Origin of the sequence: Pseudoalteromonas luteoviolacea DSM 6061, assembly GCF_001625655.1 — a bacterium.
Classification (GTDB): Bacteria; Pseudomonadota; Gammaproteobacteria; order Enterobacterales; family Alteromonadaceae; genus Pseudoalteromonas; species Pseudoalteromonas luteoviolacea.
In genome coordinates this window covers 1-115,343 of the sequence record NZ_AUYB01000136.1, presented here as the reverse complement: position 1 = coordinate 115,343, position 115,343 = coordinate 1, and the positions used below count along the sequence as shown (strand labels likewise).

General features: G+C 41.0%; 95 protein-coding genes (1 of these 95 running past the window's edge). 30 read left to right on the top strand and 65 right to left on the bottom strand.

Annotation, left to right across the window (positions count from 1 at the left end):
- From betB to fadI, 8 genes are all read right to left on the bottom strand, one after another.
- Positions 1-122 carry the 5' portion of a betaine-aldehyde dehydrogenase gene (betB, locus tag N475_RS21425; RefSeq protein ID WP_063357920.1) on the bottom strand. Its footprint begins 1,342 nt before the window's first position, so 122 of the gene's 1,464 nt are visible here — the first part of the coding sequence; the start codon lies at positions 120-122; its stop codon lies off the left edge, out of view.
- A complete protein-coding gene (gene betI / locus N475_RS21420) occupies positions 119-715 on the bottom strand; it encodes a transcriptional regulator BetI (protein WP_063357919.1) in 597 nt (198 codons plus the stop codon). Before betI ends, betB begins: the two co-directional genes overlap by 4 nt.
- A 425-nt stretch (positions 716-1,140) precedes the next feature.
- On the bottom strand, positions 1,141-4,245 hold the full coding sequence (locus tag N475_RS21415; protein ID WP_063365928.1) for an efflux RND transporter permease subunit: 3,105 nt from the start codon (positions 4,243-4,245) through the stop codon (positions 1,141-1,143).
- The gene (locus N475_RS21410) at positions 4,242-5,555 is read right to left on the bottom strand and encodes an efflux RND transporter periplasmic adaptor subunit (protein ID WP_063357917.1); all 1,314 of its coding nucleotides are present in this window, start codon (positions 5,553-5,555) and stop codon (positions 4,242-4,244) included. Before N475_RS21410 ends, N475_RS21415 begins: the two co-directional genes overlap by 4 nt.
- A complete protein-coding gene (locus tag N475_RS21405; RefSeq protein ID WP_063357916.1) occupies positions 5,542-6,942 on the bottom strand; it encodes an efflux transporter outer membrane subunit in 1,401 nt (466 codons plus the stop codon). The genes N475_RS21410 and N475_RS21405 overlap by 14 nt, the downstream gene beginning before the upstream one ends.
- 329 nt (positions 6,943-7,271) lie before the next feature.
- Positions 7,272-7,679 (bottom strand): hypothetical protein, encoded by a 408-nt coding sequence (locus N475_RS21400; RefSeq protein WP_063365927.1) that lies wholly within the window; start codon positions 7,677-7,679, stop codon positions 7,272-7,274.
- A gap of 434 nt (positions 7,680-8,113) precedes the next feature.
- The gene (gene fadJ / locus N475_RS21395) at positions 8,114-10,216 is read right to left on the bottom strand and encodes a fatty acid oxidation complex subunit alpha FadJ (RefSeq protein WP_063357914.1); all 2,103 of its coding nucleotides are present in this window, start codon (positions 10,214-10,216) and stop codon (positions 8,114-8,116) included.
- Positions 10,217-11,527, bottom strand: a complete 1,311-nt coding sequence (gene fadI / locus N475_RS21390) for an acetyl-CoA C-acyltransferase FadI (RefSeq protein ID WP_063357913.1) — start codon at positions 11,525-11,527, stop codon at positions 10,217-10,219. It abuts the gene before it with no gap.
- Positions 11,528-11,819: 292 nt separating this feature from the next.
- Here fadI and N475_RS21380 point away from each other — a divergent pair, with 292 nt between their 5' ends.
- The 9 genes from N475_RS21380 (at position 11,820) to N475_RS21340 (ending at position 20,921) form a co-directional block, all read left to right on the top strand.
- Positions 11,820-12,776, top strand: coding sequence for an AAA family ATPase (locus N475_RS21380; protein ID WP_063357911.1), 957 nt, complete (start codon positions 11,820-11,822; stop codon positions 12,774-12,776).
- Positions 12,777-12,791: 15 nt separating this feature from the next.
- Positions 12,792-13,733 carry a DUF58 domain-containing protein gene (locus N475_RS21375; RefSeq protein ID WP_063357910.1) on the top strand — a complete coding sequence of 314 codons (942 nt, stop codon included), beginning with the start codon at positions 12,792-12,794 and terminating at the stop codon, positions 13,731-13,733.
- A gap of 5 nt (positions 13,734-13,738) precedes the next feature.
- On the top strand, positions 13,739-14,173 hold the full coding sequence (locus N475_RS21370; protein WP_063357909.1) for a DUF4381 family protein: 435 nt from the start codon (positions 13,739-13,741) through the stop codon (positions 14,171-14,173).
- Complete coding sequence (locus tag N475_RS21365) at positions 14,166-15,152, top strand: vWA domain-containing protein (protein ID WP_063357908.1); 987 nt, start codon at positions 14,166-14,168, stop codon at positions 15,150-15,152. Before N475_RS21370 ends, N475_RS21365 begins: the two co-directional genes overlap by 8 nt.
- Before the next feature lies 1 nt (position 15,153).
- Positions 15,154-17,025, top strand: a complete 1,872-nt coding sequence (locus N475_RS21360; RefSeq protein ID WP_063365926.1) for a vWA domain-containing protein — start codon at positions 15,154-15,156, stop codon at positions 17,023-17,025.
- Positions 17,019-18,659: a BatD family protein gene (locus tag N475_RS21355; RefSeq protein ID WP_063365925.1), complete on the top strand. Its 1,641-nt coding sequence runs from the start codon at positions 17,019-17,021 to the stop codon at positions 18,657-18,659. Before N475_RS21360 ends, N475_RS21355 begins: the two co-directional genes overlap by 7 nt.
- A 52-nt stretch (positions 18,660-18,711) precedes the next feature.
- The gene (locus N475_RS21350; RefSeq protein ID WP_063357905.1) at positions 18,712-19,227 is read left to right on the top strand and encodes a sigma-70 family RNA polymerase sigma factor; all 516 of its coding nucleotides are present in this window, start codon (positions 18,712-18,714) and stop codon (positions 19,225-19,227) included.
- On the top strand, positions 19,227-19,952 hold the full coding sequence (locus N475_RS21345) for a DUF3379 family protein (RefSeq protein ID WP_063365924.1): 726 nt from the start codon (positions 19,227-19,229) through the stop codon (positions 19,950-19,952). Before N475_RS21350 ends, N475_RS21345 begins: the two co-directional genes overlap by 1 nt.
- Before the next feature lie 111 nt (positions 19,953-20,063).
- On the top strand, positions 20,064-20,921 hold the full coding sequence (locus N475_RS21340; RefSeq protein ID WP_063365923.1) for a Tim44 domain-containing protein: 858 nt from the start codon (positions 20,064-20,066) through the stop codon (positions 20,919-20,921).
- A gap of 34 nt (positions 20,922-20,955) precedes the next feature.
- Here N475_RS21340 and N475_RS21335 read toward each other — a convergent pair whose 3' ends face one another.
- The 10 genes from N475_RS21335 to N475_RS21290 all read right to left on the bottom strand — a co-directional run bounded on the left by N475_RS21335 (position 20,956) and on the right by N475_RS21290 (position 32,558).
- A complete protein-coding gene (locus N475_RS21335) occupies positions 20,956-21,816 on the bottom strand; it encodes a hypothetical protein (RefSeq protein ID WP_081215982.1) in 861 nt (286 codons plus the stop codon).
- Between the two features lie 4 nt (positions 21,817-21,820).
- Positions 21,821-22,489, bottom strand: a complete 669-nt coding sequence (locus N475_RS21330; RefSeq protein ID WP_063357902.1) for a response regulator — start codon at positions 22,487-22,489, stop codon at positions 21,821-21,823.
- A gap of 73 nt (positions 22,490-22,562) precedes the next feature.
- Entirely contained in the window at positions 22,563-24,131 is a 1,569-nt protein-coding gene (locus tag N475_RS21325; RefSeq protein WP_227008497.1) for an ATP-binding protein, read from the bottom strand.
- Between the two features lie 161 nt (positions 24,132-24,292).
- Positions 24,293-24,589 carry a PilZ domain-containing protein gene (locus tag N475_RS21320; RefSeq protein ID WP_063357901.1) on the bottom strand — a complete coding sequence of 99 codons (297 nt, stop codon included), beginning with the start codon at positions 24,587-24,589 and terminating at the stop codon, positions 24,293-24,295.
- Positions 24,590-24,599: 10 nt separating this feature from the next.
- The gene (locus N475_RS21315) at positions 24,600-24,983 is read right to left on the bottom strand and encodes a response regulator (protein ID WP_063357900.1); all 384 of its coding nucleotides are present in this window, start codon (positions 24,981-24,983) and stop codon (positions 24,600-24,602) included.
- A gap of 85 nt (positions 24,984-25,068) precedes the next feature.
- Positions 25,069-28,950: an ATP-dependent RNA helicase HrpA gene (gene hrpA / locus N475_RS21310; RefSeq protein ID WP_063357899.1), complete on the bottom strand. Its 3,882-nt coding sequence runs from the start codon at positions 28,948-28,950 to the stop codon at positions 25,069-25,071.
- 79 nt (positions 28,951-29,029) lie between these two features.
- Positions 29,030-29,458, bottom strand: coding sequence for a CBS domain-containing protein (locus N475_RS21305; RefSeq protein WP_063357898.1), 429 nt, complete (start codon positions 29,456-29,458; stop codon positions 29,030-29,032).
- Between the two features lie 82 nt (positions 29,459-29,540).
- Positions 29,541-30,572, bottom strand: a complete 1,032-nt coding sequence (locus N475_RS21300; RefSeq protein ID WP_063357897.1) for an isoaspartyl peptidase/L-asparaginase family protein — start codon at positions 30,570-30,572, stop codon at positions 29,541-29,543.
- A 211-nt stretch (positions 30,573-30,783) separates the two neighbouring features.
- Positions 30,784-31,494 carry a SapC family protein gene (locus N475_RS21295; RefSeq protein WP_063357896.1) on the bottom strand — a complete coding sequence of 237 codons (711 nt, stop codon included), beginning with the start codon at positions 31,492-31,494 and terminating at the stop codon, positions 30,784-30,786.
- A gap of 95 nt (positions 31,495-31,589) precedes the next feature.
- Positions 31,590-32,558 carry a cupin-like domain-containing protein gene (locus tag N475_RS21290; protein WP_063357895.1) on the bottom strand — a complete coding sequence of 323 codons (969 nt, stop codon included), beginning with the start codon at positions 32,556-32,558 and terminating at the stop codon, positions 31,590-31,592.
- A 59-nt stretch (positions 32,559-32,617) separates the two neighbouring features.
- On the opposite strand from N475_RS21290, the gene N475_RS21285 reads away from it, so the two are divergent.
- Complete coding sequence (locus N475_RS21285) at positions 32,618-33,298, top strand: DUF6445 family protein (protein WP_063357894.1); 681 nt, start codon at positions 32,618-32,620, stop codon at positions 33,296-33,298.
- A gap of 53 nt (positions 33,299-33,351) precedes the next feature.
- Here N475_RS21285 and N475_RS21280 read toward each other — a convergent pair whose 3' ends face one another.
- The 6 genes from N475_RS21280 to pgi all read right to left on the bottom strand — a co-directional run bounded on the left by N475_RS21280 (position 33,352) and on the right by pgi (position 44,123).
- A complete protein-coding gene (locus N475_RS21280; protein WP_063365922.1) occupies positions 33,352-34,875 on the bottom strand; it encodes a tryptophan halogenase family protein in 1,524 nt (507 codons plus the stop codon).
- A gap of 9 nt (positions 34,876-34,884) precedes the next feature.
- Positions 34,885-36,414 carry a tryptophan halogenase family protein gene (locus N475_RS21275; RefSeq protein ID WP_063365921.1) on the bottom strand — a complete coding sequence of 510 codons (1,530 nt, stop codon included), beginning with the start codon at positions 36,412-36,414 and terminating at the stop codon, positions 34,885-34,887.
- A 59-nt stretch (positions 36,415-36,473) separates the two neighbouring features.
- Positions 36,474-39,197, bottom strand: coding sequence for a TonB-dependent receptor (locus N475_RS21270; RefSeq protein ID WP_063357891.1), 2,724 nt, complete (start codon positions 39,195-39,197; stop codon positions 36,474-36,476).
- 785 nt (positions 39,198-39,982) lie between these two features.
- Positions 39,983-40,693: a 6-phosphogluconolactonase gene (gene pgl, locus N475_RS21265; protein ID WP_063357890.1), complete on the bottom strand. Its 711-nt coding sequence runs from the start codon at positions 40,691-40,693 to the stop codon at positions 39,983-39,985.
- Positions 40,693-42,165, bottom strand: coding sequence for a glucose-6-phosphate dehydrogenase (gene zwf / locus N475_RS21260; RefSeq protein ID WP_063365920.1), 1,473 nt, complete (start codon positions 42,163-42,165; stop codon positions 40,693-40,695). The genes pgl and zwf overlap by 1 nt, the downstream gene beginning before the upstream one ends.
- 311 nt (positions 42,166-42,476) lie before the next feature.
- Positions 42,477-44,123 carry a glucose-6-phosphate isomerase gene (pgi, locus tag N475_RS21255; protein ID WP_063357888.1) on the bottom strand — a complete coding sequence of 549 codons (1,647 nt, stop codon included), beginning with the start codon at positions 44,121-44,123 and terminating at the stop codon, positions 42,477-42,479.
- A 384-nt stretch (positions 44,124-44,507) separates the two neighbouring features.
- Here pgi and N475_RS21250 point away from each other — a divergent pair, with 384 nt between their 5' ends.
- Entirely contained in the window at positions 44,508-45,569 is a 1,062-nt protein-coding gene (locus N475_RS21250) for a LacI family DNA-binding transcriptional regulator (RefSeq protein ID WP_063357887.1), read from the top strand.
- Positions 45,570-45,587: 18 nt separating this feature from the next.
- Here N475_RS21250 and N475_RS21245 read toward each other — a convergent pair whose 3' ends face one another.
- The 3 genes from N475_RS21245 to N475_RS21235 all read right to left on the bottom strand — a co-directional run bounded on the left by N475_RS21245 (position 45,588) and on the right by N475_RS21235 (position 49,064).
- Positions 45,588-47,591, bottom strand: coding sequence for an aminotransferase class V-fold PLP-dependent enzyme (locus N475_RS21245; protein ID WP_063365919.1), 2,004 nt, complete (start codon positions 47,589-47,591; stop codon positions 45,588-45,590).
- Positions 47,592-47,743: 152 nt separating this feature from the next.
- Positions 47,744-48,817, bottom strand: a complete 1,074-nt coding sequence (locus N475_RS21240) for an AI-2E family transporter (protein WP_063357885.1) — start codon at positions 48,815-48,817, stop codon at positions 47,744-47,746.
- Positions 48,810-49,064: a hypothetical protein gene (locus N475_RS21235; RefSeq protein ID WP_142047884.1), complete on the bottom strand. Its 255-nt coding sequence runs from the start codon at positions 49,062-49,064 to the stop codon at positions 48,810-48,812. The genes N475_RS21240 and N475_RS21235 overlap by 8 nt, the downstream gene beginning before the upstream one ends.
- 290 nt (positions 49,065-49,354) lie before the next feature.
- Here N475_RS21235 and N475_RS21230 point away from each other — a divergent pair, with 290 nt between their 5' ends.
- The 5 genes from N475_RS21230 to N475_RS21210 all read left to right on the top strand — a co-directional run bounded on the left by N475_RS21230 (position 49,355) and on the right by N475_RS21210 (position 52,932).
- Positions 49,355-50,020, top strand: a complete 666-nt coding sequence (locus tag N475_RS21230) for a hypothetical protein (protein WP_063357883.1) — start codon at positions 49,355-49,357, stop codon at positions 50,018-50,020.
- 1 nt (position 50,021) lies between these two features.
- On the top strand, positions 50,022-51,473 hold the full coding sequence (gene bepA / locus N475_RS21225; RefSeq protein WP_063357882.1) for a beta-barrel assembly-enhancing protease: 1,452 nt from the start codon (positions 50,022-50,024) through the stop codon (positions 51,471-51,473).
- 123 nt (positions 51,474-51,596) lie between these two features.
- Positions 51,597-51,944, top strand: a complete 348-nt coding sequence (gene arsC / locus N475_RS21220) for an arsenate reductase (glutaredoxin) (protein WP_063357881.1) — start codon at positions 51,597-51,599, stop codon at positions 51,942-51,944.
- 5 nt (positions 51,945-51,949) lie between these two features.
- Positions 51,950-52,501, top strand: coding sequence for an NAD(P)H:quinone oxidoreductase (gene wrbA, locus N475_RS21215; protein ID WP_063357880.1), 552 nt, complete (start codon positions 51,950-51,952; stop codon positions 52,499-52,501).
- Positions 52,498-52,932 (top strand): DUF2069 domain-containing protein, encoded by a 435-nt coding sequence (locus tag N475_RS21210; protein ID WP_063357879.1) that lies wholly within the window; start codon positions 52,498-52,500, stop codon positions 52,930-52,932. The genes wrbA and N475_RS21210 overlap by 4 nt, the downstream gene beginning before the upstream one ends.
- An 83-nt stretch (positions 52,933-53,015) precedes the next feature.
- On the opposite strand, the gene N475_RS21205 is transcribed toward N475_RS21210, so the two are convergent.
- Positions 53,016-53,330, bottom strand: coding sequence for an RnfH family protein (locus N475_RS21205; RefSeq protein WP_063357878.1), 315 nt, complete (start codon positions 53,328-53,330; stop codon positions 53,016-53,018).
- Entirely contained in the window at positions 53,330-53,764 is a 435-nt protein-coding gene (locus N475_RS21200; protein ID WP_063357877.1) for a type II toxin-antitoxin system RatA family toxin, read from the bottom strand. Before N475_RS21200 ends, N475_RS21205 begins: the two co-directional genes overlap by 1 nt.
- Before the next feature lie 142 nt (positions 53,765-53,906).
- On the opposite strand from N475_RS21200, the gene smpB reads away from it, so the two are divergent.
- Positions 53,907-54,386, top strand: coding sequence for an SsrA-binding protein SmpB (gene smpB / locus N475_RS21195; RefSeq protein ID WP_023401520.1), 480 nt, complete (start codon positions 53,907-53,909; stop codon positions 54,384-54,386).
- A 213-nt stretch (positions 54,387-54,599) separates the two neighbouring features.
- Here smpB and fabB read toward each other — a convergent pair whose 3' ends face one another.
- Positions 54,600-55,814: a beta-ketoacyl-ACP synthase I gene (gene fabB / locus N475_RS21190; protein ID WP_063357876.1), complete on the bottom strand. Its 1,215-nt coding sequence runs from the start codon at positions 55,812-55,814 to the stop codon at positions 54,600-54,602.
- Positions 55,815-55,995: 181 nt separating this feature from the next.
- Between fabB and mnmC the strand changes: the two genes are divergently transcribed.
- Positions 55,996-57,984, top strand: coding sequence for a bifunctional tRNA (5-methylaminomethyl-2-thiouridine)(34)-methyltransferase MnmC2/FAD-dependent 5-carboxymethylaminomethyl-2-thiouridine(34) oxidoreductase MnmC1 (mnmC, locus tag N475_RS21185; protein WP_063365918.1), 1,989 nt, complete (start codon positions 55,996-55,998; stop codon positions 57,982-57,984).
- A 26-nt stretch (positions 57,985-58,010) separates the two neighbouring features.
- Here mnmC and N475_RS21180 read toward each other — a convergent pair whose 3' ends face one another.
- Positions 58,011-58,850: a flagellar protein MotY gene (locus tag N475_RS21180; protein WP_081232483.1), complete on the bottom strand. Its 840-nt coding sequence runs from the start codon at positions 58,848-58,850 to the stop codon at positions 58,011-58,013.
- Between the two features lie 246 nt (positions 58,851-59,096).
- On the opposite strand from N475_RS21180, the gene rnt reads away from it, so the two are divergent.
- Positions 59,097-59,756 (top strand): ribonuclease T, encoded by a 660-nt coding sequence (gene rnt, locus N475_RS21175; RefSeq protein ID WP_063365916.1) that lies wholly within the window; start codon positions 59,097-59,099, stop codon positions 59,754-59,756.
- 62 nt (positions 59,757-59,818) lie between these two features.
- On the opposite strand, the gene N475_RS21170 is transcribed toward rnt, so the two are convergent.
- The 6 genes from N475_RS21170 to N475_RS21145 form a co-directional block, all read right to left on the bottom strand.
- Positions 59,819-61,450 (bottom strand): flagellar assembly protein A, encoded by a 1,632-nt coding sequence (locus tag N475_RS21170; protein WP_063357872.1) that lies wholly within the window; start codon positions 61,448-61,450, stop codon positions 59,819-59,821.
- Between the two features lie 457 nt (positions 61,451-61,907).
- Positions 61,908-63,560 (bottom strand): H-type lectin domain-containing protein, encoded by a 1,653-nt coding sequence (locus N475_RS21165; RefSeq protein ID WP_063365915.1) that lies wholly within the window; start codon positions 63,558-63,560, stop codon positions 61,908-61,910.
- 213 nt (positions 63,561-63,773) lie between these two features.
- Complete coding sequence (locus N475_RS21160; protein ID WP_155732612.1) at positions 63,774-64,307, bottom strand: GNAT family N-acetyltransferase; 534 nt, start codon at positions 64,305-64,307, stop codon at positions 63,774-63,776.
- 149 nt (positions 64,308-64,456) lie between these two features.
- A complete protein-coding gene (locus N475_RS21155; RefSeq protein WP_063365914.1) occupies positions 64,457-71,674 on the bottom strand; it encodes a leucine-rich repeat domain-containing protein in 7,218 nt (2,405 codons plus the stop codon).
- Positions 71,675-72,032: 358 nt separating this feature from the next.
- Positions 72,033-72,527 carry a hypothetical protein gene (locus N475_RS21150; RefSeq protein ID WP_063357869.1) on the bottom strand — a complete coding sequence of 165 codons (495 nt, stop codon included), beginning with the start codon at positions 72,525-72,527 and terminating at the stop codon, positions 72,033-72,035.
- Positions 72,528-72,637: 110 nt separating this feature from the next.
- A complete protein-coding gene (locus tag N475_RS21145; RefSeq protein WP_063365913.1) occupies positions 72,638-73,399 on the bottom strand; it encodes an isocitrate lyase/PEP mutase family protein in 762 nt (253 codons plus the stop codon).
- Positions 73,400-73,540: 141 nt separating this feature from the next.
- On the opposite strand from N475_RS21145, the gene N475_RS21140 reads away from it, so the two are divergent.
- Positions 73,541-74,443 (top strand): LysR family transcriptional regulator, encoded by a 903-nt coding sequence (locus N475_RS21140; RefSeq protein WP_063357867.1) that lies wholly within the window; start codon positions 73,541-73,543, stop codon positions 74,441-74,443.
- Between the two features lie 88 nt (positions 74,444-74,531).
- On the opposite strand, the gene N475_RS21135 is transcribed toward N475_RS21140, so the two are convergent.
- The 3 genes from N475_RS21135 to N475_RS21125 all read right to left on the bottom strand — a co-directional run bounded on the left by N475_RS21135 (position 74,532) and on the right by N475_RS21125 (position 77,707).
- The gene (locus tag N475_RS21135; RefSeq protein WP_063357866.1) at positions 74,532-74,915 is read right to left on the bottom strand and encodes a calcium-binding protein; all 384 of its coding nucleotides are present in this window, start codon (positions 74,913-74,915) and stop codon (positions 74,532-74,534) included.
- 109 nt (positions 74,916-75,024) lie between these two features.
- Positions 75,025-76,095 (bottom strand): hypothetical protein, encoded by a 1,071-nt coding sequence (locus tag N475_RS21130; RefSeq protein WP_063365912.1) that lies wholly within the window; start codon positions 76,093-76,095, stop codon positions 75,025-75,027.
- 268 nt (positions 76,096-76,363) lie between these two features.
- Positions 76,364-77,707 (bottom strand): glycosyl hydrolase family 28-related protein, encoded by a 1,344-nt coding sequence (locus N475_RS21125; protein WP_063357864.1) that lies wholly within the window; start codon positions 77,705-77,707, stop codon positions 76,364-76,366.
- A gap of 325 nt (positions 77,708-78,032) precedes the next feature.
- Here N475_RS21125 and N475_RS26225 point away from each other — a divergent pair, with 325 nt between their 5' ends.
- The gene (locus N475_RS26225) at positions 78,033-79,346 is read left to right on the top strand and encodes a methyl-accepting chemotaxis protein (protein ID WP_063365911.1); all 1,314 of its coding nucleotides are present in this window, start codon (positions 78,033-78,035) and stop codon (positions 79,344-79,346) included.
- A 63-nt stretch (positions 79,347-79,409) separates the two neighbouring features.
- On the opposite strand, the gene N475_RS21115 is transcribed toward N475_RS26225, so the two are convergent.
- The 8 genes from N475_RS21115 to N475_RS21080 all read right to left on the bottom strand — a co-directional run bounded on the left by N475_RS21115 (position 79,410) and on the right by N475_RS21080 (position 89,509).
- Positions 79,410-80,579 carry an anthrax toxin-like adenylyl cyclase domain-containing protein gene (locus N475_RS21115; RefSeq protein WP_081232482.1) on the bottom strand — a complete coding sequence of 390 codons (1,170 nt, stop codon included), beginning with the start codon at positions 80,577-80,579 and terminating at the stop codon, positions 79,410-79,412.
- A gap of 143 nt (positions 80,580-80,722) precedes the next feature.
- Positions 80,723-82,198, bottom strand: a complete 1,476-nt coding sequence (locus N475_RS21110; RefSeq protein ID WP_063365909.1) for a cytochrome P450 — start codon at positions 82,196-82,198, stop codon at positions 80,723-80,725.
- A 3-nt stretch (positions 82,199-82,201) separates the two neighbouring features.
- Entirely contained in the window at positions 82,202-82,810 is a 609-nt protein-coding gene (locus tag N475_RS21105) for a chorismate--pyruvate lyase family protein (RefSeq protein WP_063357860.1), read from the bottom strand.
- 22 nt (positions 82,811-82,832) lie between these two features.
- On the bottom strand, positions 82,833-84,380 hold the full coding sequence (locus tag N475_RS21100; RefSeq protein ID WP_063357859.1) for a flavin-containing monooxygenase: 1,548 nt from the start codon (positions 84,378-84,380) through the stop codon (positions 82,833-82,835).
- 97 nt (positions 84,381-84,477) lie between these two features.
- Positions 84,478-86,034 carry an amino acid adenylation domain-containing protein gene (locus N475_RS21095; RefSeq protein ID WP_063365908.1) on the bottom strand — a complete coding sequence of 519 codons (1,557 nt, stop codon included), beginning with the start codon at positions 86,032-86,034 and terminating at the stop codon, positions 84,478-84,480.
- Positions 86,031-87,173 carry an acyl-CoA dehydrogenase family protein gene (locus N475_RS21090; RefSeq protein WP_063357857.1) on the bottom strand — a complete coding sequence of 381 codons (1,143 nt, stop codon included), beginning with the start codon at positions 87,171-87,173 and terminating at the stop codon, positions 86,031-86,033. The genes N475_RS21095 and N475_RS21090 overlap by 4 nt, the downstream gene beginning before the upstream one ends.
- A gap of 42 nt (positions 87,174-87,215) precedes the next feature.
- Positions 87,216-88,436 (bottom strand): NAD(P)/FAD-dependent oxidoreductase, encoded by a 1,221-nt coding sequence (locus N475_RS21085; protein ID WP_063357856.1) that lies wholly within the window; start codon positions 88,434-88,436, stop codon positions 87,216-87,218.
- A complete protein-coding gene (locus N475_RS21080) occupies positions 88,433-89,509 on the bottom strand; it encodes an alpha/beta fold hydrolase (RefSeq protein ID WP_063365907.1) in 1,077 nt (358 codons plus the stop codon). The genes N475_RS21085 and N475_RS21080 overlap by 4 nt, the downstream gene beginning before the upstream one ends.
- A gap of 296 nt (positions 89,510-89,805) precedes the next feature.
- Between N475_RS21080 and N475_RS21075 the strand changes: the two genes are divergently transcribed.
- From N475_RS21075 to N475_RS21065, 3 genes are read left to right on the top strand one after another with little or no spacing between them, the layout of a single operon-like run.
- Positions 89,806-90,396 carry a carboxymuconolactone decarboxylase family protein gene (locus tag N475_RS21075; RefSeq protein WP_063357854.1) on the top strand — a complete coding sequence of 197 codons (591 nt, stop codon included), beginning with the start codon at positions 89,806-89,808 and terminating at the stop codon, positions 90,394-90,396.
- Between the two features lie 10 nt (positions 90,397-90,406).
- Positions 90,407-90,727, top strand: coding sequence for a 2Fe-2S iron-sulfur cluster-binding protein (locus N475_RS21070; RefSeq protein ID WP_063357853.1), 321 nt, complete (start codon positions 90,407-90,409; stop codon positions 90,725-90,727).
- Positions 90,728-90,737: 10 nt separating this feature from the next.
- Positions 90,738-91,982, top strand: a complete 1,245-nt coding sequence (locus N475_RS21065) for an NAD(P)/FAD-dependent oxidoreductase (protein WP_063365906.1) — start codon at positions 90,738-90,740, stop codon at positions 91,980-91,982.
- 66 nt (positions 91,983-92,048) lie between these two features.
- Here N475_RS21065 and N475_RS21060 read toward each other — a convergent pair whose 3' ends face one another.
- The 5 genes from N475_RS21060 to N475_RS21040 all read right to left on the bottom strand — a co-directional run bounded on the left by N475_RS21060 (position 92,049) and on the right by N475_RS21040 (position 99,086).
- Positions 92,049-92,864, bottom strand: a complete 816-nt coding sequence (locus tag N475_RS21060) for a sterol desaturase family protein (protein ID WP_063357851.1) — start codon at positions 92,862-92,864, stop codon at positions 92,049-92,051.
- Positions 92,865-92,983: 119 nt separating this feature from the next.
- Positions 92,984-96,115: an efflux RND transporter permease subunit gene (locus N475_RS21055; RefSeq protein WP_063365905.1), complete on the bottom strand. Its 3,132-nt coding sequence runs from the start codon at positions 96,113-96,115 to the stop codon at positions 92,984-92,986.
- Positions 96,115-97,467 (bottom strand): efflux RND transporter periplasmic adaptor subunit, encoded by a 1,353-nt coding sequence (locus N475_RS21050; protein WP_063357849.1) that lies wholly within the window; start codon positions 97,465-97,467, stop codon positions 96,115-96,117. Before N475_RS21050 ends, N475_RS21055 begins: the two co-directional genes overlap by 1 nt.
- Positions 97,451-98,095 carry a TetR/AcrR family transcriptional regulator gene (locus N475_RS21045; protein WP_063357848.1) on the bottom strand — a complete coding sequence of 215 codons (645 nt, stop codon included), beginning with the start codon at positions 98,093-98,095 and terminating at the stop codon, positions 97,451-97,453. Before N475_RS21045 ends, N475_RS21050 begins: the two co-directional genes overlap by 17 nt.
- Before the next feature lie 91 nt (positions 98,096-98,186).
- Positions 98,187-99,086: a sulfite exporter TauE/SafE family protein gene (locus N475_RS21040; RefSeq protein ID WP_063357847.1), complete on the bottom strand. Its 900-nt coding sequence runs from the start codon at positions 99,084-99,086 to the stop codon at positions 98,187-98,189.
- 530 nt (positions 99,087-99,616) lie between these two features.
- On the opposite strand from N475_RS21040, the gene N475_RS21035 reads away from it, so the two are divergent.
- On the top strand, positions 99,617-100,285 hold the full coding sequence (locus N475_RS21035) for a LuxR C-terminal-related transcriptional regulator (RefSeq protein ID WP_063357846.1): 669 nt from the start codon (positions 99,617-99,619) through the stop codon (positions 100,283-100,285).
- Positions 100,286-100,382: 97 nt separating this feature from the next.
- On the opposite strand, the gene N475_RS21030 is transcribed toward N475_RS21035, so the two are convergent.
- Positions 100,383-100,745, bottom strand: coding sequence for a winged helix-turn-helix transcriptional regulator (locus tag N475_RS21030; RefSeq protein WP_063365904.1), 363 nt, complete (start codon positions 100,743-100,745; stop codon positions 100,383-100,385).
- 119 nt (positions 100,746-100,864) lie between these two features.
- Here N475_RS21030 and N475_RS21025 point away from each other — a divergent pair, with 119 nt between their 5' ends.
- The 4 genes from N475_RS21025 (at position 100,865) to N475_RS21010 (ending at position 104,619) form a co-directional block, all read left to right on the top strand.
- A complete protein-coding gene (locus N475_RS21025; RefSeq protein WP_063365903.1) occupies positions 100,865-101,446 on the top strand; it encodes an NAD(P)H-dependent oxidoreductase in 582 nt (193 codons plus the stop codon).
- Between the two features lie 10 nt (positions 101,447-101,456).
- Positions 101,457-102,002, top strand: a complete 546-nt coding sequence (locus N475_RS21020; RefSeq protein WP_063365902.1) for a redoxin domain-containing protein — start codon at positions 101,457-101,459, stop codon at positions 102,000-102,002.
- 86 nt (positions 102,003-102,088) lie between these two features.
- Entirely contained in the window at positions 102,089-102,712 is a 624-nt protein-coding gene (locus N475_RS21015; protein WP_063357842.1) for an NAD(P)H-dependent oxidoreductase, read from the top strand.
- Entirely contained in the window at positions 102,709-104,619 is a 1,911-nt protein-coding gene (locus N475_RS21010; protein ID WP_063357841.1) for a monovalent cation:proton antiporter-2 (CPA2) family protein, read from the top strand. The genes N475_RS21015 and N475_RS21010 overlap by 4 nt, the downstream gene beginning before the upstream one ends.
- Before the next feature lie 44 nt (positions 104,620-104,663).
- On the opposite strand, the gene N475_RS21005 is transcribed toward N475_RS21010, so the two are convergent.
- Positions 104,664-105,068 carry a hypothetical protein gene (locus tag N475_RS21005; protein ID WP_063357840.1) on the bottom strand — a complete coding sequence of 135 codons (405 nt, stop codon included), beginning with the start codon at positions 105,066-105,068 and terminating at the stop codon, positions 104,664-104,666.
- Between the two features lie 231 nt (positions 105,069-105,299).
- On the bottom strand, positions 105,300-105,599 hold the full coding sequence (locus tag N475_RS21000; RefSeq protein ID WP_063357839.1) for a DUF3088 family protein: 300 nt from the start codon (positions 105,597-105,599) through the stop codon (positions 105,300-105,302).
- Positions 105,600-106,102: 503 nt separating this feature from the next.
- Between N475_RS21000 and N475_RS20995 the strand changes: the two genes are divergently transcribed.
- On the top strand, positions 106,103-106,480 hold the full coding sequence (locus N475_RS20995) for a hypothetical protein (protein ID WP_063357837.1): 378 nt from the start codon (positions 106,103-106,105) through the stop codon (positions 106,478-106,480).
- Positions 106,481-106,603: 123 nt separating this feature from the next.
- Here N475_RS20995 and N475_RS20990 read toward each other — a convergent pair whose 3' ends face one another.
- The 9 genes from N475_RS20990 to N475_RS20950 all read right to left on the bottom strand — a co-directional run bounded on the left by N475_RS20990 (position 106,604) and on the right by N475_RS20950 (position 114,981).
- Positions 106,604-107,197: a hypothetical protein gene (locus N475_RS20990; protein ID WP_155732609.1), complete on the bottom strand. Its 594-nt coding sequence runs from the start codon at positions 107,195-107,197 to the stop codon at positions 106,604-106,606.
- A 329-nt stretch (positions 107,198-107,526) separates the two neighbouring features.
- Positions 107,527-108,255: a class I SAM-dependent methyltransferase gene (locus tag N475_RS20985; RefSeq protein WP_063365900.1), complete on the bottom strand. Its 729-nt coding sequence runs from the start codon at positions 108,253-108,255 to the stop codon at positions 107,527-107,529.
- Between the two features lie 178 nt (positions 108,256-108,433).
- The gene (locus N475_RS20980; RefSeq protein ID WP_155732608.1) at positions 108,434-109,039 is read right to left on the bottom strand and encodes a hypothetical protein; all 606 of its coding nucleotides are present in this window, start codon (positions 109,037-109,039) and stop codon (positions 108,434-108,436) included.
- 88 nt (positions 109,040-109,127) lie between these two features.
- A complete protein-coding gene (locus N475_RS20975) occupies positions 109,128-109,466 on the bottom strand; it encodes a hypothetical protein (protein WP_063357833.1) in 339 nt (112 codons plus the stop codon).
- Positions 109,467-109,665: 199 nt separating this feature from the next.
- The gene (locus N475_RS20970; protein ID WP_063365898.1) at positions 109,666-110,034 is read right to left on the bottom strand and encodes a hypothetical protein; all 369 of its coding nucleotides are present in this window, start codon (positions 110,032-110,034) and stop codon (positions 109,666-109,668) included.
- A 165-nt stretch (positions 110,035-110,199) separates the two neighbouring features.
- Positions 110,200-111,729 carry a leucyl aminopeptidase family protein gene (locus N475_RS20965; protein ID WP_063365937.1) on the bottom strand — a complete coding sequence of 510 codons (1,530 nt, stop codon included), beginning with the start codon at positions 111,727-111,729 and terminating at the stop codon, positions 110,200-110,202.
- Between the two features lie 221 nt (positions 111,730-111,950).
- On the bottom strand, positions 111,951-112,913 hold the full coding sequence (locus N475_RS20960) for a hypothetical protein (RefSeq protein ID WP_063365897.1): 963 nt from the start codon (positions 112,911-112,913) through the stop codon (positions 111,951-111,953).
- 250 nt (positions 112,914-113,163) lie between these two features.
- The gene (locus N475_RS20955; RefSeq protein ID WP_063365896.1) at positions 113,164-113,895 is read right to left on the bottom strand and encodes a carbon-nitrogen hydrolase family protein; all 732 of its coding nucleotides are present in this window, start codon (positions 113,893-113,895) and stop codon (positions 113,164-113,166) included.
- 207 nt (positions 113,896-114,102) lie between these two features.
- Positions 114,103-114,981, bottom strand: coding sequence for an alpha/beta hydrolase (locus N475_RS20950; RefSeq protein ID WP_063365895.1), 879 nt, complete (start codon positions 114,979-114,981; stop codon positions 114,103-114,105).
- Positions 114,982-115,343 lie beyond the last annotated feature (362 nt).

The window sequence follows — 115,343 nt, the reverse complement described above, 5'->3', positions numbered from 1 at the left end:
TCGGCGACCTCAACATGATAAATTACTTCATCAGTGGCTGGATTTTTAACAGGAAATGTTTCTTGAGATTGATTCGCGATAAATGCGCCATGAATAAAGTTTTGATAAACCACCGTGGTCATACTTTTACTCCAGAAGATGAAATTAGAGATGAGATATACTGCTTAGCCAGCAGCTCGGCTTCTTTGAACGATTCTTCGCCTGCTTTACTTAGCACTGCACGCAACCACAGTCCATCAATCATAGCCGCGGCTAATTTAGCCGCTTGCTGCGCTTCATCCTTATTAAAATAACCCAGAAATGAATATGTTAAGTTGCTATAGAGCCTTTTCGAATTAACTAACTGTAAACGGTGCAGCTGCCCATCATGCATCGAATGGGCCCAGAAACTTAACCAAGTTCTTGTCGTTTTGCTCTGCTGTTGAACCATTGAGAAGTTAGCTTCGACAATGAACATTAAGCGATCATACGCGTTGGTACTGGGTTCTACTTTTGAAAGTAAGCTGGTTTTCAAGTTTGTCAAAAGGTAACGAACAGTGGCTTCCATCAAGCCCTGTTTGCCACCGAAGTAATGGCTAATAATCCCAGACGATAATCCGGCTCGATTACTAATACTATTTATTGTCGTTGCATGTAGACCAAGCTCTGCAACTGATTCCAACGTCGCATCTATTAGTTGCTGTCGACGTATTGGTTCCATTCCAACTTTAGGCATATTTATTTTAATTGAACGTTCAATTAATATAAATTATATAGAGCTCTAACCATTATAACAATAAGCAATTCTGACCTCAGGCACAGATCTACTTATCAACCCCTTACCAAAAAACGCAAAAATCAAATTTAAGAAATTGATTTTTATATATTTATTTTATTTTCATATCGTTTAATAGAAGCGTCAAAAATAACAACACAATTGTTTTTAATACCGCATAGCAAGAAAAAGAGTAGCCCTCTAATTATATGTGGTCGGTGTAATATGTCCCGAGCGAGCTATGGAAATAACGAAAAAATGGGAAGTATCATTGATAAAGCGGTGTGTTGAGTTGGCGCTCGAGAAGTTGATCAACTTGATGATATCGTACATCCCTCTGATTGCTAGGGGGGTATGTACAATATCACCAAGTTAAGTAGAAAAGTTTATACGGCCTTTAATTTGAGCATGCTCCCTAGGCTTTGGACCTTATCCACTATTAGATAATTTACAGGTACGAGCAGTAAAGTGATGAAAGTGGCAAAAACAATACCAAACCCTAAAGACACCGCCATCGGGATCAAAAACTGCGCTTGGGTTTCTTGCTCGAACAGAAGTGGCATTAGGCCGAAGAACGTTGTAATACTTGTTAACATTACCGGTCTAAACCTTGCCGCTCCCGCACTCAAAACGGCATCCATGACTTCTTTCCCTCTGGCTTTTTGTTTGTTGATGTAATCCACCAATACCAAAGAGTCATTCACCACAACGCCAATTAACGCCAACATCCCAAGTAAACTCATAATGGTCAGTTCCATGGACATTATCCAGTGGCCAATCACTGAACCTATCAAACCAAACGGGATCACACTCATCACTATTAATGGCTGAATATAAGATTTAAATGGAATAGCCAATAACGCGTAAATTATAAAAAAGACAAATAACAAGGCCCAGCCTAGTGAACCAAAAGAGTCACGCTGCTCTTTTGCCTCACCTTCTAAAGAATGTGTAACGCCGGGGTATTGCAATACCAGTTGATCTAAAAATACTCTTAGTTCCTCTTGTAACACCGTCATATTGGTATTTTGTTTTTCAATATCCGCCGTGATATTGACCGTCCGATACCTGTCAATACGATAGATATTTGATGGACTTTGACCCGGAATTAATGTGGCCACATGACTCAGTGGCACAGCCGCAGAATTAGGCGTGTCAATTAGCAGAGTATTCAAAGTTGCCAAATTGCTACGCTCCTTTAAAGGCAAACGCACCATGACTCTTACATCGTCTCTACCACGCTGAATACGCTGTACTTGCGCACCAAAAAAGGCACTGCGAATTTGTCTCGACACGTCTGTACGTGTCAACCCCAAAGCCTTGCCTTGCTCGGTTAATTCTATTTGTAGCTCTTCTTTGCCGTCGCTCAAGCTATCTGTAATATCAAAAACCGTTGGAAATGTCGCCAGTTGCGCTTTTACTTTGTCCGCAGCTTCTCTTAACACTTCAAGAGAAGTGCCTGTCAATTGCACATCAATGGGGTCACTTGAACGACCAATTTCCGCCCTAAACGTTAAACTTTCTGCACCTGGAATACGACCTATTAAAGTACGCCACTCTCTAACAAGTTGACGAGAGTCGATACTGACTGAGCGAGATTCTGGAGGTGTGATTTCAAAGCGGACACGCCCAGAATTTGAAGCGCCACCTCGCCCTCCTGTAGTAGCCAAAATGTGCGTAATGACACTTTCACCCGTTTCAGGATCGGTATATTTGTCCTTCAAAAGCTGTGCTTTATCCGATATTAGGTCAATATACTTTGCCGTCACTTCAAACGGTGTTCCTGTTGGTAAGGTCAAATTTGCGCGCACGGTTTCACTTGGAATACGCGGAAAGAATATAAACTTTGTCCAGCCACTCATGATTAACGCAACGATTATCATGAACACACCAACAAATGCGCTGAGTGTGACCGCTTTGTTAGAGACAGCAGCCTTTAGCGCTGGTTGATAATACTTCAGTATTGCGCGCTCAAAACCATCTGCAAAGTTCTGCTGAAATTGACTAAATTTATTTGTTTTTGCTTTATCTTTACGCAGTTTTAAGTTTTTAAGATGTGCCGGTAAAACAAATTTAGATTCAATTAATGACATTAACAAAACAGGAATAACAACAACAGGAATTTGTGCAAATATGGCGCCACGCACCCCGTCAATGAAGGCAAGAGGTAGGAAGGCCGCAACGGTGGTTAATATACCAAAGGTTACTGGCGTCGCCACTTCTTGGGTGCCCTTAATCGCGGCCATTTCACCAGACTCAGAGCTATTTAAATGAGTGTAGATGTTTTCACCGGTGACAATGGCATCATCGACCACAATCCCGAGAACCAAAATAAATCCAAACAAACTCATGATGTTTAAGCTCATACCAAAAATAGGCAACGCTAAAAAGGCGCCCATAAAAGACACCGGTATTCCAATAAAAACCCAAAATGCAATTGCTGGTCGCAAAAAGAGAGTCAACAACGCCAGTACTAAAATTCCCCCTTGCAATGCATTGGAAGCAAGCGTAGCAATACGTTTTTTGACAATGACTGAATCATCATCCCAATAACTTAGCTCGTAGCCATATGGCAAGGAATCTTGGCGCTCTTCAATGTAAGCTTTAACTTTGTCAGCGACCTCAATGGCACTTTGCTGTCCTATTCGATATACCTCAATAAATGCTGCTTGCTTTCCGTTAAAGCGAGTGCGGACTGGCGTTTCTTCAAATCCATCAATGATGTTGGCCACATCGGATAAATAAATCACTGAGCCATCAGCATTTGTTTTTATTGCTATATTTGCGAATTCATCTTTGCGATACGCCTGTCCTTTTGAGCGCAGTAATATATCTCCACCAGATGATTTTAAATTACCAGCCGAGATATCTGCACTTGATTTAGCAATCAGATCCGAAATTTGATTTATCGACAAATCGTATTGGCGTAATTTATCTTGACTTACCTCTATGGCTACTTCGTAGTCACGTACCCCATCCAACTCAACTTGAGTGACACCCGAAATCTTCAGCAAATCATCTCTGACTTGCTCTGCAAACTCTCTTGTTTCTTTTTCCCCATAACTGCCAGCTACAGTCACAGTAATAACATCCCGTTTTCGTTGCGCTAAAGAAATAACGGGCTTCTCTGCATCCGCAGGAAAGGTATTAATCGCATCGACCCGACTTTTTATATCAGCTAGCATTTCCCTGGGGTCATAGCCATTTTCAACCTCTATAGTCACATTTGCAGAGCCTTCTGCTGATCGGCTAGATATTTTTTCAATTCCCTCTAGGTCTTGCACTGCTTCTTCAATACGAATTGCCACACCCTGCTCTACATCCTCGGGAGTTGCGCCTCTTAAGGTCATGCTAATACTAATACGGTCGGTTTCAAATGAAGGAAATACTTCTAGTGGAATTTTGGTTGAAAGCGCGAATAAACCACCAAACAAAATTGATATCATCAATAAATTGGCGGCAACCGAATTGCGTGTAAACCAAGCAATCATATGCCTTTCTCCTGTGCTCTATCACGACGCTCTGCCATTACCTGATCAACAGTGACTCCACGTTCTTTAGCAATTTTTTGCACTCGACGTTGCTGTTTTTCACTCAGTTGTTCCCAACTTTTAGCATCTTTTGTTTTGTTATCAGGTGAACGATTCATTACTGCTACACGAGTTCCTGAGCTAACTTGACCTAGTGGCGTTGTTACTAATCTCATACCATTCGATAGTCCCGATTTTACAATCGCGTTTTCTTCGCTTTGCCACGCTAGAGTGATCTCCTGACGCATCAACAGATCATTGTCATCCAACACATACACATAGCTTCCCTGATAGATAGCACTATTGGGGATCGTAATAGCGTTTTTAATCGTCCTTCCTGCGATTCGCGCATTGACATACTGGCCGATTTTGATTGCAAAATTGTCTTGCTGCTCCATTGAATAAGGGTCATCAATTTGAGCAACAACATACAACTGTTGTGATAACTCGTTTATGGCCCCTTCTGTACGGACAATTTTGCCCACCCACTGTTGTTCAACGCCAAGATCTGAGCTCAATAAGACGCTTGCGAAATCACCATGTTTGGTACCTTCTCTGGATTGTTCTGGCAGAGTTAAAAACGCAAGGTCACGATTGTTTATAGGCAACCTCACCTCAACATAATCAATGGCATATATTTGTGCCAATTGGCTGTTTGTAGAAATCACCTGTCCAAGGTCCACCTTTTTGCTCAAAATACGCCCTGCAAATGGCGCTATAATTTGCGTGCGTTCCAAAGCCAGTTCTGCCTTGGCGAGTTGGGCCTGTGCTGAGAGCACGTTTGCGCGCTGTGCTGCTAGCTGCGGTTTTCGCAAGACTAAGTCACTCGGCTCTGAGCCGTCACCCAATCTTTGCCAGTCAACCTCAGCTTGTTTCCCGCGGGCTTCTTCTTCAATCAGACCTTGCTGAGCACTTAATAAGGTTGCTTTTGCGACCTGAACTTCGGCATGATAATCCCTGTCATCAATGCGCAACAAAAGCTCACCTTTTTCAAAAAAGCCGCCATCTCTAAAGTTGTCGTTAATCTCGCTGATTTCGCCTGAAACCTGTGCCACTAACATACTTTGAGTGCGGGGTTGAACAACACCATAACTGCTAATTTCCATAGTGAAAGGAGCTGTAGAAACTGTTTGAAAATCTACCGTCATCTGAGCTTGAGGCTTACCTTGTCCTCGCTTGGCTTTGGGCGGGTTTGACGTAATAAACATGACCAATAAGATTGAAACAACCAGCACCGCGGCTGGTAAAACTATTTTTTTAACTGGATTCATTGTTGTCTTCCTTAGGCTGAGATGATTTAAAGTCTCCGCCCAACGCGAGATGGAGCTCTACACGGTTTTTAATTAATTCATTCTTGATTGAGATAAGGCTGCTTTGTGCTTCAAATGATCGCTTTTGTGCGTCCAAAACAGTGGTATAACTAACTAGACCTTTTTGGTACTGCTCAAAGGAAAGCTGCTCTGCAAGTCGTGCATTTTTCTCAGAAACTAGCGTCTCTTGATATCGGCTACGTAACGCTTGCTCTGCGGTTATTCCGTTTTCTACCGTTGTAAAAGCATCCTGCAAACTGTCTAGATAAGACAACTCTTGAGCTCTTAGCTGTACTTTTGCGAGCTCTTCGTTTGCTGCTAGTTTTCCGGCATTGAAAATAGGTGCTGAGACTCCCGAAAGTAAGGACCACCCTGCTGATGACATGGAAAATGCATCTTTGAAATCGTTACTACTAGAGCCGTAGGACGCAGTCAGATTGATACTTGGAAAGCGGCTTTTGTGAGCAAAAGCCAGCGCTGCATCCTGTGCTAATAGTTTATACCAACTAGACATTAGCGCAGGTTTACGGCTCACAAGCTCCGAGGGCACACCTACGTTAATATTTGAACTCAATAATGGTAATTCTGCATGCACACCAAGTTGAGCACTAGGATATTCACCCACCAGCCGCTCTAGCGCACGCTTTCTTTCACTTACCAAAGCACTTTGCTGTGCTACTTTCGCTTTTTCATTACTAAACTCATTGCGAGTCAAGTACACATCTAGGGCGCTATTTAAGCCTTGTTTATAGCCGTTTTCGATAATATCTAAATTCTGTTCAACCAGCTCTAATCTTTGATGAAGTAATTCAAGCTGTTTTTGTCCCTCTATAACGGCGAACCAGCTAATAACCACATCAGCCACAAGATTATGCTGCGCTTGCATAAACTCTGCATGACTAGCCATTACATTGAGGTTGGCTTGACGGTCTTCGTCAGCGAGTTTCCCCCAAAGGTCTAGTTCATAACCCACTTTAAGACCGAGTTCATGACTACTAGAATACTCTTCTGTACTGGCAGATTTGCGCCTTGTGCTATCAAAAGAGACTTCCAGAGTAGGCCATAAAGCACTACCACTAATGATAAGCTGTTGGCGAGCAGTTTCAATTTCGAGAGCTTTTGTTGTTATTGATAGGTTATTGCTTAACGCCAGTGATACAAGTTTATGTACTTGAGGATTGTCTAGCTGCGCTAGCCAATTGGACTGTACGTTACCTGCAGTATGCGTTTGCTGCCACGTTACCGGCATGCTCAATTGGCTTTGATAATCCTCTCCGATTTGAGAAGTCGCGCTACATCCAACCAAGACACCTGTGACTGCAAATACAAACACCATGTTTTGCCACATTATTCTCTATTCCTACAGAGTCTACGAATAATACTTTAGTTTAGTGCGCAATAAAGCAATGACTCAATAAACTTTACATAGCCTTACAATCGGTCATTTTTTGCGTAAAAGTAAGTAATACGTTGTACTCGTACCAATTAAGAAAAGATCAATAGAGATTGTCGATAGCGCCAATGTGTAGCAAGAAGAGAAGCCAAGTTGAAGTGTGCAATTAGTAATCAGTTAAATAGAGACTGAGTGTTAATAGCCAGCCTCTGATGGTTTTTATCACAAGTGCGTTTAGCCACAACTCTTTCAAGTGTGCGATACGATGTGACTAAAAATAAACGTTATGCGCGGCCTTGAGCAAAACACTGCCAACCTGGGCCTACAGCCCAATATTTGCAGTAAACACCTGGTGTTTTTGTCGAATTGGCAGCACTACGCCAAGCACTTATTGCATTTGCTGTCGCGTTAGCTTCACTGTAACCCCAAGCACTCACTTTTATTATTTCACCTGCTGGCGGTGTGGTGCTTTTCTTTCTTAAGCGGCCATCACACTGCCAAGGTGGGCCCATTTGAGGGCTGTAACAATTGATACTTAAAACGGTGTAATTATTTCGAGAGGCGTAGTTATGTATTGAGCTTTGCGCTTGTGCCTTGGTAGTGCCATATGCACTGTAAGTTATGTCACTGGCTAATACCTGACAAGACCCAGCCAACGCAGTTGCTAATATTAATTTCTTTAGTACTTTCATGCTCTATTCCTTTATCAAAAGCTAAAAATAGAATTGATCAATTATCACTCAAGGTAAAGTGCTCCAAATTGATATATCCTCAATTATAAAATAGACTCACTCATAGCGCAGTGATTACAACACAATGTATTAAAAGGGGTTTTTAACTCCGCGCGGTTAACACAAATAAACTTCATATTAAATAATTAACACGTGAACGGGGAGATTTTTACCCTAAACAAAGTATAAGTAATACCCAATCTTGAGATACCAATAGAACTTATTACTGCCAGTCAAAGGTTAAACTTGCTTTTGTTTTAGTCGAGCGAAAAGTTACTTTTTTATGGATTGGAGATGATAGCGGGCAAGTATTTAAAAATAATCAGTGCTGATTTTTGTTTTAGATGTAAAAACACCCCGTATGAGGGGTGTTTTTACAGTTCATTTAATTTTTCTTAGCCGTAGTATGCTTCACCAGCTTCAGCTTTTGCTCTGAGTGGTTCAGAAGGCGTAAAGACTTCATTTTCAGTCGCGTATGTCGACAATTCAGAACATACTTTATTAATGCCACGTTTATCCATATAGCTAAACGGTCCGCCTAAGAATGGTGGAAAGCCAATACCGAATATTGCGCCAATGTCACCATCCCGTGCAGAAGCAATGATACCTTCATCAAGGCATCTTGATGCTTCATTTAACATTTGGGCTACGCATCGGTTAGCAATTTCTTGTTTGTTCAGTCTAGGGGCTTGTGTAATGCCCAGTAATTCATAAACTGACTCGTCAACTTTTTTACCTTTTTTACCTTCATAGGTATAAAAGCCTCTACCCGTCTTACGACCTAAACGCTTGTTGCTGATCATACGTTCAAAGGCATTTGGCGCTTTAAAGCGTTCGCCCAACTCCTTTTCTAAGATAGGAGCAATTTTTGAGCCAATGTCAATGCCGACTTCGTCAAGCAGAGCCAATGGCCCAACAGGGAAACCAAACTCTACCAACGCTTGGTCTATTTTTTCAATCGGCTCTCCAGCTAACAGTAAGCTGGCTGCTTCGTTAACGTACGGAGCCAAAATTCTATTCACGTAAAAACCAGCCTTGTCTTGAACGACAATTGGCGTTTTCCCTTGTTTGCGCGCGAAGTTAACCGTTTTTGAAATCGTGTCTTCTGATGTGCCTTCATGGGGAATGATTTCTACAAGCGGCATTTTCTCAACAGGTGAAAAGTAATGTAGGCCAATCACATTTTCTGGGCGCGCTGCTTTCTCGGCTATTTGCGCAATCGGCAGTGATGACGTGTTACTTGCAAAAATAGTATTTTCTGAACACGCTTTTTCAATATCTGCGACCATTCCCTGCTTTAACTCTAGGTCTTCAAATACGGCTTCAATAACTATATCAATATGCTCAAAACCGCTGTAATCAGTTGTACCAGTGATGCTGTTCATAGTTGATTGCATCTGTGCTTTTGACAAAATACGACGTTTTTGCTTCTTAGATAAAATTTTATAGCTGTAATTGAGTGCGTTACTGATCCCCTGATGCGCAACATCTTTAATACGCACACGGACGCCTGCTTTAGCTGCGCTAACATGGGTAATGCCGGCGCCCATCAAACCACCACCTAATACAGCTGCGCGCTCAATTTTCGCTTCACTATCGCTTTGCCACTCTTTTTTCATTTCAGTCGTCGCAAAGAAAATTCCTCGTAACGAGCGTGAAACCTCAGTCATCACGAGATCTGCAAACCCTTCAGCTTCTGTTTTGTATGCTTTTAGCTCATCAAGCTCAACTGATGCTCTAACGGCTTTAATGATTGCAAAAGGCGCTGGGTAATGGCCACCAGTTTTCTTTTCAACATTTTCTTGCGCTTTTTTGAAAATGACGTTTCGGCCAAACGGGTTAGATTCCAATAACTGGCTGAGTTTATCTAGTTTCGGCTTACGAGGTTTTGGCTTACCCTTTCTTGCCAGTTTGATAGCGACATCCATCAAGATACTCAAAGGCACACACTCATCAACCAAGCCTGCTTTACTTGCCTGCTTAGCTCTAACTTGCTTGCCTGTCAGCATCCATTCTAGTGCTTTTTGAATACCCACAAGTTTAGGTAACCTTTGAGTGCCACCACCACCAGGCAGCAAACCAAGCTGTACTTCTGGTAAACCTAACTTGGTTTTGTCGTCATTTGTACAAACGCGGTAGTCACAAGCCAGCGCAAACTCAAGTCCACCACCTAATGCAGCACCGTGAATAGCCGCAACGGTCGGATACGGTAAGGACTTCATTTTAAAGAATGCCTGCTGGCACATTTCTGACAAACGTAATGCATCTTCTCGTGTGTTTGCGTTGTCGAGCATTTTAATGTCTGCACCGGCAATAAAGTTGTCTGATTTGCCGCTTACAAACACCATCCCAGTTACGTCGTCTTTTTTGCCCTGCTCTAGGATTTCTAGCAACTCATCGGCAAAAGAGTCACGCAGCGTGTTCATCTTTTCGCCCGGTACATCAATAGTAACTAGGGCAACTTTATGACTGTTTAATTCATAATTAAATACTGACATTTATGCACTCTCCAATACAAAAGCCGCACCTAAACCACCTGCCGCACACGCGGTTGTAAGCGCAAGTCCGCCACCACGACGTTTAAGTTCATTTAAACTCTGCGTGATCAAGCGCGCTCCTGTCGCTGCAAATGGGTGTCCGTATGCTAACGAACCCCCATTTACGTTAAATTTATCCATATCGATTTCGCCGATAGCCTTACTGCGCCCAAGTTTTTCTTGCGCAAACTTATCCGATGCAAACATTTTTACGTTTGCAAGCGCTTGAGCTGCGAAAGCTTCATGCATTTCGATCAAATCTAGGTCTTTCAACTCAATACCTGCTCTATCTAATGCCAGCGGAGTTGAGTGCGCAGGCCCCATGAGCATGTCTTCATGTACACCAATGGCTGAAAAAGCATAAGAGCGTACATAACCAAGTATTTCATAACCTAGGGCTTTTGCTTTACTCTCACTCATCATAAGAACAGCAGCTGCACCATCTGTCAGTGGCGTCGCATTTGCCGCCGTCACTGAGCCATGTTTTCTATCAAATACAGGGCGTAATTTAGCATAGCCTTCTAGAGATGAGTTCGCTCTGATATTGTTATCTTTCTCGATGAAGCCTTTGTAAGGCTCGACATGGGCAGCCATAACTTCTTGCGATAACAAACCGTCGTCCCAAGCTTTTGCTGCAAGTGAATGAGAACGGTGCGCTAACGCGTCCTGCTCTTCGCGGCTAATGCCGTGAGACTTGGCCATTTGCTCAGCAGTATCTCCCATAGACAAGCCAGTTGAGTATTCAGCAACGGCAGGTGGTACAGGTAATAAATCTTTTAATCGTAATTTAGAGAAGATTTTCAGACGTTGGCTAAGTGTTCTCGCTTTGTTTAGATCAACTAGGCTACCCGCAAGTTTTTTACTAACACCAATCGGCAATACTGATGACGAATCTGCACCACCTGCTATACCTACAGCGGTATGACCAGCAATAATTGATTCAGCAACGTTTGCAACCGCTTGAAAGCTCGTCGCACAAGCTCGAGATACTGAGTATGCATCAACTGACACAGGCATACCCGTGCCAAGAACGATTTCACGAGCAATGTTGGGTGCTTCAGGCATTTGTACAACTTGCCCAAACACAAGTTGGTCAATTTCTTTTTTATCGATATTCAAGCGCTCAAGCATTTCGTTGACCACGGTTTTACCCAAGTCTAATGCAGGAACGTGATGGTAAGCTGTAGCTTGCTTCGCGAAAGGAGTACGCAAGCCACTAACGATGGCAATACGGTCTCCGTTTATTGTTTTTAGAATGTTTTGTTCAGACATGAATTTTGCTCTCCCGCTGACAGGTCTGACCTGTTATTTTAATCCGATTCTAAACAACCGAACTCGTTATGCCAATAAAAATTTAGAAATTGTCTGTAAAATCACAGCGCAAATTAAACTTAGCGCGAAAATCAAACAATTCAAAAAGCTGCTGAAAAATATATTAAAAATTTGGAACTAAACCGGATTATGCGGTCTAAGAAAAAAGCGGAAATACACCTCAAAAGCTTGAGTTTTCCTTTTCAATCCATATAAATAAGCAACAAATTTGTCATAACAAGGACAAACAAGCATGGCAGTTAATGAGTTTACTGAACTAAAAAAATATCTTGATACACAAATATTGGGTCAACCAGACCTAACTGAAGCGCTTCTTATTGCAATTTTGGCTGATGGCCACCTTTTGGTTGAAGGTCCACCTGGACTTGCTAAAACACGTGCAGTTAACGCCTTAGCTAAAGGGATCGAAGGGAGCTTCCAACGTGTTCAGTTTACCCCGGATCTGCTACCTGCAGATATCACTGGTACCGATATATATAGACAACAAACCAGTGAATTCGTTTTTGAAAAAGGCCCTCTTTTTCATAACTTGATTTTGGCAGATGAAATTAACCGTGCACCCGCTAAGGTTCAATCGGCGTTGCTAGAAGCGATGGCTGAAAGGCAAGTTACGGTCGGTAAAACAACATACCCACTACCTGACCTATTCATGGTAATGGCAACACAAAACCCACTGGAACAGGAAGGTACTTATCCACTACCTGAGGCGCAACTAGACAGGTTTTTATTACATCTAAATATAGATTACCCCGCTGCGCAAACTGAATTAGAAATTCTGCGCCTGACAAGGGGTGAAGCGCTAAGTGATGAGAAAGTATCTTATAACCCAATTAGTCAGCAAACATTGTTTGAAGCACGCAAAAAAGTATTAGCACTTCATTTAGCTGAACCATTGGAACAATACTTAGTGCAATTGATTATTGCCACTAGAGAGGCTGCCAAGTTAGATGAACAACTCGGTGCATGGATTGAGTTAGGCGCGAGCCCACGTGCGACAATCGCATTAGATAAATGCGCTAGAGCTCACGCATGGTTGCAACAACGAGACTTTGTCACGCCAGACGATATTCAAGCAGTTTTGCATGATGTGCTTAGACACCGCATTATTTTGAGTTACGAAGCGCAGGCTGATGGCATCACTAAAGATCAAGTGATCAGCCGAATTCTTGAGTTAGTGCCTGTACCATAAATCAGGCCGATTTATATGAAAACGAATATAGATATTACAAGCTGGTTTTCAAACAGTCACAGCAATGGTTTCGAGTTAGGGTTAAAAGAGTTACTTTATTATAAAGCCAAGTCCCAACTACTTGACCTAAAACCAAAAGGACAGATCCGTAGCCCTCAAGCTGGACAGTACCTTGCCCCTCATAAAGGGCGAGGTATGGAGTTTGCTGAAGTGCGCCAGTATCAATATGGTGACGATATTCGAGCAATCGATTGGCGCGTTACTGCTCGTACCGGTGAAGCGCATACAAAGCTTTACCAAGAGGAAAAAGAGCGCCCTGTCTTTGTCTTTACAGATTTGTCAAACAGCATGCTATTTGGCAGTCAGCTATTGCTTAAGTCAATACAAGCGGCACACCTCAGCGCGCTAGTTGCTTGGTCAGCTACTCAGCGGGGAGATAGACTAGGCGGTGTGGTGTTTTCCGAGCATAACCATCACGAATTGAAACCAACTGCGCGAGATAAAGGCGTGTTGGCCTTTTGTCATCAATTGTGCGATGTCCACAGTGCAAGCCTGAAAAATAGAGATCAGCAATCCAATAGTCATTTTAATGAAAACTTGCGCCGCCTTAAGCACCTAGCCAAGCCTGGCAGTTTAATTTATCTCATTTCAGACTTTTCAGACTTAAATGATGAAAGCTTCTCATTGCTCGAAGGTTTAAGCCGCCACTGTGAGCTTATTGGCTGTCAAGTTAGCGATCCCTTTGAACATCAACTTCCCGAGTATAGTGATGCAATTGAGATTCAAGGTGCGCAAGCTTCGTGGACACTGCCCCTTGGCGACAAAAAGTTTAGAGATAAATTTGCAAAGCGAGCTGAGCAAGTTTTTAGTACACGCTTACGCCGTTTAAGTCGCTCAGGCATGACCATGCTTAACTTTTCAGCAGCGCTACCACTAGAAACTCAGCTCGCCAGGTAACATGTATGACTCCTTCTCCACTTGATGCCCTAAATGACGTTTTACCACCAGAGCAAGTGAGCTGGTGGCCCCTTTCACTACCAATGTGGGCACTCATTTTAATAACCATAATACTCTTAATTTGCTTTGGTGTTTTTACGTATCGACGCTGGCAATTTTCCGCGGCAAAGCGCGAAGCTATTAAGTTAAGTGCTGATTATAAAAACGATCCGCTAAAACTACATGGTCTGCTAAAGCGACTGACCAAGCACTACTATGGAAACCAAGCTTCATCTCAATCCAGCGCTAACTGGTGCAAAACGCTGAATAGTTTGTCAAAAGTGAATTTTCAAGAAGCAGATATTGTGTCGTTATATAACCCAGATCCTAATAACGATTTGCAACCCAAGCTAATCGAAGCAATAAAAACGTATAAAACAAAGGAGCGCCTAGATGTTTGAAATTGAGTGGCCTTGGGCGTTTTTATTGCTCCCTCTACCTTGGATTATCGCAAAAATAAAGCCTCAACCAGCAAAGACCCCACAGAAAATTCGCATGCCTAGTTATGCAACGCTAAGTGGTGCAGGTACAGACAGCCAATCTGTAACAGCAAAAAATAACTGGTTAGAGATTTTAATATGGGCCCTGTTGGTAACAGCTCTGAGTAATCCTAGTTGGTTGGATGACCCAATCACACTTCCAAGCGAAGGGCGTGATATTATGCTTGCAGTCGATTTGTCACACTCCATGGCTGAAGAAGACATGGAATACAATGGCCGCTATGTCGACCGCCTTTCTGTTGTTAAAGCTGTACTAAGCGATTTTATAGAAGAGCGCCAAGGTGATAGGCTGGGGCTAATATTATTTGCCGATACAGCCTTTTTACAGACCCCACTTACACGCGACATAAACACCGTTAGTCAAATGCTTAAGGAGTCTCAAATTGGCCTAGTAGGCAGAGCAACCGCTATTGGAGATGCCCTCGGTTTGGCTGTGAAACGCTTTAATCAAAAAGAAGAAAGTAACCGTATTTTAATTTTACTAACTGATGGTAGAAATACAGCGGGAAATCTTGAGCCTGATGAAGCCTTAATCCTTGCTAGAGAAGAAGGTATTAAAGTATACACTGTTGGAGTGGGTTCGGATGGTCGCAGAAATATGGGATTCTTCTCAATGGGAAGCATGGGTGGCAATAACATTGACGAACAAACATTAACCCATATTGCAGACGAAACAGGTGGTAAATACTTTCGAGCTAAAAACGTACAAAGTTTACAACAGATATATGCCGAACTGGATAAACTAGAGCCAATCACTGACGAAGACGAAACATTCCGACCAAAACTAGCACTATTTTATCTCCCTTTACTTGCCGCAATTGCATTGTGGGGGCTAGTAATCATCATACGTACAGCAAGACAATGGAGGCGAGAGAACTAAAATGACCGAGTTCCAATTCATCCGCCCAGATTTACTTTGGCTTTTGATACCTTGGGTTTTTATAAGCCTGTTACAGTGGTATAAACGCACAAACACTCAAGATACTAAGATTATTGCACCACATTTAGCTGGTGTGGTTTTGGCTAACAGTGAACAACAAAAAGTAAGCCACAATTCTTTGCTGACTACTTTAATTTTGTTACTCAGTATAATTGCTGTTGCTGGACCGAGTATTGAAAAGCAAAGCGTACCTGTATATTCAGCCAAGCAAGCAAGAGTAATTGTGATGGACATGTCGTACTCAATGTACTCAACGGACATCGCACCAAATCGGCTAACCCAAGCACGTTTTAAAACATTAGATATGTTGCAGCTTTTCAAAGAAGGTGAAACGGCTTTAGTTGCTTACGCACAAGATGCATTTATCGTTTCGCCTTTAACCAGTGACATAAAAACCCTAGAAAACCTTGTGCCAAGTATTAGCCCTCAAATTATGCCAGGCAAAGGGGCCAATGTACTGGCGGGTATAGATCAGGCTAAAACATTGCTTGAGCAAGCCAACTATTCGCAAGGGGAAATAATTTTAGTCACCGATGAGGTGGAAACCGATGAAGTCGCCGATATTCAATCGCTACTTTCTGGCAGTGGCTTTAAACTCCATGTTTATGGGGTTGGAACCCCTCAAGGTGCACCCATTAGTGTTCCAGAAGGTGGTTTTTTAAAAGACAGATATGGACAAATCGTGGTTCCGAAACTTTATGTAGATCGGCTTAAGTCTTTGGCTCAAAGGCTTGGCGGAAAGTACGCTACTTACACACCTGATAGTTCGGATATTCAATCCTTTGCTAATTTGCAGCGCAGTGATATTGAACAACCAGAAAAACCGAATGAAACATTATGGAGTATTGATGCCGGTAAGTATCTACTGTTGGTTATTTTACCACTAGCTTTGATTGCTTTTAGAAAAAGCGCTTTAGCACTGTGCATCACTTTGATAGCATATTTGCCAAGTACACCAAGTTATGCTGCCGAGTGGCAGTCATGGTTTAAAAATAAAGACCAAAACGCCCTATCCGCTTATCAAGCGCAAGATTATGAAAGTGCAGGTTCAGCTCACAACACCTCTCTAAAGGGCGCAGCGTTATATAAACAAGGTAATTACGAACAAGCAGCAGAAGTATTGACTGGTACAAATTCGTCAATTGGACAATACAACTTGGGTAACGCATTGGCGCAGCTAGGCAAACTAGACGAAGCTGTTGAGGCATACAATCAAGCATTGAATATAAATCCTGATTTCGAAGAGGCTAAACAGAACAAAGCTTTGGTCGAACAACTCAAAGAGCAACAGCAGAACCAACAAGATCAACAGCAAGATGGCCAGCAAGATCAGCAATCCTCGGACCAACAGCAAGATCAACAACAGCAATCTCAGGAGCAATCAAATTCGGATCAGCAAGGTGAGCAAAACTCACAGCAGCAAGATTCACAAGGTAATGAGTCCGATGAACAACAAAGAGACCAGACTCAAAGTGCTGAAGGTAATGAGCAAGAGGGACAAGAAAACCAAAACCAGCCAGAGTTAGCTAATAAAGAGTCAGACCAACAACAGCACTCCGAAGCACAACAAGCTCAACCGACTCCTCAAAATGCGCAGCAATCCGATGAAACAAATACACGCCAAGGAGAACAACAAGTTGAGGCACAAATGCGCGAGCTGACACCCGAAGAGAAAGAGAAAGCCCAACAGCTGGATCAATTGCTCCGCAGAGTGCCGGACGATCCAGCTATTCTTCTCAAGAATAAAATGCTTTTGGAATCTAGACAAAGACAACAACAAAGACAACCTGTAGGAGCAGAAAAGTCATGGTAATGCGATATGCTATTTGTTTTTTAATTTGTGCGCTCGCGCTACCTACTTGGGCTATAGACAAGCTTACAGCAAGTATTGACAAAAACCCGGTTCTTGTTGGTGAGTATTTTACGTTAACAATAGAAGCCAATGGCAAAGTCTCAGGGCAAATGCCCGACACCAGTGCGCTTGCTCAGAGTTTTGTGACTGGGCCTGTGAACACTAGCTCTAGAACACAAATCATCAATGGCAGTATGAGCAGTGCAACTACTTGGCAAATGCAAGTTATGTCAAGACGTGCCGGAGACTTTACGATTCCAGCCTTTGAAGTCGCAGGTCAGCAAAGTCGACCGATTGAAGTTAAAGTCGTGGCACGAGATCAAGATGCCAGTGAGCAAAAGGATGTCTTTATCAAAGTGAGTTTAGAGCCTCAGTCTCTATTTGTTCAACAAGCAGCCCTTTATACAATGAAGCTATACATCGGCAAGGATTTAATTGAAGCTCAGCTCAGTGAACCTGTGATGAAGGATGCCACCTTAACGGCAATGGGTCAGCAAGAGGAGAACTATGAAATAGTAGACGGGAGACGATATCGTGTCATCACAAGAAACTATCTTATCCAACCTCAAAAGAGCGGCAGCTTTACCATTGACCCGCCTGTTTTTAATGGTCAAGTCAGAGAAGGCTATCGTCGTATGGCTATGAGCGCGATTGGCGATTCCATCGAAGTTGAAGTCAAACCTATACCTAACGACTATCGAGGCGACTGGTTACCGAGTGAGTTAGTAAATTTAGCCGAAGAATGGCAACCAGACAGCAACAAAGTCATTGTTGGCTCCCCTATCACCCGTACATTTACGCTAACAGCACTGGGTATAACTAAAGAACAAATGCCTGACATTGAAGTGCCAAGTGTTGAAGGCTTTAGAATTTATCCAGATGAGACTGACAGAAATCAAATGGCAAGAGATGGTCGTGTGATCTCTCAATTGGTTGCATCTTACGCCATACTGCCACAAAAGCCGGGTGTATACACCTTGCCTGAAATTAAATTGCCTTGGTTCAATACGGTTATCAACCGAGCTCAGTACGCTACCCTGCCGGCGCGAACTATTGAAGTTGTAGCAGATCCAAATCAGCCTCTGTTACCAGCCCAAGCAGAGCCTCAAGCTTCGAATAATAGCCAAGTACCTAACGCTACGGTTGAGCCTCAAATAGTTTATAAAGAGGCAGAAAAGTCGATTGTAGATTGGGCAATTACGACATTAGGTTACATACTATGGATAGTTACTTTAATCATTTTGTTGCTAAAGTCTCGTAAGCAGCCAGTAACCAATGAAATACTTGAGCAGAAGCCCGTAATGAAAGATATCACTGCTTTAACCAAAGATTTAGCGTCTGCTTCAAAACAAGGTGATACCAATGCATTTTACAAGTCACTAAGACGATATGTAGAAGTTGGTAAGAAACGCACTGTCAAGTCCTGGCTAAGGGAACAAGAGCCCGAAATCAGGGACGAAATTGCAAAACTGCAAGCATCCCTTTATAGTGCCAACAAAACTGATGTGGATATTCTCTCGCTGTACAAAAAAATAATAAGTACTGAAAAACGAGAAAAATCAGGTACTCAGAACCGCCTAGAGAAGTTGTATTAAAATAATATGGCGGAAAATGAAATAATATTGCTAAAGGCAAGGTCTAGTTAGCATGACCCAAAAACAAAAACGTTATGAATCGTTGGTGCAGGTCTACCATACAGAGCTTTATCGCTTTGCTTATTGGCTGTGCCAAGATCCAAGTATTGCAGAGGATTTGGTTCAAGAGACTTTTTTGCGTGCATGGCGCTCATTAGACGCTTTGCAAGACGAAAAAGCAGCCAAATCTTGGTTATTAACTATTTTGCGACGCGAAAATGCGCGTCGCTTTGAAAGAAAACAATTTGACTATGCGGATGTTGAGCACGACACGCTAGAGGACACCAAAAGCACGTCGTTAGATGACGAAATGGAACAAACTGTTGTGCAAAGACAGATAAGCCAGTTAGCGCCTGAATATAGAGAACCATTATTGCTACAGGTTGTAATGGGCTGCTCAGGTGATGAAATCGCAGAAATTTTGGAGTTAAACAAAAACACAGTCATGACTAGATTGTACCGAGCGAGAAATCAGCTAAAAGAGGCATTAACCAACGTGAATGAATCAGCAAGGGGGGCATCAAACTGATGGATGATTTAGAATTTCGTCGTCGCCTGTTCGCCGATCCAAACGATGAGCAGCTTGCGTTAGAGGCGAAAAATGACCCGGAAAAACAACGGTTAGTTGACGAAGCGCAAGACTTTGACACTATGCTAAGCGGCGCCTTCAATGTGCCAGTTCCGAGTGATTTACAAGCAAAACTACTTGCACAAGTAGAGGAAGAGCCAGTTGCAAAAGCAACTGCTAAAGTTGTCAATATCGCTTGGCATAAACGCTTTTCAGTTCCCATAGCTTCTGCTGCATCTGTGGTTATGGCAGTGTTAGTGTATTTTAGTTCTGCAGTACATGCGCCGCTTCACGCTGGTGAGCACGCCTTGGAGCATGTCTACTACGAAGAAAGCGCACTTAGACTGAGTAAAGAAGTGACTTTGCAAGTAGTAAATGAAAAGTTGGCGATGCTTGGTGGCAAATTAGAATCAATGCCTGGAAAAGTGACTTACGCAACATTTTGTAATTTCAAAGGGCAAAGAAGCTTGCACCTTATTTTCCAATCAGCTCATGGTCCAATGACCGTTTTTATTGTGCCAAGTGATAGCAACGATTATCGTGAAGGTGAATCTCACTTTAAAGATGGAAGATTTGCAGGCTCAATAAATAAAGGAAAGTACGCAGACACGATATTAGTCGCCAATGTTGGAACGCCGATTGAAAAATATCAAGGCGAAGTCAACAACTCCTTACGCTGGCTATAAAAATAAGGCGCATTAAGCGCCTTATTTGTTCCTAAAACCAACCTATTTTAGTTCATTTCATACGTTATTTTATTTAAAATGACAGGCAGTATTTAAACTTAGAGGAAAACCATGAAACAATTCTTTGTTTTATTGACTATCGTTTCGATGTTGTTTGCAACAGCTTTTGATGCTGAAGCTCGTAAAAAGTTTGGCGGTAAAAAGAAAGGCAAAACACATCAAACATCTACTGTTCAACAGAAAAAGCAAGTCGACACTAAATCTCTTGCTGCTCAGCAAGGTGCTAAGAAAAAGTCGAGTAAAAAAGGTATTATGGCTGGTGTTTTAGGCGGCCTTCTCGCTGGTGGCTTGATTGCTGCAATGCTTGGTGATGATTTTGAGGGTTTCCAGTTCCTTGAAATGATCCTGTTAGCGGTTGCCGCATTTGTGCTATTTAAAGTCATTAAGAGCTTTATGAGTAAAAAGCAGCAGCCTCAAATGGCTGGCGCACCTAACTTTGGCCAACAGCAGAGCCAACCTTTTTCTCAACCTCAGCAGTTCCAAGCAAATCAAACAGCTGGTGGCTTTGGTGCGACTCAAGATGTTCCATTCAACCTGCCCCGTGATTTTGACGTGAACGGATTCCTACAGGGAGCTCGCTCTCACTATCAAACAATCCAAGCTGCTTGGAATAAAAAAGACTACGCCACAATGGCCGAGTATCTTAGCTCTGAGCTAGTTGAAGAATTCCGCCAAGAGCGAGAGCAACAAGGCGATGTAGCCACTGAAGTGATGTTTGTAGATGCTGAGCTTGCTCGTGCAGATGTCAGCGCGGACAAGTGGGAGATCAGCGTTATGTTCAGAGGTAAATACCGTGACTTGGGTGACATGCAAGAAGAGCCAATTCACGAAGTTTGGCACCTTGAGCGTAAGACTCAAGGCGATGCACCTTGGTTGATTGTAGGTGTTGAAGACCTGATCGACAGCTAAACAATCCATTAAAAAGGCGCTTATAAGCGCCTTTTTATTTGCCTCTTTGCTTATTCAGTATTTTGCGATGAGCATCTAACTCTAACTCAAAGTCACATACCTGAGGAAGTTGGTTGATACCCCACTCAGTTAGACGTTGATAAGACTGAATGAAGGCTTCAATTTGCTGTTCACTCAATCCCCTGCCAGTTTTTGCAATGAGCTTTTGCTCTTGCTCTGCTCGCCATTTAAATACATGTTTAAAGCTTTTCCCGTTTAGAAATATAAGCTTATCAAATTTACTAAATAAGCTTTGATAGTCGGCAGCTAGAAACATATTGACAGTACTTCTAAATGAGGCGTCGTGATCTTGGAGCATTTCGAATTGATTACATGGTAATTTTAAGCGCTCTTCAGGCTCAGGGGGCACCCCTAAGCACCAGCCTTCGAATATCAATACATCTAGTGGCGCATTCACTTTTGTCCATAAATCTTCACTAAGTGGATTGTCTGTAGATTTATCAAATCTAGGAAGCACTAGGGACTTTCTGTTTTTAAAGCTTTCAAGGACTGTTTGAGCCGCTTTGACATTGTGAGTGCCCGGGACACCACGAGTCTCAAAAGCAGGATGTAAACTCCCTGCTAACTCTAGTCTTTGATTTTTACTTAAATAAAAATCATCCAGTGAAACTGTCTCAGCAGAAAAGCCTTGTGCTCGCAAATAAGCAACAAAATAAGCTGACAGAGTGGATTTACCACTTCCTTGACAACCGGATATCGCAATACAAATTGGCTGCTGTAAATCACTGACAGCCGACTTAAACCAGCTTAGTGCGTCAGTAACATTTTCCGCATAATCATGGGGGAGCTGCCAACTTTCGCAAAATTGTATTTGCCATGGAGCCAGTTGCTGCATGCCACTAAACCTCAAACTTATACCCTACTCCGTAAATTGAATGAATAAATTCACACTCTGGTGCAATATCATGAAGCTTTTTGCGGATTTTTTTGATGTGACTATCTATGGTTCGATCACTTACAACTCGGTCATCGTCATAGATTGATTCCATTAAACGAGCACGATTGTATACCCGCCCGGGATGTTTAAACATGGTTTGTAACAGCATAAACTCTACATGAGTTAAATCGGTCCGGTTACCCGCATAGTTAACAAACATGGTTTCTTCGTCTAAGTGGAGTCCAGTTTGGATCGGAGCAGAATTATTTGTACGCCTTAGAATCGCTTTAACTCTAGCTACGACCTCTTTTGGGCTGTAAGGTTTGCAGACGTAATCATCGGCACCAACTTCCAATCCTAAAAGGCGGTCAATTTCTTCCACTTTAGCGGTGGTCATAACAATTGGCACTGAAGAGTCTTTGCGCACCTCATTACAGATTTGAATGCCATCTACCGAAGGCAACATTAAATCTAGGAGAATAATATCAGGCCCAAAAGTTCGAATTCGCTTGAGTGCATCCCCCCCATCCATAACAATGTCGTATTCATAACCTGCTTGCTCAAGGTACTTGCCTAAGATATTTGCGAGTTTTTCTTCATCTTCGACAATTAATACTTTTTGTTTATTCATGTCAGTACCTTAACCTTCAAATGACTTATTTAAAATTGTAGAAAATCATACTGTTGTCTGTATTTTTCGGCAGTTAGTGCTTAATTGGTAAGACTATTTCAAAGTTTACACCACCTAAAACACTTGCATTTGCACTGATTCTCCCACTGTGCGCTTGAACAATGCTTGCGCAAATCGCCAGACCTAAACCAGAACCACCCGATGCTCGATCCCTTGCTTGATCAACTCGATACAGCCTATCAATCAACTTTGGTAATAAATCCGCTTCAACCCCTGGACTACTGTCTTGCCATTGAATACGAACTTCTTCATCACTTTTTTCCAGATGAACTTTGATGATACCAGGTGTATGTTCCGCAGAGTCAGTATAACGCACTGTATTCTGCATCAAATTATTAAACAATTGAGTCAGCCTTGATGCATCGCAGCTCAATACAATGTCTTTATCACCAGACACCGTCCATTCGAAGTGCTTGGTTTTTAGCGTAGCCGCATGTGAATCAAAAGTATGCTGCACAATATCATTAAGTGTATATATGTCCATCTTATAGCTGAGAGATCCCCTATCTGACATAGACAACTGATGTAAATCATCTACCAATTTAGTGAGTCTGTTGATCTCATCGTATAAAGAGTTAAGTTGCTCTTCGTCGGTCTCGATAATGCCGTCAATCATGCCTTCAAGCTCTGCCTTGAAGACTGCAATAGGCGTTCTTAATTCATGAGAGATGTCCGCTATCCACTGTTGCCTAGAGCGCTGGTTTTCTGCAAGAGTTACTGCCAGTGTATTTAAATCTTGCGCTAACAAACCAAGCTCATCCTTGCTGTACGACTTACAAGGAGGCTTATAATCTCCTGAAGCTATTTTTTTAGCAGCTTCTCTTAGAGACAAAACAGGCGCAACCAAAAAGCGGCTAAATGGAACAGCCAATAAGCTACTAACAAGCATAGCGACGATTGCAATCCCTAAAAACCAATGCTGTTGGCGACTTGCGAATAATGCGTCTAAGGAGTTACTTATTTCCATCCCATTGGCAATACCAACGTAGCCTAAAAGCGGCCCTGTGTTATCTTTATTTTTATACACGGGTTGCCACAACGCAGTATTTTTTGATTTTGGTCGTCCTATTAACATCTCATCATCGACCGACTTAAATACCAAACGCGCGGGTGATTTATGCTTCGGTCGAGGCGGTCGGCCTTCTCTTCCTTCAGGCCCCCTTGGAGGTTTACCCTCTCCTCTTCCGTCTTTTCTATGATATTTAGGTGGCCCTTTTCTCGGTCGCTTCATCATTTGTTCAATCTCTGCTTCAGAGCGCCCTTCGAACTCACCGACTAACTTTGGCCACAATGGATTGTGTTTTACTAGCCAACTCTCACCATAAAGAGAGAAATTTTCTCTAATTGTAGGCATTAAGGCGGTTAGTTTAGCTCGACTACTATTTTGTAAATATTCCCGAAAGCTCTTCTCAAATGCGAGTTGATTAGCGTAATAAACCGCAGAGATTAAGACTGCGTTTACCAATAATAAAATGGCAAGCAACTTTCGTCTCAAGGTAAGTTTCATTGCAGCTCCATCGTTATCAAACCAGTTAGCTTTACTTCCAATGACTACCTTTTTCGTCTCGAGTTGTTGTTCCATAGTGAATTCTATTGGGTTAAATGACGGCTCTATCCATGAAGAATGGCAGCTTGGGTATCAATTTCTGATAAGCTGTACACATTATTTATCAAAAATGTGCAAAAACCGTGAAAGTTGACAAATATGGAAAGACGAATGTCTCCCCATATTTTATGACTGTGCTAGTTAATTTGAACGATTTCAAGGCCTATTATGTAAGCGTCTGACGAGTCCTCAGTGCTAGTACATCGAACAACTTTAGCATTGGCATTGAATGGTGGGATTGTTGCGCTTTTACTGTTTATAAAAACGGTCGTGAGCTCTCCAACTTCAAGCGGACTATCTATTTCTACAGACAATCCCGTGGCACTTAAATCTTGGCACACACCGACTATTTTTTCCCCTGACTGGCTAACCGTTAACTCTGCTTGCGCATTGACCATCATACGCATAAAGCGACGTTTGTCTTCATGGATCATAGTTGAACTCCTAGACCATATTTTTTATTTTTTCCAAAAGAGATTGCATAGCAAATGGCTTAACAACATATTCATCGCAACCTGCTTCATACCCTGCTTGCTTTTCCTGTTCAGATTCTAAACCCGATACCATCATGACCGGAATGTCTTTGGTTTCGGGCGTATTTTTTAGCATACGGCAAGTATCGTAACCATCAAGGCCCGGCATACAAACATCTAGCAATATGACATCCGGCGGATCTGCTATTGCATTAGATAGACAACTTAACCCTGATTCCGCATAACTGAATTTAAACGCGTCCGATAAAGCCATCGACAACATTTCATAATTAAAATACTCATCGTCGACGACCAATACGTGCGGTGTTTTACTCCGTCTTTGCTGCGTGGACATAGTCAATGCCGCTTCCTTCTCACAATCCAAAAAATCATATCCTCTTATTAAGGTAATTGTCTCAAGGCAAAATGCAAGTCAATTCCTACAAATCCACTTCATTTAACGCATTACTAACACGCTTAGCCGAAATTGGGTAAGGTGTACCTAACGTTTGAGCGAATAATGACACTCTTAGTTCCTGCAACATCCAAAAAATATGTGATAATGCTGATGGAATTGGCATACCTTTAGGCACTTTTTTGTATTTTTGTATGTACATTTCTGATACTTTTTCGATTTCCAACACGCACATACGGTCTCTATTTGGATCTACAGGTAATTTCTCTAGGCGCTTCTCTATGGCTTTTAAATAACGCAGTAAATCGGTCATTTTATCTGCACCATGTGTACTAACAAAGCCTTTAAAGATTAGAGACTCCAATTGAGATTTAATATCACCATGGGCGGTGATCATGGTCAAATCCACGCGCCCTTTCATTCGCTTATTCACGGCATGTGCAATACTCAATACTTGCTCAACCTGAGAGGCAATTTCGACGACCTTATCGCCTAACTCGCCGCGGATAAATTCTTTTGCTCGCTCGAACTCAGACTCATCTCGAATTGTTTCAAACTGAGCAAGTAAACTATCAACTCCTGCGTCTGTGCAGTCTGCGATCAAATCATGAATCTTGCCAAATGGATTAAAATATAATCCAAGCTTGGCTTTATTGGGTAAGTGCTGCTGCAAATATTTCACCGGAGAGGGGATGTTAAGCAAAATTAGGCGTCTTAGTCCCATCTGATGCGCTTGTTTGGCCTTTTCTGGGTGATCAAACAAACTGATTGACGCACTGTCTTTTTTGTCCACTAAGGCTGGGAAGGCTTTTATTTCATACCCTCCCTGCTTTTTGGTGTACTCCTTTGGCAGATCGCCAAATTTCCACTCTGTGATGCTTTCCTGCTCAATGCCCTTTTCCGCCACTTTCGACAAAGTTTGGGAAACTTTCCCTTGCAACTTTTCTTTCAGCGCATTCAAATCGAAGCCATGTGAAAGCACTTTGCCATTGTCATCCACAATTTCAAACTGCATTTTGAGATGATTCTCAAGCGCACTCAAATCCCAATCCTGCTCCTGCACTTTGATACCGGTCATGCGCAAAAGTCTGGTTGTGAGTGCCTCTAGCAATCCACCTTGCAACGGTTCAATCGAGGCCAGTACAGCATCTGCATAATTTGGTGCAGGCACGAAGTTTCTTCTTAAGTTTTTGGGTAAACTCTTAATCAGTGCGCAAATAAGTTCATGGCGCAGCGCTGGAATATGCCAATCAAAGCCCTCTACCTGAACCTGATTCAGCAACGCAAGGGGTACAATTACCGAAACACCATCAACTGCTTTTCCCGGCTCAAAGTGATAGTTCAAGGCAAGAGTTAGGTTACCTTGTTGCCAAGTATCTGGATAATCAAATGTGGTTACTTTATCTGCACCATGACGCATAAGCGCATCACGGTCCATATGTAGAACACGCTTGTCATTTTGCTTTTTAAACCAGTTATTAAACGCAGCACGGTTGTTTACATCAGCAGGAATACGTTCATCGTAAAACTCAAACATCTGCTGTTCATCAACTAAAATATCTCGACGTCTGGCTTTATTTTCTAATGATTGGATCTCTTCGATGAGAGACTGGTTGTAATCCAGAAACTGCGATTTTTGACCTAACTGTTGTCCAATTAATGCCTCTTTAATAAACAACTCACGGCTTATCACTGGGTCGATCTGACTATATACAGTGCGTTTTCTTGAAACAATGGTCAGTCCATAGAGCGTTTGTTGTTCAAATGCGATCACTGCACCTTGTTTTTTCTCCCAATGGGGTTCGCTATAACTACGTTTGACAAGGTGTTGAGATAACGGTGGTACCCAAGCTAAATCGATCTTTGCATTTATCCGTGCATATAGCTTACTGGTCTCAACAAGTTCCGCTGACATTAACCATTTTGGGCTTTTTTTGAATAAGCCAGATCCTGGAAATACGTGGAAAATACTGTTTCTAGCACCTTTGTAATGTTGCTTTTCATCTTTCACGCCAATGTGGCTTAGCATACCACTTAATAATGCTTGGTGGATGGCTTCAAAACTGGCTTCGTTACCTGAGCCTTTTAAATCCATCTCATCACAAACTGTAGTCAGCTGATAAACAATATCTTGCCATTCACGTATTCGCATATAGGCTAGGAAATCTTTTTGGCATTGCTTCCTAAACTGGCTTCTAGAGAGCGCTTTTTGCTGTTCATCTAAGTACTGCCAAAGATTTAAGAACGCCATGAAGTCTGAGTTCGGATCGTCAAACCTGCCATGCTTTTCATCTGCGGCGCCGCGCTTTTCTTGAGGCCTTTCTCTTGGGTCTTGAATAGAAAGGGCTGCTGCAATAATGACCACTTCATTCAACGCCCCCAGCTCAACTGAAGATAGAACCATTTTCGCCAATCGAGGGTCAATTGGGAGCCGGCTCAATTTGCGGCCCGATTGAGTTAACTTGGCATTCTCTCTTCGATTCGCAGCACTAACCGCTCCTAGCTCCTCAAGTAAAGTCATACCATCTTTGATATTTCTGTTGTCTGGTGCCTGAACAAACGGAAATTTAGCAATATCACCAAGTCCTAAGGCCAGCATTTGCAAAATAACAGATGCTAAGTTCGTGCGGAGAATTTCTGGATCAGTAAACTCTGGGCGAGATATAAAATCTTCTTCAGAGTATAAACGAATACAGATACCCGCTGCGACACGCCCACAGCGCCCAGTTCTTTGATTTGCACTGGCCTGTGACACTGCCTCAATAGGCAACCTTTGCACTTTTGTCCTGTAGCTATAGCGGCTAATACGTGCCGTTCCAGGATCGATAACATACCGGATCCCCGGTACTGTTAGTGAGGTTTCTGCCACGTTGGTAGAGAGTACGATACGGCGATGGCTATGCGGTGCAAAAATACGGTTTTGTTCAGCATTAGATAAACGAGCAAATAGTGGTAAAATTTCAACACCTTTTAAATTGCGTTTGCTCAGTGCATCAGCCGTGTCTCTAATTTCACGCTCGCCGTTCATAAATATAAGAATATCGCCTGGCCCAGCTTCACAGAGTTCGTCTATGGCGTCAAAAATACCCTGCAACTGATCATTCTCGGCTTCACTTTCTTCACCTGAAACATCCAATACGGGCCTGTAACGCACCTCAACAGGGAAAGTACGTCCAGACACCTCAATAATAGGCGCATCATTAAAATGCTTTGAGAAGCGCTCAGGATCAATAGTTGCTGAAGTGATAATAACCTTGAGATCCGGCCTTTTTGGCAAAAGGTTTTTCAAGTAGCCTAGGATAAAATCAATGTTAAGGCTTCTTTCATGAGCTTCGTCAATAATGATGGTATCGTACTGATTTAAAAATCTATCTTGTTGTATTTCGGCTAGTAAAATACCATCTGTCATTAATTTGATGTAACTTCGGTCGGAAACTTGGTCGCTAAAGCGGATCTTAAAACCAACCTCTTCACCAAGTTCACACCCAACTTCTTCTGCAATACGATTCGCAACACTACGTGCAGCAAGACGCCTAGGTTGCGTATGGCCAATATAGCCATCAATACCGCGACCAAGCTCCAAACAAATTTTGGGCAACTGTGTAGTTTTACCAGAACCGGTTTCACCAGCGACAATCACAACCTGATTGTTCGCGATAGCCTCTTTAATGTCTTCTTTCTTTTGACTTACAGGCAGGGACTCAGGGTAAGAAACTTGAGGTAAACCCTCTTGTCTTTGGGTTTTCAATTGTTGACTGCGGGCAATGGACTCACTGATCTGAGTAACAACTTTTTGTTGCTTCTTCTCATCAGTGATTTTTTTTACACCTTGAAGACGTTTCTTAAATAAAAACTGATCCTTCTTTAAACAAAAAGGAATATCTGAATATAACGACTTTAAGTCCACTACACGACACCTTGAAAATTCCAAAATCGCCGCGTAGTTTATCAAAACCTCATGCTTCTACCCAAGTAAAAACAAACTTTTAAACAAATCTGTTCCCAGATTCATAGGTGTCATGTAAATGTTTATCAAAAGCGAGTAAAACGTGAGCACGTGTAATCACCCCAATCAAACGCCCATCTTCATCACACACAGGATAAAGCTTGGGTTTGTCATTGGACATTCTATCAGCAATTTGCAAGATGCTGTCTTCAGGGTTAACACACACTGGGTTTTTATTCATAACGTCAGATACAATACTGTGTGACTCATTTTGATAGGTCGCTTCTAACATCTTTTTAATACAGTCCTGTTCCGATAAAAAACCAATGACTTTATGATTATCATCAAGTACTGGACCGCCAGATTGACCACTTTGTAATAATTTCTCTACCGCCATTTCAATACGCATATTCGCATTGAAAGTGACTGGTCTGTGATTTAGATAGTCTGCTACTTTAACTGATTGCATTATTCATTCCCCCAAATAAAACGCCAGCTACTTTTATAATAGTAGCTGGCGCTGATAAATTTGCCCAAGAATCAATAAGCGTTTAGTTTTCCTTAAAAATACCCACAAAGGTTGGTGTTGTACTAGACTTGCTCGCTCTATACATTCCCTTGGTATTAAATGGCATACTTATATTTCCATCGGCATCTACAATAATGACGCCTCCAGTACCACCAGACTCATACATAGGCCCAAAAATAACTTCTTTGCCAGCTAGCTCAATGGGTTTATTTTGGTATTCAACACGTGCACATATATCTGCAGCAACGTTATAGCGAATAAAGTATTCACCGTGGCCGGTTGCTGATACTGCGCAGGATTGATTATCCGCAAAAGTGCCAGCACCGATTATTGGCGAGTCGCCAACCCTACCATAGCGCTTAGCGGTCATGCCTCCAGTTGATGTACCAGCGGCGAGATTCCCATGCTTATCGACCGCAACAGCCCCCACAGTGCCCATTTTATGTTCAGCTGCTAATGCTTTGTGCGCAGCTTGATAATCTTTCGTGCCACTTTCTTTTTGCTTAAGCTTTTCTTTTGCACGTAATAAAGATTTATATCGGTCTGAAGTATCAAAATACTCCGATTTGACCAACTCTACCCCCTGCTTCTTAGCGAACTCCTCTGCTCCATTTCCACTTAACATCACATGTACAGAGTTATCCATTACTTCACGTGCAAGGTTTATAGGGTTTTTAACGTGCTTAACGCCCGCTACAGCCCCCGCTTGTCGGTTCCTGCCATCCATTATCGACGCATCTAGTTCATGGCTTTCTTCATAGGTATAAACTGCACCCTTACCCGCATTGAAAAATGGGGAGTCTTCTAGAACATTAATTGCTTTTGTAATTGCATCAAGGCTGTCACCACCATTTTCGAGCACTTTGTAACCGACCTCAACTGCCTCTTGAAGTTTCGCACGATAAGCCTGCTCTTTTTCGGGTGTAAAACGGCTTTTTTCTATGGTACCTGCTCCTCCATGGATCGCGATGGCGATAGGTTGGTCTAACTGTTTGGTTGCTCCACTTGCAGAGGCCAGCGTAAAGATAAGCCCCAGTAAAGTTTTTTTATTCATTATTATCCTTTGTTGGATTTGCCAATGCCACCACAATGCTTGTAAAGCTTAGGCTAAGCAAGCTTTTGCGTTAAAACGAAACATTAATAATTGAAATAAAAATGACAGAGTAAGAAAGAAGGGAAAAAGCTATGCTGATTTACGGCATAAAAAAACGCCTGCTTTGCAGGCGTTTTTATTTAATCACAATGCCCAATAGTGGGAGTTATGATTAAGCGTCTTGTAGTGCCGCTTTTAGGCGAGCTAGACGTGCAACTTGGTGCGTAGAAGTTAAGAAAGCAAAGATAGGTGCTAGGTAACCACGCTTACGAAGTTCAAGGTAGTCTTCGTCGCTTAGCTCGTTTAGTTTACGCTCATCTACTAAGTAGATACCATTGATGTCTTTTTTCTCACCAGCAATATCAACAGTTAGCGTCTGTTGTACAAGTAGCTCTTTATCAGCAAGGAATTTAGTGAACACTTCAGTTACACGAGCAAACTCAACGTAGTTTACAAGTGCTTCTTTACGCGCCTGAAGGTATTCAGTTTCTTTGCCATCTGCAAATAATGCATTGCCTTCTTCTTCGCCTACAAGCTCACTCGCCTCATCGATAACAATACCAAACTGGTCTTCTTCTGGGTGTTTAACCAAACCGAAAGGATAACGAGCTGCAGCAAGAGGTGCAAAACCTGCCTGCCACTTGCCATCTTTAACATAAAGGTTTTCACCTGGCTCTAAACCAAATAATGCCACTGCCTGGAACTGGCCAGTTTCAGTATTTTTTACAAACGCCATTGGAAACTCAGTTGCTACGCGAGCAAACTCATGAGCAACAACAGGGATAAGGTGCTGTGATTTCAAAAATTCAACATTGATGCCATTTTTAACTTTTATATTGGCATGCTTCTCGTTGTGTAAAGGCTGCACTTGTTGCTCCGCCATAATACTACTCCATTCAAATTCTTAATTGTTACTTTTAGTGGTCCTAAGGCTATCGGTTTTAAAGCGGAAATGGAAGTTGAATTCCTTACAATCTGCTAAATTTTTTGCTTAAACCACTTTTTGATCCCTTGAATATCCTGTTCAGACAAATTATTTAGAATGTCATAGAGATTTTCTGGCATGTGAGCTTTGGGATCATGGTCTGTTTGAAAAACAAAATATTTGAAAAGACTTTCCCAAGCTTGGCGCTCATTACGACTCAACATCGGAATAAAAGACATAAGGAAAATCATGCTTTCAAAAGGTGCTCCTTCTGCTTCTCCCGTTTCTTTCCACCAGTAATTCAGCAAAATATTTTCATCACTCAAGGACTGTACACTGTGCCACCATAAATTGGGAATAAAAACGGCATCACCCGCATTCAATTCAATTGTTATTGATTCGGCCTCAGCCTGTTTGTAGCGCGGAAACTTTTCATAATCAGGGTTAGTTACATCAACGAGGCTTATGGGAGTGCCACCTGGCGTTCTTGAAATAGGCCCGATGTAAAGGTTATTCACTTGGTTAGTTGGAAAAAGCTTAAACTCCCGCTTACCTTTTAACACCACAGCTATATTGTGTGAAAAATCGAAGTGTGCTGCAGTATTACATTGATTGCCAATCCAAAGCCGCCGATCGGTATTATTCGGTAACTCCTCACAGCTTAGTATATCCGACATTGCGTCTTTAAAAATTACATCAACCGGAATTGCTTGCGCTGCAAAATATGATTTTTCGGCTTTTTCTTTCTGTTTCTCGAGTAGTTCAAAAAATGACTTTAAACTTCCTTCTGAGTGCTCAAAATTAAAATTGGTCAAGTCCTCGTTATAAAAATAACGACCTTTATGTTCACTCGCACAGGACATATAGTGTACAGACTTGTTATCACTACATCGAATTAAATCCTGCGTTATGTCTTTACTAACATCAGGAACAAACTGCGAAATCTTAACTGGCTTGTTATTGTTGATTATCCCATTTTTATTATCAAAAAATGCTTTGCGTGTTAATACTTCAACAGTCATGGTGTGATTTCTTTTTAAAGGTTACAATAAGGCCAGTTTTAACATATTGAGGGTAGATAATGAAGTTAGTATTAAATAAAAACGCTGTAGTAAATCGAGTTTATTTAGAAAAATGTACTTCTCCTGTTTATGTTATTGACGATGTTTTAGTAAATCCACATGAAGTAATTTCATTTGCAGAAAATACAGCGTACTTTTTGGCTCCAGGACGTGATGGTACACTTTACCCAGGCATAAGAGATTTGATGCCCAAGGCATATGAAAACATGCTTCAAGAGCTGATGGTTTTAATAAACGAAAGTAATAAAGAATTTTATTTCCATCGCGCACTGCTTAGTCTAGTCACGCTTTCTGAAAGTGAGTTAAGTGACTATCACTCTCTACCACATGTTGATTCTATTGATAAAAATGAGTATGCGTCAGTACACTATTTCTGTGATGAGGCATTTGGTGGGACCTCTCTGTATAGTTATAAGCCTCGTGACATTATGCAAATAGGTGAAGGTGACGTTAATATATTTCAGGAAGCGCTCGATAAAAATCAGGAAAAAGGTTATTTGCAAGGTGACAACTCCCTTTTTAAACGAGAGCTTAAAATAGAGGCAAAGTTCAATAGATTGGTCATGTATCAAAGCAATATACTGCACTGCGCTGATATAAACACTAACAAAAGTATTTCAAAAAGCCCAACTAATGGTAGGCTAACGGTCGCATCTTTTTATCAATTAAACGATAGATAACCAAGCATCTAAACATTATATGGGCATTAAACAATGCCCATATAATGTTTGTATTAACTTTTTGAAAAATTATTTACTTTAACTTTTTCTAACAAAGCCCTTTGCTCTAATAACTGCCTTTTGTATTGCTCGGCGGTTGCGAAGACTTGTTGATGTTGAGCAGCAAACTCTTTTGTCTTTTTCTCAGTCAATCCATAACGATTGAAGTCAAAGTTCATTCCGCACAAAACATACAAATAATTTTCTATATCAAACACTTCAAACTTTGAGAAGAAATCATCCTTTGTTGGGTATGTTTGAGACCATAACTCTAGTCTTTCTTTTAAACTGTCTGGAATTGAGTTGCTAGCACGGTTATCTTGCCAAAATTCACTATCCTGACGATCTGAAATACAGTAATGCAACTTTACAAAGTCGATCACACTCTGCCAGGCATAACTTACACGCTGGTTAAAACGCTTCGACAAAACCGCAATATCAGCTGTTGTTTCTGGCAATTTATTACAAAATAGATTTGCAGAAAAGTCCGATAACAAAATCGCTGTGGCTTCCAAGGGTTCAACAAACCCTTGAGATAGACCTATTGCGATACAGTTTTTTTCCCAAGCTCTCTCTCGAAATCCAATTTTCATGTCGAGATCACGTACGTTAAAATCATTTAGATCGCGACCTACATAAGTTTGTAATTTGTGAAATGCCGTATCTTTATCTAAGTATGCGTCACAATATACAAATCCAACTCCTCTGCGGTTGCTCAGAGCAATATCCCATATCCAACCCGCTTGATGTGCTGTAGAAATAGTGTACGGCGGGATCGATGCTTCTAATTCAGGTACCTGAACAGTTAATGCTTTATTGGAAAAAATTACATCCTGTTTATCCACAAATGGGACATCTAATTTGCCCCCTAACAAATAACTGCTAAACCCTGAGCAATCTATGTAAAAGTCAAACCCCATAGACCCTTGCTCTTTGAGCACGAGTTGGTCAATACTGCCATCGTGTGAGTGGGTTACATCAACAACAGTATCAGATACATATGTGACACCTAGTTTTTCGATAGCGTGGCGCTTTAACAATTGCGCAAATTTGTGCGCATCAAAGTGGTAGGCATAATCGGATACACCTGCAAATTCGGGATCACATATGCCTTTTGGTGCTTTCATTGACTCTGCAAGGTATTGTTGAATAGATACAATTTCTGCAAAGCTGGATGTGCTTTGGTTATGCCAGTATTGACACAAGTTGTCGCCAAAAGGAAATGGGTAGTCAAAAAGGTGATGATAAAAGTTGTTTTCACCATGCTTCTTTTTATCCATCCAGTTTACAAACTTGATAGATTGTTTAAAGCTTCCATCACAATGATTGAAGAGATCAGATTCACTTATCCCAATACGTTTTAGGGTATCTCTAATTGAAGGAACAGTTCCTTCACCAACACCTATAATTGGTATATCTGGAGATTCAATTAAAGTGACTGTTTTCGCAGCATGCTCTGAGGTTGCACTCGCCAATAAGCAAGCTGACAACCAACCTGCGGTTCCCCCACCCACAACAACATAGTCATTTACCAGCATATATTCTCCTTACTTCATACTCACTGACACGAAACCACTTTGACCGTGCACTGTCGCATTGAGATATTCTTTATGGCTCAATGTATGATGACAAGCTTGCTGTTGTCTATTCTCAATATAAGCAAACACATCGTCAAACTCCCCTTCAACAAAAGGGATATCTAATTCTGGGAAATAATTCATTCCATACAAAATGTATCGATAGCTTACATCAGAAAACATATGAGATGTGGAGTTTGAGACATCAAAATATTCACATACTTTGTGCTTCCACACTGATAGCCGGCTTTTAAGCAACTCGCAACCATCTAGTGTTTTTGGTATGTCACGCCAAAACTCTGAGTCAGTTCTGTCAGACAACACATAGTGTAAAACAATAAAATCTTTGAGCTCATCATATGTATCATTCATTGTTTTATTGTAATTATCACGCGTAGATTGCTGTGTTTTTGAAAAATTGTTGTGTAACACAAACTGTCTAGCTGCTAAATATATTAAATGTAATCCGGTAGACTCTAGTGGTTCAATAAATCCGCTTGATAGCCCTACTGCCACACAGTTTCCAATCCACTGTTGACGTCTTCTTCCAACATGCATATCTATGTGATTGAATTTCGTTTGTTCATCTAACCCCAAGTGCTTTCTAAACTCTAGTTCAGCTTGTTCAGGACTAATATGTCGGCTCGAATACACATAGCCATTCCCAGAACGATTTTGCAAATCAATCTTCCATGACCACCCTGCACTGAGTGCATGGGAAATCGTATAGGGGTTTGGTGCATATGACGTATCATTTTCAGTTTGAATTGTTACTGCTTTATCGCAAAGTAATACATCAGAGTATGAGTGCCAGTTTTCCTGCTCTTCGAGCTTACTCAATAGTAAAGCTCTAAAGCCAGTACAATCGATAAATAGGTCAGATGTAATCTCTCCTTTATCAGTACTCAGTGATACAATCTTGCCCTCTTTCGCGACAACATTATTCACATGTGCCTCGACTCGAGTTACACCTCTGGCAATTGCATGCTTTCGTAAAAACTGTCCGAATAGCCTTGCGTCTAAGTGATAGCTGTAAGGTACGATTGACTGGAAGCTTTTCGACTGTTGTACTTTAGGCGTTAAATTCTTATCTGACAGGGCCTTGGCAATAGATACTGAATCATCGTAACTTTTGTTTCTCGAAGACAGTAACCAAGATGTCGCTACATCTAATCTTTTCTCTACCCGCTCCTGATCAAACGGGTGCATGTACTGGTGTACTTCACCTTCTTCCGTTGGCGCACACCAATTTTTGAACAAGATCCCATTCTTGATGGTTGCATTGGTACTTTTGATAAACTCGGCTTCATCTATACCGACAGCCTGCAAAAAGTCCTTAATTGCAGGTACAGTTGCCTCTCCTACTCCGACAATATCTACATCGGGACTTTCAACGAGTTGTATCGAAACTGTATTGCCAAACTTATTGTAAGCTTGATTTAAGAGCACCGCAGTCATCCAACCTGCAGTACCACCACCCACTATTGTAATTGACGCCATTACATCTACTCCAAAAACAAAAAAGCCCAGCGAATGCTGGGCTCGTAACGTCTAAAAAATTAGAAACGGAAGTTTACGCCCGCTTTAATACGACGCTCGCCTTCGAAAGACCAAGCTGGGTAGTTGTTTTTAAGCTCATTCTTAACAGAAGATTCTGTTGGAGCTGCACCTAGCTGAATGCTGTCTTCTTCAAGGATATTAACAACTTCGAATGTGAAGCCGATATTATCTGTAAGCGTGTAAGTTGCTGATAAGTCAAGCGTACCATAATCATCGTGCATACGGTTACCGTAGAATTTAGCACCTTCACGAATCATGTACTCTGAACGCCAGTTATACGCAAGACGAACAGTGTAGTCTTCAGCTTCATAGTAACCTACTAAGTTTACAGTGTGCTCAGAAGAATCCGAGAATTGTGAAACTAGGTCAGCGTAGTTGCTTGCATCAGCTTTCGCGTCAACAAACGTATAGTTAGCTACGTAACCAAAACCACTGTCAAACGAGTTCTGCCACTGGATTTCGAAACCTTCGATTTTACCACCAGTAGAGTTTTGCTGTGTACTTAGAGTCCAGTTATCATTGCCAAAGTTGTCAACAATACCTAACTGCTGATCAGGCGTAAGAGCCGCAGTTGTGAAGCTAGAGATATCTTTAATAAAGTAAGTGAATGATAGTAATGCACTGCTGTCATAGTACCATTCTAAGCTCAAGTCAGCCTGAGTTGCTTTGAAAGGTAGTAGACCTGGAGAACCCTTAGTTAGTACTTCGTTGTTCTCAATATCATCGTTATAGCCGTCTTGTGACTGTCTAGCAAACATGTTTGCATAGTTAGGACGTGCTACCACTTGTGATGCTGATGTACGTAAAATTAAGTCATCAGTTAGGTCAAATACAACGTTAACACTTGGCAATACATCGTTGTAGCTTGCTTTTTCAGTGCTTAGTACTGTTTCATAAGCTTGATAACCAGCTAGTGCACCACCTTCTGCATATAGACCTTTTTTGATACCTTCAAAGTCTACAGCAAAGAAGTCTGACTCAGCATCAGTCTTGATATAACGTAGACCAAAGTTACCACGGATACCTTCAGCAGAGAACTCAGCCATTACGTATGCAGCGAAGTTTTCTTCTTCTACAGTGCCGTAACCAGAACGTAGAAGCTCCCACTCACCAAGACCACTTTTAGCACGAGCTAATAGTGCACCGTAATCAGCTTCTGGGAACATGAAGCCTTGTGCAAGCTCTAACTGGCTATCTTTATATAGCTTAGTTGGGTCACCAGAAATTACGTCTGTTGCCGCAACACGTGGGTTAGGCTGGAAAGTTTTCTCTTCTACGAAGTGATCTGCGTATGAGAAACCAGTTTTGATCGATGTAATAGGACCAAGGTCCACGAAGAACTTGATGTTACCTTGAACAAAATCTTCTTCGTCTGTGTTAGGCTGACTACGAATAGACCAGCCTGGTAAATCTAGGTCACCAACGAAATCGTCACGAGTCCATGATTTAACAGCTGTATCAACAGTGTAGATTTTACCAGTAGCGTCATACACACCAGCAAAGTCACTCGCTACACCAATACCGTTACGCTGTGCAGCAGTAAAGTTTGTACCACCTTCTGATTTAGTCGTACCGATACGGCCATCAATAACATAATCGTCAGTTGTGTAGCTACCATTGATCTCTAAAGTTTTAGAGTTCATTTCTGCATCACGAACCCAAGTTTGACCCCAGCTACCGCCAGCGTTTGCGTCAAGAGTTGCCTTTACACAATCGCCTGTCGCGTTAGTTGCTTGACACTCAGGCATATTACCTAGAGGGCCATCAACTGGCGCTTCATCTACACCACCGTTTGTATAACGGTCACCGTAAGGGATCCAACGCGCAGCATCTGCACCTTGTGAGAATAGGAAAAGTGAAGAGTTGATGTTATCAGCTTGTAGATCTAAATATGTATAGTTTAGACCGAATTCTAGCTCATCAGTAGGTGCATACTGAAGTGCTAAGTTAGCCGCCGTACGCTCACGCTCTTGCTTAAATACTGTTGGCGCTACTGCACCACCCCAAGCAAGGATTGTTTCTGTACCACGACGTTGGTATTCTGTGTCTTTACGAGAAAGCGCAACTAATGCACCAAAATTCTCGTTGTCATTTTTCCAGCTATATAAGCCAGAAACTTCAGGATCCCACTCTTCAGAAACTGAACCGTGGTCCATTTTTACACTGCCGAATACAGTGTTAGCTTCTAGGTCAAGTGGCTTACGTGTTTTAACGATGATAACACCACCAACACCACCTTCTGGAAGGTCTGCTTGTGATGATTTGTATACATCAATACCGCCAACCATTTCAGAAGGCATAAGTGAGTAGTTGAAGCTACGGTCGATTGCTTGTTGATCGTACCAGTTTGTAGAAGCAACTGAGTGACCATTTAAAAGTGTGCGGGTTAATTGTGCTGACGCACCACGGATCGAAACTTGTTGGCCTTGGCCAAACTGACGACCTACAGAAACACCAGAGATACGGCCAAGTGCTTCACCTACATCACTATCAGGAAATTTACCTACATCTTCTGCAGAAACTGCATCTACAACAGATGTTGCGAAACGTTTAGTGTTAATCGCGGCTTCTAAAGAGCGGCGAATACCACGAACTTCAATGACTTCTACGTCTTCTTTAACTTGACTGCCGGTTTCAGCAACTGCTACACCAGATACGCCTGCGGTTAACGCAAGACCAATGTTTGCAGCTAGTAAACTTTTCTTAAAATTATTAGCTAACACAGGATTCCCCTTGAATCATTTTGTTGGTTTTTAAATCACTTCTGCCCAGTGATGATGACAACGCTGTCATCTAATAACAAACCATACACCCAAAATTACATAATCGCTACATGTTTTTTGCCTTAACACATTAAAATTTTTCATTTCAACAGCTAACGCATTAAAAAATAAGGGATTATTCTTAATTTGGAGATATTTTGTTACAAACGAGTATTAATATACCACAGTAAATGTATAAATCTGTAGTTTATGAGGTGATTGATACAATTTTTTTGTATCTAATTTAAGAACTGCGTAATTTTAATGCAGCTTTTTGAAGAGTTTACCTAATGTTAGCCTGGGCAGAAGCTGTTCAAGGTGATAAACATTCTCAATGACAACGCTGTCATTTTAGTTCATTTGCTTACTCATGTCTAGTAAAAGCTACTCTTTCACAATACTTGCAGCATTATTAATAAATAACAGATAAGTAACTTTAAAATTAGTTAGTTATCCAAGAGCAGGCCTTTGTGAATTAGCAAATTTTCAATAATCAACAAAAACAGCCCTCTCCTTCACGAAACTTTCTTTATAACTATTAATAATAAAGTATGTAGTAAAGTGCGAATAAACCTTTCAAATTCGGAATAAAACCATTTGGGGCGAGCTTTGAATAAACGAAGATAAGGCTGATAGCAACTTGAATTTGATTTTGACTTTAGAGTGAAATGTTCTTGCTGAGAATGGTTGTGAGGGCTGTAGGGTAAAAAAGCACACTATTCGTGTGCTTTTTCCAACCTAACGAATTACGGACACCAAAATACGCTTAGATTTAAATCAGATAACCCCAAAACTGCTCGCAGTGGAATATCTAGTTCAGAGCCAGGCTTTTTAGCTTCTTCGTAAATTTTACGTTTGGCATCACCACTAATGAGTAGAATTGCATGTTGAGTATTTGCGATACCAGCCAAAGACAAGCTCATTCTTTCTGTAATACTGCCAGTTACTTCACTTTGAATTGCATTAATAGCACAAACTAACTGTTCTGTTTCTAATGCTGATTCCAACCCATCTGCATTTGGAAACAGTGAAGCAGTATGACCATCAGGGCCCATGCCTAAAATAGTCACATCGAATGGCTGTTTCAACGATTGATACTTGCTTTCAACTGCATCTTGCCCTTGCATTGCAGACTCTGCGATATTCTTCATCGTCACAAAATTAGCATTGAGCGCATTGTTTTGTAATAACGTTGAGTTAATGAATGCTTCATTTGATTTTTCATGAGTAGGCTCTACCCACCTTTCATCAACCATAGCAACCGTGACTTTATTCCAGTCTAAATTTAGGTTCGATAAACGCTTATATGCAGGAGCTGGCGATGAACCACCAGACACAAGCATACTCGCTTGGCCATCTTTGTTAAGTGCAGCGTTCAATGTATCTTCAAGTAAAGACGCTAAATGTTCCGTCATCTCGTCTTTAGAGTCGAAAAACTTTTCATTTAAAAGTGCCATTAGTTCTTCTCCCCTACATTAAACCAAGCATGGTTTTTCTCTGCCAGTAATTCGTCAGCAGACTCTGGGCCCCATGAACCTGCACGGTAAAGCGCTGGAGTTCCTTTTTCTTGCCATCTCGCAATGATTGGGTCAATCCATTTCCAAGCTTGTCTTACTTCGTCACGATGAATAAATAACGATGGATTGTTTGCCGCTGCATCCAACATTAGACGCTTATACGCATCAGAGTGGAAACCATTGCTATATTTTTCGCTAAGCTCAATGTTTAATGTTACCGGCTCAAGCTGCATTTCTAAGTTATCTAGTCGTTTAGACATTAGTGTCAGCTGGATGCTCTCTTCGGGTTGAAGTCTAATAATCAATCTATTTGGTAAGATTGGTCCAACTTTCTCGTCATAAACATTATGAGATACTGGTTTGTATTCAACTACGATTTCCGCGCAACGCTGCTTCATTCGCTTACCAGTACGCAAATAGAATGGCACTCCTGACCAACGCCAGTTTTCAATATGTGCTCTGATCGCCACAAACGTTTCTGTTGTACTTGAACCTTCGCCTAACTCTTCCAAGTAACCTGGCACTAAGTTGCCATTTAAATCACCTGGAACGTACTGCCCCCTGACAACATTTTCATCAACAAGCTTCTCAGTCAAAGGTCTAAGGGCTTCAAGTACTTTTAACTTCTCATTGCGGATACTGTTCGCATTGAGCTTGTGCGGAGATTCCATCGCAACCAAACACAATAACTGCAGTAAATGGTTTTGCACCATGTCACGCAATGCCCCTGCTTTATCATAAAAGCCAGCTCTGCTCTCTAAGCCAACAGTTTCTGAAATACTGATTTGGATATTGTCGATGGTTTTTGCATCCCACAAGTTTTCAAATAATACATTTGAAAACCTCAGGGCCATTAAGTTTTGAACTGTCTCTTTACCTAAGTAGTGGTCAATCCTGAAGATTTGGTCTTCTTCAAAATATTCTGCAATCTTTGAGTTAATTTCTTCTGCTGATTCACCGCAATAACCAATTGGCTTTTCAACAACAACACGTGAATTTTTAGAGATGAGGGATTTTTTAGAAAGAAGTTCGCAGCAAGTGCCATACACAGCGGGAGGAAGAGATAGATAAAACACACGAGATTTATCTTCATTGTCAGAATCTAGAATTTCTCTTAACACATCCCAATTGTCATCGGCTTCTGTCACGTTTACGACAACTGGTACTAAAAATTTAGCAAACTCATTCCAATCTTTTTGATTGTATTCGCCGTTGCTTAAGTACTCTTGAAGTGCTTTATGTGCCGTGTCAACATAGTCGTTTTTTTTACTTTCTTCTCGAACTGTCGGCAATATGCGAGTACCCTGAGGCAGGTTGCCTTCTTGATATGCTCGATACATTGCGGGCAACAATTTTCTCAACGCTAAGTCGCCGCCCCCACCAAAAATTACGATATCAAAAGGATTAAGCATAATTATATCTCACAAGGTTAGGCGCGCGATCATATTGTGTAGCGAACACGCGCGATAATCAAAACCGTTTGGTGTTCAAAGGTGAATAGACCAAACTCTACTTCTTTTAGGTTTGAATTCGTTCGCAGATTATTTTACTTACTTAGAGTTGAGCAAAAAAGCACATAAAGTAAGTTGTATTCAAATTAATTAGTCAAAAATGAGTCTTAGGGGCTCTGTAATTCCTCTCACAAAAATACAGGCCCTAAGTACTCCAGCGCTACCCGTTCAAAGGTATTCTTTTCGCATCAAGTTGTTCTTAAACAACTCGATTATTTGTTTCTTTTTTGCTTGTAGTAAGCAATTAAACCAGCTGTTGAGCTATCGTGCTCGTAAGCTACATTTTCTTCGGTAAGTTCAGCTTCAATATTGTTTGCCAAACCTTTGCCAAGTTCCACGCCCCATTGGTCAAATGAGCAAACGCTTAAAATGATGCCCTGACAAAAAATCTTATGCTCGTACATAGCGATCAGTCGACCAACTGCTTTGGCATCTACCTTGTCTAAAACAATAGACGTTGTTGGTCGATTGCCTTTATGTATTTTATGAGCTACCAATTCGTTTATTTCTTCTTCAGACTTACCTTTTGATTGTAAATCGTTACGAACTTGCTCTTCATTTACACCAGCCATCATAGCTTCAGTTTGCGCTAAAAAGTTAGAAAGTAGCACATCATGATGCTTACCTAATGCAACTTGTGGTTCCACCGAAGCAATAAAGTCAGCTGGTACTATAACGTTACCTTGATGTAAGCATTGGTAAAAAGCATGCTGACCATTGATGCCTGTCATACCCCAAATGATTGGAACAGTCGTGTAGGGTACAGTCTGTCCATCAAATGTTACGTGTTTACCATTACTTTCCATTTCACCTTGCTGTAAATATGCAGGTAACATATGTAGTGCTTGGTCATAGGGTAAAATTGCTTGAGAAGTATGACCCAGAAAACTTGTATTCCAAACACTCAGTAATGCCATAATCAACGGTACGTTTTGTTCAAACTCAGCCGTTTTGAAATGTTCATCTACTTCAAAGGCACCCTCTAGTACTTCAACAAATTTGTCATAGCCTAGATACAGTGCGATTGGTAATCCTATTGCACTCCAAAGAGAGAATCGACCGCCAACCCAATCCCACATGGTAAATACATTTTCGTCAGCAATACCAAATTCGCGGGTTTTCTCTAAATTTGTACTCACCGCGACGAAATGTTTCGCAATGGCACTTTTATCTTGTGCGCTTTCTAAAAACCAGTTTACTGAAGAGCGAGCATTATTCATTGTCTCAGAAGTGGTAAAAGTTTTAGAGGAGATAACAAACAAGGTTGTCTCTGCCTCAACTTTTTTAAGTACTTGCGCAAGCTGCACACCATCAACGTTTGAAACGTAATGCACGTTTAACGTGTTATCTGCATAAGCGCTCAATGCTTCTGTGACCATTTGCGGCCCTAAGTTAGAGCCACCTACACCAATCGCTACAACGTCTTTTACTGATTTTCCAGTGTAACCTTGCCACTCACCGCTTCTTACTCGCTCAGAAAAGCCTTTCATTTTTTCAAGTTCTGATTGAACTTGCTCTGTCACGTTTGTGCCATCTACTAAAATAGGCGTATTAGCTCTATTTCTCAGCGCAACGTGCAATACAGCTCGGTCTTCGGTGAAATTGATCTTTTCACCCGCAAACATTTTGTCTCGCCAAGCTGCTAGGTCTGATTCCTTCGCTAGAGAAACCAATTGTTCAAATGTAGAGTCATCAATTAATTGTTTGGAGAAGTCAAAAAGAACCCCAGGAATATGTCTAGAAAATTTATCGAAACGTCCTGAGTCGCTATCAAAAAGCGTTTTTAAATGTTGCTTTTTTAATCTTTCTGACGATGTTGTTAATGCTTGCCAACTTGATAACGATGTACGGCAATTCATAATTTTTCCCCTAGCGATGATCGTGTACAAAATACCTAGATTGCACACATAAACATAATCGAGCGTTAACCATAAGTTAAAATGACAACGCTGTCAAACTTCATGTTTCTCATTTTACTATCCCTATAATAACTGATTTTTTATTTTTTGACACCGGTATCATAAAATAATTTCAAGATATTCAGTTGAAGTTAAAATTGCGACTCAATACTAATCAGTCTAATTTGATCGTTTCCTGAAAAGCCGAAATATACTATATTGCGTTTTGATTATTAAACGTGTCATTCGTTTCGAGTGTTAAGCCCGCTATTTTAAAAGGCTGAACCAAAGTTACCCATATTTTGGCGATACAGAACGCCTTTTTGATTTCATAGAAGAAAAAAAATGAAAGTAACCATCAATGACGTCGCTAAACATGCAGGCGTTTCAATGAAGACAGTATCGAGGGTTATCAATAAAGAACCTTCCGTTAGAAAGAAAACATACGATATCGTGATGCAAGCCGTAAAAGAGCTTAACTACCAGCCTAACACTGCCGCTCGAAACCTTGCTGGTACGTCCTCATTTGCCATCGGCTTAGTTTATGACAATCCTAATGCCTACTACATTATCGATATGCAAAACGGTGTTCTTTCTCGGTGTAAGGAAGAAGGTTACGAGCTAGTAATACACCCCTGCTCGGCAAGTGATCCTGATATGCAACAAGAAATAGCCACTATGATACAGCGCTCAAGGCTTGCTGGACTGGTGCTAACACCACCGCTATCTGAACAAAAGCATATTATAAAAATGCTCGATGATTTGGGGATTGCATATGTTCGGTTGCTTTCAGGTCAAAATAGTGACTCTTCTTCTGAAACAGAATCAAAAGAAACTATTAAGCACAATAACTGTATTTATGTAGATGACTATGCTGCTGCATATGAAATTACAGAGCATTTGATTAACCTCGGCCATAAGACTATCGCCTTCGCGTGCGGGGATGCGGAGCACAAATCAACAACGGAACGTTTATCTGGGTATAAGCAAGCACTACTGGACAACAAACTTTCTTGCGACGAAAGCCTCATTTACGAAGGCACTTATTCATTCGAATCCGGAGTTGAAGGTGCAAAAGCGTTACTAAAAAATAACAACGAGTCAGGGATCACTGCCATATTGGGCGGTAATGATGAAATCGCAGCTGGTGCTTTGTTTGCCTCGCGACTAATGAATATTGCAATTCCAGAACAGCTATCTATTTCAGGGTTCGAGGACTCACCTTTCTCCAGACAAACATGGCCTAAACTCACCACAGCTCACCAGGCAAACAGTGTTATATCTGAGCACGCCGCGCGCTTATTGTTCTCAAAAACAAGAGGTAGTCGAACTCATGACAAAGATATTATTACGACATTCACCCCCTCAGTGGTAATTCGCGAAAGCACAGGCCCAGCGCCCAAATAACCTATTGCCTATTTGGCGCTATTCACATAGCGCCAGACCACCTTCAAAATTTGCTATATGCTCCACTCCAAGTTTGGACAAAACTTGTTGCGCTTTATTTGAGCGAGTACCTGTACGGCAAAATAATAAATATGACACTCCATTATCAAGTTCATTATTTAAATAAGCATGTGCCAGACGGCTCATCGGGATATTAAGCAGTTTTGTATTGGTATCAAGCTCAAAGAGTGCTTTTACGCTTTTCACTGAGGCCTCGTGTTCAAACGGCTCCCTGATATCAAGCACAACTCCCGAATTTTGTTTAAGCCACTCTCTGGCACCTTTAAGGGTTTGAATATTAACAACCTCATCAAATTTGCTTTTACTCAGCGATGTACCAGTCATCAGCTCAGCACCATTAGAGGTACACAAAAGGTCAAATGATTCGGCATCTAGGACATTACCCTCTGTAAATATCATTGTTTTCTCGTCGCCCAATCGCAATGTATAACGAGGGCCGAGTTCATAATGCTGTGTAATCAATTTACAGGTTGTGCTTGCTAATTTTAACTCAAAAGATGCAAGGTATTGCGATGTAAGCAGCCTACAAAGCTTCTCTTTTGCTGATAATTGTAAATCTGAATAGTCCTTCACCAGAACTGCGCTCAGTCGCAGCTTTTGATTAGTAACTATGTTTGCAATCTTAGTATGAACTGCTTCAATTGGGTTGTAGACAATCACTTCCATATCGGGCGTTACAAATATCCAACTACTTTCACCATGGTATTCAATTTGAGTCAATCCCTTTGCGCAGACGCTCTCATTTATGTTGGCGATATCACCACTTAAACAGTGGTTTAGAAGAGGTGCCCGTAATTGACGAATCGCTTCACATGCCCGCTCTATAAACTCCGTGCTGTCAGCTGGACCAAATGATAGACGGATGGAGTTTTCACATTGCCACTGAGTCAGTCCCATTGCCTCAAGCACAAAGCTGCTTTTGGCTCCTGAACTGCAAGCAGAGCCACCACTAACTCTAATGCCCGCCGCATCAAACAAATCCATAATCTCTTTACTGGTCAAGTATGCTACAGAGAAATTTATAGTCGTTGGAACGCTCAACTCCACTTGATTATGGTAAGATACATCTCGAAAAGTATCGTTTAAAGCCGATATTAATAGTTCTCTATGAGACACCAACTGCTCATTAGTCTTAAATAAGTCACATTCTCCCAGCAGCAACTCAAACAAACATTTTAATCCTGCAATGCCAGGTAAGTTTTCTGTACCGGAGCGCATTCCAGCTTCTTGACCACCACCCGCAATAAATGGGGTGTATGGTCGTTCTGAACGAATATATAAAAAGCCAATCCCTTTCGGCGCATAAAGCTTATGTCCTGAAAATGGAGCGTAATCTATCGAAATAGAATCCATATTCAGCTCAATTTTACCAAGTCCTTGAACGCAATCGACCAACCAAGCAACATTTGTGTTGTGAGACCTGATAGTTGCTTCAAGTGACAACAGGTCTTGTTTCACCCCTGTTTCATTGTTCACTGCCATTGTACATATCATAACGGCCTGCCCAACATGTTCAGAGATAAATTTGAGATCCAAAATCCCATATTTATCAACGGGAATTTCTAGTATTTGCGCATTTAGCCCCATCACTTTGTTCCAATGATGTAAAGTATTAGGCACTGCTTTATGTTCTGTTGCACCATATAAAAGTACAGGAGATTTGTAACTCACCCCCCCGTTACTGAGATAGTCACGCAAAACCGAAACTACGGCTGTTTGAATTCCTTCTGTAGCACCTGAGGTAAATAATAACTCTCCGTCTTTTGTACCTATAAGTTGCCTCGCCAACAATCTAGTTTGCTCCAACAAGCGCTTAGCTCTAACGCCAGAAATATGCGCGCTGGAAGGGTTACCAAACTCAACCATCATGGTATTCATAACCTCAGCGGCGATTGGCTCTAATACAGGTGTCGTTGCGTTGGCATCTAAGTAAATGATGTTTGAATGGGCAGATTGTTTCACGAGCACACTTATAACTAAAAATACTATGTTATTCAATTTTACAATTTTAATTAGGTTTAGTTAAGAGCATTTTGATTTAATAAAGACTGTACCTATTCCACTTAGGTACAAAAAAAGGAGCAGAAGCTCCTTTTTATCAAATAGTCTGAGTTTTATACTTCTTTGGCTTTCAGGTTTTTATGACTAGTAGACCAAGCATTTCCTAGTGCCTTAACGAGAGATGCCAGTGGGATGGCAAAAAACACCCCCCAAAAGCCCCAAAGTCCACCAAAGAAAAGTACCGCAACAATGATATAAACAGGGTTCAAGTCAACTGCTTCAGAAAACAGTAAAGGAACGAGCAGATTTCCATCAAGCGCCTGAATAATGCCGTAGACAATTAAAATCGTCCAAAACTCAGGTGCAATACCAAACTGAAACAAAGCCACTGCTGCCACTGGAATTGTCACCAAAGCGGCACCGATGAAAGGAATTAAAACCGATAAACCCACAAGAGTACCTAAAAGTGCTGCATATCTTAACTCCAATACCGCAAAAGCAATAAAACTGGCGCCGCCGACAATCACTATCTCAATCACTTTACCACGAATGTAGTTCATGATTTGGTGGTCCATTTCTTCCCAAACTTGGGTGATTAACTTACGATCCTTAGGGATTAACTGTTTAATTCCAGCCGTTAGCGGCACTTTGTCTTTTAACATAAAAAACACGAGTAAAGGGACCAAAATAAGGTAGATTAACCATGCAACTAGATCTTTGATAGACGTCAAGGATACAGAGACAATTAGCTCACCCAACGCCACCACCTTACTTTCTACGGCCGCTACGATATTCTGCACCTGCTGGACTGAAATTAAGTTTGGATAGGTATCAGGCAAGTGCAGTAGATAATCTTTGCCTTTTTCTATCATACTGGGCGCTTCTTGAACCAAATTACTCGTTTGAGACCACAGCACAGGTACAATTACCAACATTAAGGCCAAAACAAGGCCTACAAATCCCAGCATAACGATATTTGTCGCCATAATTCGACTTGGTAAAACCCGCTGCAATCGAGTAACAGGCCAGTCCAATAAGTATGCAATAACAAGCGCTACAAGCACTGGGATAACAAACGAGCCAAAAAAATACAGCATCGTCCCTGTAAACACTAATAACAGCAATAACGTTACTGAGTCAGGGTCAGAAAATTTGTCCTGATACCAAGATTTAATGAGTTCAAACATGTGTGCTGCGTACCTCTATAAACTTATTATTCTCTGCGGCTTCTACCGAAAACTGTATTTTGTGACTTGCTAAGTATTTTAAAATATCGTTGATATCTTGGTCCTCATCATAACTAAACCTGATTACACATGCGTGATCACATTTACTTTTTAATTGCCATTTAAACTGCACAAATAATTGAGGACAGTCGTAACCTCGCAAGTCTACTGCATACACATTTTGCTCAAACATATTATTAGTATGCAAACATACTCTCCTACGCTAACTTAAAAGCCAAAAAGGCGTTAAAACAAAAAAGCATTAACATAAAAACTACAACCGACAACTTATTGGTTAAAAAGCCTATACACACTTGGCAATTTATTAGTGCAACAACCGTAACACCAAGTTAATCACAACCCGCTTTATAGAGTATATAAGCAGTTGGTGGCAAGTAATAAATTGTGTATTTAGCCATTAATTAGACTTTGTTTCTATGGCTTGTATCTGGGCAATGGTTTATTCTTATAGATACAACAAGCATTACGGGAAACCACATGCCACGAGCAAATAACAAGGCACGTTTGCCGGCTAACCCAACATTAAAAGAGATCAATTGGTACAAAAAACAAATCAATTGGGGTGAGCTTCCTCCTTTTTACCACCTTGTTGCTTCTTCAGTTAGTGAGAGTGAAGGTATATTTCAGCATGGCTTTGATAATGCAATCAAACGCCTCATAGACAAACGAAATTGGAATCTGCACCTGCTAGATGGGTATGAAGATGACAATGGTATAATACATTGCGATAGCGCTCCAAAGATTCACCTACATCAGGTATTTACAGATAGAGGCTTTGAGCTTTGGGCATATCCAATTGCGCGCAACGTAAAAGTCGACACATATCTTAAAGATAATAAATTTTTAGAGTTCAATGTGTGGGATCCTCATTCAATGAAAACCCTGATTCGATTTAGCCAACTTCATAAATTTATTAGGTTTTATTTTGAACGCGGGGATATCGCAGACAAAGCTCTTATACTCCACGCGCACAAAGTGGTGCATCAAACTATCTCTCTTTTGAAAAGAGAATTGAACGTTGTGTGTGTTGATGGGGTCTCAATAAAAGATTTTTATATGTTATGTGAGAAAGACGCCAAAGCATGTGAGGATGAAATTAACCTCGCTAAGATCATGCTTGGTGACGAATTAAAGAAGGACTAGAATGCAATTTAAGAAAGCAATTGTAACCACGCTTTGTGCCCTCTCTTTGAGTTTTTCAGCTGCAAACCAGGCTAAGTCCGATTTTAAACTACCAGATTTAGGCACTTCGGCTGTTCAGGTTTTACCAATTGAAAAAGAGCAGCTCATCGGTGATGTCATGATGATGCAAATACGCTCTGGCTCGCCTTTAATACAAGACCCAGTACTAGATGAATACCTAACCACCTTGGGAAACAAGCTCGTAGCCAGTGCTAATGATGTAAGATTTCCATTTTCGTTTTTTTGGTTAGACAACAAAGCCATCAATGCCTTTGCATTTTACGGGGGTCATGTTGGTGTACATACAGGGTTGCTCGCGCAGTCAGACAATGAGAGTCAATTAGCATCAGTATTAGGTCACGAAATCGCACACGTGACTCAACGACATTTAGCTAGGCGGATCCAGCAAGCGAAAGACAACAGTGCACTTACAATTGCGGGACTGATTACGGGTATTTTAGCTACCGTGATCGCGCCAGATGCAGGCATGGCGATTCTTGCAGCCAATAGCACTCAGGCTTCGTTAAGTCAGTTAACACATAGCCGCAAAGCTGAACAAGAAGCAGACCGCTTTGGTATGCAAACGCTGCAAAGAGCTGGATATGATCCTTATGCAGCAAGCGAGTTTCTTACCAAGCTTGCAGCGCAAGTGAGGTTCCAAAATAAACCACCCGCTTTTTTGCTCACGCACCCATTACCTGAGTCTCGAGTCTCAGATGTTAGGCTTCGTGCGCAACAATACCCCAAAAAATATGTGCCGAGTAGTGCCGACTTTAATTACGCCAAAAGTCGAGTTATGGCACGCTACCACATGAAAGAAGCTGACGCACAGGCATTTTTTGAGAATGAGCTGAGAACCAGCTCTGCACTTGATAATAGTGCTCTTGAATACGGTTTATCGATAGCATTGCTCGATCAAGACAAGTTCGAGCAAGCTGAAAAAATTATTAAAAAGTTACTAGCATCAAATCCAAACAACTTGTTTTTCTTAGATGTTTACACAGATATTAAAATAGGTCAGGAAAAGTACAATGTTGCGATTGAATTGCTTGAAAGCAAACACGAACTAAGACCAAACAACCAAGTTATTACGTTGAACTTGGCAAATACGGCTATTAAAGCGAAACAATATGATAAAGCCGAACAGCTTTTGAGAGTATTTTTACTTGATAAACCAGAGCATGTATTGGCGAAACAACTGCTAACGGATACTTATAAACTAAGTGACAACAAAGCAGCCTATCATGAAGCGAATGCTAGCCTACTCTCTCACTATGGCGCATTTTTGAAAGCAGCCGATGAAGTACAAAAAGCCCTCAACTTTGTTGAAAAAGAGGATGAAATTAAGCGGCTAAGATTGAAGGCCCTATTGGCAAACTATCGTAATATGCAAAAAGAACTAGCTAAACTTTAACCATAGAAGCTGCCTGATCGTGCGATAAATCAATATAGGTTGTCGTAAACGTTAGGCAGTACGCTTTTGTTAAGATACAATTTCGACATAATCAAAATTAAATTCGCTTATTAAGGGCTTCTTATGTCTGTAGTTATTTACCATAACCCGCGTTGTTCTAAATCTAGACAAACTCTTGCTCTACTAGAAGAAAACTCAATTCAGCCAGAGGTTGTGGAGTACTTAAAAACACCTGTAGATGCGGCAACATTAGATACACTAATCTCAAAGTTAGGATTTGAATCAGCACACCAGTTAGTTCGCAACAAAGAGACTATTTATAAAGAGTTGGGACTATCCAAAGAAAGTGATGAACAAACACTGAGAAAAGCCATGATTGAAAACCCTAAGCTTATTGAGCGTCCAATCGTAGTGAATGGTGACAAAGCTGCTTTAGGTCGTCCACCAGAGTCTGTGCTAGAAATTATTTAACTGCTATGCCAACTATCTTAGTGCTCTACCATTCAAGCCATGGCTCTGTATCTGCCATGGCCGATGAAATTTATGAGACGCTCAATGCACATGGTGCCGACGTCAAATTGCGTACTTTTGTTAAAAAGCAGCCACATGACGTTGTCGTCACCAAACAGGATTTAATTGAGTGTGACGGTCTAGCTTTTGGTTCACCCACACGTTTTGGTATGATGGCCGCACAGGCAAAAACATTCTGGGAAACGACCAGTGATATCTGGCTGAAAGGTCAGTTGATCGATAAGCCAGCATGTGTATTCTCTTCATCAAGCAGCATGCACGGGGGCAATGAGGCAACACTGCTGAATTTGTCTTTGCCTTTGCTCCATCATGGCATGATGCTGATGGGAGTGCCTTATGATGTGCCAGAGTTACTATCAACACAAAGCGGTGGTACGCCTTACGGTGCCAGTCATGTCGCAGGTATGGAAAATAGCCCTGAACTAACAGAGGCTGAAATAAAAATCTGCCGTGCGTTAGCTACTCGCCTTTTCGACATTTCTAAAAAGTTATTATGAGTCAGATCCCAAAACAACCTAAAACAAAATTGTTTTATAAACTCGCCCTTTTTGGATATATAGGCTTGTTAGTATTGATGCCGCTTTGGTTGTTTGTTATATCACCAAGGGAAGGCCACAGCTTAGGGTTTATGTTTGTTGTATATATATTGCCGCTGCTGCTGCCACTCAGAGGCATTATCAAAGACAAACCATATACATTCGCTTGGGCTAACTTTATTGTTCTGATCTATTTTGTTCATGGCTTTACATTACTGTGGATTGCCACTGATGAGCTCATTTGGGTATTACTTGAGTTGCTTTTCTCCACATGTATGTTTATTGGCTGCACATATTATGCTCGCCACCGTGGACAGGAGTTGGGTCTCAAGATACGAAAGTTGAAAGAAGATCTCGCTGATGAAAAATCAGCACATGAGCACAATAATTAGTTCTCAATTTTAGCTCGTCAATAAATCAAAACACATCTTAAAAAAGCCACGCTGGTCCGTGGCTTTTATCTAAGTGGTACCATTTAAGCCCTACCACCTGTGATTTTGTTCGCGCGCCCCTCTTCTTTTGCTTTGTCAGCGCGTCGCCTTCTCGCTTCTTTAGGGTCTGCTATCAAAGGGCGATAAACTTCTATTCTGTCGCCCTCTTTGACTACTTGGTGTAACTTTACCGTTCTGTTCCAAATTCCCAAAGTGAGATTGGTTGGGTCTATTTCTGGGCAACGTTCAATAATTCCTGATTGCAGAACAACATGCTCTGCTGACGTGCCTTCAGCCACGTCGACAGTCAAGCTAGTTGCTTTCTCAGGGAGCGCAAATACGACTTCAACTTTTATCATTATCTGGCTCCATACACAGATTTAGCGCGTTGAGTAAACGCAGAGACCATATTTTTCGCTACTTCGTTAAATACTTTTCCAAAAGCAAGTTCTATAAGCTTGCTGGCAAATTCAAATTCGAGTTTAAGGTTTACTTTGCAAGCCTGCTCGTCTAGCTCAACAAACTCCCAATAACCTTGTAATGATTTAAATGGGCCATCAACCAACTGCATTTTGACTTTGTTCCCTTCAAATATATTTTTAGTGGTAAACCACTTTGTTAGACCTGCCTTTGTAATCTCTAGGCTCGCCGTCATTTCTTCATTTGAACTACTTAGCACTTTTGCACCGGAACAGTTTGGTAAGAAATCCGGATAGGCACTCACATCATTAACTAGATCAAACATTTCTTGTGTGCTGTACATCACCAATGCACTTTTTTCTACTTGTGGCATACGATCTCCAAACTTAATCAGCACGATTTTACCAAGGTTTTAAAGATTTATCTTGTTTGCAGGGTCTCTGTAGGTGAAAATATGCCACATAAAATAAAATAACTCTGTTTTCCAATTCGATTTGTAGGTAGACTAAGCCATTATGGCAAAGAAAAAATCAAATAAATCAACAAGCAATACTATCGCGTTAAATAAAAAAGCGCGTCACGAGTATTTTTTACACGATAAGTTCGAAGCAGGTATGGAACTACAAGGTTGGGAAGTCAAAAGCATCCGAGCCGGTAAGGTCAATATCTCAGAAACTTATATTCATCTTAAAGACGGCGAAGCGTTTTTATTAGGTAGTCAAATACAACCGTTAAACAGCGCCTCCACTCATGTAATATGCGACCCGCTACGTTATCGTAAATTACTCTTGAATAAACGTGAAATTGATCGCCTAATTGGCGCAACTGAACGTGATGGCTTCTCTCTAGTGGCCACAGCCATGTATTGGAAAAAGTGTTGGGTCAAGCTTGAATTTCACTTAGCCAAAGGTAAGAAAATGCATGACAAACGCGCTGATATCAAAGATAGAGACTGGTCTCGTGATAAAGAGCGCTTAATGAAGCACAAAGTATAGATCTGCATTAAGGTAGCCGTATCGCGCTTTGCGGCTATATTCTCAAGTCGACATTTCACACAGCGATTTTATAGACTCTGTTGCCAATAGAATCTGTCTCATAAAACTTTTAGCCAATTCAGTACTAATAATTTAAATGAGCGCCAATTACAACTTACTTTGTACTAGGCAAAAAAAAGCCCCTAAGGGCTTTTTCTATCGGCTAATGAAAGATTAACCTTTATATTTTTGAACAACTAATGTTGCATTGGTACCACCGAAGCCAAAGCTGTTAGACATTACGGTGTTAAGCTCTACATCACGGCGTTCGGTGACAATATCAAGGCCGTTAGCTTGCTCATCTAACTCATCGATATTGATCGATGGCGTGATAAAGTTGTTTTCAAGCATTAGTACAGAATATATTGCTTCATGCACGCCCGCCGCACCAAGAGCATGACCAGTCATAGCTTTAGTAGCACTGATTGCTGGTGATTTTTCACCAAATAACTCTTGAATAGCACCTAGCTCTTTAACATCACCTACCGGCGTTGATGTGCCATGTGTATTTAGGTAATCAATTTCACCTTCAACCGTTGCCATAGCTTGTTTCATACAACGAACAGCACCTTCACCTGATGGCGCAACCATGTCATAACCGTCAGAAGTTGCACCGTATCCAACGATTTCGCCGTAAATATGTGCGCCACGAGCCAATGCGTGCTCTAGCTCTTCAACTACCATGATACCGCCGCCACCAGAGATAACAAAGCCATCACGATTTGCATCGTAGGTACGTGACGCTTTTTCTGGTTCTTCGTTATATTTAGTTGAAAGTGCGCCCATCGCATCGAATTCCATTGCTAGGGTCCAATGAAGTTCTTCACCACCACCAGCAAAAATAACGTCTTGTTTACCAAGCTGAATTTGCTCTACTGCATGGCCAACACAGTGTGCAGATGTTGCACACGCTGAGCTGATTGAATAGTTTACGCCTTTGATTTTAAATGGTGTTGCAAGACATGCAGAAGTCGTACTCGCCATTGTACGAGGTACCATGTAAGGACCTACACGTTTTACACCGCGCTCACGTAAAATATCAGCAGCCTCTACTTGGTATTTCGAAGAGCCACCACCAGAACCAACAACAAGTCCAGTACGCTCATTTGAAACCTGCTCTTCGCTCAAGCCTGAATCTTCAATCGCTTGAGCCATTGCAATGTATGAATACGCAGCTGCATCCCCCATAAAACGGTGCGCTTTACGATCAACCAATGATTTAACGTCGATATCAATTTTACCAGACACGTTACTACGTAAGTTCATGTCTGCAAATTCTTGGTTAAAAGCAATACCACTTTTACCCGCTTTCAAAGATTCTAATACTTCTTGCTTGTTGTTACCGATGCTAGATACAACACCGATCCCCGTAATAACGGCTCTTCTCATGGGTAATTCCCTTAGAACTTAAAAAATTTAGATGTATTCTACGCGTAAAATGCTAACCAAGTGGTCAGCTTTCCAGCGTACACACGTACTCTGAACTGATATTTGCAAAAATGCAACGGACTAATGCAAATAAAAGCAGTAAAATAACAACTAATGACTGAAAGTATTTTAACGTATTTCTATGATAAGTAACGCACAAATCCACTTTAACGACTCAGGCACACCAGTTGCTGATAATTTTGATGACGTTTATTTTTCCAATGACGATGGGCTTGCAGAGTCCAACTATGTCTTTTTTGAGCAAAACAATTTACCAGAACGATTTGAAAGCCACCCAAGGCGTCACTTTGTAATAGCAGAAACTGGGTTTGGCACGGGTCTAAATTTTTTAAACAGCTGGCGTCGTTTCCAACAAAGGACACCAACGTCAAATCTAGAACGGCTGTATTTCATCTCTTTTGAAAAATACCCAATCAAATTAGAGGATTTGCGACAAGCTCTAAAAGCTTGGCCCAGCTTAAGCGATCTTTCAGAACAACTTTGCGAGAAATACCCATTGGCGCTTCAAGGGTGTCATCGTCTTGAGTTTGAAAATGGAAAAGTTATCTTAGACTTGTGGTTTGGAGATGTTCAAACTTCAATGCCGCAAATCGCATATAAAAAGTGTGGACTTGTCGACGCTTGGTACTTAGATGGCTTTGCACCAAGCAAAAACCCAGATATGTGGCAACAATCATTGTTTGATTCAATGGCGCATTTGAGTCAATCACATGCCACCTTCGCTACTTTTACTGCCGCCGGTTTCGTAAGGCGTGGCCTGCAACAAGCCGGCTTTGAATGCAAAAAAGTGAAAGGCTACGGAAGAAAAAGAGAAATGGTTGTTGGCCAATTGGCAAATGCAACAGCCCACCAGACTACACCTGCGTATTTCCAACAAAATAAAGGCTCTCTAAAAAATATCGCCATTATTGGCGGTGGTATAGCCACAAGTTGCTTGATGTACAACTTTGCTAAAAGAGGTGTTAAAACCACACTGTTTTGTGAAGATAGCATGTTGGCTCAAGGTGCATCTCACAATCGCCAAGGAGCAGTATATCCAAACTTACAAGGTGAATTTGGCATTCCATCGGAGTTTTATGCACATAGCTTTTTATATGCTCTACGCTTTTATCAAACGCTAGCAAATCAAAATTACCAATTTGCTCACCAATGGTGTGGTGTATTGTTGCAAAGTGTCACCGACGCCAAAAAGCAACAACATCACAAAATAGCTGCCAGCTCACTTTACCCGCATCAACTCATCAAACCAGTATCCGCTACACAAGCACAAGAAATCGCTAACATAGACACTCCGTACGGCGGGTTATTTATTGAACAGGGGGGCTGGGTCAGCCCACCTGAGCTTACGCAAGCCGTATATGATGCGGCAAATGACTTAGTAGCGCCAAACAGTACTCACTTTAATACTTGTATTGAAAAATTAGAGCGCAAGCAAGATGGTTGGTACTTAAAGTCAAAAGACGCAGAGTTTGGAGCATTTTCAGAAGTTTTCGTTTGTGCAGGTGAGCACAGCGACCGATTTGAGCAAACAAAAGACATTGGTATCCATGGAGTAAGAGGCCAAGTTTCACATATTGAAGCAGGCGACATTTCACAAAGGCTTTCAACAGTAATTTGTCACAAAGGGTATTTCACACCAAGCCAAAGTGGTGAGCACTGCATGGGCGCAACTTTTGACAAGCATTCAAAATCTCGAGACGTGACAGAACAAGATAACATCACGAACCGTGAACAGCTGTCACAGTTTTACAAAGACACCGAGTTTGACAAGAGTTTAGGCCAAGTGAAAAGTGCAAAAGCCGCAGTCAGGTGTTGTTTTAATGATCACACCCCTATGATAGGCCAAGTACAAGACAAAGCAGATATCATCCAAGCGTATCAAAATATCGGTAAAGGTAAGTTTTACGACTTCGCTGAACAAGAGTATCCTCACGAGGGGCTACATATTGTTACTGGATTTGGAGCAAGGGGCCTATGTACTGCGCCAATGGTTACCGAGCACCTTGTGGCAAGCCTTTTTGATGAACCGCTTCCTTACAGCGAACGCGTGCATGAAGCCCTCCACCCTTCAAGGCTTTATATTCGGAATCTGATCCGTAATAAAATTTAAATTCTAGTCTTTTTTCCAAGCCCACTTTAGGGCTTGGATATCTGGATTATAACCCGACGGTTAGCTTCTCTTCCTATTGGAGTGGTGTTAATCGCCACATGGCGCTTTTCGCCAAAACCATCTGCAACAATTTTATCCGCTGGTACTCCTTTGCTCGCCATATATTCTTTTATGGCCATTGCTCTTTTTTGAGACAAGTTAAGATTCACATTTTTAGCACCATAACTATCAGAATATGCTGAAATATAAATAGAGTCGATATTTGGGTCGTTGTTCAAATACTCCCCTATCATATCTAGCCTTTTACGTGATGATTGCGTTAACTCACTTGAGTTTTTTCGATAGTTCATAACAACAAATGCAATATCCTCAAAGCTATATGGAAGCAGGTTGTCTCGGCATTGCAAAAACTCCCAATATGACTTTTTAAAGTTAACGGAGGACAAAGACACTGATATTTGATCGTGCTTATTGTTCCAGTCCTGATAGTAAAATGTGGGTTGATAACCTTTTTCTAGCTCAGTTAACATTTCCCAGGCAATCGGGTTATTCAATTCACCATCAAACTTTTTCAATAGTGACATTTTTCCCATACTCCTAGCTGGCATACCTGCTCTCCAACTAGGCGGCACAGACTCAAGGCCGGCGAAGTCATAACTTTCAGGCCTGATAACCATATCAAGGTTAAAGGTTAGATCTTTATTTTTGCTAGCTGATGCACTAAAAATTGCCTCACCATAGTAAGGAACGTCGTGCGATAAAGTGCATGACAAACGAGTTGTTCGATCCACCATCCATTTGGAGCTATCAACAGAGGCACTATATTGCCGCATCGCACTGTGCACGGGCCAAACAACCGATATCATGATTGTTGCCACTAGTATGTTGAAATTACACTTCACTTTTTCTTACCTCAAGCCGATTGGTGAATTTTCAGGCAGAAAACACAGACCTGAATTTACCTACTGCATTTATTAAGCAATTAACGTACCGCCTTAGGGCGTCAAAAATACTATCTAAAATAAAAATAGTTAGTTATTAGCTTATACCAATTAGCATCTTGGCGCACGATCAGTATAATGGGCGCCTAGATTTAGAAAACCAAGTAGATCATGGCAGAACAAGAGCAAACCCTATTCGCAAAGCGCTTTCGCGGCTTTTTCCCCGTTGTAATCGATGTCGAAACAGCAGGATTCAATAAAGACACAGATGCCCTATTGGAGATCGCTGTCAGCATGTTAAAAATGAATATCGAGGGTGAACTCAGTATCGATAAAACACTGCACTTTCACGTAGCGCCATTTGAGGGAGCAAATATCGAACAATCCGCGATCGAGTTTAATGGCATCGATCCTTTCTCGCCTTTAAGAGGTGCAGTAGAAGAAGCTGAAGCAATAAAAGAAATCTGTAAAGCAGTTAGAAAAGCGCAAAAAGATGCAGGTTGCCAACGCTCTGTTATCGTCGCCCACAACGCAGCTTTTGATCATGGCTTTTTGAATGCGGCCATTGAGCGTAACAATATCAAACGCACTCCTTTTCACCCTTTTGTGAGTTTTGATACCACTTCCCTTGCGGGCCTTGCACTGGGGCAAACTGTACTAGCTAAAGCTTGTAGAGCTGCCGGGATTGAATTTGACAACTCACAAGCACACTCTGCGCTCTACGACACTGAGCGTACGGCAGAATTATTCTGTTTTATTGTAAACAAGTGGCAGGCATTGGGTGGCTGGCCGCTGGCTGAAACTGAAGCGCAAGCATCAGACGCCGAGTAGCAATAATTGAATTATCAAACTAAAAAAGCAGCCTAAGCTGCTTTTTTATTAAGTTTTCAATGCTAATTACTAAACTCTTGAGTAATTTTACCCTCGTCTAATTTGACTAAATGAGGGGGATAAATCCTTGAGAAAGAACGGCTATCTTTTGCAATTGTCAATTCGATGCCCGGGTGCATTAATTCATTTACCTTCACACGGCTTAATTTGACTAGACGACGTAGCTTTTGAGCTACTAGTTTGCTATTTCTAACATTACGCTGGTAATGCGTGTCTAAGCGCTTCTCTGTAACTTCCAATTTCTTCAAATAAGCATCACGCTTTTCAGAAGCTTTGGTTTTTCTGGCCTTGATTTGAGCACGTTTTATTGCCAATAGTTTGTCAGATAAAAGCTTATCAAGATTTTTAAACTCGCTTTCTTTTTTCTTTAAATCATACCAATCTTGAGCCAGTACAATCCTAGTGCGAGTTCCAGAAGGTGCACCGACTTCACCAGCTTCGATACGCATTGCGTTATAAACATTGCCACCGATCAATTTACCTCTCGGTGTGTCACCCTTGCCAACTCGAATTAATCGCTTAGACTTTAAATCACAATGCAGTGCTTGACGCTCAATAAACAGATCTTGTTCAGATTCAATATGGCAATATTGTCCATATCCTACAGAGATTGTTCGTTTAGCCTTGATAATACAAGAGAAGTCCTCTCCTTCAATACGCTTTCTGCCTATTGCCCCTAGCATCACTGTAACAGCGCTTTCACTTTCCAAGTGGGCCGATTCGACAAAACCAATAACCGTGATATCACCAGTGGCTTTTATCTTCATGCCATCTTTAACATCGCCACTTACAACAACACTGCCATCAAATTCAATGTGGCCAGTCGTTACGTCCACATTGTCATAGCACAATATGTCATCGACTCTCATACCGCGCGGAACGGCCACTGGTACGCCCTTGGCGCAAGCAATTAATAAATTTGGATCCTCGGGACTGATCTTAGTCCCCTCAGATACTTGCAAAGTCATGTCTCTGCCAGGCTTTGGCTCAAGAATGTCGCCAAATACGGAGAAACCTTGCTCCCCCGGAGTCGGTGGTACACGTTTCATCAACGGGCTACCTGGCTTAACTGTAATGATTGCGCCTAAATCGCGCATATCCACTTTGCCACCAGACTTTTCTTGTGGACTCAAAACCCTGTCTTGTGCTGTCATACACAAACGGACAAATCTCGCATCAGTGCCATCTTTAGCTCTTACACCATGCGCTACAATACCAGAATAAACACTCCCAGGGGGTTGTTCAAATTGTTGCCCTAAAAATGTATCTAATGCTCTTTCGTTTATCCCCTTAACCACGCCAGCACTTGTTAGGGCAGCTCTTGCATCATCAATCGATACAAGCTTGCCACCTCTCGCTGTTGTTAACCGAGCTTCGGCCAACATGTTATTTTCTTCAACGTGGATCATCACGGAAGCATCAACCGCTCTTGCAACAATCAGTAAATCTTTTTCTCTATCATCAGACGGTGAAAACAATTGACCAATGTTGGCGTGAATGACATCAAAGTCAGCATAAGGAGATTGCTCCAGCAGCTCAACAAGCTGTGCTGCACTCGCGGGAAACCCCGAATGCGCAGGATGTTCCTTTACAGAAACATACCCAGACTCCTCATCAAAATGAAACAAAGACATCACTTCCTTCCCAAATACTCTTGCATTTTTTACATGTTTTTATGCAACTGTCCTCATTTCAGCACAACGACCATATAATGTTAAGTCAAAAATGGCTGCTTTTAGCGCCAATTATGAATGATTGTAAACATGGTTCATGCAAAAACCGGACAAGTCACTATTATTACTAAATTTATCGTGAAAATGCGTGATTTCTTTAGCAAAATACGCAATATGAGACTTTTTACCTAGTCAATAAGTACCAAAACCTCTTGCTTTTTAATGTGTATTTGAACGTTTAAACCTTTCTATGTTTAAAACACTACAAAAACAACTAGCGGTGCTAACACTAAAAAGCGATTTAGATTTCTATGCATTATTTAGGCCACAATATAGGTAAATTCAGAGGTCAGATGACAAAAAGGGGCATATAAAAAAGGCCCTCAATTGAGGGCCGAGACAGATGTCCAAGGGTTGATCAATCTTTGCGTCTGATGCTTAAGTTATCATCACCATTACTACTTACTTGCTGGACTAAGCTCACTCCGCCTATGTCCATAACATGAACAGTTTCAAAAGTATGGTTAAGCTCTTTGTCTTTAGACGTTTCTTCAACAAGCAAATAATAGTGCTCTCCAATTTGTCCACCAGTGTGGTTAATATCGGCACTGAACAGCGCATATGAAGGACTGCCTGATTGTGTTTCAATTGTCCCTGTAGAGCCGTTGCCTGGTACAATCGCAATATAAGAAACGGTTTCGATTACGTGACCTTCATTGAGGGAATCTTGCTCATAAAACGCAGCTTTGAATCCTTGTGTGGTAATATCTTTTACACGCGTGGCAATAGTATGCCCCCCATTAAACGTTTGGACCTGAACAAAAACATAAGGAGCGCTGTCAAAGTTTTGGCTAAAGTTTGTTTGCTTAAACACTTTAGTGTCGTTCAGTTCAAAACTACCTACTTCGATAACTGTGCCATCAGCCATTGTATATCGGCCTTGCTCAAGTGCCATATAATCAAATGATTCTTTATGTGGGTGTACCTGATCTAAATAGTTCCATTCTTTGAAGGCAACTTCAAAGCCCGTTGGAGTTACATTCTTGACCCGATTCACACCACCGTGGCTGCCGTTAAAGCTCGGTGCCGAGGTAAATATAGCTGGTGCAAAAAAGTTAGCGTTACTGGTAGAGTGAAATTGCCATAGGTGATCAAGATTTTTCACGATAGAGTCTGATACCATCGTGATCTCGTTATCTAATGCACAAGGATCCGCCTGATAGCAAGCAACTGAAGCGCCTGTATTGGTTGCTAAATCGTTAATACGCAGCGGCAACGTCGATACTAAGCAAGTTCCCCCTGTTTGCATGTTCACTTTGTACAACTCAGATTGGTTTTTGTGGCCGTGATCATTGATCACCGTGCGACTCACTAATACATCACCGTTTTGTGCAACAGTAGCCCCAGTCACAGCCAATAGGTTGTGATCTGCTTGCTTGACCAACTTATAGTCGTTAGGCTCTGATCTATCAACCAAATATACAGATGTTGAAGAGACCAAGTACAAGTCACCTTGATAAAAAACTAAATCGCCTCTGTATTGTCCATCAACACCGCCAAAGTGCATAAGTTTGGTCGCTTCGCCCGTAGTTTTATTTATTTCATAAAGATCTGTATAACTATTTGCGATTAACACATCATGTTGTTCATCGTATACCATACCAATGACAGATTTAGTTCTATCTACTACATGATGTTCTTGGCTTGCAAAATCATAGTAGGCTAAACGCGTGTATTTAAATCGCTCGCCCTGTACGGGTATTTGTGCCAGTACTTCAGGTGCCGCGTTGAGAGCACTGAGGTCGACTTTATATTCAAATGGTATAGGAGAAGACGCATAGTACATGCGATTGAGGCTTGAATCGTATGCCATTGCTGCAGAACTAAACTCAGCCATAGAAACGGCTTTGGCAGACTTTTCTTGCTCTTGCAGACTAAACAAGACACCGGGAGCACCTCGACCAGAGTTGATGGAATACAACTCACCAGAACAATTGTTCGCAACAGCAAGAGATGAATAAGCAGTAGAAGCAATTAACAGCGGAAAAACCGCACGTGACATATTTAGCATGTTAGAACCTTTTACATCAATTCTAAATCGTTAAAATGACACAAAGAAATGACATACATTAGCTCTATATGCCTTATTTCCTTTAAGGGAAGCGCATCCTTTATAACTTTGTAACCTGAGTGCTGACTATGCTCAATCTAAATATTTTATTCAATCAATTCAGGTTACAAATAACATGAACGGCATGTTCAAAAGTATAAACGGTTAAAACCTCTATAACTGCTTGGCCATTGGCACAAAAGTAATGGTCATGTCATCGCTCAAACTATATTCCACGGTTTCTTGTCCACTAAACCCATGCTGCTCATAGAGCTTAACACCTGGTAATGTCGCCATGAGCTCTAATTTGCGATAACCCTTGTGTATGGCTTCTGCTTCGCATTTTTCCATTAGAAGTGTCCCCAACCCCTTACGAGCATAATTTGGTTTAACAAAAAAGGCCCTTACTTTTGCCGCTTGAGTATTTGGATCCAACTTAGTTGCATTACGACTTTGCTCTGAATCACTCCCAAAGAGTGTTGAGCGGTAGCTCCAACCTCCACAGGCAACTATTTCGCCTTTTACTTCAATGCAAAAGTAAGTTCTGTCTTCTATTAACTGAGAATCGACCCCTAGTGCACCTTGTAACGCAAGTTCAATTTGTTTAGATGAATAGAATTGAGTAGAAAGCCCTCGCGCAGACGCTTCAATAATTTCCCTCAAAGCTGGAATATCTTCGTCTTTGGCTGTCCTTAAAATGTAATCCATCTTTCCTCCTTGTATTGTCGGATAAAAATCACACTGTTTTCAAAAGTAACGCATAACGATAGAGATAGACAAGGCTCAACTGCGGATATAAAAAACCCCTGCTCCGGATTTAACTGGCGCAAGGGTTTTAAATTTGCTTATTGGCTAAACTACGGGTTTATTCGCCGACATGTATTAAGTTCATCCCCTTCGCATATCAGGGCAAACACTTTACCAGCATAGCTTTTCAACTGCTCCAATGCGGCGTCAGTGACCGTAGAGTCTCTAAGAAATAGCCTAACGTTTCGCACAGACTCACCTCCAGATATCTCTTCTAAAGTATTGCCTCTAAACTCGATTGACAAATTCCCATGACTCGGTTTCAAGTTTAATGATTTTATAAGCGTGTTACTTGCTTTTAAGGATGTAAGCGTACCTACCAGTTCAATGCTCGTTAACGCTGTTCCATCGACGGATAGGTTTTGCAGCCCATCATATGTAGACAGATCCAATTCTTTTAACATCGTATTGTCGAGTGCTAACGTAGTCATTAGGTGCGATTGAGGCTTAGTAATTTCGACTAATGGATTTCCAGATAGATTGAGGCTACGGAGTTTGTCAAAATTGCCAATATCAAACTGCTCCACTTGGTTGTTTGATAAGACCAAAGTCCTAATGTTGCTGTTATCGTTGTCAACCTGCAAAGACTTAAGGCGGTTACCGGACGCAACAACCACATTTACTTGTGTGCTATCTGGTATATAAAGCTGGTCCAAATTATTGTTTTTTAGTTGCAACACTCTTAGTTTAGGGTTGTTACCTAAATTGACACTCTCAAGTGTGCTGTCATTGGCGTAAACAATAATAAGTTCAGCCATATTTGTAAGATCTAGATTGGCCAATTTCGTATTAGACAATCTCAGCGTTCTTACGCTGCTTTTATCAATAGATAGATTCTCCAGTGGCATATTCATGGCAAGCAAATGTACAAGATGGCTTAACGAAGAAAGGTCTAGATTTCTAATTTTGCTACCCGAAACATCCAAAAATTCCAGCAACGAAAACACACCAAAATTCAGTGACTCAATTGCTGTATTTTTTAATCCTAAACGTCTAATGCGATTTTCATCTGATATACCTACGATGGATTCTAACGGTGCATTAGTCGCGATAAGTGTTTCAAGACTAGTACTCAAACCCAGGTCAATGGATTTTACAGTACTATAACCAATGTTCACCTCCACTAGGCTAGAGAGACCTGTTAGATCCAAATGTTCTGGACCACCTACTGCAAGGTTAAGTGATTTTAATTTACCACCTTTGGGCAAATTAATTTCAGTCAACTCTTTTAAGCTCAGTGTCAATGATTCTAGTTGAGTCAAATTAGACAAATCCAAATGCTGTATTGCAGCACCAGAAAGGTCTAGTTTGGTAAGCTGAGTCATGTCGTTTAATTGTTCTAGTGCTAGGTCGGTTATGCTATCAATACCGGACAATGACAACCGCTCAAGCCTTTGCAATTTGCTTAATTCAGAAAGGTCCGTCAGAGCGCCGATTTCCCCTTTTTGACAAACTAAACTAGAAGCATACTCCATGTAATAGCTCGATTGATGATTATCAACGCATGCTTTTAGGAACGGTTCTGAGATATCAAGCCGCTCTGATAACAGTGCTGGCGTTTTTACAAAATGTACTTTTAGTTTGCATGACTCAGTCATATGTTCATTGCCAAAACGCAGGTGCGTACTCCCCATTGTATTCAAATGAGATACGCCACACCCACCAATACTATCAAGCGACAAGTCACTGCTATGACTGATGTTAACGCTCAGTGGTTGGCCAAACAGTTGATAAGACCTAGGTAAATTGTGCTCAACACGACCACCACCCGTTGTCTCAACTTGCACAGTGTAGACAGGAATTTCATACTGCATTACACGCAGCTTACCGCTATCACAAGTGCTGCCTGATTGATACTCACAAAATGAGATTGCACTGCTGTCACTGCTCACAATCTCTAGTACGTAAGGCGCCCCACCCTCGTGGTATGTCAGCTTCCCATTCTCTATTTTTGCATCGAAATGTGGATATGAGCCAGCATCTATTTTCAAACCTTGATTGTCTGAATGATATAGACGCCATTGTTTTAGTCCTTCAGGAGTTTTCTCGTACAAGCGCAAGTAATCAGTCCCAAAGCCTCTCCAATGTTTGTAGTTTGGATCCCAAATTACGTGTGGCTCAACTTGCGACATGCTGGTGCGACTATCTAATGAAATTACCCGTAAGCCTTCAACAAATAACCCTGAGCTTTGTGGCGTATTGATATTAAACTTTTGCTGTCTCTCTAGAACATATAATTTATCTTGCTGTTTTGATAACACCAAAAATTCACGCCTAAATCCCACTGAACAATATTCAAAACCGGCTTTACAAGCAGGGTCATATAAGTCGTTTTCTTGGTTAATGAACGCAGTAACTAACAGGGTGTTTTCTGACCAGCTTGTTTGAGCAGCACCATTTAAATTACCTTTTCTAAATACTCCACCCGCATGTATCTCAAATCCTTCTGCACCAAAATCAGATTGATAACGCCATTTGCCAACTAGCTCATTGAGGTCGTACGCACTGTCTTCCATTTGCACAAGCGCCCCAGCGCTCACTCTGGGCCAAACAAATCTTAACTCTGATGTTTTCGATTCAATTACATCATCTACAACCAAGTTGAAGCCATCACCTCTACGCTGAATCATTTTTAGATCAAAAGAAAAGTTATACTGCTCATTGTAAATCTGCACGTGTCCTGATTGATTTATTCTCCAAGATATCGGCACTTCAGTAGTTGAGAGGAAATTAGCCAATGATGGGTTCAAGGAAATAACCGCCATCACACCTTGGTTGTCTGGTGAGAGTTTCAATTTAAAGTTTTGTCCATAAAACCTTCCTAGACTACTATCGAGCGCATTATGGGTAAGAAGCCAAGAACCGACGAGTTCTTCCGTGCTAACCGTCAAAGTTGACAAGTCATTTTTTCTAACCAATTCGATTGGCGCGAGGTCATATTCCTCCCTAGTGAACTTATTGACTGCTCGCCAAACGATTTTAGTTACGTGTTCTTCGGTATGTAAGTCAAACCCGACAGCGCTAATATGGCTGGTGCCGTTTGCAGATACTTGCACTGCTCCTTCAACAAACCTTGCTCTGAATAAGTCCTCAGATATCTGAGTCATTTTGGTACCAAAGGACGCGTCATGAGAGTAAAATTCGCCAAAGCTTTTATTCTCAAACCTAAGACGCCAGCTATGCGGGATATCTGTTTTAGGGTTTACATACACTACATCGCCCACATAAGGAGGCGATTTAACAAACACAGCGTTAATTTTGCAGTCACGCTTAGGCTCAAACACAGAAAACACTGGTTTCGAAAACGCATCTGTTTGTAGCACACCATTACAACCTTCTATGCGGTCGAGCTCATGGCCAACTGCAGGTTCTACTTCTAAGCTGAAACTTGCACCATAGGCGTAATTTGTGCTCGAAGATTTAACCTCACCTTGACCTTGTATGGTTATACTAATATCTAGATTTGGACGCGCTTTAGTAAAGTATCGTGTATTCTCATTCGAACAAACTTGACCTTCTCTGAAGTGACAAATATCAATACCTGACTCATCCGAATCTATAAACTGTAGATAAGAGCGTTCATTGGTATCAATATGCACAAGTAGAATGCGATCTTCCAATGCAGAAATTAAATAGTCCTGACCGTCGATCTTCACAGCTTCTTGGCACACTCGTTGAGGCTGCTCCCCAGTACACCGTGTAAATCTGGCTAAATGTATGACACCAGCATCTGATTGCGCGTAAAAATCAGCGTGGCTATCAAAAGCGTATTGGTACCTGTCTCTCTCACTAAAAGACTGATAAACATTTGACTGTTCAAGCACATCATCACTGAGCTCAAAAAGCATAATTTCGGTATTTAACATCGTATCGTCAACTGTAAAGCTATCGATTACGCCATATTCAACAGCGATTTTATCGCCATGAATGGCCAACAGCTTCAGTTGCTGGATAAGCGCCACCTCACAATTTGGCAGAGAAACATTACAATAGTCGACTTCTTTTTTATCTAAAGTGTAAGTATAACGAACTAACTTACCGTCAATGTTTTGGGCAAGCTCTGCATGCTTCCAGAGATAATTAAAATTGTTATTCTCATCAACTTTGAATGATGCTGCAGCTCTTTTTGTTTCAATTGGCGTCCAAGTTTTCTGATAGTCAATATCGTTAAAGCTTATCCCCTGATGCTTTACCATTAAAGCAGGAACAATACTCGACTCATTCTGATATGAATGTTCGAGAAATAGCAGTTTCCCAAAAGGTAAATTTCTGACAAGTTTGACTTTGAAATCACCTGAGTCTGGAGAAAATACCATCTCATGATTTTCAATCCCCCAAGGAATCGTCATAGGGTTTAAGTTTGATGTAATACTGGCCACACCATTGTCAAAGAATTCGATTGCATGGCTGTGCTCTATGGCAAACTTGCTTTGATAGCTAAAAGACCAGAGGCCCAAGTAGTCTGCTAAGTGTTGTGTAGGCTTAGAACTTTCTGAAATTAGACTTGAGTCAAATGTCTTGATTAACCTTTGTCCTGTTAAGCTGAACATGCGAACTTCCGCAGACTTACGCCCATTACTATTTTCAAATGCATCAATTGTAATTCTAGATATGTTCGAGGTTGGCTCATCGAACTTCCCTTTGCCATAGAGCGGCAAAGCATGAGCTAACCATATTTCGGTAGTCGTCCCGTTGTGACGCCAATTAAATGGAATAGAATGCGTGGATTTCAGTACTCCGGTTCTATCCTCTGAAAAAGATAGCGCAGCTGCAAAGCCATTCAGCAAAGTTCGTTCGCTAACATAGTAAGTACCCAGTAGCGGCTCAGTTGCCTTGTTCATCAGATCTTTGTCTGCTTTAATTTCTGCTCGTAATTTCGCAACCAATTCAGGATCTGACTTTTTAAGTGCTTTTAGCATTTTGCGTGCTTCACGCAGGTTTTCAACAAGCTCCAAAGTCGAGTTTACGCCATCAGGTAAAGCCTGATTGTGGTCAATAACCGCCTTCAATAATGCCGCTATTTCCAACTTTTCGTCCGCGTCAACGTGCGCTCGTGCTTCTTTCAATTGCGCTTCATTAGAATAATTGAGACCACTTTCTTTTAAGAGTGCAAAATCAGCAGTTGTTACATTCGTGATATTAATACCAAAGTACTCATTCGCATCAACCTCACCCTCTTCACCTGCTACTTCTACAATGCTTGAAAGCTCCCCAAGCTGTGAAACAAGTGCGACGTTAGTTTGTGCTCCCACTCCCTGAGCTGATAATCTGACTAAATTGTCTTTTTCAGATTCATCAACATTAACGTTGATCACATAAGCTCCCGACTCATCAGCAACTGCATTATAGACATGAGAACCAATATGTAATTGCACCCGTGCATGAGCAATTGGTGCATCTGTCACTTTACCTTTAATTGTTGCAGTCGCTCTTAAATGCGCGATGGTTGCTGTAAATGACTCAGAAGTCTTTCCACCTTGGTGGTCTGTAACCGTCACAGAAAATGTAATCTCTTGATCTTCTCTAATATCGGGTACTTCAACCTGCAATAATGCACCATTCTCTCCAGACAATTTAAGATCTAGCCCAGAGTTATGCTGCCATAGATAAGTTTCTATTTGGCCATCAGAGTCCACAGCATGGGCATTTAAAGTGAACGATGAACGCTCTTCCAACAACGCGTTACTAGCAACAATATTGACCTCTGGGGGCACATTCGGTAAGGCTAAAATCGTTATATTGTGTTGTTCAGTAACACTAGCGCCTTGGTTATCCGTCACCGTCACAAAGAACTTAATTTCAGTATCTTCGTCAATACTCACTCCTGAAACTTGTAGCTCAGTTTGCGAAGTGTCACTTACACTAATAGGTACAGGCGATTCATATGTCCATTGGTAACTTACAATTTGGCCATCTTCATCTGAAGCTGTTGCTGACAGAGTAAATAGCGTTTGTTCTGTTATACTCGCAGGCCCTTCAACGTTCACAGTCGGTGTTACATTCTCTTTTGCAGTAATAATTACCGAGTGATGAGCTGTTGAGGTTGCTCCTTCATTGTCCATAACCTCCAAAGTAAAAATAACGTCTAAGTCTTCTTGAATATCAGTAGTTTGGATGGTCAGATTCTTCGATTGCAAATCTAAAACAGGCGCATTTAGCCTGTCATCGATAGCCCATTGATAGCTCGCGATAAACCCATCGCTATCTGTAGCTTGACCCTCTAGCTTGATTTCCAGACCTTCCTCCACCGTTTTCGGGCCTTGAATCAACACCGATGGAATATCATTTGGCCTCGGTATGATTGACAATGAATGCGTATTACTCGCGCTTACACCAAATTCATCCGTAGCTGTTACGGTAAAAGTCACCTTGGATTGTATTTCTATTTCTGGAATAGATACGATTAACGTACCACCTTCATTGGCCTGCATGTTAAGTGCCAAGTTTGAGTCATGTGCCCAAGCAAAATCAACCTTTTGTCCCTCTGGATCAATAGCCGTTGCAACTAGTTTCAGCTCACTCTGATCCGCCGAAAAAGAAGGCCCTTCAATACTTACACTTGGTGGCAAGTTTATAGTTGGTTCAATGTGAACCGTATGTGATTGCTTAAATTGATTATCATAATCATCAGTTACAATTAGCGTAAAAGTTATTTTTTGTGCTTCACCAATATCTATACCCTCCACATTGATAGACGGTGTGCTTGCACCCGTGACCGTTAGCTCTAGCGATGAGTCATGCGTCCATTGATAACTACGAATATTTACCGCGGGCTCCTCAATTTTACCCACTAGGGTGAAGGCCTCAGACTCCTCGAGCTTAGTTTCACCTTGTATTGTGATTGTAGGAATTGGTAAAAACGTTACTAGATGCTCCGCTGATGCGGTAGCACCATTATCATCGGTAACCGTCAGAGTGAAGGTCACGTTGTGAGGTACACTGATATCTGCACCAAAAGCTTTTAATTCCGAGTTGTTATAATCCGTTATATCAATCTCTAGATCACTGTTGTGTTTCCACTGATACTTCGAAATGTCTCCATCATCTTGTGCATTACCAACTAGTTTAAACTGAGTTTGTTCGAGTATTTGAGTATCCCCAGTTACCACCACTGTCGGTATATTATTGGCTTTTTTCTCACTTCCTTTACTAGCATCGTTTGAGTCTCCAGAGCCTCCTCCACAGGCTGTTAACGCGAGACAGCCGAACAACAATGCACTTATTCGTTTAGTTTTAATCTGGCTAAACGACTCCTCTAAAAAAAACACAAGTATTAATCCCTATATTAGTTCTCTTGTCCCGATTATTTTATTCAAAAAACAACATAACAAACAACTTTTAATCACAAATAAATTAAAACTGGGGGATTTTAGTTACAAAAATAAGAAATTTAATAGTGAATCTTGAAAGGAGCGATGTAAATCTGTAACGAACTTCAGCTTTTTTACAGTCACATTTATAATGTTCGATAAATAGCCAATCAAACTCAAAGCTCATACTTAGAACTAAGAAATAATTACAAAAAAGGCAGGCAGTGACTAATTTTAGGAAGACTTTATTCAGAATTATTAGCGAGTAGAATCGAAGTTTTAAGAGCAATCGATACTACTCAATTTATTATCGTTTTTACAGGCAACGACCAGATATTCCGCCCTCTAAAGGAATGCCCTTGTTTGGATTTTCTACTTGGTAATATAGAGAAATGATTTGCCAACGACCATCAGATTTGATCAGCTGAATGCTGTTTACACCTGTGAACGCAGGTTGCTTGTGTATCATATCGAAGCGTGTTTCAACTACGCTATACACATGGGCAAAATGATCATACACCTTGGCATTTCGTACAATTTCGCATTCATAAAACCCCCTTTTGGAGGCTTTGTCCAGTAACTCTATAAACTCGCCGCCTGACTTGGCCATTAAGCTGTGTTTTTCATTTTTGAAGTGAATACCAAATACCTTTGCCTCGGGATGTAACAGCTGTTTTAGCTTATTGATATTTGGTTTACTGTTTTTATCATGTGACAACGCCTGCCAAAGATCTGCAACGGTTTGTTGAGGTGAAGAAGCAACACTATTAAATGAAATGGCCACCATAAATATACAAGGTAATAAGCGCATATGTGACTCCTTTTTTATTTCTTATTATCTTAGCCATTTAAGGCTCCATCATATATATCATTCAAACAAGCTTATTAATAGCATCGCTTTACTTTAAATTGAACTACATGTTACGCGAATAAACTGTCGCAGCTGCCCTGCTCTCTAATTTCTTTTAAAGTGCTTTCTAATTGCTGATTAACCAATATATGCGCGAAATTCCCCATACTGATACGTTTAACACCCAACAGTGAAAGGGAATTTGTATCGGGTAAATCAGGCATAGCCATCACATTAATAGGAAGAGTTGTTGATTTCACTAACTCAGCAATATCAGCCTTGGCTGTCACACAAGGGAAGAATAAACCTCCAGCCCCTGCTTTCTCATAAAGCTTGGCTCGCTCCACGGCTTCTTCTCTTGCATTCGTAAGATTAAGTAAAAATGCATCGCAGCGCACATTTATAAATACAGAAGTACTTCTTCGTTTTAGCTCATCTGTAATTTCTTTCAATACTTCAGAAAATGCACATTTATCAGCTAGACGTCTTGTTTTTTCCACCTTGCTATCTTCAATGTTAACACCCACTACTCCGAGCTCGGCTAGCTGCTGAATGTGCCTAACAATCTTTTTTGAGTCATTGCTATAACCTGACTCGATATCAACACTCAATGGTAATGGGCAGGACTCGACAATTCTTTTAACCATGAATAAAAGTTCTTCGAAAGGCATTTTTTCACCATCTTCATACCCTAGCACACTCGCAATTGCGGCGCTTGAGGTACCTATTGCCTGGTACCCTGCCAATTTTGCAAGCTTCGCGCTTTCTGCGTCCCAAACATTTGCAAGTAATAGTGGCTGTGTTTGCTGATGAAATGTTTCAAAGTTACTCATTATTTTTCCTTTATCGTTGGAATTTTAGTTTCAATGGAACTATTTTCTTCATAACTGTTTACAAACACCAACGATGAAAATCGACTTTTAATATAAGTTTTGCTTATAATTGGTGAATCAAAGGATAGAAACTCAATTACTGTGTTTAAAAATATTAATTTGCTTGTGACCTTCGAGTGCGCGGCAAGATACAACAGTTACAGCCTCGCAGCCCAAGAGTTATGTATTTCACAAGCAGCCGTTAGCCAGCAAATGCGCCAGTTAGAAAGCTTACTCAATACACGTTTGTTTGTACGAAAAGGCAAACAAATGCTGCTAAGCCAGCAAGGTGAGGTACTTTATCAACACGCGCAACATGGTCTTTCCATTTTAAATCAAGGCCTCAATCAGCTACAGCGAGAAGAGATAGACGGTGAACTTACAATTACGTCTACCCAAGCATTTATCGCATTGTGGCTTATGCCAAGGCTTCAATCGTTTACAGAGCAATATCCCAACATTCAAATCAACGTGTCATCATCAGCTGAGTTTGTCGACTTAAAGCAGAACCACCTAGACTTAGCAATTAGATTTGGCGCCAATGTGGAGCAAAATACGCCCAGCAATTTAGCTTGTGAAATGTTCGGTGAGTCACATGTTTACCCAATTTGTTCTAGCCAACTTGCAGCTGAGCTGTCCTCGCAAGACCCACATACCTTGCTGTCACAGCGACTGGTTACACTTGAAAATCCGGGCCCATATGACTGGCAAAGCTGGTTCGAGAACGTTGGAGTTTGCGGGATTGAAGAATATAACTTGTGGACCAAAGTGAACTCTACAGACATCGCTTTAAGCGCAGTTTGCAGCGGTCATGGTATCACGCTAGCTGTACCTTACTTATGTCAACGTCAACTTGATAATGGTGAGCTATCGATTCTGTATAATATGCCACATCCAAATACGGTAAAAAGATACTTTGTATACGACCCTAATAGTCCAAGGCTAGCGAGATTGAGAGTGTTTACTGATTGGCTAGCAACAGAAATGAGCTCAGTGCAGCTATAATATAAAAACTAGAGGAGAGCAAAACTCACACATTGCCAATCTTTGGTGTATTGTGTGGGCCCTGTCTCTCCGTTGGTTCTCGCTTAAATTAGCGCTTAATTGTTTCGCAAGAGCTGTAGTACGGCGTGCCAGTTAAGTTGTAACATACGTCAGAACCAGAACCTGCATAATATTTATCACTGCCAGTAAAACCTTCTAGGTAGTCATTGCCATTACCACCGTATAGTTTGTCAGAACCTGTAGAACCATATAGTTTGTCATTTCCATTACCACCATACAAAATGTCTGATCCTGAGCTTCCATACAACTTGTCATTACCGTCATAACCATAAATAATATCTTTGCCAGATGCGCCGTATAAAATATCGTCTCCAGCTGTACCATATGTAGTTCTCGCTGCATGTGCAGCGTTGGCAAATGACATTGCGATAACTAATGTGCTAGCAAAAACAGACAGTTTTAATGTTTTCATTTTTTTTCCTTAGTTGAATGATTTATTGGTTACTGCTTTTTTGTTTATTTGAAGATCACTTTTCAAATTCGTTTGCTAAGATGCAGGGGCCTTAACTGGCCATACCCACCTAGTTAGGCTTGGCTGCAATTTGACTTTTCAACACCTTTAGATTCGCCAACTCGTCACTTGATAAAGTATACGAGCTCAGTGACTTCAACGCATATGTTCTAAGCGCTGGAGGTTCGCCAGAATTGTTTGCAACTAGCCAAAGCACTTGGCGATTGTTTTTAGATTTCATTTTGCTATCTGCGATTGACATAATTGCTCGAGCTCGTGTGTTTATGTCAGGATCGTTTAAAGCGATTTCGCGCACAGGTACTAGATCACTATCTTTCGTAGCCCACTGAGCCATTTGATAGACGCTATGGCGACGTACATCCCCATCTTCTGTTAACATTGTTCTACTGAGTGTTGCGTGCACGCGTGTATAGTCTTCTTCGGAGCTAGGGGCTGGCTTCAATGCCATCAAAGAGAATTGCTGCATATCGGATGTCAGCTCACTCCGTGAGTCAATATGCTCTAATATCCGGTCTCGAGTACGACCATCGATTTGTTTCATATTTGAAACCATGATTAAACCCGCTGCTCTTTCTTCATCCAATAATGAGAAATCGAAGGCAAGATCCAGCGCGGCTTGTTGCACTTTAGGTTGCGCTGATTGTGATAATACTGAGCTTAGCTCACGGCCCAGTAAACTATTTGGCGCGTTCAAGAATTCTACTAGCAAATCGTCAACGAGGTCTGGCTCTTGTTCCATTGCTAACAATAGCTGTGTACGTAAACTTTCATTCGCCTTATTTGGGCCCATAATCGGGTGGCGCAATGGTTCGTTGCTCGATCTGAGCTTACTCTTCAGCTCTACAAGAACTTCCTCAAAGATATCATTTGCCGTTACAGGTTTATTTGGTAACTCATTTTTGGCGGTACTTTGGATAATCCTTTTTTGATCATCCACCCCATTGTTTAATTCAAACGTCTGATCTGTGACTGTTTTTGGCAACTCAATATCATTTGGTATTTTATTATTTATGTCAGTCAGGTCTTCGCCTGAAAAGAAGGAATTAAAACCAATATAGCAAGTAGTAAAAATTGTAGCTGCAATTAAGCTGCGAACCAACAAACGTTGTTTTAATGCCATTGCTAATCTCCTTTTATTATTGTTCGATAAAAGGAAACCTACCTGTATTAAGTAACAATTGGATGTCAGAAAAATTAAGAATTAACTACTAGAATTTAAAGCCTATTCGCTCCGAGAGTTACCAAATGAATTAAAATACCGCTAAATATATCTACAAACATTCTTTAGCTAACTATTGATTTTAGGTAGGAATAAATAACATAGAAGTTGTTGATTGAGAGATATCAAAAAAGGTGAGCCTAGCTCACCTTTTAGTATTTATGTGTAATTAATGTAGCTTTTCAACTGTGACTTTTCCACCAGCGAGACCACCACCGCCATTATAGGCTAGTTGCGCAAATATTTTGCCCGATTCAACCTTAAACTTTACGCGGCCATTACCTGATTTATGTGAAATTTTTCCATATCGGCTAACGCCATTCCAATTGAAAATTGTATACTCTTCTAGCACAGGCTCATAGCCATCTCTGAGGCCTGAAATAGTGACTCTATAGGTACTATTGCCTGCAATCGATACACTGTCAGGTAATGCAACCCAGCTACTATTTGCTGGTAACGCAATGGCTGCGGTTTGTTTACTTTGGCCATTCGAATATGTTGAATTAGCATCTAAGCTTGCTGTACCACCAATTGCAACTACATGCCCGTTCAGGTACGTGTTTTTGAGAATGGCACTATGTGTCCACCAGTCTTGCCCTGTCATACCTTTAATTGTAATCACACCACCATTTTCAGCATCAATCACTGCTGTTGCTCGGCTCGAGCTTTTTCCACCTTGTGCAAAAACACCATTAATGTCTAGAGAGCGAGAGTTTTTCACTTTAAAGACTGTTTGAACACCCTCAGCATAGAAGTTACTAATTTGGTTATTCCAAGTATAATGCTCTGCTGGGCCATATATCTCGACACCCACCCTAGAATTTTGGACCGTTGAGTTTGTAATATTACTGCCCATGGCAGCTAGCTTTAAACCTGTATCTGATTTTTCAACATAGACATTATCAAAAACGTTCACATTATTAAACCAACCACCAGGCTCTAAATTCCAATAGGCAGGTGCTTGACCGTTGCCATGTAGTTCAATACCCACATTGACATTGGCAATAAATAGATCTTCAAAACGGCTCCAGATAATCCACTTTCCATAAATCCCTTTATCAAAACCACTAATATTCAATTTAGAGAAATTTGATTGATAACTGGCAAAAGGAATATCTATTGCTTTACCTTGTGTATAACCTGCACTTTGACGTAGGCTTAAATCATGCAACTCTACTCCATGTGCAACTTTGATCAAACTAATATCAGAAGATGTCTCAAGTGTTGAAAGTTCTCTCTTTTCGCCAAATATTTTTATTCTCGAGTTATGGTTGCCTTTAAGCTGTGTGATATCCAGTGTTTTCGAGACATTGAAAGTACCGGCTGGTATATACACACTCTTATTGTTGCTAACTGCATAATTGATCGCAGCTTGGATTTGCGCGGAATCATCAATATTATCATTTGCAACAGCGCCAAACCTACTATCAGTGATCGACACAATATTTGCATCAAATGCGTACGCCAAAGGTGAACATAAAGCTACGACCAGAGCAAGACTACTATTTTTCATAATTATCCTTTTCTTACTAAATTAAAATGCGTTATAAATAAAAACAAACTATATTTATATTATTAATTATAAATAATTCACAACCAAACACACAAGCATTTATAAAACACACACAGAACAAATAACAAAAAAACAATTAGTTGTGTGAAATATATTAATATAATTTTTTAATATAAAATAAAATTGCAAATTTTAAGTGCCTATAGGTATTGGATGCGCTTATATCAGAACTTAGGATGATATTTGGCTACAGAGATTGACATGTGTATTTCCACTGCAATAATGCCGCTTTTGTCAACAATTAGCGCATGGGACTATTTCATTGATGTTTACCTTTGGAAAAGAAAAAAAGGCTTTACAGCTTTTGCTTGATACAGAGCGAGATAAAAAGCAATTGCTAGAACAAACTTTCAATTCTGTGAGTCGTTCAACCGCAATTATTGAGTTCACTCCCGATGGTAACATTATGACCGCAAACCAAAATTTTTTGGATGCAATGGAGTACTCTCTGGAAGAACTTGTTGGCAAACATCACCGTATTTTTTGTAATCGGGAATATGTAAACTCTGCCAACTACACAACACTATGGCGAACTTTAAATACAGGTAAGTTCTTTTCGGGAACGATTGAGCGTTTTACGAAATCAGGTAAGCAGCTTTGGCTTGAAGCCAGCTACAATCCAGTTTTAGATGATAATGGTAAACTGCTAAAAATCGTGAAATTTGCCTCTGATGTTACCGAGCGAGAGCTGAAGTCCGTTTCGCAGCAAAATGTAATTGATGCTCTATACCGTTCAATGGCCGTTATCGAATTTGACGTATCCGGTAATGTACTTACGGCAAATGACAATTTCCTAGCAGCAACGGGATATCAACTGACAGAAATTGTCGGCCTACATCACCGTACTTTTTGCCCTGATCATGTTGTCAATTCTCCTGATTACAAAGCGCTGTGGAACCAATTGGCAAGTGGGCAATACTTTAGCGGTCAGGTAGAGCGCAAAAGCAAGCATGGCCACGAGTTATGGCTAGAAGCCAGTTATAACCCTGTCATTGATAAAAATGGTAAAGTTATCAAAGTCACAAAATTTGCATCTGATATAACTGATCGAATAGTCTCTACAAGACAAACTCAAGAAAATGTGGGCCATGCATCTGAGCTCGCAGATAAAGCGGCTCACAGCGGCGCACACTCTGTAAGTTCAGTCATACAGTTGATGGAACGACTCAGCAGCGATATGAATGTCGCCGTAAGTAATATTGAGGCACTTAATAGACAATCAGATCAAATCAACAATATCGTATCGACAATCAGTGCAATTGCAGAACAAACAAATCTTTTAGCATTAAATGCAGCAATAGAAGCTGCTCGTGCGGGCGAACAAGGTCGAGGGTTTGCCGTTGTTGCGGATGAGGTACGTCAACTTGCTGCTAGAACGAGTTCTTCCACAACAGAAATAGCAGATGTTGTGAAAGAGAACGTAGCCTTATCTGGTGAAGCTACGGCATCTATGGATAAGAGCGCTAAACAAGTAGAAGCAGGTGTGCAATTAATTGAAGAGCTTAACAACACCATCAAAGATATCAATCAGCAAGTTGAAAGCATTGTTGACGCAGTCTCGCAACTAAACACACAATAATTACTGCTCAATTTGCAACTATGCGCCGGCTATAAGCATCGGCGCATCTGAAATGACTCGTCACTAAAACCTACAGAGAGGACTTTCTTGTTGCTTCATCGACTTCTTGATGTACATATCGTAGAAGATTTCGTATTTCGTTTTGCCCAAAGTTGCGCCTGAGTCTTTAACAAAGTCCGCTTTCCTGATCTCTTCATTTTCCATGTCAAAAGCAGTTTTCACAAACTTATTTAACTTGACTTCATCGTCATATAAGCGACTTTTTTGGGCAATGATCGTCCACTTAACACTCTCTTGACCTAATCTCTGCTTCCATGTTTTATTCGGATAAGTTATGAAACCAATTAAAGGTATTCTTGATAATAGATAGAGTACTTCTTTTCTGGGCATAAGTTTAGCTTTACCATTTGGTGAAAACACGACCAATTGTTCATCATTTTCCGGAAATGGATTGTTCATTTCAGTACCATGCTTTACAACATCTTGGCCATTTATTACCACTTTTTTGCATGCATCATTTATCTTCTTAATTAATCCCATTTGAAAAGTGGTTAAAATACCTTTTTCATTTTCATCATGTTGATCTGTTACTTCCTTAGCATTTTTGAAGCGGAATTCTTTTGTAGTGTCGAGATAACTTGGCGCCACACAAAACATATCATAGTCAGCTGTTACGGGTATCACTTCATCTTTACTTCCAACCAGCTTGTATCCCATCACCTCAACGTTTTCGAAAGCCCCTCTATTCATGGTATCTCTGATCAATAAACAGTTCTGCTTATCAAATTTAAATTCATATCGTGAACTGGTATTTAGTAGGTCTATGCCATGAGACTTATTTAAAAATACTTTGCCGATATGGGGTTGCAGCAGCGAGTGGCGATTTTGTGCATCATGCTTCTTAACTTTTTCGGGGTCACTTCTAATTTTGCTATATATGCCTTTAACTGGAATGAAACCTGATATTGGACCTAAATCAGAGCTTTTTCCGTGAATATCAAGCCCCTTGGTACCAACACCTTCTTTAATTAAATTCGCAGAGACCAAGTTGACTGGTCTGAACATTAAAAAGCACCTTTCCTGAGTAGCAACTCCCTTAATTTGCTCTATATGCAGGTCTAAAATACCACAATTGGACTGTGTAGCATCAACACCAAAACTCTCCATTTCTTCCTCCATAGCCAAGTGGATTTTGTGTCTGGTTATAAACTGAAAAATATGTTTCAGTGACATCAAAATACTCGATTATGGGCTGCCCGACTTGGCTCAAAATACGCAAAATACAGTGGTTTTGTATAGATAATTGCTATCGCTATAAAAAAACCACCTTTAAAGGTGGTTTTGGTGCTTTTAGTCATTATACTAAATAAAGAGAATTAAAAACGCGGCTTAGCTTTAATTTCAACTTCTTCTGGCACTAAGAATACACCAGAAATGGCCTTCAGGTTTGCCTCTTTACCCTCTGGAATTGAGAACTCAAACTTGTGTGCCAATTGCGCAAATAGCGTATGAATAATGTATTTACCAAAATGTTCACCTAGGCAGCGGCGCTGTCCTAAGCCAAACGGAAAAGCTTTCCCTTGCTGCTTCTTGCTCAACTCACCATTGTCATCCAAAAAGCGCTCTGGGATAAATTCATTGGGCTGCTCCCACAATGTTTCGTCTCGCGTCACGCTGTAATTATTGATCACCAGTGGAGTGCCGCCAGGAATAAAGTAACCGTCCAATAAAGTATCTTTGCTGGTCGCATAATTCGCAGCAGGCATAGATGTAATCGAGCAATGGCGTAATACTTCTGCGATGAAGGCTTGCGTATATGGCAAATCTGCTTTGTGTTTATTAAGTGGCACTTCGTCACGCCCCACTACTTCGTCTAATTCTTTTTGCACGCGCGATTGATATTCAGGGAAGGCTGCCAAATAAAGAAGTGCCCAACGCATTGCAAACGCGCCAACACCACCACCGGCACCTGCGACTTGAGTTAAAGATCCTACAACAATTTCTTTTTCCCCAATATTAAGCGCTGCTTTTGTTGCATCATCAACGCTGTCATTCGCTTCAAACAAGTAATCACATAAATCGCGATATTCACCCGGCACGTAATCTTCTTTGCGACGACCCACGTTAAATGACACGTATTGGTCTAATCCATTTAAATTTGAACTAAATTTCTCAATCGCATCGCCATACTGAGCGTAGTATTTCTCTTGTAAATCAGGTGGCATCAATTCATGACGAGTACTGTTGATGAACCCGTTAGGAAGCCAGCTTAGGCTTTTTTCATCAAAGATACTCACTTCGAACTCACCGAAGCGGTCGTCAAACATCACTTTATGTAAGAAGCTGGCTAACTTTAGAGAAACTTCTCTGTTTGGATCAAATGCAATATCTCCCTGCTCTTTCCAAACGGCTGCAATATCGTTAATCTCAGTCGTCATCCAATCTTCAATCTGATCCCAGCGAGTGGCAAAGTATTCGCGCATTGCATATGCAAACACCTTGCGGTGCACTTGCCATTGCTCACCGGCTTCTAATTCCAAGAAGTGTTTTTGTGGAGCAATCTGTAAAATTTCATAATCTGCACGTACATTGAATACATCATTTTGCGCTACAAGTGCTTCTCTTATGTACTGATAGCCATTAAGCGCAACAATTGGACCCTTAGCGGTTTCTACTGAGTAGATATCACCGTACTTTTTTGACAGCTCTTCAATTATGAGGTGGTAATCTTCACCCCAGAAAAAGCGTTGACCGTCCTCACTATTAAACGGAATATGAGGAATCGTAGGTGTTAATTTATCTATATCTAACTTGCTCTGTGGCAAAGCTTCTGCTGTATCGGTATTTTTCATTGGTCAAATCCCACTGACTAAGGTTGATAATTCTACTGATGCGAATTGAGAGTCGAACTGCTCTGATTGCATATACCAAGCAAATGGAAACTTCTCGGTAATGCGAAATATTTTTTTCCCTTGTGAATACACAAGATAAGTGCGGTATAACACAAGATCACTTGGCTCCACAGCGAAGTGATGTGACAAATCACCTGCATATTCGAAGCCCCATGAGAGCAAGGTCTTATAGGTTTCTATTTGAAATTTTTCCCACGCTTTTCCGATAGGAATACGCGTTTCGGTTAATGCTCGAGAAAAGTTCACGTTCATATTGCCGTGATAAACCAATGAGTCGGCGTATAAATAAGGTAACCCAGTTTTGGCCCCATTAAGGGTGATCACGCGCTGTTGGCAATGCATGTCTTCCTCATGAGGGAGTACACTGACATCTGCTTCAAGCAGCTTATCGACCACAATTTGCTCTCCCACAATACTTTCAAGTAACTGCGTCACGGTACCATCTGTGCCTAGAATGATTTTTTGTAGGTAACTGAGTCTGCTTAAGTTATAGGTTTGAGCATCAAGATTTTCATCTAAGTTGCTCAAACACTCATCTGACAATTGGATCATGTCCTTTCCTCGTACTAGTTATTTACTTGCTGATTTCACGTAACCCATCTAACCGCAGACGGGAGAGCAATTTTTGTGCTGCCAAGGCGACTTCAAAATGAATGATCCGTGGCCAAGAGCTAATGTTTGGAAAGCTCAGTAAAAACTCTCGTGCCGTATGTGTCATGTTGTTGGGCCCATCAAGACGGTATTGGGCAGCAAACTGCGGGTTGTGAAGTAATTTCACACGCAGTAAAGGGTCTTTAAATAAGCTGGGTATTTGTGGCATACAGCCTACTAGTTTCGCCATTGAGTCCATGTAGTGGCAATAGTTCACCAATGAAGCCACATGTGGTGTGATCTTGTATTCGGTCTGCCAGTGTTTAGTATCGTGTTTCACAACATCGTGCATTTCCGACAATGTAGGCAGTTGTGCCTCACCACTCGCCAGTTTTGATAGATAGCGGCACTGCATTTCAGCAATTACTGGAATTCCTCCTTGCTGAGGGCGCACAAAGCCGATGAAAGACAGTGAGTGCCCCATTTCAGGTATAAACATTTGCTTAAATAGATCACGCATATTTGAAATACTGACATCCAAAAAAGGAAAGCTAAGCTGATATCCAGTACAAAATACGACTGCATCTACTTCTTCTCTTGTGCCATCCTTAAATACCACTGAATTTTTTTCGAAGCGTTCAATACCACCGATATTTGGCATAACCTTACCATCTGCTATCGGACGGAAAAGGCGCTCATTTTTAGTTACTGCCTGATGGTGAGAGGGTCCTGATTTCTTAAGCCACTCGCCTCGGATCCGGACATGATCATTGCGGCTATTTACGTATTTGTTGAAAATGCCTTTGGTGATCCCGCCATGATATTTGTGCGGTAGTTTGTTCACGATACGCGAAGTCAACCATGATGTATCAATTGTAAAATATGGATCTTCTTGAAACGCCATATAACGCGGCGCAACAGCCGGATAACGGCGCAGTGACAAAATACATTTGCGAGCTACTTCAGAAATTTCGGATGTAATGTCGGCCGAGCTTTCTCCCAAGCCAACGCATAAGACGCGTTTGCCTGTGTACTTATGTTTGTCACGATAGTCGTTGGAGTGTTCAATTTCACCATCAAACATATCAAGACCTGGTAAGTCTGGCAGCTTGGGCTTTTGGAAGTGTCCAGAACATACAGCAACCATATCAAACTCTTTACTGTGTTCTTTTCCCCCGCTTTTACAAGTGACTATCCACTTATCGCCTTGCTTCTCTACACGACGGACTTCATGATCATAGTGAATATGTTTTGCGATATCGAAACGCTGTATGTATTCACCTAAATAGTTGATGTACTCTTTTTTTGACCAAAACTTCAGTTTTTGATGATTAGGGACATAGTCAGAATATGCCATAAAATAATTAGAGATTGTGAGGTGTAAATCATCGTAGATCTTTTTATCTGCGAACACCCCTCCGAAGCTCTCTGCCTTTTCAAAGCAAGTAACTTCATGGCCACCATCTGTTAATTGTTTAACGGCGGCAATACCAGATAAACCAGCACCTATGACTGCTATGGTCTTATTCATAATTCTCTCCGTGTATAGCAAGGAACTGCTTGTTGTTACTGCCTCAACAGCATCTAGATACAGCCCCTAGGTTAATGTTTACAAAGACGTAAACTGGTTACGCTCCACTTTGCTCAATGACAGTCGCTTGTTGTGGGCGTGATTCTGATAAGCTTTGACGCGATAGTTTGCCATTACGGTTACGTGGTAAAGCATCCCAGTAAACAATTTGCTCAGGAAGCATGTACTTTGGTAATCGCTTGGCGCAGTGCATTTTTAACGTCAGCAACGACGGAGGTTCAGATTCAGTTGCAATATGTGCTTCAAGTGTTTTGGCCTCACTCAATACAACTAAACACTCATTGATCTGAGGGTGTTGATACAAAGCACGTTCAACTTCCCCAAGGTGTACACGGTACCCTTTGACCTTCACCATATGATCTTGTCGCCCGACATACATCAATTCACCAAGTTCATTGATATAGCCAATGTCACCGGTGTTGTAGGCACTTTCTGCTCTGGGTTCTTTTCCCCAGTAGCCAGAGAAAACAGTCGGACCATTAACAGTGATGAACCCCTTCTCACCTATATCAACTTCATCACCTTGTTCATTGCAAATGGAGATACGAGCACCACTTGCAGCATAACCAATGGGTAATTCTTCAGGCACCATGTCCGGTACTTTGTAATAGCTGCATACATTGGTTTCAGTCGGGCCATAAAAATTGAAAAGCGCCGAATTTGGAAATTGCGCACGCAGTGCTTTCAACGACTTCACATCAAATGCTTCTCCAGCAAATATAATTGTATGAAGTTGTTTGCATGACTCACCAAACTGTGGGTCTGTGTTCATCATCATGGTCAAGGCAGTAGGCACGGAATACCAAATAGTGATGCCGCGCTGGGCAATGAAATTCACTAATTTTTGCGGAACATAACTATCCAGTTCAGAAACTAAATGCACACTTGCACCAATTGAAAGCGCCACATAAATGTCCAAAACAGACAAATCAAAATGCCATGGTGCATGATTAGATAATCGATCTTGGTGAGTGGGTTTCACCTTTTCAATTACCCACGTTACAAATGCAAGTGCGTTGGTGTGACTGATGCGAACACCCTTTGGTACTCCTGTTGAACCAGATGTATAAAGCATATAAGCAAGATCATCACCACCAATATCGGCGCTCAATCTTAAGCTTGATGGCTGACAGCATTTGATGTCCTGCCAACTGCTAGCCTGATTAACCTCAAGCGCTTTTGATGCAGCAGCATTGAACTCCCCCTCACTGTCTAACACTACAAAGTGACAACCTTCGGCATAATGCTCTCTATACTGTGAAAACTTTGCTTGCGTAGTAAACATCACTTTCATCGCGCAATCTTTGCGAATAATATCGACGCGAACCATAGGATTCATTGGGTCAATAGGAACGTAAACTGCACCGAGCTTTGTCACTGCAAGCATGGCAGCAAGCGCTCGACACGACTTGTCAGCCCAAATGCCTACGCGATCACCAACTTGAATTCCTTTACTTTGTAGCAGCACCGCAATTTGCGTTACCGATAACGACAACTCGCCGTAACTGTATGACTCGACGCTATCAGTTACTGCTAGTGCATTGTCACCAACTTGAGACAGCCCGCTTGTTAGAACGTCACTGAGTATCTTCATAACAAACCCAACCTATTACAGATCAATTCTCGTTGTATATCGGACGTGCCAGAAAAAAGAACCGAGCCTAGAGCGTCCCGAATACTCGCATCTACGCCACTTTCTTGCAGGTACCCAAGTGCACCATGGACACGAATCGAATCGATACCCGACTGCACGAAAGCCTCACTGATGGCCAACTTGCTAGATGCAACAGCTTTCGTATTATCTACATTCTGCGACTTTTGCCATGCTGCGAAATACAACAGCAATCTCGCACTTTGTAGTCGCACTTCCATATCTGCAATACGATGTGAAACCGCCTGAAACTTACTTATTGTTTTATCGCCCTGTTTACGCGTATTCGCGTATTCAATACAACGTTCTAAATCGCGCTGCATAACGCCGATAAACAAAGCGAATAGGCAACATCTTTCCCAGTCCATAGATGCAGCAAAGATCCTTGCACCTTGGCCTTCGCTACCTAGAACATAATCTTTATGCACTTTTACTTCGTCGAAGAATACTTGATTAAGTTGCGCTGAGTTCAATCCCAGTTTTTTGTAACTATTACCTACTTCAATTCCAGGCAAGTCCGCAGGTACTACAAAGGCTGTTTGGCCTAAATACCCAAACTTAGGATTTGTTGTAGCGTATAAAACAAAATAATCAGCTACACTTCCGTTTGTTACATAGGACTTTGCACCTTTAATGATGTAGTAATCACCCTCTCTCCATGCTTTAGTTGTTAACTTGCCAATATCTGAACCAGCTTCTGCTTCAGATATTGCATTGGCTGCAACTTTTTCACCGCTCGTTAATCCCGGTAGCAACTCCATTTTTAGCTTTTCGCTGCCGTGCTCATAGATGGGCATCGCACAGGCAAAAGTATGTGCAGCACCGGCAAACAAAATACCCGTATCGGCACAACCTTGGCCTAAGCCCTCTAGAATTTTCACCGTGGTTAAAATATCAAAGCCGCTGCCACATGAAGAATACTTACTATCTATAGGTAATCCGTAGTAGCCAAATTCGCCAAGCGCGTGCCAAGCTTCTTTGGGGAATTCCCCATCAGGCACTTTTGAAAAATCTAAGTCCCTTGCAAAGCTCAGTGCATGCTCAAACAACTCGAGCTGATCCTCATTCCACTCAAAGTTCATAATCAATCCTTCCCTTAGAAAGGAAAAGCGCAATGCTTTTCCCTAGCCAGCCATCTGCTTACGGTCGTACTCTTCAATTGCATTTCTGAAGATGGTAGGTGCTTTCCAGCCCTCACAATCAAAGCAGCAGCCCCCAAGTAAGCGAATTACTTCGTCACGTAAATCAGGGTTTTGCATTTGATATCCAAAGAAGATTGGATAAATCCAGAAGTAACGAATTAAGTCAGCCGCAATCTGTTGCCCGCCATTACTCCAATCACGATAGGCATAGAATGGCGTTTTCCAATCATTGCCATCGATGGCTTGCTTGATTGCATCAGCAGCGCGGATGCCCTCCTTCATCGCGAATGACACACCATAAGAGAAGATTGGATCTAAGAAGCGGTGCGCATCACCGATACAAAGCCAACCATCACCGACAAAAGGTTCAATACGATATGAAAAGTCAGCCATCGATTGCGAGTCACCAATGCGCTCGGCATTTTGGAATCGCCTTCTGATCTCTGGACTGATGTTTTCCATGCCCCATGCGATAGCATCATCAGGGTTCTTGCACTCTTTGTAGTAAAGGTCTTTCGGGATTACGATACCTAAGCTATCTGTATCTGGCGAAATTGGGATGATCCAAGACCAGTGATACTGCTTTGAATACAAAATAGTCGTGTTTGTTGAAAATGGAGGTAAGTCTCGCTCAACACCTTTGTAATGTGCAAAAGAAGCAATTTGCTGTGAAAAGAACTCAATTTCACGCTTACCTGCAATACCTTTTCTAGATAAGAACGTATTTTGTCCACTTGCATCGACAAGTACTTTTGAACGCACTTGGTGTTCCATATCATCCGCTTTGTATATAGCGCCAACAATTTTGCCTTCATGTTTAATCACATCTTTTACAAGGCCTTGCTGATATTCCACCCCATGCTCAAGTGCTTTGCGCTTAAGCATATTGTCAAAATCACTGCGTCTTACTTGCCAAGTAGGCGCCAAAATTGGAATAAAGAACTCATTTTTTGACAAAGAGCCTATTACATTCACACCAGGCTTGTCTGGAAAGCCTGCTGCGTCCATTTCTTCAGCCAGACCCAAATCACGAATAATCTGACCCGCGTTGCCTGTTAACGACTCTCCAATATGGAAACGAGGAAACTCGTCTTTTTCGATACATAAAACCGATAAACCTTTTTTGCGACATTCAATGCCACACAAACTGCCCGCAGGACCACTACCAATAATGACTACGTCGTAACTTTTGAATGAATTCATGCCATTTCCACCTTGTTTAAGAAGTCTTCAACAACCCAAACAAACTCTTCTGGGCGTTCGGAAGCTGAAAAGTGGCCACATCTCGATAGTCTTGTGACTGTCGCATTTTCAAGTTTTTCAGCCGCTTTTTCGCTCCACTCAGGTGGGATAATTTGGTCGTGGTTACCTGCAATAAACAAGGTGGGTACTTTTACACCATCAAATGTTGTCGCCATCGATTTGCGAGCATATTCATCTAAGAAGGTGTGATATGCGGGGCGAGATAAAACATCATTGAGTAAATCTTCAAGTGCAGGTGTCATCTTAGGTGGGTGGTAATATGCAGCCGCTAAGAATTGCTCTGGATTGGCAGACATTTTCTTTAAATCTCCCCACCAGCTTTCAACGTCATCGACCAGACCGAAACCAGTACATACTAGCGCTTTTACTTTATCTGGATGACGTCTCGCAATCTCTGTTGCAATCATACTTCCAGCTGAGTTAGCAACTAATACCCACTCTTTTTCTTCAAGTGTCTCAAGGTATTGAAGCGTGTATTCAACATGATCAACATATGAAGGTGAGTCGTTGTTGCTTTCACTCAAACCAAAGCCAGCCAAATCTAATGCAACCGCATTGTGACGACCTTGAACTGAGCGTAGTGTAGATGACCAAGAAGTTGATGGGTTACCCAGTGCAGGTAATAGAATCCACAGAGGCCCATCGCCTTCTACACGCAGTGTATGCTGCTTGAAACCTTCGCCTGCAGCAACCAATTCGCTTTTGATACCATAACTTTCTTGCAACTTAACTAAACGGTCAAGTTCCGAGCTAGCTTCTTCAGACTCTACCTGTTCTTCAGTACTAAGTGCTTTAATAAGCGCGCACAATGTCTCAATGTTTTCGAAATGTACCGGCGTGATATCGTGCTCTGGAATTTTAGCGCCATAACGCTGATCAACATGAGCAAGTAGTCTCACCATAGATAGAGAATTTAAAATCCCTAACTCTAGCAGTGGTGTGTGCTGGTCCAGATCTGGGGCAGCCCCTTCCAGTAAGTCTTGATTTATAAATTCAATAAGTTCTTCAATCATCCTAGTTTCCTATCTAGTCTGGCAATATTGTTGACCCTCAAACAACGTACAAAACCAAGTTGGCCTACACGTTTTTTCAGGTTGGTTTTCTGTCCGCATTCACCTTGTTGACATGTGTGAGAAATATCTAAGGAGATATGCAATCGCGTTTTGTTCGCCTAAAAAAACCTTACCGCTATCGAGGTTTTTTCAACATAGCCCCTGTGGACTATCCCTTTGGTCCAAACGGACTATAGGCATCAGAGAACAAAAAACTTACTTTGTTGAGAACTTTCACCAAGTCAGGAAACAAGGATATGAAACAGGGTAAAAACCATTTAGTCACACCAGTTGAGAGGGAGTCGACACCTCATTTGGAACCGATTTATCAGGCAATAGAGAACAATCTTGGTTTTATCCCTAACGGTATATTGACCATGGCTAAGAACCCAATGTTGGCCCAAGCTTTTGGGCAAATGTTTGGATGTCTAAGTAAGTTTGAACACATCAGTAATGAGTTGAAGTGGGCCATTGCCACAATCAGTAGTAACGCTGCAGGCTGTCAATACTGCCAAGGTCACTTCTCACACATTGCAAGCAGAGTAAACGTCAACAGAGCCAAGGTACTCGCGGCATTTGAGTTTGAAACGAACGTTTTATATGACGATGCAGAGCGTGCAGCACTGAGATTTGCATTTGCTTGTAGCACCTCTCCAGCGCATCTAGAAAAGGTGCATTATGAAGAGTTAGGTCGACACTATTCAGAAGCGGCTGTTATTGAAATTGCTGCCGTTGTTGCAATTTGCGGATTCTTAAATCGCTGGAATACCGCAATGGATAGCCAGCTAGAGGCAGACCCTGCCGCTATTTTGGACGAGATAAATCAAATCACTAAATTCACAGTATAAGGACACCATCATGCCCGAGATTACATTTGTTGATTTTGCTGGAAATGAAACCAAGGTAGATGTACCAAGTGGTACTTCTTTGATGCAAGCTGCCATGGAAAATATGGTCGAGGGCATCGAAGCTGAGTGTGGAGGTTCAGGTAGCTGTGCGACCTGCCATTGCTACTTAACTACTGATTGGCATGGCAAAATTTCGGACCCAGATAGTAACGAAAGTGACATGTTAGAAATGGTAACAGAACCAAAAGATTTGAGCCGATTAAGCTGTCAGGTACTGGTTTCTGACGAGCATCATGGATTACATGTTCATTTACCAGAGTCGCAATATTAAGGAAGACGTTATGCAAAGGTGTGTCATTATCGGGGGTGGCCATGCTGGCGCCCAAGCTTGTGCAAGTTTGCGCAAAGAAGGATGGACAGGACAGATCATGCTGATCACCGATGAAGACAGCCTGCCCTATCATCGTCCGCCTCTTTCAAAAACTTACCTGCAAAATCAGGTCTCGGCAGAACAACTTTTAATTCGCCCAGAAGCTGCCTATATCAAGGATGATATTGATGTTTGGTTAAACACGAGAGTAGATAAAATAGAACCTGCAATTCAAAGTATTCAATTGCAAAGCGGAGAACACATTAGTTTTGACAAATTACTTATCTGTACAGGCAGTAGAGCCCGAAAAGCTGATTGCCTAGGCGCCGATTTGGGTAACATCTTCTATATAAAAACGCTAAACGACATAGAGAGCTTATCTGCGGCCTTAACCCGTGACGACTCAAAGAAATCTCGCCGTATTGTTATGGTAGGTGGCGGTTACATAGGGCTCGAAACGGCCTCAGTACTCAAGAAAATGGGCCACGATATTACCATTATCGAGCGAGAGTCGAGATTACTGGCAAGAGTAACGGCACAAAGCATTTCTACTTTTTACCATAAATTGCACAAGCGCAATGGCATCAAAATATTTACCGATACCAATGTTGTGGCATTCCAAGGCAAAGATACCGTCAGTACTGTGCTTTGTGACGACAAAGTTATCCCTGCTGACATTGTCATCGTCGGCATTGGCGCTCAAACAAATACCGAGCTTGCACACAGTGCCGGGCTACTAGTTGAGAACGGTGGCATAGTGGTGAATGAGCTTTGCCAAACCACGGACGTCAACATATATGCTGCGGGAGATTGTACGATTGGTATTGAACATCACAGTGGTCTTGCAACTAGGATAGAGTCAGTGCCAAACGCGTTGGAGCAAGCTAAGACAGCAGCTGCCACCATCTGTGGAAAGCACAAGCCTGTTACTTCAGTCCCTTGGTTTTGGTCAGATCAATTCGACTGTAAAATACAAATTGCTGGTTTGAACACAGGTTATGATGAAACCCTATTGCGACAAGCTGACAACCAAACCTTATCACTTTGGTACTTAAAGCAAGGTAGAGTGATAGCCGCAGACTGCATTAACTCTGCCAAAGACTTTATGGCAGCCAAAAAAATCATTGCACAAAAGATCCACGTACCTCGAGAAATTTTATCCAATTTAGATGTTGATTTATTTAAAGAATTAGCCAGGCTAACTCAGCCGAGTTAACCAACTCACATACAAAGTACGCACCCCAAGCGTGAACCCAAAAGAGCCCAATATGGGCTCTTTTTTTTATTCTTTCTTTGGCTTTTTACGCCAATAAACCCGAAAGTTAAACGGGTGTAATAGCTCCCCAAAAAATGACTTGCTGTAGCCGTCACGAACGCCTAAATCAGTGTTGCACGGCCCTGGCACCCGATACGTGCCAAACGCTCTATCAAATACCGAAAATACAGTTGCAAAGTTAGTTTGGTAAGCTTCACGTTGTGTTGCATGATGCCAACGATGCATTGCTGGTGACACGAAAATCGCACTCCATTTACCATAAGTCCAAGGAATGTCAGCGTGGATAAAGTAGCCGTAGTAATTTCGGATCATATTGTTAGCCACAATCGCAAAGGGCGGTACACCCAGTAAAATTAAAAAGGAGGTATCGATAATGAAGGTCGTTAAGTAGTTCAACGGATGAAAGCGCTGTAAAGTAAGCCAATTCATATGCTCGTCGGTATGGTGTACACGATGCAGCGGCCATAAAAACCTAGAATGCTCAAATCGATGCCGCCAATAGCCAATAAAGTCACCTAAAAATACTGCAATAAAAATTGCGACCGGTTGAGGAAGGTCGTACCAAATACTCCGGTCAATGATGCTCCATTGATATCCATACAAATAGGTCAAAATAATCGACATTACAGGTGTTAAAAGCAATAAATTGACACTCATTAAGGAAAAGTTAAACGCACTGCCTGTAAGCGCAGGTTTTACTTGTTTATAAACTTCTTTTCCCTTTAATAGATAAGCTAACAAAACAAAAAAAACCGCTAGCATAATTAAATTGCTAAATGCGGTATAGAGCTGTCTTGCGGCCATCTCTAATACTTCTAACATCGTATGGGCTGATCTCACTATCTATTTATCAGCCAGTTTTAACAATAAAAAAAGGTGCCTACAAGCACCTTTTGTTTGAGCGTAAAAACCAACTGTGTCAACGGTAGTACTAAAAGCAGTTAGGCATGCACTGACTTATGGGAAGTGTGAGGTTTCGCTACACCAAAATCCTCCAGAATGCTGTACAAACAAGGTAAGACTAATAAAACCAAGCATGTAGATGTCATTATGCCAAATACAATACTAGTTGCTAAAGGAATCAATATTTGCGCTTGAAGACTGGTCTCAAACAACAAAGGTGTCATGCCTGCAATAGTTGTTACAGAGGTCAGCACAACCGCTCTAAACCGATCATGGCTAGCCTGAGCAGCGGCTTCATGTACACTCATTCCCTGCTTAACTCGACTCTTAACAAACTGCACAAGCAAAATCGAATCATTTACGACGATGCCTGCTAATGATATGAACCCCATCAAAGAAGGCATTGAAAAATTGATGCCCATAATAAAGTGCCCCCAAATTACACCTATCATGGCAAGAGGGATAGATACCATCACAATCAACGGCTCTATATAACTATGAAATTGCAAAGCCAGTAATAAGAAAATACCAATCATGCCCATTAACATAGCGCGACGCATGGACCCCTGTGTAATGCCTGCATTTTTCACTTCACCTTCAATGGTATAAGTCACATCAGGGAAGCGAGCTTGTAAGTCATTCAAAAAGCGTTTCTTCAAGTCACCAACTACGGCACTTGCCGTATTGAGCTCGCTATCAACATCAGCATAAACAGATACACTAGTTTGGTTGTCCACCCGGTTGATCACTGCAAAGCCTCTCGTTTGCTCGATATTTACGAGCGCTGACAAGGGAATTGCCACCCTAGAAGAGGGGTGAATAATAGGGAAATTGTCAAAATCACTGAATTCATTCAAACTGTTATCATCGAGTTTGACAGTCACTTCATAGTCTTCCAAACCAACGTGTGTCTCCAATAGTTTTGCGCCTTGGAAAGCCGGTCGAAGTTGATTTGCTATTGTTGCTGAATTAATCCCTAAATCTAACGTACTAGGCTTGAGTGTTAGAGTATATTCGGGCTTACCGGGTCGCAAATTGTCCGTAATATTTTGTACTCCCTCATACCCTTTCAACCATTTTTTTAGCTCATATGCGGCGTAGGTGAGCTGAGTAATATCGTCGCTTTTCAACCTTACGTCCACTGCTCTGCCCTGAGGGCCTAATTTCGGCTCTTTAAAGGACAAGGTCAATGCTTCTGGTAATGCTCCGAGTTCTTCTCGCCATGTATCGGAGAATGCTTGAATCGTTGTATTGCGCTGCTGCGCACCCAACAAATCTACTGAAATATAAGCTAAATTAGCCCCTTGATCTTGGTAATCAGGGTTTTCACCATAAGTGATGGTCATTGCTTTCACCAACTCTGAATCTTCATTTTGGCTCAATTTCCGATTGGTACGTTTGAGGGCATCTTCAATTTTGTACATAGTTTGCTGAGTCACTTGAAACGGTGTGCCATTTGGCATTAGCAACCTCCCTTGCAATACATCTCCATCGATATCTGGAAAAGCAGTAAACTTCAACGTGCCCGATATCAACATACTCAAAGAGAATAGAAAGCATGCCACTACACTTCCTATTACTAGATACCGATACCTAATAAGCCTATTGTTCAGACCTAGAATTTGATCATTCCAATGACGAAATTTCGTTTCAAAGCTCGCACGAACTTCCCCAACCCTAATCGCAAATTTTGTTTTCTTTGGCTTACTCTGTAGTGCATGTGCAAGATGGTTAGGTAAAATTAGAAATGCCTCTATCAATGAGACAGTGATCACAGATATCAGCACAATGGGGATGACTTTAAGAATTTGCCCTAAGTTACCTTCAATGAACACCAACCCGACAAAAATACATAAAGTTGTGACAAATGAAGATAATACACCTGGCAGTACCACTAAAGTACCTTGCAGCACGGCTTCTTTAATAGGTAACCCTTGTTCTACTTTAGTACCAATAGACTCTGCGATAACAATTGCATCATCCATTAGAATCCCCAGCGCCAATAGTAGTGCGACCATAGACAGCATATTGATTGAAATACCAAAATGTAACATTAAGAAAAAACTAGCTAGAAACGAAACAGGAAGTCCCATTACTACCCAAAATGCGTATTTAAACGAGAAAAACAACCACATGACGCCAAATACAAGTAACAGACCTTGCCACGCATTACTAATTAACAGTGAAATTCTGTCCTTTACCAAGCTCGTGTTATCACTGGTGAGTGTTAGTAATACGGTCTCTGGTAAGTTTTGCCTTATTTGTTCAACGACTGCTTCTGTGGCTTTAAGCACTCTTAAACTGTCATCTACTGAATTTTTCTGTATCGTTAATATGGCCGCTTGCTGGTCGTTATAGAAAATCCTTTTTTCATCTTTTTCAAAAGTATCATTTACATCACCTATATCCGCGATGGTTACATCGTTACCCTCTGAGCCAAAAGAAACAACTAGATTTTGCAGGCTCTCTACATCCCTGCGCTCATCCATCATACGTATTTGTGTATCTGAGTATGGCGTTTTTAATGTGCCAAGAGGCAGCTCAATATTCTGGCTTTGTACACGCTGTCCAAGTTCTTGAATACTCAATCCATGCTGCCTTAACATTTCTTGTGAAGCCGTTACACGAAGCTGATGCTTTGAAAAGTCATTGATCTCAACGATTGGGATCTCAGGATGTCTAAGTAGTTGTTGCTTAACTTTTTCTGCCAAAGCCTTTAGCTCAACTCTTGACAATGAACTGCCTTTTGCTGCGAGTGCCACACTCACTACATCCTGCGTTCTACCTCGCTCCTTGATGGTCCACTGTTCGACTTGAGCCGGAAAGTCATCAATTGTGTCAATGGCATTTTTGACATCTGTTGTAAATTGCTCAAAATTACCATGTTCAAACATTTTAACTGTCATTTGGCCGAGGTTCTGTCTTGCAACACAATGCTTTTCTTCCATAAAACTAATGCCATCAAGTGCCTTTTCTAAGCTTAAGCATATTTTTTGCTCAACGTTTTCAGGCGTAGCTCCTGGATAAGGTACAACGATGTCTATTTGATAAGTTTCGATTTCGGGAAGCGTTTCTCTTTTTATTTGCGGCAGACTAAAAATGCCAATCGCGAGAAACAACACCATTAGGATGTTCGCTGCTGTGGGGTGCGCAATAAAAAACCTGATCATCAGTGCAGCTCCTTCGCATTCACCTTACTTAACTGCGCTGGGGCTTGAGTAAAGTGGAGCTTGGTACCTTCAATTGCAGGGAACAGATCAGTGGTAACAAGTCTTACTCCTTCTAGCTCATCTCCTTCTAGTAAAAAGCTATCGCCCTGTTTAATCGCGCCTTGCATATCTACTTTTTTCAACAAGTCATTTTCGTCTGCTATTAAAGCAAATTTGCCCCTCACCGCATGCCTTGGTACCACGACAAAATCTCGCTCAGCAGCTGTCAGTGAAACTTTTGCGCGCATCCCTGCAAGTAAAGGTGGTTTCTCACCTAATTTTATCTGCTCATAGCTGTTTTTTATTGCAACAACAACACCAATTGTTTGACTTTGTGGATCTATTTCGTCACTCAGGCGCTCTATGCTCGCCTGCCATGCAGCTCCCTTTTGAGATAGGATTTCAACGGATGCAGCTAACTCTTGCGCTTTTAAATAAGTTGCCATACCGTTGTTGGAAATATTCTCGATGCTTGGCTTTTGTTTAAAGAAACCTGAAAATTGGTTAAATGTGCTATAGGTAAACTGAGCGTTAATTAGCACTTTTTCTACGTCGCTGGCACTAAACAGCGCAGCTCCTTTTGTTACAAGCTGGGAACGTTCAACATTTACTTTATGAATACGACCGGTAAATGGTAGGCGGATTTCGGTTCGCTTTATATCTAATTCAGCTTTATTAACGTCGGCCTGTGCTTTTTTAACTTGTGCCTGTAGTGCTTTTATTTCAAGAGGGATCAGACGTTTTTGGTTCATGTGTCGCTGCAGATCCTGCTGTTGAACAAGTACATTCTGCTTTGCTTTATCGAGCTCAGTTTGCGACACACTCGACCTGTCAAATAACTTCTGTAAACGCTGAAATTCTGACTCAGCGATCCCTAATTTATGCTCGCTAAGTTTAATATCAAGCTTATTATTCTCTTGTGCTGTTCTCTTCGCAGCCAAATCTACATCCGTTGTGGCTAGATTGGCTTTTGCCTTCGCTAACTGTAATTGGTAATCGCTGTCGTCAATTTTAATTAGCAGTGTCTCAGCCTTAAAAATTTCACCCTTTTTAAGTGCTGGATGCAAATATGTGACAGTGCCAGTAACTTCAGCAAGACTATTTAATTGAATATTTGGTTTAACTTTACCGTAGCCCGTTATTTTAGGGTGCACTGATTGCTGCTTTAAAATTTCATATTGAGCTAATTGCCCTGAGGGTTCTACGTTATCGTGTCTAATTGATGATTTCAATTTGACAACCAAAACCACCAATAGAATGCCAATCGCTATTGCAATTGGCAGGTTTTTTTTTGCACTAAAATTCCACCTCATCGATGTCACTCTCCTTAAGTCCATGTACAAAACGCTGGTATATATCCTTTGCCCATTGCTCACCTTGTATTTCAGAATCATCGATTCCCCAAGCTTGCTGCCTTAACGTCTTCAAAATATAGGGAGAAACTAACAGTGTAATGAGCTGAAAAGCGGCAAGTTTCGCTTTTCTTAAATCTTCAACTCCAGCCTCTTGCTGGATCAATTGCGGTAAAAACTTAGAGACACGCGCTGGGAAAGCCCCCATAAATGCTTTTGCAAGCGGTGTGGTTTTATCGAGTACTTCTTCATTTAGTAAATGCACGAACCCTGGATGAGTTTGTAATATTTCATCAAATCGACGAATGAACAAATACAGTGGTTTATTATGCTCATGTAGTTCTTCAAACTGCGAAAAGTGTTCATCTGCAATTGCCTGAATTAAATGTACAAATAAATTCTCTTTGCCACCAAAATAGTACTTTATCATCGCCGAATTAATGCTTGCTTGCGCTGCAATATCACGAATTGTAATTTGACTATAAGACTTTAAATTGAGAAGCTCTTTTGCTGCCAGTATTAGTTTTGCCCGCTGTTCTGCTTGCTTCACTTCACATACTGGCCTACCTCTTGTGACTTTTGTTGTCATATCCTGTTCCAACGCCTTTTTTATTTTTTTAATCACACAGTTAATTAAACAAAAAGTTTTGGCCACAGTCAAACAAATGTTTAATCTTTGATCAAATATTTACGTTTTGATACCACAGCTCGTAACTGGTAAATGACACTTCTAATACAATCAAAAATAGTAGAAAACTCACCAACTGGCCGACTTTCACTTTCGAACATACATAAGCTCCAAGTGGTGCCCCTACTACAACGATGGGAATAGCAGCCAATAGGTAACTTTCAATTTGAGGAGTAATTGCGTTTAAGTGCCAAGCGTTTATTGCACTCCCAACCAGTGAAGTAAAAGCCATGACAACAACCGATGTTGCTGTCGCTTTTTTGATATCAGCGTTGTAGGCAATAACCAGCAATGCAAAGAGCGCGATATCCGACCCTGAACCGACCAATCCACTTGCAATCCCCCCAATGAAAGCGACTAACATAAAACGTATTTTACTGGGGTTGATGTGTTGCGCACTTTCTTGATGATGCGCTTTTCGCCACCAACGCAACAGCATTGTCACTGCGAAACATAACAATAAAAAACTGAATATGGATTTAACCACCAACCTAGGCGACATAGGCGCAATGTAAACTAAACTCAAAGCGACACCCAAAGCGGACATGGGAAGCGCTAAAATCACTAAGTTTGTGTATATTGGAATTCGCCGACAAAGTATTGTGATTGTAGCCGCTGTCATACCAAAGCTTTGTATCGCCAATGAAAACACCTTCGCTGTACTTGGTTCAATATGTAGCACTTTTGTCATCACTGGGAATGCGACCGCGCCACCACCTAACGCTGTTCCTCCAGCTACAAAGGATCCCAAAGCCATGGTGGCAGCCACTTCAACCTCTTGCAATATTTGTAATAAAGCACTTGAAAATCCTTGCATCCAAATCAACGCAGCGTAAATAAAAAGCGTAAAGTAAAAAGGCCATGTCGCTGGCTGTCTCAGTTTATCAATCATGGTATTCCTCAATCCCTGCTACAATGGCTGGAAGTCTAACAAAAGGAAAATACCGCTGCGAATAGTCTTTTCGGACCATAGCTGAATAACCCTCTAAAAAAATTTCGCTTTATACGAATTATAAAAAAAGGGCGATCAAGTTAATTTCTCGAAAATGAGTAGTTTTTTACTCACGTTATTGATTTGGATCAACTTGACATTTTTTCACAACAAGTCATAGCCGTTAAAATAATCAATTATACCCATTTAAATCAAAAACTTAAAAGGAATAAAGTATTCAAACAAACACACCAAATAAGGGTATATAAATATTTTAATACTGTAAAAAAACCATAAAAGAACACTTTTTTAAACTTTTATACTTATTTACCACACAATTCTTTCACTTTTCGTTGATATCAATTCCCCGTTCATGTTTAATTAATCGTGCGATTAATTAAATGGAAGACCGTCAGAACAAGATCGGATTTATTCATAGAAGCGATTATCCGATGTGCCTTTTGAGATCGTATTTGTAAAGGAGAATGCATATGTTTTTGGGTTGCACAAAAGAACTATCTAGCGTATTGAAAGCAATCGAATTGTTGAAAACTTCAATTTTTGAACACTCATTAGATGGAACAATATTTCAAGAAGCGATGTCGTTCGCAGAGTCGGATGAACTTTATTTAGCATTGGTTGATAAAACAAGTTTAGAGGTTAAAACCGAGTATTTGCACTCATTTCCCGAACTCTTCAAGGAGGATGTATTAACGCTCGCTCGCCTCAAACAATTCAAGAATCTTAATTTGTTAAAAAGCCTTTGTAAGGATAGAAACCCACTGTCTGATATCACCATTTACGACTTGGACAATCCTAACTCTAAATACCTTACACTGGTGGCATTTAACAATAAACGGTCGAACCGCAGCGCTCCCGCTTCCTACTTAATTGAACTTATCCTACCTTATTTACACAAGGCATTGGTTGCCCGCTACCAATCAGACAAAACCAGTAGATCTCCAATAAAGACACTAACTAGCCGGGAAAAAGAAGTCCTTGATTGGATTTCGTCAGGTAAAACAAATGGCGAAATTGGCATGATTTTGGGCATTAGCCAATATACCGTCAAGAACCACGTAGCTAAGATTCTTGAAAAGCTCAATGCACCTAACCGTTCAGCCGCTATGGCTCTAAGCAAAGAGCTAGGCCACAGATAAACTTTTGCAGCCCTTAGCCATGAAAATACTCATGTATTACCTCAAACAGAGGGTTACATGAGTATCGAAGGACCATTTTATGATATTGATTATAATTTTACAGCTTAATTTCGTTTGACTCGGACCACTCTCGTAGCAATTCCAAGATTCCTAAAGCAGATCGGCCAAATTCGGTTAATTCGTATGTTACAGCAACTGGCCGTTCGCTAATTACCTTTCTTACAACCATACCTTCTTGCTCAAGCTCTTTAAGCCGTTGATCTACCATTTTCTTCGTTGCACCGCCTAGTAGTCGTGTTAAGTCGTTAAAACGAACTGGCTCATCTTTCAAATGATAAATAATTGACCCCTTCCACTTGCCCCCAATTAGTCGCATTCCTTTTTCTATTGCACAAGGTTCATTACAAGCGTTTAAAACTTTTTTCCTACCTTTACTATCTGTTTCTATTGAACTTTTCATATTTTAATCAAAAAAATAATTAGGTTACCAAAAGTATACTAATTGATATCACACACAAGGTTCCTAAAATATACCACAAATACCTTTTTGGATAAATCCACACATTGGGAAACACAAATATGAACAATGTACTCATCATAAACGGGCACCACTACTACCCTTTTTCCGAAGGAAAACTTAATGCAACGCTCGTAGATAGAGCGGCCACATTTTTTAAAGAGAAAGGCCATTCAGTTCGAGTGGTAACTATGAAAGACAAAGTTGATATCGAGCAAGAGCTTGAAAATCACAAGTGGGCCGACTTTGTGTTGTTTCAATCACCAATTAATTGGATGGGCGTAACTTGGTCGTTTAAAAAATATATGGACGAGGTTTATACAGCGGGTATGGCCGGTTCGTTGTGTCATGGCGATGGCAGAAATAAACAACACCCAAAAAAGAATTACGGCCGCGGAGGAGTGTTAACACATACCAAATATATGTTTTCTGTCACTCTAAATGCACCTGAGGAAGCATTTAATGATAAAAATGAGTTTTTCGATGGCAAATCTATAGATGATCTACTATTCCCTATGCATATGAATTTTAAATTCTTTGGAATGGCCTCCTTGCCATCATTCGCATGCTACGACGTTATGAAAAACGCAAATATTGAAAAAGATCTAAATCGATTTGAAGCACATTTAACACAGTTATTTTAAGGAAAGTATCATGTCTAAAATTTATACTAACAAACTTCACCCAGGCGTTACCTTTCCAAAAGTAGCATTATCACTTATGAGTGGTGAGCAACGAATATTGGGTAAACCACAAAATGGGCTAGATTGGCAGCTTGTATTGTTCTATCGAGGTCAACATTGTCCCCTTTGTACTAAGTACCTCAACCTATTGCAAACCTATAAAAACAAACTAGTAGAAATTGGCGTAGATATTATTGCTGTATCTGGTGATAGTAAGACACAACTTGAGAGTCATCTTGAAAAGGTTCAAGTAGACTACCCCATTGCTTATGGACTTACTGTTGAACAAATGAAAACTTTCGGACTATATATTTCCGATCCTCGTTCAGAGCAGGAAACTGACCACCCGTTTGCAGAACCAGGACTATTTGTCGTGAACTCGGACGGTGACATTCAAGTCGTCGACATTTCAAACAACCCTTTCGTAAGGCCTGAATTAGAAGCATTAATAAACGGTCTACGATGGATCCGTAACCCAGATAACAATTACCCAATCCGAGGCATGCACTCTTTTTAGCTAGCCAACATTTCTAGGCGCTAAATCGCCTAAGGTAAACAAATCAGCTATTACAATGGCAGTTACTTATACAATGGCAGTCACTTATGAAAAAAAATAAAATTCTACTCTTATTTGCACATCCATCAAAGCATCGATCGGAAGTTAATGCGCCGATGTTTGACTATGCACAAACACTTGAGTATGTGACCGCCGTTGATTTGTATGCACAGTACCCAACCTACCAAATTAATATTGATAAAGAACAACAAAGGCTCAATTCACACGATGTGGTTATTTTTCAATTTCCTTTTTACTGGTACTCAACCCCTTCTATTTTGAAAGAGTGGCAAGATTTGGTACTAGAATATGGATATGCATACGGGCATGAAGGTAATGCTTTGAATGGAAAGCTTTTTATATGTGCGATAAGTGCAGGTGGCAAAGAGGAGGCATATAGAACGAAAGGCTACAACCATTTTAGCGTCCGAGAGTTGCTTCAACCTCTTGAGCAAACAGCAGATATCACTGGCATGCTGTATTTGCCACCATTTGCACTTTTTAGTAGCCGCTCAGCTCTAAGCGATGGCTCACTCGCGCAACATATTCAAAGGTGGAAATTACTATTGGAGAATTTACACCACGATAAAATCGACGCAAATTCTGTGAGCTCACTTATTACAATCAATGAGTTACTAGACTTAAGTAGCAGCGGGGAGAGCCAAATATGACTATTTATTTTATTCAAGCATTTGTTTACCTCCTCGCGGCAGTGATAGCTGTCCCACTCGCGAAAAAATTTGGCCTTGGTTCTGTACTGGGGTATCTAATAGCCGGTGTTGTCATCGGCCCAGTGACTGGAATTGTTGGGCAAGAAGCCGTAACGATTCAACACTTCGCCGAATTCGGTGTTGTTATGATGCTATTTTTAGTGGGCCTTGAATTGCAACCTCAAATGCTTTGGCAAATGCGTAATCGCTTAATCGGGCTAGGTGGCCTGCAGGTAATCGTAACAGCTCTTTTAATCAGCACCATTGCCTATTTTTTTGAACAACCTTTGTCTGTGGCACTCGCAATTGGTTTGGTTCTATCACTCTCCTCCACAGCCATCGTATTGCAAACATTTAGCGAGAAAGGACTGACCAAAACAGAGGGAGGCAAAAATGCGTTTTCAGTTCTGCTTATGCAGGACATTGCGGTGATCCCTATGCTTGCATTTATACCCATATTAGCAATGCCAGAATTAATAGCCCTAGCTGAAAATGGCAAGCAGGCAGTTGAATCACATGAACAACTTAGTCTTGTTGCTGGTTTACCGACTTGGGCTGTCGCGCTCGCCATTCTTGCAAGCATCAGTGGATTGATTGTTCTAGGGCACTATTTAAGCCGCCCGCTTTTTCATTATGTGGCGCAGTCAGGTTTAAGGGAAATTTTCGTCGCAACAGCCTTGCTCATAGTTATTGGAATCGCTGCACTTATGAGTTTGGTCGGCCTTTCACCCGCTTTAGGAACCTTTCTTGCTGGTGTAGTCCTCGCCAACAGTGAATTTAGACATGAATTAGAATCTAACATAGAGCCATTCAAAGGGTTATTGTTAGGACTATTTTTTATTACCGTTGGTGCAGGAATAGACTTTGAAATTCTCTCGAGTCAGCTATCACTTGTAATAATACTTACTCTGACTGTAATTATCGTAAAAGCCAGTGTGCTTTGGGCTTTGGCTGTCACATTTAAAATCAATAATAGTGACCGTTGGCTTTTCGCACTAAGTCTTGCGCAAGCCGGTGAGTTCGGCTTTGTGTTGCTTAGCTTCACCGTTCAAAACCACGTGATCCCCAATAATGTCGCGCAAATACTGCAGTTAGTCGTAGCGCTTTCTATGTTCCTTACCCCAGCCTTATTTATATTTTTTGAAAAGGTAATAATGCCTCGTTATCAAACACCATTAAGCTCTAAGGCATTTGATATCATAGATGAGCAAGGTAAAGTCATTATCGCTGGTGGAGGCCGCTTCGGACAGGTTGTAAATCGTTTGTTGGTAGCAAACGGTATTAAAACTGTCGTAATGGATTTAGATGCGTCACAAGTTGAGAACCTTAGAACGATAAAAATTAAAACTTTTTTTGGTGACGCTACTCGACCTGAATTGCTGCACACAGCTGGTATTGAAGACGCCAAGTCCTTAGTTATTGCTATAGACGATCGGGAAAGTACCAAAGCCTTAGTTCATTACGTTAAACACACTTACCCTCATGTCAATGTGATCACTCGCGCTTTCGATAGAGGGCACAACTACGAATTAAAAAACGCAGGTGCAGATACTATCGTAAATGAGACCTATCATTCAGCGCTAGAAGTCGGTGCAAACGCCATGACATCTCTCGGCTATCACCCATTCTTGGTTGAGCAGAAAAAACACGCATTTATCAAAACAGAACAACAGGCTTCTCAGCGTTTATATGAACAGTGGAAGCTTAGAAGTGAAGGCGAACAATATGACCACGATTATCGAAAATTATTTATGCAAATTGAAGAAGCAATCAAAGATGCAATGCAATCAGACCGCATAGATAAACACAGTCTCGATGAACGCGGCTGGACGCCACCACCTAAAGGGTATGAAAACGACTTTGATTAGTTTAACTTGATAACAGCAAAATCAATAGATGTTAACATGAACATTTAAATACAACGTACCCAAGACCCAGCTGTCAAGCCTTGTTTTGACCAGTCCCCCCTGCGCATTCTGTAAGTGTTGTCGTCTATAAACACAAACCACCAAGTTACAGGCTTTCCATTCGTCATTAAAACTGGTTGGGTACCCGGTTGTTTTTTGTACTCAATTAAAAACTCCCCATGACCGATTGATAGAATTTGAGCTGATTGAGCTTTTCCAGTGTTGTAATGCAAATACTTAGTCTTTTTATCTTCAGAGAGTGAATATTCAACCCACTTAGTTGCACATTCTTCTTTGCTGCTGCTCCATTTACCGAGCATAGCTTCTAATGGTTGAGTTTGATAATCGACGGTGTTGGCACAAGAAACCAAAAACAGAGTAATGAAACAGGAGATTATTTTTTTAAACATTTAGAGAGCACGCTTAAAGCTAAAGCTGCTAGATTATTTTTGCTAGCCGCTTCTATTTTTTTGCTAAAATTATCTACTAATTTTACCTATTAATTGATATTTATTCAACAAGCAACAAGTTAGCTTTTTAATTGTCCTTTCAATCAACTTACTCGTATTAAATAAATATATTTTAAAATCGCGTAACCAATCCAACGATAAAATTGCTGCGAGACAACACCCAGACATACTTTATGGGTGCGCCGCTGCTCCCCCAAATGTACTTGCAAGATAATTGATAATTTCCACCGGTGCTGTAATGGTTTCTCCATTTTCCAGAATCAGTACAGGCAACCACTGGTTGTCCTCCCCAAGTAATTCAACAAGTACTTCTCTAGGGCGCTCAAAATCAATTCGCTGTATATCTACCACATCATCCCAGTGCTGATTTACAGACAAAGCCCCTTCTATCATTGCACAGTGTGAACAAATCCACATTTTACCGGGGCCATCCTCAAATGGCATTTTTAAAATAAAAAGCTTTGGCTTCATTAAAGTATGGTTCCTTGAAATACAAAATCACTTAAATCGAGTTTACAACAGCGAAAGTCACACAATCCATCAAATCCATAGTGACAGGAAAAACACATTGAAACGTACAATTGCGACATCTTAAACTACTACAAAACAGTGCTAATGATGAGTGCCAATTATTTAAAATTAGCATTGATACACTCACATCTGCTATCAATTAAAAAAGCGAGTGAACTAATTGCACGCTCTATTACATTAAACCACACACTCTTGAAAAATCTAAAAAATATTACCACTTAAATCATAAAATTAATTGCAGAAATTATACATCAATAAAGCGCAATAACGAGACTGATTCAATCTCATTCAAGTTACCAAAAAACAACTTTTAAATAACCAAAAAGAAAAACTCGCAATAATTTAAATTTAAAGTTGACTAAATCAAAAATTATTTATTAACTTATTGTTGCGCCTTGCAAGATGGCGTGAAAATAAAACTGTTAACTAACAAGGAAAATAATATGAAAACTACAGTAAAAGCACTTACATTAATTGCAGGTACTCTTTTTGTTGGTCAGGCTTTCTCTGCTGAATTAGTATGTGCCGTTTACGCAAAAAGCGGCGGCAACTCTTGGGGAAATGGGACAAAAAACTGTATGGCTTTTGACTATTCGTTTGGTAACTCCACAAATGGACGCTTTTATCTAAAAAACGTAACCAAAGACATTAAAGAAGTAAGGTGGAATGGCGATGCGAGGTGCGCCTCAAGTACAAGCACTAGCTGTAATGCCACTATTCGAGCTTATAGCTCAAACACAGCTACGGCAACGATCCTATATAAAGATGGCACATGGGAAACAACAAATACTGCTCGTGCCAACTATGAAACTGGTTACTAATTAATAAGTCACCGACGATACAGTACCAGATGTTTGCAGTAGGTGCTGCTTTAACCTTTCATATTTCAATACCCAATACCAAAGATCTCACGTTTGCAAAACCCGGCTTTTTTCATTCTTTTCTTAACAGCTTTGTTTTGATAAATAACGCTTAATATCAGATAAATAAATACCACGCACAATACGAACTGAGTATTCTGAAATTACAGCGAAACTCTCCATTTCTTTTAATTCTTCTGGGGTAAAGTCTTCTATCGCATATAGCACATGCTCGTAAGAACCGTCATATTCAATCATTTTGTTTAAATGAGAGATATTACATGGGATCCACTCTGGAATATCATCGATACTGAACATTGGCAATGTTGGCTGTTCATCAATATCTAAAGCTATTTCTTTCGGGCTATACCTAGGAATGATAATTTCTTTGCCATTGGTTTTTAACATGAAAAGGTAATATACGTCTTCGGGATATGTAGAGAGTCCATAGTGACTGGTTGTATACGCGGTGACACTTTTAGATTGCATGTCTCCGTAAATTACATCCTCTACAACGATATTAAGCTTCAGTGGTGGCGGGTCTAAAGAAATACATATGTGACCTTTAGCGCATTGACTCTCTATTTCTGGTAAATATTCAGTTTTATTTATATAGCCCAGCACAATACTGAATTCAGGCTTTAAATTTAAAAAATCTGGATCCTTTGTATCTGTCACACTGGAGCAAGCACTTAACGTCAAAAACAATAAAAAAAGTAAAATTTGCTTCATAATGGTTTTAAATAAATACATAACCAAGAATTTGACTTCCTCTTTCCTGCTAGGCTTGCTATTAACTGCCTTTCACTATTTGAATCATACAGTTATGAAATATTCTACAGTGCTCAGTGTTGATTTGGCAAAAGGTGTTTTACAAGGTTTGCACATATACGAATAATGAGGCGACTTTCAAAACAAAAATGTCTAAATCTCCATTTAAAGAGTCTTTTAGGTCAAAGCTAAGAAAATTGCAATCGCGCCATTATCCACTTTTAAGCGATCTTGGCTTACACTCCATCTGTGTTTTTCTCAAATAAATAAAAACCAAAACCTAGGTGCTCTCTCCCCCACTTTAAGTAGGCATCAAGCCAAGTATCAATTTTCACTAACTTACTGGATAACTGACTATTGGTTGGATCTGCTCTTAGGTCTTGTTTCGCTATTAGCTTACGAGTCCACTCAAAGCTATCCCAATCCGTTTGACTACTTGAGGTAGCAAAAATGATGCTGAACCCTTGTTCTTTGACAAGGTCGATATTCCCTTTGTAGTCGTTATAAATAGTAACTGGCTGCCCTAAGAAGTCTAGATATGCTTGAGGTGGCACCTTTTTCCAATAGCACTCTCCGAGCAAAAACAAGCCTCCCTTTTTTAGCAATGTCCCGGCTTGCTCAGCTACATTTATCAGTTGAGTCTCGCTCACTCCGAATGCGTGAGAAGCGCCATTACAAATCAGCAAGTCATATGAATGAGAAGCAAAGTCCGATGACTCAAAACTGCGACACAAAAACTGGTAACGCATTTTATCAAACTTATTATTTGCACCATCAATCGCCCTGTCTATCAAGGCTTGGTCGACATCTACACCTATTACACTCGCATCATAAGCGGCCATCAAACTATGCAAAAATTTCCCGTTGCCACAACCTACTTCTAAAACTTGGCTATTTGACTCAAGATTTAGCAATGAAATTAGTTTTTGCTCTGCTTCAGGGCCTAGTGGGCTATTATATTCCATTTAACCATTAATCCTTTAAATCAATATTGATTACAGAGATGTCTTACTTATTATTCATTGATACGATAAACTCTTTAACTCGCTAAGTATCTAATTCATAATTTATTATGATGATCTTACATCTGATATACTATGTCGCATTATGCTCCAGTACAGTTAAATACACCTTCGATTGCAATCACTTTCGCTTTGTCTCTCTGAACTCTAATCCAAACTCACTTAGCAATTTATCTAACTTTTCTTTGTTTGCTGGGTCTAAAACTGTCGCATAAACCCACTTATAATAGCCGTTAGATGATAAATTTTGTCGCGCTTTTTCTTCACCCACCAACTCTGCCAAAGCGATATATTCTAGGTAACACACAATGATGTGGCTTAATGTACTACCCTCATCTCGACTTCCATGCGGAAATCCCACTTTGACTGTCGGAAAGTCTTGTTTGATCCGCGCCTGAAACTCTTCTATGTTAGGTTTGCCATTCACAATGACATGCCAATGAAACTGCTCATGCAAATAAGTAGAGAGTAACTTTACTCTGTCTTCTAAATACTTTTTCTGCGTACTCATCGTAATAACAGGATGGCTAAACGGTACCTTTGCATTTTCATCAATCAAAACTTCTTTTGTGTAAAGCCAAGAGGTTAAATCATATTGCTTGTGTAAAGATAGCAAGTCAGATTTAATTTTTTGTTCTTTGACCGTTTGATTTGCAGTAGTAATTTCAACGCTGGACGCTGATGAGAAAGAGATAAATAACGAAAGTATAAATATAATTGACTTCATAACCATTTGATAAGTTTATTTTAAATTAGTTTTAAGTTTTAACCTGAGAGTTGAAAGCAGCTCAATTCCCAGATTAAGTAGAAGTAAACTAGAACCCAACAGCAAGTTGTAATTTACATTCTTTTGTGATCATTCCATCCCAATCTAGTGCTTCATTGGCATAAACAATTATCGGGGTTTTAGATTGGTAGGCGTCTTTTATAAAACCATATAGAGCGGCATTCTTATCACTTGAACCATCTAACCAGTATCCAGATGGACACAACGCTTGCGCCTCCTCATCTTGATTTTCCAATACAAATTTAAACACACCACCAGTGTAATCAGCCCAAGTCATTAAATAGGCTATTTTCTGAGGGGCCTTTGTTTGCATGGCATAAGAATTGACAGAAAGAAACGTGATAAATATAGCAAATAAAACCTTCATTTTATTATCCTTATAAGAAATGAAGGATGAATATAGCAGCAAAATAACGTACCTAAAACAACAAATTTCTATATTCAAAAAAAGTATTAAATAAATTATAGAGCCCACCACAATATACCCATTGCGCCATCTGGTTTTTGTGTAAACTCAATTGGGAAAAAGGGTTTGATAGGACAGGCTTTACAAATAAAATGGCTAATTAGCTACCGTAAACTTTTAGGCCATACAATAAAGGGGTATTTTCTAAACCTTTAGGGCAAGTGCCGTATGTAGAAGCATAAACCCTCTTTTTAGTAGCAAACGCCATCAACACTAGGCTTGCATTCAACTTACCTTGTTCGCTGGTAGCATCAAAGGTAAATGCATTTCTCAGAACCGTAGATGATGTACACCCGTTTGAGCCTGGGGCTATGGGTGAAGTTGAGTCACATTCCATATGTACAATCAAATATTTAGGCGCACTCATTGTGGTTGATAGATCTTTGATATTACACGAAAATGAGTTGGAAGCTAACGCCATTGGTGTCATAAATAGAAGTACTAAAGCACTCAGTAGTCTTGCAGTCATAATATCCACTTAAATAAAAAATTGCGGCGAAAACTACCACCTCTTGTGTTCAATTTAAATACAATTCACGACTCAAAGGCAAAACACAACACCTACTTTCATTGGCCACTATCAAATGGCTGCACGAGGGCCAGTGCAACCATTTGATTAATAGAGTGTAGTCAGTTACTGTCGACTTTCGCGAACCAACTGATCCAAAAAGCGTACTCCCCAACCTTGTGAACCTTTAGGTGCAACTGCTATCGGTTGATTCAACCAATCCACACCTGCAATATCCAAGTGGACCCAAGAGAGGCCCTCATCAACAAACGTTGCAACAACCGCAGCACCAATACTTGCGCCAGGGTTACCTGCACCTGAATTTTTGATGTCTGCTATATCCGACTTAATTTGTTTGAAGAAATTTGGGTGTAAAGGCAAAGGCCATACAGACTCTCCGCTGGTGTTGCCAACAGACATCATCTTCTGCGCAAGTGTCCAATCACGTGTAACCATAGCAGCATATTCATCACTGAGTGCTCGCGCAGCTGAACCTGTTAAGGTAGCAATATTGACTAACATTCTTGGCTTAAACTTATCTTGAGTGTAGCGTACAGCGTCTGCTAAAAGTAAACGCCCTTCAGCATCTGTCGATATAATTTCGATGGTAGTACCTTGCATAGTTGTTAGTACATCTCCCGGTCTGATCGCATCTTCAGCTGGCATGTTTTCCGCTAACGGCATTACACCCACAAGGTTAATATTTTCCCCACGACTTGCGACAGCTAAAAGTGTGCCTGCAACGGCTGCCGCACCTGACAAATCAGACTTCATTTGCCACATACCACTATTTTTCTTGAGGCTTATACCACCAGTATCAAAAGTAATCCCCTTACCCACAAGTGCAACTGGGGCCTCATTCCTTGCTCCTCCACGGTAGTTAATTACTAACATTCGAGGTTCGTGAATTGACCCTAGGCCAACACCTAAAATTGCGCCCATATTGCGCTTTTTCATGTCCCTAACATTAAGTACATCTATCTCAACGTTATCTATGTCATCAAATGCATCTATAACTTTGTCTACAAAACTTTGCGGGTAGATATCCTTACCTGGTTCTGATGCCATATCACGGGTTAGATGCACACCCTCAACAATAAACTTTAAGTCATCGTTGTACTTTTTGGATGCTGCTATGTGGTTGCCACTTTGTAATATCAGGTTTCGTGGCTCAGATTGACTAGACTGTGCCTTATATTTATCAAAATGATAGTCGCGAAGGCCCGCGCCCATTGCAACCCAAGCTTCAGGTGTTGCTACTTGAGTGTTTAGGCTATCTGTGATCAGCGCGAACTGTTTTTTTCCATTCGCTGGTGTGGTTGCCACAGCATAACCACCCAAATCCTGCAATTGAGATTGTTCCAATGCTTTATTGCCTGTTCCCACAACCGTGATTTGAGCAAAAGGAGCTAGTCCATAGAAAGTTTTGGTTTTACCAAATGCACTGTTAAACCCAGCGCTTTTAATTGCAAACTGGAGCTGGCCATTGGTTTTTTGATTTACTTCAGCAGACAAGCCTGAGAGTTTATTGCCATTCAAAAAGATAATCAGGTGCTTACTTTGTTCTAAGTCGAGCTTGGCGAATTGGACGTTAGGAAGTGCTTGGACTGTATTCACCAATAACAGTGTTAGCAAAGCAAAAATGAATCTAATCATGCTATTAATCCACTTAAATAAAATTGAAACCAGCAACATATATGTTGTTTTAACCGAAACAAACCTTACGATGTAAAAACGTGCACATCGGGTTTGTGCAAGGAGAGACTCTACACGCTTAGTAACAATGTAACTATTTGTTATCGATGAACGCTAGCAAATATGCTTTGTACCGACTACAAAAACTAAATAGGATTACATTAACTATGCTGTGCTTTGCACTAAACAACATAGTCTACCTGCTGGATTAAGTTTGGATTACCTTGTTCATCCAGATAAAAACCTGATTTTCTAACTGCGCCTTTAAGCTCACCTTGCTCTCTAATATTAAGTGGAGTGTCTACATTTTGCAGTGCAACTGCGCCAATGTTTGCTTCATTTAGCGTAAGTAATTTATCTTCACCTTTATTTTTAACCCATACTTTCAAACTACTAAATACTTCGTCATTTTCATCAATAAAACCATTTTTATCTTGGTCATACTTGGACAAGTCAGCAAAGCCATTACCACTTAATGCGCCGAAAAGCTCTCTGCCATCATCTATTTTATCGTTTCCATTGAGGTCTAGAGCCAAATAACCGTAACCCTCTTTAAGATAAGCAAAGCTATCGACTTGCCCATCAGCATCAATATCAAATTGCATATTCTCTCTATCTAGCTCAACAGATTTATTAGTAAAGCTGATTATTAAGGGGTCTTTCATGTTTACATTTTCAATAGTTTTTTGGTAACTGGTATGGGATTGCTCAAACATTGCTTTGAAGGCAAAGTCAATTCGTTGCCCACCTTCTAGAGTGATTTGGCCATCCAATTTTAACGCATTAGACTGGCTCTCATTTGTAAGCCGCTCAACAATGATCTGAGTTGGCGTGCTTTGCTCTGTTTCTCCCCCTTCAACGCGCTCCATAAGCCTAGACATTTCTAGATGAGAGACTTCTTTACCCACAACGTCGTCATACCATTCAACGTCTTTACCAGTTAACTTTTGTATCAGAAGTTTGAGAATGTACATTTTAGCGCTGGTTTGCATGGATAGCTCGTCCTCGCTTGGAGCGATGCTTTCCTGTACCAGTTCAGGAGCGACTGTTTCATTGGCCTCATGAATTTCAGTTCGTTTTTCATAAACATGGGTGTGTCCCTCATGCTTGTTCACTATATTGACTTGTGCACTTTCAATTTTCATACGCCCTCCTAACACATCCATGCGCTTTGTTATCGGCCAAAGCGGACAATTATTGAGCTTTAATTGAGGCAAGTAGTAGGTGTTGTCTCCTCTACAGATTCTGTTGATATCAATAGATCAAGCTTACTGCTGAACTATCTGAAGTAGGGTATTTGACACTTGGCATCTCATCACCCAAGCATCATTTATTGCAGTTGCTCCCTACTTCATTGGACGTCTTAATAGTAAAATCACAAACAAACTTCTTTGGTCAAACTTGATAGACTTTGGCTGACCAGCCTTCGTCCGTTATTTGCGCAACCACAAGTACATCGTCATCCTCATTGGCTTGAGCCAATAATTGGTCACCATACCACACTGCACTTTTACCGGCTGCTGCCAATCCTCCACTTGGCTGGTTGTAATTAGCGATTGCGACTAGCATATTGTGTTTCTTCGCATAGCTTGACCATAGGCTCGCATCTTTCGCATACCCTTGAGGGGTTACCAGTACGCCAGCGATATAGACCGTCGCTCCAAGTTCTGCACACCCTTTAGCATGAGAGGGGTTGGTGGTATCTGCACAAATAGCATTAGCAACTCTCTGACCACCCACTTCAATTAGGTGATAGGTATTGCCATTATTAAAATAGACTTCCTCTCCTTCATGAAGATGCATCTTTTCGTATACCTCGGCAGTACCATCTTTATGAATCACAAATAGGCCAATTTTAAGTGAGCCTTGTGATGTCATAGGTGCGCCAACACCCAGCGATATCTGATAGTCTTTCGCAGCCTCAAACAGAGGCTGTAAACGAACATCATCCAATTCAAAAGCAACTTCTTTTGCGACATCAAGTTCATAGCCTGTTAGAGACAATTCAGGGAAGATTAAATAACTCACGCCAAGCTTGCTGGCTTCTCGAGCATATTTTATATGGTTTTCAATATTGAGTGTAACATCACCGCGTGTGGAACAGCTTTGAGCAACTGCTAACTTCATCCTTACTCCTTATACAAATTATTAAGCCCGCCTCTATAGGAGGGCTAATCCATTCGGTTGTTCTGGTTTAACGTCTCGACTTTATCCAACTTTTCTTCTTGCATGTTCATAGCAGAGCCCCATCACTCGTGTGAAGAGGCTCAACTCAAAGAGCTATTTGGTGTGGTTAGTGATTGTATATCGCTAAAACAGTGTTATTACAATTAATCAGTCTACTGCAGAGACACCACAAGTAACTGGGTAACATGCAAATGCAGCTCTCAACCCTTTATAAAGCCCTTGATGTAACATTGACATATGGTTTTCACTTTGAAATACGTCATAAGTGCCGGTTGTTTTATCCGCCGCAAGTAACAAATGCCCTGTCCTAGCAATAGCTTGAATATGGGCTAAATAATCAGCAAAAAATTCCTTTGGTACATTATCATGATCATGTGCGGCAGCCACATAAATATTATAAGCTTTAGAGTTAAATAGAGCTGCTGACAACTCAACTTGATTAACTATTAACGCATTATCCCACCACATTGAGGGGTCTAGCGCGATGTATGATTTAAAAGTATCTTGTACGTGAGTATTTAACGCTGCGGTAATAGTAAATAACCCGCCTAACGAATGTCCTGCCAACACTCTAAAATCGTTAGTTCGGTAATTTTCATCAATAAAAGCCACCACTTCATCGTTTATAAAGCTCTGAAGTCTAGCACTTTGCCCCGTTGTATCAACGGAACTGTGGCCGTCATCGGGCACTGTTGGCGTGAGGTCTCTCGCCCTATTTTCATTGGTGTCAATTGCTACGAGAATCGCCTGAGGTATATGACCCACGATACTAGCGAACCACATGCTCTCAGCGGTAATGAATTGGTACATTTCACCGTCAGTAATGTAGACTACAGGGTACTTTTTTTGCGCATTTTCGGGTGAGTGGTACCCCTTTGGAAGTGCAACCCAAACTTTTTTGCTTTCTGGTAAAACGTTAGGGCTAAATGTGTGTTCAATTGGGTCATGGCGATATGTAAAGTTCTCATAACTCGCAAATGCCGAAAAACAGAATAGTGTTATTAAAATACCAAGTATTGCTTTCATAAAAATCTCCTTTTAATCAATCAGCAATATAGACCTTATCAATTCGATTTTGTTCAGACCGAATTGGTTGTTTTTTATTCTTCCACATGCTTTTACGAAGCTATTTATTACCAAAGTATTTTTGCCACATTTTAAACAACTCGCTATTCAAATTTTTACTAAACACTTCTAAAACGGTGATCTTTTTAGAAATCGCATAGTGTGTGGAAAAAACCAGCAGAATGGCCATAAACATATAGTTTTGCCACGCATTCAGTTCCCATTGACCAGACCAAGTTATGCTTAGGCTAGAATCAAGTGGATATAAATAGTATATGGGCCATTGGTAACCATCAGGTCCTTTTGAACTGCTTTAATTAAAC

Bases quoted from the DNA above. Each gene is read 5' to 3' on its own strand.
- N475_RS21290 (WP_063357895.1), bottom strand. From the start codon at position 32,558: ATGACTGTTGAAGTATTAACACGCAAAGCATTTTTTGATAATAAAAAT.
- N475_RS21300 (WP_063357897.1), bottom strand. From the start codon at position 30,572: ATGAATAAAAAAACTTTACTGGGGCTTATCTTTACGCTGGCCTCTGCA.
- zwf (WP_063365920.1), bottom strand. From the start codon at position 42,165: ATGCTTAATCCTTTTGATATCGTAATTTTTGGTGGGGGCGGCGACTTA.
- N475_RS21360 (WP_063365926.1), top strand. From the start codon at position 15,154: ATGACCGAGTTCCAATTCATCCGCCCAGATTTACTTTGGCTTTTGATA.
- N475_RS21160 (WP_155732612.1), bottom strand. From the start codon at position 64,307: ATGGATTACATTTTAAGGACAGCCAAAGACGAAGATATTCCAGCTTTG.
- N475_RS21150 (WP_063357869.1), bottom strand. From the start codon at position 72,527: ATGCGCTTATTACCTTGTATATTTATGGTGGCCATTTCATTTAATAGT.
- betI (WP_063357919.1), bottom strand. From the start codon at position 715: ATGCCTAAAGTTGGAATGGAACCAATACGTCGACAGCAACTAATAGAT.
- N475_RS21345 (WP_063365924.1), top strand. From the start codon at position 19,227: ATGGATGATTTAGAATTTCGTCGTCGCCTGTTCGCCGATCCAAACGAT.
- N475_RS21200 (WP_063357877.1), bottom strand. From the start codon at position 53,764: ATGCCACAAGTAGAAAAAAGTGCATTGGTGATGTACAGCACACAAGAA.
- N475_RS21330 (WP_063357902.1), bottom strand. From the start codon at position 22,489: ATGAATAAACAAAAAGTATTAATTGTCGAAGATGAAGAAAAACTCGCA.
- N475_RS21275 (WP_063365921.1), bottom strand. From the start codon at position 36,414: ATGGCGTCAATTACAATAGTGGGTGGTGGTACTGCAGGTTGGATGACT.
- N475_RS21005 (WP_063357840.1), bottom strand. From the start codon at position 105,068: ATGTTTAAAAAAATAATCTCCTGTTTCATTACTCTGTTTTTGGTTTCT.
- N475_RS21415 (WP_063365928.1), bottom strand. From the start codon at position 4,245: ATGATTGCTTGGTTTACACGCAATTCGGTTGCCGCCAATTTATTGATG.
- arsC (WP_063357881.1), top strand. From the start codon at position 51,597: ATGTCTGTAGTTATTTACCATAACCCGCGTTGTTCTAAATCTAGACAA.
- N475_RS21295 (WP_063357896.1), bottom strand. From the start codon at position 31,494: ATGGCGGAGCAACAAGTGCAGCCTTTACACAACGAGAAGCATGCCAAT.
- N475_RS21355 (WP_063365925.1), top strand. From the start codon at position 17,019: ATGGTAATGCGATATGCTATTTGTTTTTTAATTTGTGCGCTCGCGCTA.
- N475_RS21305 (WP_063357898.1), bottom strand. From the start codon at position 29,458: ATGCAATCAGTTAAAGTAGCAGACTATCTAAATCACAGACCAGTCACT.
- N475_RS21015 (WP_063357842.1), top strand. From the start codon at position 102,089: ATGAAAAAAAATAAAATTCTACTCTTATTTGCACATCCATCAAAGCAT.
- N475_RS21035 (WP_063357846.1), top strand. From the start codon at position 99,617: ATGTTTTTGGGTTGCACAAAAGAACTATCTAGCGTATTGAAAGCAATC.
- N475_RS21320 (WP_063357901.1), bottom strand. From the start codon at position 24,589: ATGATCCATGAAGACAAACGTCGCTTTATGCGTATGATGGTCAATGCG.
- N475_RS21410 (WP_063357917.1), bottom strand. From the start codon at position 5,555: ATGAATCCAGTTAAAAAAATAGTTTTACCAGCCGCGGTGCTGGTTGTT.
- N475_RS20970 (WP_063365898.1), bottom strand. From the start codon at position 110,034: ATGACTGCAAGACTACTGAGTGCTTTAGTACTTCTATTTATGACACCA.
- N475_RS21085 (WP_063357856.1), bottom strand. From the start codon at position 88,436: ATGAATTCATTCAAAAGTTACGACGTAGTCATTATTGGTAGTGGTCCT.
- N475_RS21040 (WP_063357847.1), bottom strand. From the start codon at position 99,086: ATGATTGATAAACTGAGACAGCCAGCGACATGGCCTTTTTACTTTACG.
- N475_RS21065 (WP_063365906.1), top strand. From the start codon at position 90,738: ATGCAAAGGTGTGTCATTATCGGGGGTGGCCATGCTGGCGCCCAAGCT.
- N475_RS21340 (WP_063365923.1), top strand. From the start codon at position 20,064: ATGAAACAATTCTTTGTTTTATTGACTATCGTTTCGATGTTGTTTGCA.
- wrbA (WP_063357880.1), top strand. From the start codon at position 51,950: ATGCCAACTATCTTAGTGCTCTACCATTCAAGCCATGGCTCTGTATCT.
- N475_RS20985 (WP_063365900.1), bottom strand. From the start codon at position 108,255: ATGGAATATAATAGCCCACTAGGCCCTGAAGCAGAGCAAAAACTAATT.
- smpB (WP_023401520.1), top strand. From the start codon at position 53,907: ATGGCAAAGAAAAAATCAAATAAATCAACAAGCAATACTATCGCGTTA.
- N475_RS21205 (WP_063357878.1), bottom strand. From the start codon at position 53,330: ATGATAAAAGTTGAAGTCGTATTTGCGCTCCCTGAGAAAGCAACTAGC.
- pgi (WP_063357888.1), bottom strand. From the start codon at position 44,123: ATGAATTGCCGTACATCGTTATCAAGTTGGCAAGCATTAACAACATCG.
- bepA (WP_063357882.1), top strand. From the start codon at position 50,022: ATGCAATTTAAGAAAGCAATTGTAACCACGCTTTGTGCCCTCTCTTTG.
- N475_RS26225 (WP_063365911.1), top strand. From the start codon at position 78,033: ATGTTTACCTTTGGAAAAGAAAAAAAGGCTTTACAGCTTTTGCTTGAT.
- N475_RS21165 (WP_063365915.1), bottom strand. From the start codon at position 63,560: ATGCTAAATATGTCACGTGCGGTTTTTCCGCTGTTAATTGCTTCTACT.
- N475_RS20955 (WP_063365896.1), bottom strand. From the start codon at position 113,895: ATGAAGTTAGCAGTTGCTCAAAGCTGTTCCACACGCGGTGATGTTACA.
- N475_RS21230 (WP_063357883.1), top strand. From the start codon at position 49,355: ATGCCACGAGCAAATAACAAGGCACGTTTGCCGGCTAACCCAACATTA.
- N475_RS21240 (WP_063357885.1), bottom strand. From the start codon at position 48,817: ATGTTTGAACTCATTAAATCTTGGTATCAGGACAAATTTTCTGACCCT.
- N475_RS21075 (WP_063357854.1), top strand. From the start codon at position 89,806: ATGAAACAGGGTAAAAACCATTTAGTCACACCAGTTGAGAGGGAGTCG.
- N475_RS21405 (WP_063357916.1), bottom strand. From the start codon at position 6,942: ATGTGGCAAAACATGGTGTTTGTATTTGCAGTCACAGGTGTCTTGGTT.
- N475_RS21090 (WP_063357857.1), bottom strand. From the start codon at position 87,173: ATGAACTTTGAGTGGAATGAGGATCAGCTCGAGTTGTTTGAGCATGCA.
- N475_RS21010 (WP_063357841.1), top strand. From the start codon at position 102,709: ATGACTATTTATTTTATTCAAGCATTTGTTTACCTCCTCGCGGCAGTG.
- N475_RS21000 (WP_063357839.1), bottom strand. From the start codon at position 105,599: ATGAAGCCAAAGCTTTTTATTTTAAAAATGCCATTTGAGGATGGCCCC.
- N475_RS20980 (WP_155732608.1), bottom strand. From the start codon at position 109,039: ATGAAGTCAATTATATTTATACTTTCGTTATTTATCTCTTTCTCATCA.
- N475_RS21020 (WP_063365902.1), top strand. From the start codon at position 101,457: ATGTCTAAAATTTATACTAACAAACTTCACCCAGGCGTTACCTTTCCA.
- N475_RS21045 (WP_063357848.1), bottom strand. From the start codon at position 98,095: ATGACAACAAAAGTCACAAGAGGTAGGCCAGTATGTGAAGTGAAGCAA.
- N475_RS21145 (WP_063365913.1), bottom strand. From the start codon at position 73,399: ATGAGTAACTTTGAAACATTTCATCAGCAAACACAGCCACTATTACTT.
- N475_RS21380 (WP_063357911.1), top strand. From the start codon at position 11,820: ATGGCAGTTAATGAGTTTACTGAACTAAAAAAATATCTTGATACACAA.
- N475_RS21325 (WP_227008497.1), bottom strand. From the start codon at position 24,131: ATGGAACAACAACTCGAGACGAAAAAGGTAGTCATTGGAAGTAAAGCT.
- N475_RS21350 (WP_063357905.1), top strand. From the start codon at position 18,712: ATGACCCAAAAACAAAAACGTTATGAATCGTTGGTGCAGGTCTACCAT.
- N475_RS20965 (WP_063365937.1), bottom strand. From the start codon at position 111,729: ATGATTAGATTCATTTTTGCTTTGCTAACACTGTTATTGGTGAATACA.
- N475_RS21100 (WP_063357859.1), bottom strand. From the start codon at position 84,380: ATGAATAAGACCATAGCAGTCATAGGTGCTGGTTTATCTGGTATTGCC.
- pgl (WP_063357890.1), bottom strand. From the start codon at position 40,693: ATGGCACTTTTAAATGAAAAGTTTTTCGACTCTAAAGACGAGATGACG.
- N475_RS21280 (WP_063365922.1), bottom strand. From the start codon at position 34,875: ATGCTGGTAAATGACTATGTTGTTGTGGGTGGGGGAACCGCAGGTTGG.
- fadJ (WP_063357914.1), bottom strand. From the start codon at position 10,216: ATGTCAGTATTTAATTATGAATTAAACAGTCATAAAGTTGCCCTAGTT.
- N475_RS21250 (WP_063357887.1), top strand. From the start codon at position 44,508: ATGAAAGTAACCATCAATGACGTCGCTAAACATGCAGGCGTTTCAATG.
- N475_RS21095 (WP_063365908.1), bottom strand. From the start codon at position 86,034: ATGAAGATACTCAGTGACGTTCTAACAAGCGGGCTGTCTCAAGTTGGT.
- N475_RS20950 (WP_063365895.1), bottom strand. From the start codon at position 114,981: ATGAAAGCAATACTTGGTATTTTAATAACACTATTCTGTTTTTCGGCA.
- N475_RS21070 (WP_063357853.1), top strand. From the start codon at position 90,407: ATGCCCGAGATTACATTTGTTGATTTTGCTGGAAATGAAACCAAGGTA.
- fadI (WP_063357913.1), bottom strand. From the start codon at position 11,527: ATGTCTGAACAAAACATTCTAAAAACAATAAACGGAGACCGTATTGCC.
- N475_RS21335 (WP_081215982.1), bottom strand. From the start codon at position 21,816: ATGCAGCAACTGGCTCCATGGCAAATACAATTTTGCGAAAGTTGGCAG.
- N475_RS20975 (WP_063357833.1), bottom strand. From the start codon at position 109,466: ATGAAGGTTTTATTTGCTATATTTATCACGTTTCTTTCTGTCAATTCT.
- N475_RS21080 (WP_063365907.1), bottom strand. From the start codon at position 89,509: ATGATTGAAGAACTTATTGAATTTATAAATCAAGACTTACTGGAAGGG.
- N475_RS21365 (WP_063357908.1), top strand. From the start codon at position 14,166: ATGTTTGAAATTGAGTGGCCTTGGGCGTTTTTATTGCTCCCTCTACCT.
- N475_RS21110 (WP_063365909.1), bottom strand. From the start codon at position 82,198: ATGAAAAATACCGATACAGCAGAAGCTTTGCCACAGAGCAAGTTAGAT.
- N475_RS21315 (WP_063357900.1), bottom strand. From the start codon at position 24,983: ATGTCCACGCAGCAAAGACGGAGTAAAACACCGCACGTATTGGTCGTC.
- N475_RS21170 (WP_063357872.1), bottom strand. From the start codon at position 61,450: ATGTCTTTGTTTCATTTTGATGAGGAGTCTGGGTATGTTTCTGTAAAG.
- N475_RS21060 (WP_063357851.1), bottom strand. From the start codon at position 92,864: ATGTTAGAAGTATTAGAGATGGCCGCAAGACAGCTCTATACCGCATTT.
- N475_RS21030 (WP_063365904.1), bottom strand. From the start codon at position 100,745: ATGAAAAGTTCAATAGAAACAGATAGTAAAGGTAGGAAAAAAGTTTTA.
- N475_RS21130 (WP_063365912.1), bottom strand. From the start codon at position 76,095: ATGGCATTAAAACAACGTTTGTTGGTTCGCAGCTTAATTGCAGCTACA.
- N475_RS21210 (WP_063357879.1), top strand. From the start codon at position 52,498: ATGAGTCAGATCCCAAAACAACCTAAAACAAAATTGTTTTATAAACTC.
- N475_RS21375 (WP_063357910.1), top strand. From the start codon at position 12,792: ATGAAAACGAATATAGATATTACAAGCTGGTTTTCAAACAGTCACAGC.
- N475_RS21115 (WP_081232482.1), bottom strand. From the start codon at position 80,579: ATGTCACTGAAACATATTTTTCAGTTTATAACCAGACACAAAATCCAC.
- fabB (WP_063357876.1), bottom strand. From the start codon at position 55,814: ATGAGAAGAGCCGTTATTACGGGGATCGGTGTTGTATCTAGCATCGGT.
- N475_RS21055 (WP_063365905.1), bottom strand. From the start codon at position 96,115: ATGATCAGGTTTTTTATTGCGCACCCCACAGCAGCGAACATCCTAATG.
- N475_RS20960 (WP_063365897.1), bottom strand. From the start codon at position 112,913: ATGAAAATTGAAAGTGCACAAGTCAATATAGTGAACAAGCATGAGGGA.
- N475_RS21105 (WP_063357860.1), bottom strand. From the start codon at position 82,810: ATGATCCAATTGTCAGATGAGTGTTTGAGCAACTTAGATGAAAATCTT.
- N475_RS21050 (WP_063357849.1), bottom strand. From the start codon at position 97,467: ATGAGGTGGAATTTTAGTGCAAAAAAAAACCTGCCAATTGCAATAGCG.
- rnt (WP_063365916.1), top strand. From the start codon at position 59,097: ATGGCAGAACAAGAGCAAACCCTATTCGCAAAGCGCTTTCGCGGCTTT.
- N475_RS21400 (WP_063365927.1), bottom strand. From the start codon at position 7,679: ATGAAAGTACTAAAGAAATTAATATTAGCAACTGCGTTGGCTGGGTCT.
- N475_RS21370 (WP_063357909.1), top strand. From the start codon at position 13,739: ATGACTCCTTCTCCACTTGATGCCCTAAATGACGTTTTACCACCAGAG.
- N475_RS21180 (WP_081232483.1), bottom strand. From the start codon at position 58,850: ATGATATCGGTTGTTTGGCCCGTGCACAGTGCGATGCGGCAATATAGT.
- N475_RS21025 (WP_063365903.1), top strand. From the start codon at position 100,865: ATGAACAATGTACTCATCATAAACGGGCACCACTACTACCCTTTTTCC.
- mnmC (WP_063365918.1), top strand. From the start codon at position 55,996: ATGATAAGTAACGCACAAATCCACTTTAACGACTCAGGCACACCAGTT.
- N475_RS21125 (WP_063357864.1), bottom strand. From the start codon at position 77,707: ATGAAAAATAGTAGTCTTGCTCTGGTCGTAGCTTTATGTTCACCTTTG.
- N475_RS21135 (WP_063357866.1), bottom strand. From the start codon at position 74,915: ATGAAAACATTAAAACTGTCTGTTTTTGCTAGCACATTAGTTATCGCA.
- N475_RS21285 (WP_063357894.1), top strand. From the start codon at position 32,618: ATGAAGTTAGTATTAAATAAAAACGCTGTAGTAAATCGAGTTTATTTA.
- N475_RS20995 (WP_063357837.1), top strand. From the start codon at position 106,103: ATGAAAACTACAGTAAAAGCACTTACATTAATTGCAGGTACTCTTTTT.